This window comes from Amycolatopsis heterodermiae (assembly GCF_034929455.1).
In the GTDB taxonomy this organism is placed as follows: Bacteria; Actinomycetota; Actinomycetes; order Mycobacteriales; family Pseudonocardiaceae; genus Amycolatopsis; species Amycolatopsis heterodermiae.
In genome coordinates this window covers 170,636-285,978 of the sequence record NZ_JAYFSI010000003.1, presented here as the reverse complement: position 1 = coordinate 285,978, position 115,343 = coordinate 170,636, and the positions used below count along the sequence as shown (strand labels likewise).

The following is a 115,343-nucleotide window of genomic DNA, read 5'->3' as shown; positions in this document are numbered from 1 at the left end:
TACTGGGGGAAACCGACGGTGAAGACGGGCGTGATGTCCAGGGTGCTCATGTCGTGCTGGCTCGGCCGCGCCGGCCGCCCGGACAGCGCGCGGTTGCGGGCGCCGGACCGGGAGGTGCGGGGGAGCGTCAAGTCGCCGATCGGGTTGTCCTGGCCGGAGAAGTCCTGCTCGCTCATGGGGTGACTCCGCTCTCGGTGGTTCTCGGGCGTGCGGGGCGAAGGACGTCAGAGGGCGAACGTGCCGTTGGTGACGACGGTCGGGGTGCCGAGCGTGTCCAACGTGACCCCGGACAACCGGGGCCGCGTCCCGGCCAGCGCCTGGTTGCGCGCGCCGGAGCGGTTCGCGCGGGGGAGCACCAGGGCGCCGACGGTGGCTTCGACGGTCTCGGCGGTGTTTTCGGGCATCGTGCGTTTCTCCTCTGGAGGGTGGGGTGGGGAAAGGGTCAGCGAGTCGGTGGCTGCAGCAGCAGCGCGGACGGGACGCGGGGGCCGAAACCCAGGCGCAGCAGGCCGTAGCCGATCCCGGCCAGGCCGGTGAGCAGGCCCGGAGAGGGCACGGCGTCCGGGGTGCCGCAGCGCGCGCCGTCCTGCTCGACGGCGGTCAGCAGCTGCCCGGTCCGGCGCTCCACGGCGGCCGCGGCGCCGGCGTGACCGGTCTCCGCCAGGACGCCGAGGACGTCGGTGATGCCGGTTTCGCCGTGGCACAGGCTCAGGTCGCGCAGCGGGTCCTGGGCGGCCAGGCGCCGGACCTGCTCGTCGAGACCGCCCAGCACGTCGGGGTCCCCGGCGTAGGCGAGCACCTGCCCGGCCAGGCCGGAGCACCAGCCGTGGCCGGTCGCCGCGGTGGCCGGCGGCAGGGTCGCCGTCTCCCGCGGGTGCCCGATCAGGGCCCAGTCGACGCCGGCCGCGCCGTGCGCGAACCCGGGGTCGGCGAGATCGGGGTCGATGGACCGGCCGGCGAGCTCGGCGGCGTAGGCGTCGGCCAGCACGGTCGCGCTTTCGAGGCCGGTCTGGGTGGCGACCGAGCGCAGCGCGACCAGGCCACCGGCGAGACCGGTGGTGAACCGCGGCGACGTCTCCGGCGTCGCGGCCGGCATCACCGCGACGGTCCGGGCGGCCAGCTCCAGCAGGTCGGGGCGGTCGAGCAGCCGCGAGAGGCGGGCCAGGGCGTAGGCGACGCCGCCGAGCCCGAGCAGCCCGCCGCAGCCGGCCGCCTCCGCGAGCTCCGGGTCGGCTTCGAGCGTGGAAACCAGCCACGGCAGACCGGACAGCGCCTTCCCGGCCAGGTCGCGGTAGCGGTCGATGCCGGTCAGGTCCGCGAGCTGGGCCAGGAACAGCGCCACCCCGGTGTACCCCTCGCCGAGCCCGGCGCCCATCGGCAGCACGGTCCAGTACTTCTCGTCGACGAGCTCGAGCCCGACCCAGTTGACGCGCCCGCCCGCCGAGGACGCGCGGGCGATGATCGCGTCGGCGATCCCGCACGCGGCCGAGAGCAGGTGCGCGGGCTCGGGGCTCTTGCTCGGCAGCACGCCGTCGGTGACGCCGGTGCCCGCGTGGGTCTCCTCGGCCGGGCTGGTGGCCAGCGCGGCGGAGATCAGCCACTCCTGGTCACGCCGGTCGATCGTGGTCATCCCGGCGGTCTTCGCCAGCACCGACGCCAGCGGCGTCGCGGGAAGCAGCCCGGGCAGCCGCGTGCCTTCGGTGTCCCGCAGGTCGGCCGAACCCGGCTCGCCGGTGAACATCGGGACGTCGCCCGCCCACAGGTCGGTCAGCTCGGACTCGACCAGCGCGCGGCGGACGTCGTCGGTGCTGTCGTCGTGCAGCAGCGCGAACGCGTCGTCGCGGGCGGCCGCGTCGGCCAGCAGCGACGGGTGCGTCGTCTCGTCGAGCATCCGGGCGTAGAAGCTGGTCGGGCGGACCAGGATCCGGATCTGGTGCGCGGCGCAGCGCTGCAGCAGCGGCGCCAGTTCGGCCGCGCCGGTGGCGATGGCGTCGTAGCCGGCGCGGAACCCGGCCAGCAGGGCGGCGCCGTGTTCGGCCGGTTCGACGTCGACCCCGCCGAGGGTGGGCCGGTTGACCCCGGCGCCGGGGCCGCCGGGGACGCGGGCCAGCCGCATCCGGTCGGTGCCCGCGTCCAGCCAGTCGACGCGCTCGAGCGCCGGGGCCGTGACCCGCCCGCCGCCGAGGCCGGAGATGTCCACCGCGCCGTGCTCACCGACGATCATCTGCGGCAGCAGCATCGTGCGGTGCACCGAGCGGGCCAGCAGGACCGACGCGGGATCGGCGTCGAGGTCGAGCTCCTCCGCGGCCAGCACCGGCTGGAACAGCGTCTCGATGTCGATCAGCACCGGCTGGTCGCCGGCGGCGATGATGTTCTCGAAGTGCACGTCGGTCCCGTCGAGGGCGTGCAGCAGAGCGAGCAGCACCCCCTGGCGGCGGTAGAACCGGTCGACCTCGGTGAGGTCCGCGCACGGCCGGTGCTCGACGAACCGGAGCCAGCCGTACCCGGGCCGGACCAGGACCTCGGCCGTCTGCAGCTCCAGACCCGGGACGCGGGGGTTGAGCCAGCCGACGACGTCGGAGAAGGCCGCGTGCAGCCCCAGCGGCCGCGGCTTGTAGACGACCCGGGCGCCGCCCTCGAACCGGAGTTCGCGGACCGAACGGCCGCGCTGGTGCGCGTCACCCGTGCCGCCCGTGATCCCGGCCAGCCGGCCGAGGTCGCCGGTGCCGACCAGCCCGGCCAGCGCGTCACAGTCGGCGGTGTAGCGGCCGAGCAGCTCGGTGGCCGACTCGATCGCGTACAGCCCGGCCTGCGCGACGAGCCGCGCGAGCACCGGGTAGCGGTGCAGCAGGTCCGTGAGCCCGGCGGTGGTGCCGGCCTGACGGACGAAGTCGGCGAAACGCTCTTCGCCGGTCTCCCCGGTGAGACGGTCGGCCCGGCGGGCCCGGCCCAGCTCCAGCACCAGCGTGCGGGCGGCGAGCCCGGCGAGCTGGTGACCCAGCTGCGCGGCGCAGCCCTCCGCGACCGGCACGACGTCGACGGCGGGCGCACCCGCTGCGGCGTCGGCGATCGCGGCGCGGACCGCGCCGACGAACGGGTGGAACACGGACGCGAACGCCGTGCGCCAGCTCGGGCCCGGCGCCGGCGCGACAGGTGCCGCCGTCGCGAGCGCCGTCTCGGCGAAGTCCACCCACGCGGGGCGGAGGCCGCCGGACCGCCGCTCACGCGGGGTCAGGCCGGCCGCCCACCAGGTGGGCGGGAGCGTCGTCGTCGCCGGGTTCGGCTGCGGGGGAATCACGAGATCGAGCATGACAGCGGGTGACCTGGGTTACATGGGGGTGCTACGCCCGCATTCCGGGTGGGTATGGGGGCGTTCTGGGGGCTTATAGGGGCACGGGCGGGGAAACGCCTGGTCGCGAACCCGCCGGTTGCGCCGAACGGACGTGGCGGTTGCGCCGTCCGGCGGGCGGGTCCGCATGGGTGTGGGCGGGCGACGAGCACCCGGCCGACGCCGTGGATCACCCACGTGGGGCACCCCGGCGTACCGGGTTCCGCACTCGCGCGCGCGGCCGCGACGCCCGCGCGCGAGGCGGCCATGGGGGCTCGGGCCGTCGCCGGAATGCGGGGACGCGGCACCCATGTGCGCCGGCCGCCTGCCGATGACTATTCGTCGTGACAGTTCGTGGCCAGCACCCGCCGCGCCGCGGACGTTCCCCGATCTCAAGGGAGCGAGCGCACGATGACCACCTTCCAGATCGAGCAGCACCCCGACCGGCCCGGCGTGGCCGGGGAGCCACCGCTCAAGTTCGTCCTGTCCAGCGTCCAGTCCGACTCGCACATGTGGAACCTCGTCGCCCTCCAGCTGATCATGGAGGAGATGGGGCACGAGGTGCTCAACCTCGGCGCCTGCGTCCCGGTCGAGCGGCTGCTGGCCGCCTGCCGCGACGAGCGGCCGGACTGCCTGGTGATCAGCACCATCAACGGCCACGGCCACGTCGACGGCGCCCGGGTGATCTCCGCCCTGCGGGCCGACCCCGAGCTGACCGGGCTGCCCGCCGTCATCGGCGGCAAGCTCGGCGTCCGCGGCGACGCCAACAGCGAGCTGCAGGCCGAGCTGCTGGCGCTGGGCTACGACGCGGTCTTCCACGTCGGCGCCGGCGACTCCGGTCAGGCCATCGAGTCCTTCCGCGAGTTCGTCGCCGCGAACGTCCGGACCTTGCGGTGAGCGCTGCCCGGTCGGTGTTCAGCAGCTTCGTGGCCGAGCACCGCCGCAGCCGGACGCTGCTCGTCCAGCCGCGGATGGGGTTCTCGGATCCCGCCATGATGCGCCGCGGGCTGCACGCGGTCGCCGGGGCCGGGGTGCCGGCCGTCGGCACCGTGACGCTCGACAGCTACACCCGCACCGGGCAGCACGACCTCGCCGCGATGTCGATCGAGTCCGGCGTCCAGCTCAACGGCTACCCGCTCGTGGCCCTCGGCACCGGCGTCACCGCCGAGGTGCTGGACGGCCTCTTCGGCCCGCGGTTCCCGATCCAGATGCGGCACGGTTCGCCGCAGCCGGAGGACATCTTCGCCGCGATGCTCGAATCCGGCCTGGACGCCTCCGAAGGCGGCCCGGTGTCCTACTGCCTGCCCTACAGCAGCGTGCCGCTGCGGACGGCGACGGCGTCGTGGTCCCGGTCGGCGACGCTGCTGGCGTCCCAGGCCGACCGCGGCGTGCTCTGCCACCTGGAGAGCTTCGGCGGCTGCATGCTCGGGCAGCTGTGCCCGCCCGGGCTGCTCGTCGCGCTTTCGGTGCTGGAGTGCCTGTTCTTCGCCGAACACGGCGTGCGCAGCGTGTCCGCCAGCTACGCCCAGCAGACCAGCCCCGAGCAGGACGCCGAGGCGCTGTGGGCGATGCGGCGGCTGTGCGCCGAAGAGCTCGCGGGCGTCGACCACCACGTCGTCCTCTACACCTACATGGGCCTGTTCCCGGAAAGCGCCGCCGGAGCACGGGAGCTGCTCGCCGACAGCGTGCGGCTGGCCGTGCGCACCGGCACCGAGCGGCTGATCGTCAAGACCACCGCCGAGGCCCACCGGATCCCGACCGTCGAAGAGAACGTGGACGCGCTGCGGCTGGCCCACGCCACCGCCCTCGACCAGCCCGCACCCGGCCTGCCGCCCGCCGGGGACACCGAGGTCTACCTGCAGGCCCGCCTGCTCGTCGACGAGGTGCGCTCCCTAGCGCCCACCTTGACCGAGGCGCTGCCGGCGGCGTTCGAACGCGGCCTGCTCGACGTCCCGTACTGCCTGCACCCCGACAACGGCAACGAAACCCGGTGCGTGCTCGACGACGAAGGCCGCCTGCAGTGGTGGCACACCGGGCGGATGCCGCTGCCGGCCGCGCTCGGCGGCCGCCGCAGCCGCGACCGGGTCAGCGCGACCCGGATGCTCGCCGACCTGTCCTACCACCGGCGGCGGCTCGATCCCGTCCTGCCGGGCCCGAGCCCCGAACCCGCCCGCGCCTGAACCACCTCCGCCGACCCAGCTGGGAGTGAAATCGCCATGGAGTACACCGATCCCGCCGCCGTGCCGCCGGACCCGCGCACGCACCTGACCGCGGAGACGACCAAGCACGTGCTGCGGCTGCAGCACCGGATGGTCACCGAGGCCCGCGCGTTCCTCGGCGGCCGCGGCTTCGTCGAGCTGCTGCCGCCGGTGATCGGCCCGGTCACCGACCCGGGAGGCCGCGGCGCGAAGCAGGTGGACGTCGACTACTACGGCCACCGCTACAAGCTGATGACCAGCGCGATCCTCTACAAGCAGGCGTCGCTGCTGGGCTTCGACAAGATCTTCTACGTCGCCCCGAACGTCCGCCTCGAGCCGCTGGAGACGGCGAACACCAGCCGCCACCTCGCCGAGTTCCACCAGCTCGACGTCGAGGTCTCCGGCGCGTCCCGCGACGACGTCCTCGACCTGCTGCAGGACCTCGTCGCCCACGTCGTGCGGCGGGTCGTCGAGGACGCCGGCGACGTGCTGGAGGCCCTCGGCCGCGATTCGGGCGCGTTCACCGACCTGCTCGGCGGCGCGTTCGGCCGGCTGTCGCACACCACCGCCGTCGAGACCCTGCGCGAACTCGGCCACCCGCAGAGCGCGGACGCCGAGATCGACTGGGCGGGCGAGGCGATCCTGTCGGAGAAGCACGCCCGGCCGTTCTTCCTCGTCGACTACCCCAAGGGCTCGCGCGGGTTCTACGACCGCGAAGCCACGTCCCAGCCCGGGATCCTGCGCAACTTCGACCTGATCGCGCCGGAGGGGTACGGCGAGCTGTGCAGCGGCAGCGAACGCGAGCACGAGTACGGCCGGATCGTCACGCGGATGCGCGAGACGGGGGAGAACCCGGCCAAGTACGCCTGGTACCTCGACCTGGTCCGCGAAGGCATCCCGGCCAGCGCCGGGTTCGGCCTCGGCGTCCAGCGGTTCACCCGCTACGTCGCCGGGCTCGACGCGGTGTGGCAGGCCACGGCGTTCCCCAAGCTGCCGGGCGTGGTGTCACCGTGACCGCGCTGCACGCCGGGGGCTTCCCCGAGGACGACGTCCGGGCGCGGGCCCGGCTGGGTGCCGCCGCGGTCTTCCCGCCCGCGGCCGAGTACGGGACGACGCTGTTCGGGTTCTCCGCCGGTGTCTCGGGTGATTCGTTGGAGTCGGCTCGGCTGGTGCCGCCGGTGTTCATGCCGCGACGGCTGGAGAAGCTGATCGAGCTGGGCCGCGAACCGCTGTACGGCGACGTCGCGCTCGACACCGTCATCGGCGGGTTCGCTTCGGCGCTGCCGCTGTACCTCTCGGCGTTCGGCTCGACGCAGGTCGCCGGCGCCGGGCTCGGCGCGGCGGCGAGCGCCCAGGCCGCGCGCCTGGGCATCCCGATGGTGGTCGGCGAGAACGTCGTCCCGGTCCACGGCCACGGCCGCGTGGGTGGCGCGGCGGCGGGCACGCTACTGGAGCGCCTGCGGGCGTACGGCGACGCGGTCCCGGACGGCCTCGGCGGCGTCGTCGTGCAGCAGAGCACCGAAGACGCGGACGCCGAGGTCTGGAACCTCGTGTACTCGGACCCGTCGGCGGCCCCGCTGCTGGACTCCGGGCGGCTGGCGTTCGAGCTGAAGGTGGGCCAGGGCGCGAAGCCCGGCCTCGGCGGGATGACCTTGGTCGACTCCGCGTCGGCGGACCGGCTCGCCGAGCAGTACACAGTGGACCTCGCGCTGGGCGAGGGGGTGCTCCGCAGCAGCAGCCCCGGGACGTTCACCTCGGAGATCCTGCGCCAGCAGATCCGCCTGATGCGCAACAACTTCCCGCGTGCCGGCGTCTGGGTGAAGCTGCTGCCCGGCCGTGACGTCGCTTCGGCGGCCGCGGTGGCCTGGGCGGCGGGTGCGGACGCGGTGACGGTCGACGGTGCCGAGGGCGGCACCGGCTGGGCACCGACGGCGTTCCTCGGCGTCGGCCTCCCGCTGGCCGAGTGCCTGTCGCGGATCGGCACGCCGGAGGGCTGCCTGCTGACGTCCGGCCGGATGTGGGAAGGCACCCGGGTGGCGAAGGTCCTGGCGCTCGGGGCTCGGGCGGCCGGTCTGGGCCGTGCGGCGTTGCTGGCGGTGGACACCGACCCGCGTGAGGGCTTGGTCCGGTTCGTGGAGGCTTTGGCACTGGAACTGCGGCTGTTGATCAGCGCGCTGGGCCAGTACCGCGCGGACGCCCTGACCTCGGAAGACGTCTGGTTCCCGGGCCAGGCCGACGCGGTTCGTGAGCAGGTGCTGTCATGACCGCCCGGTTGTGGAGCCTGCCGCAGCTCGTCGTGAGTGGTAAGGCGGGTTCTAACCCTCCTAAACACTCACGACCCCCGTCCGGCACGACGGGTCTGCCGCGGCTTGTCGTGAGTGGGAAACAGTGTTCTAACCCTGTTTCCCACTCACGACCCCGGGCCGGCGGGGTTGCCTTCCCGGCTGGGTTGTCCACCTCGGACTCCGCCGGAGGTGCGGCATGACCGCCGAACAGGCGAGCCTGCCGGATGTCGCCCCGGCTGGTCCGGCGAGCGTGCTGCCTATCGCGGCCACCCCGGGCACCGCTGGCGGACGGGCGACCGCGATGCCCGGCCCTGGCGGCCCGGGGAGCGTGCTGGGTACCTCGGCCAAACCGGGCGCCGTCGCGGCCGAGTTGGGCGCGGCAGTCGGGCCTGGGCCGAGTGTTGCCGCGAACCTTCCGCGTACCGCTGCCAGGCCCGAAACGGCCATCGCCGAGCCGGGCGTGGGCGCGTCCCGGGCGCTGCCTGCTCCTTTCCTTGGGCTGGTTCTGGCCATGGGGTTGTCCTCCTTCGGGGATGCCGTCTGGTTGATCGCCCTCTCCGTCACCCTCGTCGGGTCCGCTGGGCCCGCGCTTGCCGGGCTCGTGCTCGCTCTGGGCTCGCTGCCCAAGGTGCTCACCCTGCTCGTCGGCGGGGCCGTCGCCGATCGGACCGGGCCTCGGCGGGTGTTGATCGCCACCGATCTCGTGCGGGCGGCCGCCATGGTCACCGGGGCCGTCTGTGTGCTGTTCGCCGGGCCTTCGCTGCCGCTGCTGACCGGGCTGATCGTCGTCATGGCCGTGGCCAGTGCCTTCTTCATCCCGGCCTCCGACGCGCTGCGGCCCAACCTGCTGCCGCCCGAGCACCTCGTGCGGGGCAACGCCGTCTACCTCGCCGCCGTGCGCGGGGGGCAGGCCGCCGGTGGGGCGCTCGGGTCGTGGCTGGCCGGGCTCGGCGGGCTCGTCACCGTCGCCGTCGTCAACGGGGTCAGCTTCCTCGTCTCGGCCGTCGCCGCCGGCAACACGAAGACGATGAGCAAGGCCGAACCCCGCGAACGCGTGAAGGTCAAGCAGCTCCTGAAAGACATCGGTGAGGGCTGCCGTTACGTCGCCGTCCGCCCGGCGCTGCGCACCGCCATGATCGTCACCGGCCTGCTGGAACTCAGCGGTGCCGGGCCGATCAACCTCGGGCTTGTCCTGCTCGGCGGGCAGAAGGGCGCCGGCTGGCTGCTCACCGCCATGACGCTCGGCGCGTCACTGGCCTTCATCGTCTCCGTCAGGTGGCCACCCCGCGCACGGGCCGGGCTGCTGGCCACCTGCGGGCTCGGCGCCCAGGTCGGTTGCCTGGCCCTGCTCGCCACGGGCTCCCTGGCCGTCAGCATCGCCGCGTTCTTCGCACTGGGCCTGGTCGCCGGGCTCACCGCGCTGGTGCTGGTGTCGCTGGCCCAACGCTGGTCCGCGCCCGAGATGCGCGGCCGGGTCATGTCGATCCTCGCGCTGTTCACCCTGGCCGCCACCCCGATCGGCAACCTCCTGATCGGCGTCATGGTCGAGGCGCTCGGCGTCCCGCTCACCATGTTCGCCCACGCCGCGGTCGCGCTCGTCGCGTTCGCCCTGCTCGTCGCTACCCCGGCACTCGGCCGGGCCGCCCTCACAGAGGAGAAGAAGTCATGAGCAACCCCTTCGAAGACGAGAACGGCACCTTCCTGGTCCTGGTCAACGACGAGAACCAGCACTCGCTGTGGCCGTCCACAGTGGACGTCCCGGCCGGCTGGCGGACCGTGCACGGCGAGGACACCCGCGCCGCCTGCCTCGAGTACGTCGAGACGCACTGGACGGACCTGCGCCCGGCCAGCCTCGTCGCCTCGATGCGCTGACCCCCCACCCGCCGGCAGTACCGAACTGGAGCTGATCACCGTGAACGACGACGCCCGGCAGCTGCTGGCGGCCTGGAACGACACCACCACCGACGTCCCGGAGGCGGGCCGCACGCTCACCCGGCTGCTCACCGAGCAGGCGGCCCGCACCCCGGACGCGACGGCGCTGGTCTTCGAGGGCGAAACCCTCACCTACCGCGCCCTGCACGAGCGGGCCAACCGGCTCGCCCACCTCCTCATCGAGCGCGGCGTCGGCCCCGGCGTGCTCGCCGGCGTCTGCGTCGACCGGTCCTTCGACCTGGTCATCGCCCTGCTGGCGGTGCTCAAGGCCGGCGGCGCCTACGTCCCGCTCGACCCCGACTACCCGGCCGACCGGCTGGAGTTCATGGTCGCCGACAGCGCCGCCCCGGTCGTGCTGACCCAGAGCTTCCTCGACGACGCCGACCTCGCCGCGTACCCGGCCACCGAGCCGGACACCACGACGTCCACCCAGGACCTCGCCTACGCCATCTACACCTCCGGCTCGACGGGCCGCCCCAAGGGCGTGCTGGTGCCGCACGAGGGGATCGTCAACCGGCTCGCCTGGACGCAGGCCGAATACGGCCTCACCGCCGCCGACCGCGTCCTGCAGAAGACGCCGTCGAGCTTCGACGTCTCCGTCTGGGAGTTCTTCTGGCCGCTGCTGACCGGCGCCACGCTCGTCGTCGCGCGCCCCGGCGGCCACCGCGACCCCGCCTACCTCGCCGAGCTGATCCGCGCCGAGCGCATCACCACGCTGCACTTCGTCCCGTCGATGCTGCAGGCGTTCCTGCTCGACCCGGCCGCCGCGACGTGCACCGGCCTGCGCCGCGTGCTGTGCAGCGGCGAAGCCCTGCCCGCCGAACTGCAGTCCCGCTTCTTCGACACCCTCCCCGGCGTCGAGCTGCACAACCTCTACGGCCCCACCGAAGCCTCGGTCGACGTCACGTCCTGGGCCTGCCGCGCCGACGGCGGCCCGGTCCCGATCGGCCGTCCCGTCTGGAACACCCAGACCCACGTCCTGGACGCGCAGCTGCGGCCGGTCGCCCCGGGCGTCGCGGGGGAGTTGTACCTCGCCGGGATCCAGCTGGCCCGCGGGTACCACCGCCGCCCCGGCCTGACCGCCGAACGCTTCGTCGCGAGCCCGTTCACGCCGGGGGAGCGGATGTACCGCACCGGCGACCTCGCCCGCTGGACCGACGACGGCGCCCTCCTCTACCTCGGCCGCACCGACCACCAGGTCAAGATCCGCGGCCTGCGCGTCGAGCTCGGCGAGATCGAGACCGTGCTCGACCGCCAGCCCGGCGTCGGCGGCTCGTGCGTCCTGGCCCGCGAAGACCGCGAAGGCGACCAGCGCCTCGTCGGCTACGTCGTCCCCGACGGCACCGCCCCGGACGTCGAGGCCCTGCGGACCGCCCTGGCCGCGGACCTGCCGGAGTACATGGTGCCCGCCGCGTTCGTCGTGCTCACCGAGCTGCCGCTGACCCCGAGCGGCAAGCTCGACCGCAAGGCCCTGCCCGCACCCGAGTGGACCGCGGCCGGCCGCGCCCCGCGCACCCCGCGGGAAGCCGCGCTGTGCACGCTGTTCTCCGAAATCCTCGGCGTCGACGGCGTCGGCATCGACGACGGTTTCCTCGCCCTCGGCGGCCACTCGCTGCTCGCCGCGAAGCTCGTCTCCCGGATCCGCGCGACGCTCGGCGTCGAGGCCGCGATCGGGGACGTCTTCCGCGCGCCGACCCCCGCCGGCCTGGCCGAACTCCTCGAAAACGCCGCGCCCGCTCGCCTCCCGCTGACCCCGCGCACCCGTCCCGAGCCGATGCCGCTGTCCTCGGCCCAGCGCCGCCTGTGGTTCCTCGACCAGGCCGACACCTGGAACGCCAGCTACCACGTCCCGCAGGCCGTCCGCCTCGACGGCCCGGTCGACACCGGCGTGCTGCGCCTCGCCGTCGACGACGTCGTCGCCCGCCACGAAGCCCTGCGCACGGTGTTCGTCAGCCACGGCGACGAGCCCGTGCAGCAGATCCTGCCCGCGGGTGACGTCCGGTGGACGTTCGCGGAGTCCACTGAGGACACGCTCGCCGCCGACCTGCGCGCCGCCACGGAGGAAAGCTTCGACCTGGCGCAGGAGCTGCCGATCCGGGCCGCGCTGTTCACTCTCGCCACCGGCGGGTCGGTGCTGCTGCTGGTCGTGCACCACATCGCCTGCGACGGCTGGTCGATGGCGCCGCTGCTGCGGCAGGTCGGCGAGGCCTACGCCGCCCGCGCCCGTCAGGAAACCCCGGCGTGGGCGCCGCTGCCGGTCCAGTACGCGGACTACACGCTGTGGCAACAGGAACTGCCCGTCAACCGCGACCTCGCGTACTGGCGCGACGCCCTGAGCGGGCTGCCCGAAGAGCTGCCGCTGCCCACCGACCGGCCCCGGCCGCCGGTGGCCAGCCACCGCGGTGGCGTCGTCCCGATGGACGTCCCGGCCGAGGTGCGCGCGAAGCTCACCGAGCTGGCCGCCGAGTCCGGCGCGACGCTGTTCATGGTGCTGCAGGCCGCCTTCGCCGCCCTGCTGACCCGCCTCGGCGCCGGCGACGACGTCCCGGTCGGCTCCCCGGTCGCCGGACGCGGGGATGCCGCGCTCGACGACCTGGTCGGGTTCTTCGTCAACACCGTCGTGCTCCGCACGGAGACGGGCGGCGACCCGACGTTCCGTGAGCTGCTCGGTCGCGCCCGCGAGACCTGCCTGGCCGCGTTCGAGCACTCGGAGGTGCCGTTCGACCGGGTCGTCGAGGAGCTGAACCCGGCTCGCTCGCTCGGCCGCCACCCGCTGTTCCAGGTCCTGCTGGTGCTGCAGAACAACCTCGCCGCGGAGCTGGCCATCGACGGTGTGCACGCCACCGGCGAGCGCGTCGACATCGGCTACGCGAAGTTCGACCTGGCCGCGATCTTCGAGGAACGCGACGGCGAGCTGACCGGCCTCCTCGAATACGCGAGCGACCTGTTCGACCGCGATACCGCCGCGACGCTGGCCGCCCGGCTGCTGCGCGTCCTGACCGCCGTCGCCGAGACGCCGGACGCACGGATCGGCGACCTCGACCTGCTCGACACGACCGAGACCGCCCAGGCCGTCGCGGGCGGCATGACCACACCCGCCGCCGCGAGCGTCACGCTGCACGAGGTCATCGAGGGCCACGCTCGCCGGACGCCGGACAACATCGCGCTGCTGTTTGGCGAGGAGACCGTCACCTACGCCGAGCTGGACGCCCGAGCCAACGGCGTCGCCGCGTTGCTGACCTCGCAGGTCGACCCGGGCCGGATCGTCGCGATCTGCCTCGACCGCGGACCGGACCTGGTCGCGGCGATCCTCGGTGTGCTCAAGGCGGGCTGCGGTTACACGCTGCTGGACCCGTCGTTCCCCGCCGAACGCCGTCAGCTGCTGGCTGAGCAAGTCGACGCGCCCCTGGTACTCGACGATCTGTCCACTGTGGACGCGCAGGCCGCCGCCCCGGGCCTCGCCGTGCCCGTCACCGGACCCGCCTGCGTCATGTTCACCTCGGGCTCCACCGGCACGCCCAAGGGTGTCGTCGCCTCGCACGAAGCCGTCGCCACGACGATCCTCGGCCAGGGTTACGGCGGCGCCGTCTGGCTGCAGACCGCGCCCGTCTCCTGGGACGCCTTCGCGTTCGAGCTGTTCGGCGCCCTGCTCAGCGGCGCCGCCTGCGTGCTGCAGCCGGGCCCGAAACCCGAGCCCGCGCTCATCGCCGAACTCGTCGAACGCCACCGCGTCACCACGATGTTCGCCTCGGCCAGCCTGCTGAACTTCCTGCTCGACGAGTACCCGGCCGTGTTCACGCAGGTCAGCGACGTCTACACCGGTGGCGAGGTCGCCTCGGTCGCGCACATCACCAAGGCCCTGACGACGTACCCGGACCTCACCGTCACCAACGCCTACGGCCCGGTCGAGAACATGATCTTCGTCAGCTGCCACCGCATCACGGCGTCCGACCTCACCGGGGCACCCATCCCGATCGGCGTGCCGCTCAACGGCAAGCGCGCCTACGTCCTGGACGAGCGGCTCCGGCCGGTCGCCCCCGGCGTCGTCGGCGAGCTGTACGCTGCGGGCGCCGGCATCGCCGACGGCTACGTCGGCCGCCCGGACCTCACCGCCACCCGGTTCGTCGCGAACCCGTTCGCGCCGGGGGAGCGGATGTACCGCACCGGTGACCTCGTGCGCCGCCGCGCCGACGGCGTCCTGGAGTACGTCGGCCGCGCCGACGACCAGGTCAAGATCCGCGGCTTCCGCGTCGAGCCGGGGGAGATCCGGACCGCGCTGGGCACCCACCCGGCCGTCACCGAATCCGCCGTCGTCGTCCGCGAAGACCGGCCGGGTCAGAAGCTGCTGGTCGCCTACGTCGTCGGCGCGCCCGCCGACTTCCGCAGCTACCTGGCCGAGCGGCTGCCCGAGCACCTCGTGCCGTCGGCGTTCGTGCTGCTGCCCGCCCTTCCCCTGACGCCCAACGGGAAACTCGACCAGCGTGCCCTGCCCGCTCCGGAGCGCGTCAGCACGAACCGTGCGCCGCGCACGCCGCGTGAAGAGGTCCTCTGCGGCCTGTTCGCCGACGTCCTCGGTGTGGAGACGGTCGGGGTCGACGACGGGTTCTTCACCCTCGGCGGGCACTCGCTGCTCGCCGCGCGGCTCGTCGCCCGGATCGGTGCGGTGCTGGGCGCCCGGATCGGTGTCGCCGACGTCTTCCGCGCCCCGACCGTGGCCGCGCTGGCCACGGTGCTCGACACCGCCCGCGCCGCCCGCCCGGCCGTCACCGCCCGCCCGCGCCCGGAGGTGCTGCCGCTGTCCGCGGCGCAGCGCAGCCTGTGGTTCGTCGAGCAGCTCGACGCCGCGGGTGCCGCCTACAACGTGCCGCGGGCCCTGCGCCTGACCGGCCCGCTCGACGTCCCCGCGCTGCGCGCCGCGTTCGCCGACGTCCTGGACCGCCACGAGTCCCTGCGGACGGTGTTCCCGAGCACCGACGGCGTCCCGCGTCAGGAAATCCGCCAGGTCACCGAACTGCCCTGGGCCGAGGACGTCACGAACGTCGACGAGTTCGCGTCCCGCGAGTTCGACCTGGCCACCGACCTCCCGGTGCGGGCCGCGCTGCTGCGGCAGGCCGACGACGACCACGTGCTGGTGATCGTCACCCACCACATCGCCAGCGACGGCTGGTCCCTGGCTCCGCTGCTGCGCGACCTGTCCACCGCCTACGCCGCGCGCGTCTCGAGCGAGGCCCCGGGCTGGGCGCCGCTGCCGGTGCAGTACGCGGACTTCGCGCTGTGGCAGCAGGACCTGGACGACTCCGCGGACTACTGGGCGACCGCCCTCGCCGGTCTGCCCGACGAGATCACCCTGCCCTTCGACCACCCGCGGCCGCCGGTCGCGAGCCACCGCGGCGCCACCGTCGCGATCAGCCTCGACGCGGACCTGCACACCCGGCTGCTCGACCTCGCCCGCGGTGAGCACGCGACGCTGTTCATGGTGCTGCAGGCCGGTTTCGCGGCCCTGCTGTCCCGCCTCGGCGCCGGCGACGACGTCGCGGTCGGCACCCCGTCGGCGGGCCGGCCGGACGCCGCGCTCGACGACCTCGTCGGGTTCTTCGTCAACACCCTCGTGCTGCGCACGGACCTCTCCGGCGACCCCGGCTTCACCGAGCTGGTCGGCCGGGTCCGCGAGGCCGCGCTCGCCGCGTTCGACCACGCCGACGTCCCGTTCGAGCGGGTCGTCGAACGGCTCAACCCGGCCCGCTCCACCGCCCGGCACCCGCTGTTCCAGGTGATGCTGGCGCTGCAGAACAACGTCGCCGCCAACCTCGCGCTGCCCGGCACGACCGCGGCGGACGTGCCGGTGGCCACCGCGACGGCGAAGTTCGACCTGACCCTCAACCTCGAGGAGAACACCGCCGCGGACGGCACGCCGGCCGGGATCGGCGGTTACCTCGAGTACGCGACCGACCTGGTCGACCCGGGCACCGCGGCCGACCTCGCCGACCGGTTCGTCCGGCTCCTCACCGCCGCCGTCGCCACTCCCACGGCACCGCTGTCCACAGTGGACCTCCTTTCGTCTGCTGAAGCCGCGGCGATCACCGCGGCGAACGACGAGACCGCCGTCCTGGTCCCCGACACCTCGGTGATCGAGCTGTTCGAAGCCCAGGCGGCCCGCACGCCGGATGCGCCCGCGCTGGAGTTCGGGGCCGCGAAGCTGACCTACGGCGAGCTGAACGACCGGGCCAACGGGCTCGCCGCGTACCTCGCCGAGCGCGGTGCCGGACCCGAGCGGTACGTCGCCCTGGCCCTGCCACGCGACGAACAGCTGATCGTCGCGATGCTCGCCGTCCTCAAGACCGGCGCCGGCTACCTCGCGCTGGACCTCGACTACCCGGCCGACCGGCTCGCCGCGATGCTCGAGGACGCCGACCCGGCGCTGGTACTCGTCCGCGAAGCAGGTGTGGTGCCCGGCGACCCGGCCCGGCACGTCCTGCTGACCGACGCGGAAATCGGGACGGCGTGCGGCAACCCCGTGCAGACCGCATCCCCGGACAGCCCGGCGTACGTGATCTTCACGTCCGGCTCGACCGGCCGCCCCAAGGGCGTTGTCGTCCCGCGCCGTCCGCTGCAGAACTTCCTGCTGGACATGGTCGACCGCTTCGGCATCACGCAAGGCGACCGCCTGCTGGCCGTCACCACGGTCGGCTTCGACATCGCCGGGCTGGAGATCTTCGCGCCGCTGCTGGCCGGAGCCACCGTGGTGCTCGCCGGCCGGGACACCGTCCGCGACAGCCACGCCCTGGCGGCGCTCGCCGAGGACGGCGTCACGATCATGCAGGCCACCCCCAGCCTCTGGCACGCGCTGCTGGCCGAGCCCGCCGACCTCACCGCCGTGCACGTCCTGGTCGGCGGCGAAGCCCTGCCCGACGACCTCGCCGTCGCACTGCGGGCGCGGGCGGCGTCGGTCACCAACATGTACGGCCCCACCGAGACGACCATCTGGTCCACCACCGCCCGCGTCGGCGCGGGCTCGCCGACCATCGGCACCCCGATCGCCAACACCCAGGTCTACGTCCTGGACCGCGCGCTGCGGCCGGTGCCGCCGGGCGTCCCGGGCGAGCTGTACATCGCCGGCGACGGCGTCGTCCGCGGCTACCTCGGCCGCCCGGACCTGACCGCCGACCGGTTCGTCGCGAACCCGTTCGCCACCGGCGAGCGGATGTACCGCACCGGCGACCTGGTCGCCCGCCGCCGCGACGGCGACATCCGGTTCCTCGGCCGCGTCGACCACCAGGTCAAGATCCGCGGATTCCGCATCGAACTGGGCGAGATCGAGGCGGTACTGGCCACCCACCCCGAGGTCGCGCTGCGCGCCGTCGTCGTCCGCGAGGACCGGCCCGGGGACAAGCGGCTGGTCGCCTACGTCGTGGGCACCGCCGACGTCGAGACGCTGCGAAGGCACGTCGCGGCCGCGCTGCCCGCGTACATGGTGCCTTCGGCGTTCGTCCTGCTCGACGAGCTGCCGCGGACCCCGAACGGCAAGCTCGACCGCAAGGCCCTGCCCGCGCCGGCCGTCGAGACCACGACCGGCCGGGCCCCGCGGACGGCCCCCGAGCGCGCGCTGTGCGACCTGTTCGCCGAGGTTCTCGGCGTGCCGGAGGTCGGGATCGACGACGGCTTCTTCGACCTGGGCGGGCATTCCCTGCTCGCCACCCGCCTCGCCGGGCGGATCCGGAGCGCGCTCGGCCTCGACGTCACCGTGCGGGCGCTGTTCGCCAACCCGACCGTGGCCGGGCTGAGCGAAAGCCTCGGCCACGCGGTGGCCGCGCGCCCGGCCGTGGTCACCCGGCCGCGGCCGGAGCGGCTGCCGCTGGCCCCGGGCCAGGAGCGGCTGTGGTTCCTCGCCCGCCTCGACGCCGACGACACCGCCTACCACATGCCGATCGCCCTGCGCCTGCGCGGCGACGTCGACGCTTCCGCCCTCGCCGCCGCACTGTCCGATGTGGCCGGTCGCCACGAAGCCCTGCGCACCTACTACGCCGAGGACGAAACCGGGCCGTACCAGGTGATCCTGGACTCCTTCGAGGTCCCGTTCGAGGTCGGCACCGGCTCGGTCGCCGATGCCGCGCGCACCCCGTTCGACCTGGCCGCCGCGCCGCCGGTGCGCTCGTGGCTGTTCAGCGAGGGCGACGAGCACGTCCTGCTCGTGCTGACCCACCACATCGCCGGGGACGGCTGGTCGATCCCGGTGCTGCTGCGCGACCTGGCCGACGCCTACGCGGCCCAGCTCGACGGCCGCGCTCCGGAGTGGGCGCCGCTGCCCGTGCAGTACGCGGACTACACGCTGTGGCAACGAGAACTCGGCAGCGACGTCGCGTATTGGACGGACGCCCTGGCCGGGCTGCCCGAGGAACTGGCCCTGCCGTACGACCGCGTCCGGCCCGCCACCGCGGACCACACCGGAGGCTCGGCGGCGATCGAAATCCCGGCCGAGCTGCACGCGCGGCTCCTGGAGCTGGCGGCCGGGCGGCGCGCGACCCTGTTCATGGTCCTGCAGGCCGCCCTCGCCACGCTGCTGGCGCGCTTCGGCGCCGGCGACGACGTCCCGATCGGCACCCCCGTCGCCGGGCGGACCGACCCGGCGCTCGACGACCTCGTCGGGTTCTTCGTCAACACCCTCGTCCTGCGGACGGACGTCAGCGGCGCCCCGGCGTTCACCGAGCTGCTGGACCGCGTGCGGGAAGCCGACCTGAGCGCGTTCGAGCACGACGACGTCCCGTTCGAGCGCCTGGTCGAGGAGCTGAACCCGGCCCGCTCGGCGTCCCGGCACCCGCTGTTCCAGGTGATGCTGGTGCTGCAGCAGGACAGCGCCGTCCCGGCACTGTCCGGAGTGGACACCTCGTCGTACGAGGTGGAACGGGCGGTCGCCAAGTTCGACCTCACCGTCGCCCTGGAGGACCACGGCAACGGACTCACCGGCGCCTTCGAGTACGCCACCGCCCTGTTCGACGCCGCCACCGCCGAGCGGCTGGCCACGGCGTTCGTCTCGCTGCTGGAGCAGATCGCCGACGCGCCCGCGACCTCGGTCGCGGCGTTCGACGTGCTCACGACCGCCGAACGTGACCTCGTGCTGGCCTCGGGCCATGCGCTCGACCTGGCTCCGACGCCCCAGGACTGCCTGCACACCATCGTCGAACGGCAGGACCCCGACGCCGTCGCGATCCTGTTCGACGGCTCGTCGATGACATACGGCGAGCTGAACGCCCGCGCCAACCAGGTCGCCCATCACCTGATCGACGACGGTGTGCAGCGCGGCGAGGTGGTCGGTGTCCTGCTGGACCGCGGCTTCGACTTCGCCGTGACGGTGCTCGGCGTCCTCAAGTCCGGCGCCGCCTACACCCTGCTCGACCCGAGCTACCCGGCCGAGCGCCTCGCGGCCGTCACCGAGCAGGCGCGGGTGCGGCGGATCCTGAAGACCGCGCCGAGCCACCCGGACACCACGAACCCGGACGTCGAGCTGACCCCGGCCGACCTGGCCTGCGTCATGTTCACCTCCGGCTCGACCGGCGTACCCAAGGGCGTCGCGACGTCGCACCGCGGGGTCGTCGCCACGATGGGCCAGGGTTACGCGACCTTCGACGCCGGCCAGGTGTGGCTCCAGTGCGCCCCGGTGTCGTGGGACGGCTTCGCGCTGCAGCTGTTCGGCGCGCTGCTCTACGGCGGCCGCACGGTCCTGCAGCCCGGCCAGAACCCCGAGCCGGACCGCATCGCGGCGCTCGTCGTCGAGCACGGCGTCACCGTGCTGCACGCCTCGGCAAGCCTGTTCAACTACCTGCTCGACCAGGAACCCCAGGTCTTCGGCGTGCTGCGCCGCGCGATGACCGGTGGCGAGCCGGCGTCGGTCGCCCACGTGACGAAGGCGCTGCGCGAGCACCCGGACGTCGCGCTGATCAACGGTTACGGCCCGGCCGAGAGCATGGGCTACACGACGTTCCACCCGATCACCGCCGCCGACCTCGGCGACCAGGCCATCCCGATCGGCCGCCCGGTCGCGAGCAAGCGCGCCTACGTCCTCGACGCGCACCTCGCCCTGGCCGCGCCCGGTGTCACGGGTGAGCTGTACCTGTCGGGCCACGGCCTCGCCGACGGCTACCGCGGCCTTCCCGGCGCCACGGCCGAGCGGTTCGTCGCGAACCCGTTCATGGCCGGTGAGCGGATGTACCGCACCGGTGACCTGGTGCGGTGGAACGCCGACGGTGTCCTCGAGTACGTCGGCCGCGCCGACGACCAGGTGAAGGTCCGCGGCTTCCGCGTCGAGCCCGGCGAGGTGCAGGCCGTCCTGGCCCGCCACGACGGGGTCGAGCAGGCTGCCGTCATCGTCCGCGACGGCCGGCTCCTCGGCTACGTCGTCGGCACCGCCGAACCCACCGCCCTGCGGGCGTACCTCGGCGAGCGGCTGCCGGACTACCTGGTGCCCTCGGCGATCGTGCCGCTGGCCGAGCTGCCCCGGACGGCCAACGGCAAGCTCGACCGCCGCGCCCTGCCGGCACCGGACTTCACGTCGTCGTCCCGGCGGCCGCGGACCGTCACCGAGAACGTCCTCTGTGGACTGTTGGCCGAGGTGCTCGGGATGCCCGAGGTCGGCGTCGACGACGGCTTCTTCGACCTCGGCGGCCACTCGCTGCTGGCCGCCCGGCTGATCGGCCGCGTCCGCGCCGTGCTCGGCGTCGAGCTGGGCATCCGCGACCTGTTCCGGACGCCCGCCGTCGCCGGTCTCGCCGAAGTGCTCGGCGACGCCGCCCCGGCGCGGCCGCCGGTGACCCGCCGCGAGCGTCCCGAGCGGCTGCCGCTGTCGTTCGCGCAGCAGCGGCTGTGGTTCGTCGACCAGGCCGAGGAGGCCAACCCGGGCTACGACGTCCCGCGGGCGCTGCGGCTGCGCGGCTCCCTCGACGTCGCCGCTCTGCAGGCCGCGTTGGCGGACGTCGTCGAGCGGCACGAGGCTCTGCGGACGGTGTTCCCGTCGCACGAGGGTGAGCCGTGGCAGGAGATCCTGACCGTGCCGTCGGTGCCATGTACGGTCACACAGTCCACTGAGGACGAGCTGCCGGGGGTGCTCTCGGCGGCCGCGTCGCACGTCTTCGACCTGAGGACCGAGCTGCCGCTGCGGGCCCACCTCGTCGAGATCGCCGCCGACGACCACGTCCTGCTGCTGGTGCTGCACCACATCGCCAGCGACGGCTGGTCGGCCGCGCCGATGCTGCGTGACCTGTCGACCGCCTACGCCGCCCGCGTCACCGGTGAAGCCCCAGGGTGGGCGCCGCTGCCGGTCCAGTATGCGGACTACACGCTGTGGCAGCGCGAAGTCCTCGACGAGACCGAATTGGCCGGGCAGATCGACTTCTGGCGCTCTGCGCTGGCTGGTGCCCCCGAAGAGATCGCGCTGCCCGCCGACCGAGTCCGCCCGGCTGTCGCGAGTCACCGCGGTGGTGCCGTGGACTTCGCTTTGGGAGCTGACGTCCACGCGGCGCTGGCCGACCTGGCCCGCGGCAGCGGAGCGACGCTGTTCATGGCGTTGCAGGCCGGGTTCGCCGCGCTGCTGTCGCGGCTCGGTGCCGGGGACGACGTCCCGCTCGGCTCGGTCGTCGCCGGGCGCGGGGACACCGCGCTCGACGACCTGGCCGGGTTCTTCGTCAACACCCTGGTGCTGCGCACCGACGTCTCCGGGCAGCCGACGTTCCGGCAGCTCCTGGACCGCGTCCGCGACACCGGGCTCGCCGCGCTGGCCCACGCCGACGTCCCGTTCGAGCGGGTCGTCGAGGAGCTGAACCCGGCCCGGTCCGCCGCCCGGCACCCGCTGTTCCAGGTGATGCTGGTGCTGCAGAACAACGTCGCCGGCGAGCTGAGCCTGCCCGGCCTGACCGCTTCGGCCGTCACGGTCCAGCGGGACGTCGCGAAGTTCGACCTGACCGCGGGCATCGAGGAGAACCGCGCCGCCGACGGCACCCCCGCCGGCCTGACCGGTCAGCTGGAATACACGGCCGACCTGTTCGACGCGTCGACGGCGGAGTCGATCGCGGCCCGGTTCGCCCGGTTCCTGACGGCCGCGGTGTCCACTCCGGACGTTCCGGTGACGGCGTTGGACCTGCTCGCCGCCGACGAGCGGGCCTCGCTGCTGGCTCAGGGCACGACCTCGGCGACCGCGCCCGCCATGCGGCTGCACGAGCTGGTCGAGCGTCAGGCGGCCTGGGCACCGGACGCGACCGCCCTCGTCTTCGAAGGTGCGTCGCTCACCTACGGCGACCTCGACACGGAGGCCAACCGGCTCGCCCGGCACCTCATCGCCGAGGGCGTCCGCCGTGGTGACGTGGTGGGTGTCCACATCGGACGCGGCCAGCGGCTGGCCGTCGCGCTGCTCGCGGTCCTCAAGACCGGAGCGGCCTACACTCTGCTGGACAAGGACTTCCCGGCCGAACGCCTGGCCGGGGCGCTGCGCCGGACGTCCGCCGCGCTGGTGCTCACCGAGGGGGGTGCGCTGCCGGGGCGCCGGGTCGACGTCATGGCCGACGCGGCCGCGATCGCCGTCCGCGACGGGAGTGTCCTCGGGCTGCCCGGCAGCCCGGACGACCTCGCCGTCGTCATGTTCACCTCCGGCTCGACCGGCGTCCCGAAGGCCGTTGCGGCCCCGCACCGGGCCGTCGTGGGCACGCTGACCGGCCAGGACTACGCCGGGTTCGGCCCGGACGACGTCTGGCTGCAGTGCGCGCCCGTGTCGTGGGACGCGTTCGGCACGCAGCTGCTCGGCCCACTGCTTTCGGGCGGCACGGTCGTGCTCCAACCCGGCCAGCGTCCCGAACCGGCGCTGATCGAGGACCTGGTCGTGGCGCACGACGTCACGGTCCTGGACGTCTCGGCCAGCCTGTTCAACTTCCTGGTCGACGAGCACCCGGCGGTGTTCGCGACGGTCCGCCGTGCGATGACCGGCGGCGAAGCGGCGTCACCCGCGCACCTGGCGAAGGTGCTGCGCTCGTACCCGCAGATCGCGGTGATCAACGGGTACGGCCCGGCCGAGACGATGGGCTTCACGACCTTCCACGCGGTCACCGCCGTCGACGGTCCGGTCCCGATCGGCCGGCCGCTCACCGGCAAGCACGCCTACGTCCTCGACGCGCTTCTGCAGCCGGTGCCGGCGGGTGTCGTCGGCGAGCTGTACCTGTCCGGTGTGGGCACCGCCCACGGTTACCTCGGGCAGCCCGGCGCCACGGCCGAGCGGTTCGTCGCGAACCCGTTCAGCGCGGGGGAGCGGCTGTACCGCACGGGTGACCTCGCCCGGTGGAACTCGGGCGGTGTGCTGGAGTACGCCGGCCGCGCGGACGACCAGGTCAAGATCCGCGGCTTCCGCGTCGAGCCCGGCGAGGTCCAAGCTGTGCTGTCCCGGTACGAGGGCGTCACGCAGGCGGCGGTGGTGGCCCGCGACGGGCTGCTGGTCGCCTACGTCGTCGGCACCGCCGACCCGGCCGCGGTCGCGGAGTTCGCCGCCGCGCAGCTGCCGGGCCACCTGGTGCCGTCGGCGATCGTGCCCCTGGAGGAACTGCCGCGGACGGCCAACGGCAAGCTCGACCGCGCCGCCCTGCCCGCACCGCAGCGGGTCAGCGCCGGTCACGTCGCCCCGCGAACGCCCGTCGAGATCACGCTGGCCGCAATCTGGGCCGACGTCCTGGGCCTCCCGGAGCCGGGTGTGGAGGACAACTTCTTCGCCCTCGGCGGCCACTCCCTGCTGGCGGCGAAGGTCACCGGCCGGATGCGCACCGAATTCGGCGTGCGGTTGGGGGTGCGGGCCCTGTTCGAGGCCCCCACGATCGCGTCACTGGCCCGGCTGGTGCCGACGGCGTCCACAGTGGACTTCGAACCGATCCCGGCCCGCGATCGTACGTCGCGCACCCCGCTCTCACCGGTACAGCGCGGCCTCTGGTTCGCCGAGCGGCTCGCCCCCGGGTCGGCGGAGTACCTGGTGCCGCTGGCCCTGCGCATCGGCGGCAACCTGGACATCGAGGCACTCACGGGCGCGCTGTCGGCGCTGGCGGCACGGCACGAGGTGCTGCGCAGCCGGTTCGTCGAGGTGGACGGCGAGCCCGCCCAGGTGGTGGACGCCGTGCGTCCGATGCCGCTCCCGGTCACCGATCTCGGCGACCTCGCGGTGGAGGAGTCCGGCCGGTCCCGAGCGGACAACTCGCTCGGTGGCGAGGCTGGGCCGGCCGCCGCGGTCGACGCCTTCGTCCGGTCCCAGGTGGACACGCCGCTGGATCTCGAGAACGGGCCCGTCTTCCGGGCCGCGCTCGGGCGGATCTCCGCCACCGAGCACGTGCTCGTCCTGTGCCTGCACCACATCGTCGCCGATGGGTGGTCCATGGGGGTGCTGGCCGCCGAATTGCGTGATCACTACGCCGGGATTCGGCCGGCCGCGCTGCCGGTGCAGTTCGGCGACGTCGCCGCGTGGCAGGCCGCCGCGTCCGACCACACCGGGCTCGCCTTCTGGCAGCAGGCTCTCGACGGGATGCCGCACGTTGCGGAACTGCCCGCCGACCGGCCCCGCCCCCTGACCAGGGACATCGCGGGCGCCAAGACGCCGGTAAGGGTCCCCGCGGCGACCGTTGGCAAGCTGGCGGCGCTCGGGGCCGAGCACGGCGCGAGCCTGTTCATGACCGTCCTCGCCGCGTTCGAAGTGCTCATCGGCCGCTACACCGCGATGCGGGACTTCGCGATCGGCACCCCGGTGTCCGGCCGCAACCACCCGCAGACCGAGGCCCTGGTCGGCCACTTCGTCAACACCGTGCCGCTGCGTGCGGACCTGACCGGCGACCCGGCCTTCACCGAGCTGTTGAAGCGCGTCCGCACCAGCACCCTGGCCGCGTTCGACCACGACGACGTCCCCTTCGACCGGATCGTCGAACTCCTGCGCCCGCAACGCGACCTCACCCGCACCCCGCTCGTGCAGATCGTGTTCGCCCTGCAGAACAACGACGAAGCCGGCTGGGCGCTGCCCGGCCTCGACGTCGAGCGCCTCGCCGTCGACACGCAGGTCAGCAAGTTCGACCTCGAACTCGCCCTCGCCCAGGACGCCGACGGCGCCCTGACCGGCATCTTCGAGTACCCGACCGCCCTGTTCGACACCACCACGATCGAGCGACTCGCCGGCCACTTCACCACCCTCCTCGAAGCCATCGCCGCCGCGCCCGAGACCCCCGCGGGCGAGCTGGACCTCCTCGGCGAAGCCGAACGCGAGCACCTGATCAACGGCGTCAACAGCACCGAAGTCGCCTACGACGAGGACGTCTGCCTGCACCAGCTCATCACCGAGCAAGCGAACAAGACGCCGGACGCAACAGCCGTCGAGTACCTGGACGAGCACATCGACTACACCGAGCTGGAACGCCGGTCCGGGGTTCTCGCGGCGAGGCTGCGCGAACACGGCGTCGGCCCGGACGTCCCGGTCGGGCTGCGGATGGACCGCTCGATCGACCTGATCGTCGGCCTGGTCGCGATCCTCAAGGCCGGCGGCGCGTTCGTCCCGATCGAGACCGACGCGCCCGAACCGCGCGTCCTGGGCATCCTCGGCGACGCCCACTCGCCGGTCTGCCTGGTGAACGAAGGCGCAAAAACGCCGCAGGACAGCGAGGTCACCTTCCTCCAAGTGTCCGATTTGGACGGAACAGCACCCGAGCTGAACGACACCACCCAACCGGACAACCTGGTCTCGATCTACTACACCTCCGGCTCCACGGGGAAGCCGAAGGGCGTCGCCAGCACCCACCGCGGCTGGGTCAACCGGCTGCGCTGGCACCAGGACACCTACCGCCTCCAGCCGGGCGAGGGCGTCCTCCAGAAGACGACCCTGGTGTTCGACGACGCGGCCGTGGAGTGCCTGTGGCCGCTCATCGTCGGCGGCCGCGTCGCGCTGATCCCGCCGGGCCTGCACCGCGACCCGGTCGCGATCCTCGAAGGCGCCGTCAGGCACCAGGTGTCGAACCTGCAGTTCGTGCCGAGCATGCTGACGCTATTCCTGGAGCAGCTCACCCCGGCCGACCGCGCCGCCCTCAAGCCGCTGCGCAACGTCATCACCAGCGGCGAAGCGCTGCAGCCGGAGCTGCTCAAGCTGTTCTTCGACCGCCTGGGCGAGAACGCGACCCTGCACAACCAGTGGGGCGCCACCGAGGTGTCGATCGACTCGACCATGCGCGAATGCCTCCGCTCCGACCTCGACGGCGCCGGCTCGGTCAGCGTCGGGTCGCCGATCGCGAACAACCAGATCCACGTCCTCGACGAGCACTTCCGGCCGGTCCCGGTCGGCGTCCCCGGTGACCTCTTCATCGGCGGCGTCGGCCTGGCGCGGGGCTACCTCGGCAACCCGGGCAAGACGGCGGCCGCGTTCCTGGCCAGCCCGTTCGTCCCCGGCGAGCGGCTCTACCGCACCGGCGACCGCGGCCTGCGCACACCCGACGGCGCGCTGACCTTCCTCGGCCGCCAGGACTCGCAGGTCAAGATCCGCGGCATCCGCGTCGAGCCCGGCGAGGTCGAGCAGGTGCTGCTGGAACTGCCCGGGGTGCGCGAAGCCGCCGTGACGGTCTGGCAGCCGTCGCCGGGGGACAAGCGCCTCGCCGGGTACGTCACCGCGCAGGCTGGCGTCACGCTCACCGAAACCGAGATCCGCGAGCAGCTGCGCGAACGGCTGCCCGTCTACCTCGTGCCGACGGCGCTGAGCGTCCTGCCGGAGTTCCCGACCACCACCAGCGGCAAGATCGACCGCAAGGCGCTCCCCGCTCCGGCCGCGGCCGGAGCCGAGTACCGGGCGCCGGAAGGTCCGGTCGCGGAACTGGTCGCCGAGGTGCTGCAGCACGTCCTCGGCGTCGAGCGGGTCGGCGCGGATGACAACTTCTTCGACCTGGGCGGGCACTCCCTGCTGGGTGTGCGGGTGGTCGCCGAGCTGCGGAAACGGCTCTCGGCGGACATCCCGATCCGGCTGATCTTCGACTCGCCCACGGTCGCGGAACTCGCCGACGCCGTCGCCCGCGCCACCCGCCGCGAGTTCGAGGCCATCCCGAAGCGGCCCGACGGTCCCGCGCCCCTGGCCGGGGTGCAGGTCGGTATGTGGCTGGCCGACCGGATGGCCCCGTCGAGCGCGGAATACCTGGTGCCCAACGCGGTCCGCCTGCGCGGCACCCTGGACGTCGACGCCCTCGCCGCCGCCCTCACCAAGCTGGTCGAGCGACACGAGATCCTGCGGACCCGGTTCGTCGAGCTGGACGGCGAGCCCAAGCAGATCGTCGACCCGGCCGGGCCGGTTCCGTCGCCGGTCACCGACATCGACGCGGTCGAGCCGTTCCTGACGGCACGGCCCATCGACCTCGCCACCGGCCCGGTGTTCGGAGCAGCTCTCGGACGGCTGGCCGAGAACGACCACGTCCTCGTGTTGTCGGCCCACCACATCGTGCTCGACGGCTGGTCCGAAGGCATCCTCGCCGAGGAGCTGCGCGACCTCTACGCGGGCATCGACCTGGCGCCGCTGCCGGTGCAGTACGCCGACGTCGCGACCTGGTCCCAGCCCACCGAAGCCGACGTCGAGTTCTGGCGGACGCAGTTGTCCGGTGTGCCGCAGGTCGTCCAGCTGCCTGCCGACCGGCCCCGGCCGGCGGTGCGCGACACGCGGGGCGCGCGGTACGAGTTCAGCGTCCCGGCGGAGCTGGCCGGCCGGCTCGGCGAGCTGGGTGCCGAAGCCCGGGCCAGCCTGTTCATGACGCTGCTCGCCGGGTTCCAGGTGCTCGTGTCCCGGCACACCGGGTTGCGCGAGTTCGCGGTCGGCAGCCCGGTCGCCGGGCGCGACCACCCCGACACCGAGCGGCTGATCGGCCAGTTCGTGAACACGCTCGCCCTGCGCGCGGACCTGACGGGCTCGCCCGGCTTCACCGAACTCGTGGAACGCGTCCGCGAGACGTCGTTGAACTCCTTCAGCCACCAGGAGGTCCCGTTCGACCGGGTCGTCGCCGAGCTGCGGCCCGAGCGCGACGCGAGCCGGAACCCCTTGGTGCAGCTGATGTTCGCGCTGCAGACGGTGTCCGAGGGCGGCTGGGAACTCGGCGACCTCGACTGCGAACCCCTGGGCGTCGAGACCGGCGCGGCCAAGTTCGACCTCGCCATGGTGCTGCGCGAGCAGCCCTCCGGCGCGGTCGACGGCGTCCTCGAATACCCCGTCGCGCTGTTCGACGAGGAGACGGTCGCCGCGTTCGCCGAGCGCTACGTCCGGCTGCTGACCGGGTTCGCCGCCGATCCGCAGCGCCCGGTGGACCGCGTCACCATGCTCGACGCGGCCGAGGTCACCCCGCTCGACGACCACGCCCCCGGCGGGACGTTCGCGGAGCTGGTCGAAGCCCAGGTGCGACGCAATCCGGACGCCCCGGCCGTGGTGGCCGGACCGGACTCGCTCACCTACGGCGAACTGGACGCGGCGGCCAACCGCGTGGCCCGGGTCCTGCAGGCTCGCGGTGCCGCTCCGGAGACGGTGGTCGCGCTCCTGCTGCCGCGCTCGGCCGACCTGGTCGTCGCGCAGCTCGCGGTGGTCAAGACCGGGGCGGCGTTCCTCCCGGTCGACCCGAGCTACCCGGAGGAGCGCATCCGCTACATGCTCGACGACGCCGACCCGGTACTCACCCTCCGGGAGCTGCCAGAGTCCACAATGGACGACGGCCCGCTGGACGTCGAGGTCGAATCGCAGAACGCGGCGTACGTCATCTACACGTCGGGCTCCACCGGACGGCCGAAGGGGGTCGTCGTCAGCCACGCCGGCCTCGCCACGCTGGTCGCCAACACCGTCGACGCCTACCAGGTCGGCCCGGGCGACCGGGTCCTGCAGTACGTGTCACCCAGCTTCGACGCCTCGGTGCTGGAACTGTGCGCGTCCCTCATGACGGGGGCCGCGCTGGTCGTCACGCCGCCGGGACCGCTGCTGGGCGACCAGCTGCGGGACGTCCTGGCTCAGGGACGGGTGACGCACGCGCTGATCCCGCCCGCGGCCCTGGCCACTGTGGACGACCCGGATCTGCCGGACTTCCGCACGGTCGTGGTCGGCGGCGACGTCTGCCCGCCGGAGCTGGTCGCGAAGTGGGCGCCGGGCCGCCGGATGCTCAACATGTACGGCCCGACCGAAGCCACCGTCGTCTCCACGGTCAGCGAGCCGCTGGTGCCGGGCGAACAGGTGACCATCGGCCAGGCACTCAAGCACACCCGGGCGTACGTCCTGGACGACCGGCTCCAGCCGGTGCCCTCGGGTGTGGCGGGCGAGCTGTACGTCGCGAGCCCGGGCCTGGCCCGCGGGTACCTCGGCCGTCCCGGGCTCACTGCCACCAGGTTCGTCGCGAACCCGGCCGGCGGGCGGATGTACCGCACCGGCGACCTGGTCCGCCGCACCCGCGCCGGGAACCTCGAGTTCCTCGGCCGGACCGACGACCAGGTCAAGATCCGCGGCTTCCGCATCGAACTCGGCGAGGTCGAGTCCGCCCTGCGGGCCCACCCGGCGCTCACGGCCGCGGTGGTGCTGGCCAAACCCGACCCGACCGGGCAGAAACGCCTGGTCGCGTACGTCGTCGGGGACATCAGCGCAGCCGAGCTGCGCACCGAACTGGCCCAGCGCCTGCCGGACCACCTGGTGCCGTCAGCGTTCGTCGTGCTGGACGCCATGCCGGTCAACGCCAGCGGCAAGCTCGACCGGGCCGCGCTGCCCGAACCGGCCGAGGAGACGGCGGACTACGTCGCCCCGAGCAGTCCCGAGGAGCAGCTGATCGCCGACATCTGGGCCGAGGTGCTCGGCGTGCCCCGCGTCGGGCTCGGCGACGACTTTTTCGCACTGGGCGGGCATTCCGTGCTCGCCGCCAAGGTCCGCATGCGGCTGCAGGCCGCGTTCGGGGTGGACCTGTCCCTGCCCGTGCTCTTCCAGACCACCACGGTCACCGCGCTCGCCGCGGTGGTCCACACCGAGATCGAGGCCGAGCTCGCCGGCATGTCCGAGCAGGAGCTCCTCGACTCCCTCACCGAGGAGGCCAGCGCATGACCACGTTCGACACCCGCCCCGCCGACGCCGATCGGGCGGCCCGGCTGCGGGCCGCGGTGCTCGCCCGGCGGCTGCGCGGACGCGCCACCGCGCCGGTCCGCACCTTCGGCCGCGCCGACCGCGACGTCCCGCTGCCGCTCTCGGCCGGGCAACAGCGCCTGTGGTTCCTCGACCGGCTCGACCCGGACAGCGCCGAGTACGCCGTGCCGCTCCTGCTCCGCCTGGACGGCGACCTCGACGTCAATGCCCTCCAGCGCGCCCTCGACGCCTTGGTGGCACGCCACGAGATCCTGCGCACCACCTACGTCGCCGAGGACAACAAGCCGCGCCAGGTCATCGGCGCCCCGGCCGCGGTCGAGCTGCCGGTGGTCGAAGGCGATCTGGACGCGGTGCTGACGGAGTACGTCGGCCGCCCGTTCGACCTCGCTGCCGGCCCGGTGTTCCGGGCGATGCTGGTCCGCGAGGCGCCGCGGCGGCACGTGCTGGCGCTCAACGTCCACCACATCGCCTGCGACGGCTGGTCGCTGCCGATCCTGCTGGACGACCTGCGCAAGCTCTACACCGGCGCCGAGCTGCCCCCGATTGAACTGTCCTATGCAGACTTCGCCGTCTGGGAGCAGTCCCGGGTGGACGTCCACGACGCCGACCTCGCGTACTGGAAGGACCGGCTCGCCGGGCTCGAGACCCTGGAGCTGCCCGCGGACCGCCCGCGTCCGGCCACCCGCGACCACCACGGCGCGTCGGTCCGGTTCACCATCCCGGCGTCGGCGGCGGAAGCGGTGCTCGACCAGGGCAAAGCCGTCGGCGCGACGCCGTTCATGACGCTGCTCGCCGCCGCGTACGTCGTGCTCGGCCGGCACACCGGCCGCGAGGACCTGGCCGTCGGCACCCCGGTTGCCGGGCGTTCGCGGGCCGAGCTGGAGCACATGGTCGGGTTCTTCGTGAACACGGTCGTCGCCCGCGGCGACCTCTCCGGCGACCCGGACTTCGCGACGCTGGCCGACCGCGTCAAGGTGGCGCGGCTGGCCGACCAGTCCCACGAGGACCTGCCGTTCGAACGCCTGGTCCAGGAACTGGCCCCGGAGCGCGACCTCGCGCACACCCCGGTCGTGCAGGTGATGTTCGCCGTCTACGACTCTTCCGACGGCGAAGGCGCGCTGGGTGACCTCGCGGTGTCGCCGGTGGACCAGGAGTCGACGACGGCCAAGTTCGACCTGATGATCTCCTTCGTCCGCCAGGCCGACGGCTCGGTGGCGGGCGTGCTGGAGTACGCGACCGCGTTGTTCGACCAGGTCCGGATGGAACGGATGGGCGAGCACTTCGTCCGCCTCTTCACCGAGCTGGCCGCCCGCCCCGGCGCCCGGCTGTCCGAAGTGGACGTCCTCGGCACCGACGAGCGGACGCTGCTGCTCGACACCTGGAACGCCACCGCCGAGCCCTACCTGCGCGGCACCCTGCACGGCCGGATCGCCGAGCAGGCGGCGTCCAACCCGGACTCGATCGCCGTCCGCTGCGGCCCGGCCGAGCTGACCTACGCCGACCTGGAAACCCGCGCGACCCGGATCGCCCAGCGGCTGCGCGCGCACGGCGTCGGCGTCGAAACCCCGGTCGGCGTGCTCTGCGAACGCGGCCCGCTGCTCCTGCCGGTGCTGCTGGCCATCCTCAAGACCGGCGGCCACTACATCCCGCTCGACCCGGCCTACCCGCAGGACCGCAAGGAGTACATGCTCCGCCAGGCCGGCGCCCGCGTGCTCGTCACCACCCGCCGGTACGCGGACGAGAACCTCGGCGAGGTCGTCGTCTTCGCGGACGAGCCGGTGGCCGACGACCCGGTGCCGTGGGCCGACCCGGTCGTCGACCCGGAGAACCTCGCCTACGTCATCTACACCTCCGGCTCCACCGGCCGTCCCAAGGGCGTGATGATCAGCCACCGCGGGGTGCTGCACTACCTCGACTGGTGCCGCCAGGCCTACCGCGCCGACGAGGGTGACGGCGCGCCGGTGCACTCCTCGCTCGCCTTCGACCTCACCGTCACCGGGCTGTTCCTGCCGCTGCTCTGCGGCACGACCGTGACGCTGGTCCCGGAGGACGAGCACCCGGTCGCCGGGCTTGCCGACGTGCTCTCCAGCGGCCGGAAGTTCAGCTTCGTCAAGCTCACTCCGGCCCACCTCGAACCGCTTCGCCGCTGCCTGACGTCTGAAGCGGCGGATGCGGCCGCGCACCTGGTCGTCGGCGGTGAGCAGCTCACCGCCGAGGCCCTGGAGTTCTGGCGCGAGAACGCCCCCGAAGTCGTGGTGGCCAACGAGTACGGCCACACCGAGACGTCCGTGGCCAACGTGATCAACCTGCTGCCCGCCGCCGAGTGCGTCACCACGCCGATCTCGGTGGGCCGGCCGATCTGGAACACCGAGGTCTACCTCCTGGACGAGCACCTGCGCCCGGTCCCGGTCGGCGTCACCGGCGAGCTGTACGCCGGCGGCGCCGGGGTCGCTCGTGGCTTCGCGGGCAATCCGGGCCTGACCGCGGCCAAGTACGTGGCCAGCCCGTTCGGCCCCGGACGGCTCTACCGCAGCGGCGACCTGGCCCGGTACCTGCCGGACGGGCGGCTGGAGTTCGTCGGGCGCACCGACCACCAGGTCAAGGTCCGCGGCTACCGCATCGAGCTGGGTGAGATCGAGGCCGCGCTGGTCGGCGGGCCCGGCGTCACCGAGGCGGTCGCCGTGGTCCGCGACGGAGCCCTCGCCGGCTACGTCGCGCCGTCCACAGTGGACGGCGAAGAACTGCGATCCCACTTGGCCGAGCGGCTGCCGGAGTACATGGTGCCGTCGACCCTGACCACTTTGGACACCCTGCCGCTGACGTCCAACGGCAAGATCGACCGGGTCGCCCTGCCCGCCCCGGACGCCACGCCGGTCGCGACGTCCGGCGTCCTGCCGCGCGACGAGCTGGAGATGGCGCTCGCGAAGCTCTGGGAGGACCTGCTGGGACGCCGGGTCGGCGTCACCGACGGCTTCTTCGACGTCGGCGGCCACTCGCTGCTGGCCGTGGTGCTGGTCGACCGGATCAAGGCCGAGCTGGGCGCCACCGTCGGTCTGGCCGAGGTGTTCCGCGCGCCGACCGTGCGAGCGCTGGCCGACCACATCCGCGGCGGGGAGAGCGGCGGGGGACTGGTCGTGCCGCTCTCGCCGGGACGCGCGGGTGTCGCGCCGCTGTTCCTGCTGCCGCCCACCGCCGGCAGCCCGTTCCCCTACCTGCAGCTGGTCGCCGAGCTGGACCCGGCGTTGCCGGTGTTCGGCCTGCAGGCTCCCGGCTTCGCGCCCGGCGAGGACCCGGTGCACACCATCGAAGAGCTGGCCGCGGCGTTCGTCGCCGACCTCCTGCCCGTCGCCGGGGACCGCCCGATCCGGCTCGCCGGCTGGTCGCAGGGCGGCTCGGTCGCCTTCGAAATGGCGGCGCAGCTGGAAGCCGCGGGCCGCGCGGTCGAGCACCTGTGCGTCATCGACGCCACCGTCCTCGGCGTCGACGACTACGGCAACCCGCTGCCCGACATCGACACCAGCGACCCGCTGGCCTGGTTCGGCGAGGCGATCCTGAAGCTCGAACCCGGGGCGGACACGCTGGACGAGATGCTCGCCGAGGCCCGTGACCGCGGGATGGTCTCGGAAGTCGCGGGCAACGCCGTCGTCGAGCAGATGGCCCGGGTCTACCTGGCCGGCAAGGACGCGGTCGAGGCCTACCGCTGCCGCGCGGTCGTCGACACCGGCATCCACCTGATCACCTCCACCGGCACCCACCCGGTGAAGGGCCGCCCGGAGGTGCGCCCGGAGAGCTGGCGCGCCCGCACGCGCGGCGAGCTGACGGTGACGCCGGTGCCGGGCCACCACTGGGACATGGTCGAACCGCCGCACGTGGCGGAGCTGGCGCGGGCCGTGCTGGCCGGGCTGGCCGTGACCGCCGACGAGTGAAGGAGAACGCCATGACCGAGGACCTCGCGGTCGCCGCACCGGCCCCCGCCACCGTCACCGACCCGCGCGCGGGCAGCTTCCGCGTCGACGCCCACCACGGCGAGATCCTGCAGGGGGTCTTCGTCACCGGCGACAAGCTGCGCCGCGGCCTGGTCACGCTGCCCTGCCCGCTCTACAGCACCCGCGCCACCTTCCTGCCCACCGAAGACGGCGGCACGACCGTGCGGCCGGCGTGGCGGAGCAAGGCCCGCCGCGCGGCCGACCTGACGCTCGCCCGGCTCGGGTACCCCGTCCCGGGCGGGCTGCTCGACATCACCAGCGACATCCCGCTGTGCCGCGGGTTCGGGTCGTCGACGGCGGACGTGACCTCGGCGATCGGCGCGGTGCTCGCCGCGACCGGCCGCCGGCTCGCCCCGGCGGAGGTAGGCGCGCTCGCCGTCGAAGCCGAAACGGCGTCCGACTCCCTGATGTACGGCGGCCGCGCGGTGGTCTTCGCCCACCGGGAAGGCGAGCCGATCGAAGACCTCGGCGAGCTGATGCCGCTGTCCGTACTGGGTTTCGGCACCAGCCCCGGCGGTCGCGGCGTCGAAACCCTGGAACTCCCGCCCGCGCGCTACACGTCGTGGGAGATCGAGGCGTTCCGCCCGCTGCGTGGCCTGCTGCGCCGGGCCGTCCACGACGGCGACGCGCGGCTGCTCGGCCGCGTCGCCACCGCCAGCACCCTGCTCAACCAGCGCCACCTGCCCATCCCGGGCCTCGACGACGTCCTCGCGGCCGCCCGGGCCGCGGGAGCCACCGGCGTCCAGGTCGCCCACAGCGGCGACGTCGCGGGCCTGCTGTTCGACACCGCCGACGCCGAAACCCCGGCCCGGCTGGAGTTCGCCGCGACGCGGCTGGCCGCGCTGGGCGTGACCGAGACCTGGCAGTTCGAAACCGAGAGGTGAGTCCGATGACCCTTGCCGCCCCCGTCAGCCACTCCGTGAGCCGGTCCGTCGTGGAGGCGACCGAGCTGCCCCGGATCATCCGCATCCGGCCCAACTTCCACGTCGCCGCCTTCGGCCTGATGAAGCTGCTGCCCGCCCGGTTCATGCTCGACCGTGCCGAGGAGCGCGGCGAAGTGGGCCCCGGCACGACCGTGCTCGAGACGTCGTCGGGCACCTTCGGCCTCGGCCTCGCCATGGTCTGCCGGCTTCGTGGCTACCCGCTCACGATCGTCGGCGACCCGGCGATCGACGCCCCGCTGAAGCGACGGCTCGAGCACCTCGGCGCCCGCGTCGAGATCTGCCCGAAGCCCAGCCCGGTCGGCGGGTTCCAGCGCGCCCGGCTCGACCGGCTGGAGGAGCTGCGCGCGGAGTACCCGAACCACTGGGTGCCGGGCCAGTACAGCAATCCCGACAACCCGGCGTCCTACGCGCTGGTCGCCGAGCAGCTCGCCGAGACGATCGGCGTGCCGGACTGCCTGGTCGGCGCGGTCGGTTCCGGCGGGTCGACGTCCGGCACCAGCTCGTTCCTGCGGATGCTCGCCCCCGAGCTGAACCTGATCGGCGTCGACACCCAGCGCAGCGCCATCTTCGGCCAGGCCGACGGCCCGCGGGTGCTGCGCGGGCTCGGCAACAGCCTGGTCCCGCCGAACGTCGCCCACGAAAGCTACGACCAGGTGCACTGGATCGGCGCCGCGGAGGCGTTCGCCGCGACCCGCGAGCTGTACGCGCGGCACTGCCTGTTCATGGGCCCGACCAGCGGCGCGTCCTTCAAGGTCGCCGACTGGTGGTCGCGGCGGAACCCGGACGCCACGGTCGTCGCGCTGCTGCCCGACGAGGGCTACCGCTACCAGGACACCGTCTACTCCGACGAGTGGCTGCAGGCCCAGGGGCTGGCCCACCCGGGCGCGGCCGAGCCGTACGAGGTCGTCGCGCCGAGCGAGCCCGGCGGCTCGTGGACCTGGCTGAACTGGGGCCGGCGCAGCCTGGCCCCGGTCGTGGCGGCGTGATGCGCACCCTGCTGCTCGTCGAAAGCAACACCACCGGCACCGGACGGCTGTTCGCCCGCCGCGCCCGCGAGCTCGGTTACGAGCCGGTGCTCGCGGCGGCCGACCCGAGCCGGTACCCGTACGCGGCTGAAGACGGCGTCCGCGTCGTCCAGGTCGACACCACCGACCCGTGCGCGGTCCTCGCCGCCGACATCGGCGAACCCGCGGGCGTGACGACCAGCTCGGAGTACTTCATCCCGGTCGCCGCGCGGATCGCGGCGAAGCTGGGCCTGCCCGGCCCGGACCCGGACGCCGTCACCGACTGCCGCAACAAGGCCCACCAGCGCGCCATCCTGGCGGCGATGGCACCGAAGTGCACGGTCGTGACGTCGGTGGCGGCGGCCGTCGCGGCGGCCACCGAGTTCCCGGTGGTGCTCAAGCCGGCCGAGGGCTCGGGCAGCGTCGGGGTGCTGCGGTGCGAGACACCCGAGTCGGTCGCCTCGCAGGCGGCGGCGCTGCTTTCGGTCACCCACAACGAACGCGGCCTGCCGGTGCCGGCCCAGGTGCTGGTGGAGCCGTACGCGAGCGGGCCGGAGTACTCGGTCGAGCTGTTCGGCGACGTCGTCGTGGCGGTGGTCCGCAAGCGCCTCGGGCCGGCCCCGTTCTTCGTCGAGGTCGGCCACGACGCCCCGGCCTCGCTGCCGCCGTCCGACGAGACGGCACTGGCGGACACGGCCCGGGCCGCGGTGAGCGCGCTCGGGCTCGGCTTCGGCGCCGCGCACGTCGAAATCCGGCTCACCCCGGACGGCCCGCGCCTGATGGAGGTCAACCCGCGCCTGGCGGGCGGGATGATCCCCGAGCTGGTCCGCGCGGCGACCGGCGTCGACCTGGTCGCGGCGCAGGTGGCCGCGGTGCTGGGCGTCGAACCCGACCTGCGGCCGGACCGGCGGGCGTGCGCCTCGCTGCGGTTCCTCACCGCGTCGTCGGCCTCGGTGCTCGCGGCCGGGGACACGGTCGCCGCGGCCGCCGCCGTACCCGGTGTCGTGCAAGCCCGCCTGTACCGGCCCGACGGCACCTCCGTCCGGCCGGCCCGGGACTACCGCGACCGGGCCGGGCACGTCCTGGCCGTGGCGGACCGGCCCCGCGCCGGCCGCGCGGCCGCGGTCGCCGGACTGAACGTGCTGCGCGAAGCCGTGATCCCCGAAAGGGAAACCCGATGACCCTGCGGTTCCTGATCACCACCGTCGCCCGGACCGCCGAAGCCCGCGCCGACCGCGCGCGCGACGACCGCGAGACGGCCGAACCACCACCCCAGCCGGACACCCCGGAAGGAGCACCCCGATGACCATCGCCAAGGGCGGCACAGGACGGCTGACCCGGCCGGTCGCCGCCGCGGCCCGGGAAATCCTCTTCGACCGCGACACCGCACCCGCCCCCGACCCGGTCGCCGCCGAGCTCGGCCTGATCAGCCAGGTCGACCGGGCCCACGTCGTGATGCTCGCCGAACGCGGCATCGTCGACCCCGGCCGCGCCGCCGAGCTCCTCGCGGGCATCGAAAACCTGCGGGCGCACCGGTTCGCGCCGTTGCACGAGGTCCCCGCGCCCCGCGGCCGCTACCTCGCCTACGAGTCGTACCTGATCGACACCCTCGGCGCCGAGATCGGCGGCGTCCTCCACAGTGGACGGTCCCGCAACGACCTCAACGCCACCGTCGTGCGGCTGCGGCTGCGCGAGCCGCACGAGCGGCTGCTCGCCGAGTCCGACGCCCTCGGCCGCGCCCTGCTGGAACGCGCGCGGCGCTGGGCCGGTGTCACCATGCCCGCCTACACCCACCACCAGCCCGCGGTCCCGATCACCTACGGCCACTACCTGGCCGGGGTGGCGAGCGCGCTGGTGCGCGACGTCGAAGGGCTGTGGCAGGCCGGGGCGGAGCTCGACCAGAACCCGCTCGGCGCGGGCGCGGTCGGCGGCACGTCGCTGCCGGTCGACCAGGACCGCACGACGGCGTTGCTCGGCTTCGCGGCGCCGCTGGCGAACTCGCTGCACGCCGTCGCGTCGCGGGACCTGGTGCTGCGGCAGCTGTCCGCGGCCACGGTCCTCGGGGTGCTGCTGTGCCGTGTCTCGCACGACCTGCAGGCCTGGACCAGCGCCGAGGCCGGGCTGCTGCGGCTGGCCGACGACGTCGTCGGGTCCAGTTCGATGATGCCGCAGAAGCGGAACCCGTTCCTGCTGGAGCACGTCCAGGGCCGGGCGCTGGCGCCGCTCGGCGCGTTCACGGCGTCGGCGAGCGCGATGGCCACCGCGCGGTTCACCAACGCCATCGCCGTCGGCACCGAAGCCGTCGCGCCGGCCTGGTCGGCCCTCGAAGCGGCGACCGACGCCGTGGTCCTGCTGCGGCTGGTCGTCGAGGGGGCCGAGCCCGTGCCCGAGCGGATGTACGAGCGGGCCGTCGACGGCCAGACCGCGGCGACCCACCTGGCCGAACGGCTCGTCGACGCCGGGATGCCGTTCCGGCAGGCCCACCACGAGGTCGGCGCCGTGGCCAAGGAGGCCCTCGAAGCCGGGCTGCCGCTGCACGAGGTCGCCCGGACCCGGCTGGCCGGCCAGCCCGGCCACGTCCTGGCGGCCCTCGACCCGGCCGAGGTCGCGCAGCACGCGGCCCACGGCGGGGGACCGGCACGGGAGTCCGTGCTCGCCGCCGTCACCGAGGCCGAGACGGCGTTCGCCCGCATCCGCGCCGACGTCGAAGAACGCCGCTGGCGCTGGAGCCAGGCCGAGGTCGGCCTCGACGACGCCGTCCGCTCGCTGATCGACACCCACCGACCCTGAGGAGCCAGTCATGACCACCTTCGCCGACGACCTCGCGACCCTGCGCCCGGAGACCGGGCCCGTCCAGGACACGCACGTCGAACTCCGCAGCGACACCTTCACCCTGCCCACCCCGGCCATGCTCGAAGCCGCCGCGCGCGCCCCGCTCGGCGACGACGTCTACGGCGAGGACCCGACCGTGGACCGCCTCGAGCAGCTTGCGGCCGAGCTGCTCGGCAAGCAGGCCGGCTGCCTGATGCCGAGCGGCACGATGGCCAACCTCACCGCGTTGCTCGCCCACTGCCCGCGCGGCGGCAAGGCGATCGTCGGCCACGAGTCCGACGTGTACGTCTACGAAGCGGGCGGCGCGTCCCTGTGCGGCGGCATCGTCTACGACCCGCTGCCCAACCTCGCCGACGGCACCATCGACCCGGCCGCGATCGCCGAGGCGTGCGCGGTGGACCGCACCGACCCGCAGATCGCGCCGCCGGCGGTGCTGAGCCTGGAGACGCCGCAGAACCGCTGCGGCGGGCTGCCGCTGCAGCTGGACTACCTGAGCGAGGTCTCGCGGCTGATCCGCTCGCACGGCGTCGCCCTGCACCTCGACGGCGCGCGGCTGTTCAACGCCGCGGTGGCGCTGGGCGTCAGCGCGGCGGAGATCGCCAAGCACGCGGACACCGTGCAGATCTGCCTGTCGAAGGGCCTGTGCGCGCCGATCGGCTCGGTGCTGGTCGGCGACCGGGTGACGATCGCGGCGGCCCGCCGGATGCGCAAGATGCTCGGCGGCGGCATGCGCCAGGCCGGGATGATCGCGGCCTGCGGCATCGTCGCGCTGACCGAGATGACCGAGCGCCTGGCCGACGACCACGCCCGCGCGGCCCGGCTCGCGCGGGGACTGTCCCGGGTGCCGGGCGTCCGCCTGGACCCGGGCCCGCCGCTGACGAACATGGTCTTCTTCAAGGTCCGCGACGACCGCTACACCACCCGCACCCTGATCGAGGCGGCCCGCCGCCGCGGCATCAAGGTGGAGGAGCTGGGCACCGACCGCATCCGCGCGGTCACCCACGCCGGAGTGGACGACGACGCGATCGACCGCGCCGTGACGGTGTTCGGCGAACTGCTCGGCCCGTCCGCCGGCCTGCGGTGAGGCTCCGCCCGCGGGGTCCGCCGGGCCCCGCGGGCCATCGGCATCGGACGGGCTGGAGTCGGCGGTGGTGCTGCTCGACCACCGGGCGACGGCGGTGATCCGGGCCGCCCACCGAGGAGAGACCGGCGCTCGACCTCCGCGGCCACCGGTTCCTGACCGAGCGGCTTCCCGGTTCACGACCCGGCCGCGGCGGCGGTTACCGCGCGACCGCGGCCAGCGAGCGACTGGCCGAAGCTCCGCGAGCGGACCATCGCGACCCGGTCCTGCTGAACGACCCACAAGCGCTCGCCCCGCGGCGTCACTCGCCCCGAAACGACCGAGGCCCGCCTGAACCCCTTGGCGGACAAGGGAAGGCGGGCCTCGCGGCGCGGCTCTGAAGGAGACTGCCGGTCACCGGGCGGGTGTGCCGGTCGTGGCGGCTTCCCGGCGCTTGCGCTGGATGGCTTCCTGCTGACGTTGCAACTTGTCGTGCCAAGCTCCTGAGTCGTTCATGATCTTCTCCGGGTGGGCGAGGCGTGCGGCAGTCCGGCGAGAGCGCCGCGGCCGGTGGGGTTTCGCTGTGTCGCAGAAGTACCCAGCCGCTCCGGCGGTCAATCACCTTTTATGCCTCCCACCAGGCAATTAGTCCGCTCGGACGATCCGCGCTCCCGTCCGGTCACAACCGTCGCGCGGGGCGCGTCATAGCGGTGGCAAGACCAAGATCCGGAAGGGGAGCCACCGTGAAGACCTCCACCAACGACGAAACCCTCCAGTCGCGCCTGGCGAACCCCGCCAAGCTCGTGCCCGAGCTGGGGAAGATCGGCGCGGCGCTGTTCGCGGCGACCGGCAACGGCGCGATCCCGCAGACCACCATCAGCCTGGTGCAGCTGCGGGCCGGGCAGATCGTCGGCAACACCTACCTGACCGCCTTCCACACCGCGAACCTCCGCAAGGCCGGGGAGCCCGAGGCGCGCATCAACGCCGTCGCGTCCTGGTGGGACGCGCCGCACTTCACCGACGCCGAACGGGTCGCGCTGGCGGTCGGGGAAGCCGTCTTCACCGCCAGCCCGCACGGCGAGCGCGTCCCCGACGAGCTGTACGCGCGGTTGTCCGAGCACTACGACGAGAAGGCGATCACCACCCTCGCCATCGCGCTCGGCCAGGTCGGGTTCTTCATCCCCCTCGCCCTCATCGGCAAGCCGCTTCCCGGCGTCTCACCCGCGGAGCAGTGGCGGGACTGACCCGGCACACCTCACCTCTGGGACGCCACGAACGTGTAGTGCCCGCCGGTCGCCGTGTACGTCGCGTAGCCGTTGGCGAACTGCCCGAACCGCGCTCCCCGGCCGCCACTCACCCGGTCCGCCGACACGGCCGGGACGTCGATCGTCGCGGTCGTGCCCGGCGGCACGGTCACCTCCAGCACGAGGTCGCGGCCCTCGAGCCGCCAGCCGCTGCCGATGGTGCCGTACCGCGTGCGCAGGCTCGCGGTCGCTTGGGTGAGGCCGCCGCCGGGCTCCGGGTGCACGGAAAAACGCTGGTAGCCGAGGTGGAGCCGACGTGAGTCGGGCTACCTCCTCGGGCAAGTGATGTCGAACCGCTGTCGCGCCGACGGTGAGTGGACACCCGGCCTACTTGAGGCCGTGTGTTCGCGTTGTAGCTCGCGGCGCCGTAGGCGACCCTTGCCGGGTTCCGCCGGGCGAGAGCTGCGGGGCGCGTTCAGACCTTTGTGGACAGTGATCACGCCGTCCACTGTCCACAAAGGAAGATCCGGCCGAGCCGGCCGGGTGGTCCGGTCAGGAACCGGTGACCTTGAGCTCGACCAGGGTCGCCGGGTCCTGACCCGCGCCCTCGCCGAAACCGGTCCAGCCGTGCGTGTCCACGTCGACCGTGCTCGGCGCGCCCTTGATGGTGACGGTCGCGTGCACGTTGTGCGCGTCCTGGTCGTCCCCCTTGGCTTGGAACGCGTACGGGATCTGGAGCTTGAGGTCGCCGGTCGGGCCGCTCACCTGGAAACAGTAGTGGCCGGGGTCGGTGCCGTGGTCGCCCGGGCTGTTGTCCGAGTACACCTCGATCACGCCGGTGTGGCCCGCGCAGTCGACCAGCATGATGTGGCCGTCACCGCTGACCAACGTGATGCCGCGGTCGTGGAGGATCTTGGCCGCACCGGGGTAGCTGTAGTCCTCGACGATGCTGGGCGGGTCGCCGTCCGAGGCGGGTACGGCGGTCGCGGCGCTGGTGATCGCGGTCGCCGTACCGGAGATCACGGCGACGCCGGCGACGGCGCCCGCGGCGATCAGCGTTGTGCGGATGCGCATGTCGGGTAGCACTCCTTGTCGTTGACGGGGCTGGGCACGCGTCGCCGGACAGAATGCTGCGTCCTCGACCCGACATGGCCCCCCATGCGAAGACAGACGGACCGTATCGCCCGCTCCGCCTACTGGTCAACGTGTGAAAACGTACTTGGTTGGCGGCTTTCCCCCCGGACGGATCCGGTTCTAAGGTACCTGTCGGCTGACTCAGGGGGGACCGCGTATGCGGCAGCCGGCGGCTGCTGCCGTCAACCCCCTGCGATCTGACGAGGGGCAACGGGGCACATGGGGATCAGACACCTACGGGCCGCATTGACGACGACGACGGTGTTCGCGCTCGTCGTCGGCATCGTGGCGGCACCGACGGCGGCGGCGGACACACCGCAGCAGACGGAGCGCCAGCAGGTGCTGACGCTGATGCGTGACGGGAGCCCCGTCATCTCCCGCGCGGCCGAGGCCGCGCTGTGCGGCACGGACGACGACGTGCACGCCTTCTTGGCCACCGGGTTGAGCCGGATGCAGGAGGTTTCCGACCGCGTCGCGGTGCAGCAGATGATTTCCACCGGCGGGCCGGCGACGCAGCGCGCGGCCAACACCGCGCTCAGCGGCGGCATCGCCGATGTGCGCGCGTTCCTGGCGAACGGGTGGCAGCAGCCGTGGCAGACCGACCTGCGTGTGCAGGTCTCGCGGCTCCAGTCGGCCGCCACCGGTCCGACCGTGAAGAACGCGGCCAACACCGCCCTCAACGGCACGCCCGACGACCAGCTGGCCTTCCTCGGCAGCACCTACCAGCGGTCCCAGAACCTGGACGATCGGATCAGCGTCCAGCGCCTGATCAACACCGGCGGGATCGAGGTCAAGAAGGTCGGCAACTGGGCGTTGTCGTCCACTCCGGACGACGTGCGGTGGTTCCTCCAGAGCGGCTACCTGGTCGCGTTACAGCGTGATCAGGAGACCGCGACGGTCGCCCAGCTCGCCGACCTCGCGCAGAGCTCGGAGGCCCGCGCGGCGCAACAGACGCAGGCCGCGAAGGACGCCGCCGATCAGGCGGCCACTGCGGCCGCCGCCGCGAAGGCCGACGCGCAGACCGCCGCCGAAGAGACGCGCAAGGCGCAGGGGTCGGCCGAGCAGGCGGCGCAGGCCGCCGCACGGGCGGCCGACGCCGCCAACCGCGCGGCGCGGGCCGCGCAGACGGCGATCAACGCGGCCAACGCGGCCAACAACGCGGCTCGCGAAGCCGCCGCGGCGGCCAGCCAGGCCGCTTGGGCCGCGTCCATGGCCGGCCGGGCCGCCTCGAACGCACGCAACGCAGCGGCCGCCGCGGCCACGGATCGAGGCCAGGCGGACAAGGCGACGCAGGCGGCGAAGGACGCCCGGGACGCCGCCAACGGCGCGCTGAGCGCTGCCGACGCGCTGACCCACGCCATCGACGCCGTGCACGCCGTGACCTTGACCGTGCAGGCAGCCGCCGCGGCCGCCAGCGATGCCACCGCGGCCGCCGCGGCGTCGTCGGAAGCCGGCGGCTACGCCCAGCAGGCCGGGGCCAGCGCCGCCGAGGCGCGCAACGCCGCCGCCCGGGCCCAGCGCAACGCCAACGAGGCGAGCCGAGCGGCCAACGCCGCGCTGTCGCTGGCCAACGACGCCGCCGCCTGGGCCGGCCAAGCGCGGCAGGCCGTGCTGGACGCCGCCGCGCACGCCAACGCCGCCGCCGTGGCGGCCGACGACGCGGCCCTGCACGCCGGCGAGGCGGCCGGTGCCGCGCAGCGGGCCAAGGACGCCGCGACCGAGGCGAAGACCGCCGCCGACGCCGCTCAGGCGGCCGCCGACCAGACCGGGAACACCGCCGACCTGGCCCGTCGCGCCGACGCGGAGCGGCTGGCCGAGCAGCAGTCCCAGACGATGCGCGACGCGCAGGACGCCAAGCAGGCCGAGGACTCCGCGACGGTGGCCCCGCACTGGACCGCCGACCGGCCGGAGCAGTTGAGTCAACAGGCGGCGGACCTGCTGGCGGCGGCCAAGGACCCGGCGACCCCGCCGGCGACGGCGATCACCGACGGCCGGAAGCTGGCCGCCGAGCTGATGCACACCGGCGGACCGAAGCTGTTCGCCGCGGCCGGTGCCGCCCTCGCCGGCACGGACGCCGAGCTGACCGCGTTCGTCCAGAATGGACTGTCCGCGGCCGTGGAGCAGGACGACCGGCTCAGCCTCGGCATCGTGGGTGGCGCCTCGCTGGTGCCGGCCCAGCGCGCGGCCGCCGGTGCGGCGGCCGCGGGCAGCCACGACCAGGTCAAGCAGTTCCTGACCACGCGCGACTACCAGGGCAAGATCACCAACGACCGGGTCGAGGCGCAACGCATCTCCACGGTCGGCGGCCCGGCCACCCGGGACGCGGCCAACGCCGCGCTGTCGGGCACCCCCGGCGACGTCGCCGCGTTCCTGAAGACCGGGCAGTTCACCGCGGCCAAGAACGACGACCGGATCGCCGTCCAGAAGGTCTTGGACAAGGGTGGCCCGGAGGTGAAGGCCGCGGCCAACGCCGCGCTGTCCGGACCGTGGACCTACGTGCGCGAGTTCCTCCAGTCCGGGCAGTACAGCGCCGCGTGGCGGGACGCCGACGCCGCGCAGCACGTCGCCCAGATCAACGGCTACGTCGCCAACGCGCGGGAATCCGCGGCCCTGGCGCACCAGCAGGCGGCCCTCGCCGCCGAATACGCGGCCAACGCGGCCGGCTCGGCCGCCGACGCCGCCGCGGCGGCCCAGGCCGCGCGGGATTCCGCGACGGAGGCGGGGCATCATGCCGACGATGCCCGGGCTTCCGCGGACGAGGCCGACAAGGCCGCTTCACGCGCGGCGCAGTCGGCCGAGACCGCCCGGTGGGCCGCGTCGAACGCGCAGGCGGCCGCACAGGCCGCACAGCGGTCGGCCGCCCAGGCGTCGCAGTCGGCCGCGCTGGCCAACCAGTACGCCGCCGAGGCCCGTGCTGCGGCCGCCCGGGCGCAGGCCGACGCCGACGCGGCGGGCAAGGACGTGGCCGAGGCCAGCAAGGCGGCCGCCGAGGCGTACAACGCGGTCAACACCAAGCAGGCCGAGGAAAACGCCAAACAGCAGGTCCTGGACATGCGCAGCACCGTCCAGCAGGTCCGGGACGCGGTCGCGCAGGCCATCCAGGACCACCCGGAGCTGCAGGCCCTCAAGGACGCCGCCGACCAGCTGCTGGCGATGATCGACACCATGGCCGGCGCCACGCTCGACTACGTGCGCGACCACGCGGGCGAGTTGCTCGCGCTCATCGAGCACTTGGCCGAGACCGCGGCGGGCATCGGCGCCGCGCTCGGCGGCGCCTCGGTCTCCGGCGGCGCGATCGCGGCGTGCGCCGAGGAGGTCGGTGCGGGAGCGGCGGTCGGTGCCGGTGGCGGCGCGTTCTTCGCCGGCATCGGCGCGGTGCCCGGCGGCATCGGCGGCGCGCTCGTCGGCGCCATCGCGTGCGTGTTCACCTCGGGCCCCGCGATCTACGCCGGCGTCACGGAGATGATCGGCGGCCTGGCCATGGCCCAGCAGGGCATGGAGGGCATGGCCGACGACATCAAGAACCTCTCCGAGAACTCCGGCAACGCGGTCGGCAACGCGCGGGAGGCGAAGGTCGCCGACATCGTCGGCGGCCGGCGCACCAAGGAGCTCACCAACAACGGCCAGGACTTCGAAATCGTGCAGCCGGGCGTCGGCAAGACCGGGGTGGACGTGTTCGGGCCGAACGGCGAGTACATCGCGGTCGGCGGCCCCGGCAAGGCACTGAACACCACCAAACTGGGATCCCAGATGAAGATCCTCAAGTGGGGCGCCGACCAGGCCGGCGTCACGGCCAAGGCGTACTTTGAGGCCGGCACGCCGCAGGAGGCGATCGACATCGCCAAGAAGTGGCTCGGCGACGCCAACGTGGTCTTCTTCCCGAAGTAGGCAGGAAATGTCAGACGGATTCGTGCGGCTGTACCGGCGGGACTGGTCCCCGGAGCAGGCGCAGCGGCGGGTGGGCTCACTGGCGGCGACCGGCATGGTGCTGGGCCATCCCGGCACCGGCCGGATCACCGCGCTCAGCGAGGATCCGGAGACCATCGGCGAGCAGGTCGAGCTGACGCGGGACGACCTGCTCGCCGCCATGGCCGGGCTGGGGGAGAAGCAGTTCACCTTCCAGTACTGGCTGACCGACGACGAGGACAGCGACGTCATCTGCACGCTGAGCCGGACCGGCGACGACGTGGTGGTCGAGGAGTACGGCCTTGACGGCCTCGGCGGTCCGATCGCGCGGACGGGGCAGGACAAGGTGATCCGCCGCCTGCTGGCCGAGTTCCGGACGACCGGCCCGGCCGCGGCCGGCCTGGTCGTCGACCGCTGGGGGCCGTCCCTCGACACGGACCTCGACGACATCGTGACCGGCGGCCCCACACCGGTGACCGTGACACCGGAACTGCTGGTGCTGCGGCCCGAGGTCGCACGCAGGCATCCGGAGCTGCGGGCCCCGGTCCCGTTCGGCGACTTCGTCGCCTGCGACACGGACGGAATCCTCGCTCTGGCGCGGTGACCGGGCGATTGCACCTGGGTCACTGTCCGCGCCGCCGTGCCGGTTGCGGAGGCCCGTCGGGAACGATCACCGCCGGTCCACAGGGGAATCCTGGGCTGCTTCAGGGCCGTTTCGTGATCTGTCCCAACCGGTACTCGCCGGACTTGACCAGCCCAACGTCCGAGACGGCCGCCAGGCGCGGGTGCTGGTGCACGCCGGGTTCGGCGTGGTGGTCGAGGCCGGGCGCCGACTGCACCGGCAGACAGCCTGGAGCACCGCGCCGCCGTCGCCACGTTGTTCGTGGGTGCCCCGGACCTGTGACGCCGGCTCGTTGAGCCGTTCGGGTGGGGACTCGGCCGGTGGCCAAACCTCCCGGGGCCGCCGGGCGTGGCGGGGGAGACGGCCGACTCCTGGGGGAACCATGCTCAAGCGCACTCTTCTACTCGTGGCGGCGCTCGGCGCCGCCCTCGTGCCCGGCGCACAACCCGCGGTGGCGGCGGGCTGCACTTGGGCGATGACACCGCTGGCGCTGCCGGCGCCCTACACCAGCAGCGAGGTCTACGCGGCGGCCGAAGGCGGCTGGTTCGTCGGAGCGGTGCGCGGCCCCAACGCGTATGCGCAGGTGCGGTGGCACGGCGGTCAGGTCGATTCGTCGTTCCGCCTGACCGAAGTGCGCGACATCAACTCCTCCGGAGACGTCGTGGGGGACGGGGGAACCGGTGATTGGTGGGCCGCGAAACCCGTCGTGTACCGCGGTGGCCAATACGTGAACCTGCCCATGCCGCAAGGGTTCCGGTCGGCCAAGGCCACGCACATCAACGACGCCGGGGACGTCATCGGTGTCGCCTACGGCAATCTCGGCGACGACGTCCACCCGGTGCTGTGGGCCGCCGCGCGGCCGGGCACGGCCGAGGTCCTGAACCCGGACCCCCAGCACCTCTACGACACCTACCCGGTCGACGTCGACGAGCAGGGCCGCGTCCTGCTCTACACCGACGTCGGCGAGCGCTCGGGCGAGGTGTTCGTCCGCGCCGCCGACGGCGGTTACCGGCAACTGCCCCCGCTGTACCCCGGCGGCGCGGTCTACCTCGAGGCCTTCCACGGCGGCCGCATCGCCGCTTCGGTCGTCACGCCCGAGCTGACGATGGTCGCCATCGAAGCGGACCTGGACGGGAACGTCGTGCACACGACCACCGAGGCGGCCGACGCACTGTTCCTAGACGCCGGCACGACGATGGCAGGTGTGGCCCACACCTTCGACCCCGAAAACTACGAACTCCGCATCTGGGAGGACGGCGAACCGATCGCCGACCTGGCCGGCGACGCCGACGTCAACGCGGCACCGCAGCCCGCGGGCCTCACCGACGACGGGACGCTGGCCGCGACCATCAGGTTGCCGGGCACGACGCAACCCCGGGCGGTGGCCTACCACCGCGGCTGCTGACGTCGCTTGCATCACGCGGCCGGACAGCGCGGCCCGCGGCCGGTTCGCGAAGCTCCAGGCATCCAGGGTCACATCGAGGAGGCTGCCGAGCCATGTGGCGAAACTGCTCTACGTGATCGCGCTGGTCGACCACATTCGATATTCAGGACAATTTTCTTCGACGCACGGCCGATGTGTCAGTCGCCGAAAGGCACTCGAACTCCTGACGGTCTGACTGATCTGCTGCCCTGACCAGCCCAAACATGCGAATGGGCCGAAGGGGGCCGCGCGACCCCCTTCGGCACGCCCTCGAACAGTGACGCGCCGGCGTCAGCTCGACCGGTTCGCCCACCAGCTCTGGCCGGCTTCGGGCAGGCTGGAGATCGGGTCGTAGTACGGGTAACGCCGCTGCAACGCCTCCGGGTCGTCCAGCTCGATGCCCGTCCGGTAGTTCTTCGTCCAGTACGAGATCCCCAGCTCGCGGTCGTAATCGGCCAGCTGGTGCACCCACCGCTTCCCCACATACGGCACGTCGCAGACGATCCGCGGCGTCGCGTAACCAGGCAGGTAGCCCATGATCGCGTGCTGCAGCTCCTGCGCCTCGTGCACCGACACCCGCCAGTGCTCGGCGTTCGGGATCATGTCGCACATGTAGAAGTAGTACGGCAGGATGTTCGCCTCGCCCTGGAGGGCGAAGCACAGGTCCAGTAGCTGGGCCGGCGTCGCGTTGACGCCGCGCATCAGGACGCCCTGGTTGCGGACGTCGCGGACGCCGACGTTCAGCGCTGTCTGGGCTGCCTCCGCGACCAGTGGGGTCACCGACTGGGCGTGGTTGACGTGGGTGTGGATCGCCAGGTTGACGCCGCGGCGCTGAGCGGTGACGGCGACGCGCTCCAGGCCTTCGACCACCTTCGGCTGCAGCCAGTGCTGCGGCAGCGCGGCCAGTGCCTTGGTCGCCAGGCGGATGTCGCGGACCGTCTCGATGTCCATCAGGCGCATCAGGAACGACTCGAGCTGCGGCCACGGCACGTTGGCGACGTCGCCGCCGGAGACGACCACGTCGCGCACGCCCGGGGTCTTCTTGAGGTACGCGATCATCGCGTCCTGGCGGTCGACCGGCTTGAGCGAGAGCTTGTGCTTCTCGACCTGCTCGGTGGAGTTGCCGACCAGGTCCATCCGGGTGCAGTGGCCGCAGTACTGCGGGCAGGTCGAGATCATCTCGGCCAGCACCTTGGTCGGGTAGCGGTGGGTCAGGCCCTCCACGACCCACATCTCCGCTTCGTGCAGCGAGTCGCGTTCCGAGTGGGGGTGGCTCGGCCACGTCGTGTCGCGGTCGCTCTTGACCGGGAGCATGTAACGGCGGATCGGGTCGGCGTAGAACGCCTCGGTGACCTTCGCCGGGTCGGTGCCGGCGGTCGGCGCCATCGTGTTGATCATCTGCGGCGGCAGCAGCATCGACATGGTCGCCAGCTCGCGCTGGTCGGCGAGCAGGTCGTCGTAGAAGCGCTCCTCCAGCAGGTCGCCCATCAGGGCGCGCAGCTGCTTGGCGTTGCGGATGCAGTGGACCCGCTGCCACTGGGCGTCACGCCACTCGGCGTCGGTCACGTCGTGCCAGCCGGGGAAGCGGCGCCAGTCGGGTTCCACCAGCTCGGCGCGGGCGTACTCGTAGGGCTGGTCGATCGCGGCGGCAGGCGTCACAGGTTCCTGGATCGCAGTCACTTGTACTCCCAGTCGTCGGTTTGGCGTCAAAATATCCTGTCATAACGTTCTCATGCTGTAAATCTTCCTGCTTGCCGGATGACCTTCCCCCAGGTGGACGAGGGGGTCGAGGGGCGGAGCAGACTCAGGGGCGTGACGGACGAACACACCACGCTCCTGCTCGGCGGGCGCATCTACACCCCCGCCGGCCCGGACGCCACGGCCCTCGCGATCACCGGCGGCACCGTCGTCTGGGCCGGGCAGGACGCCCCGGCCCGCGCGCTGCACCCCGGCGCCGAGATCGTCGACCTCGGCGGCGCCTTCGTGGCCCCCGCCTTCGTCGACGCGCACGTCCACGCCACCGCCACCGGCCTGCACCTGACCGGCCTCGACCTCACCGCCGCCCGCGACCGCGCCGACCTCCTGAGCCGCGTCCGCGCCGCCGTCGTCCCCGGGCAGGTCCTGCTCGCCCACGGCTGGGACGAGACCGCCTGGACCGACCCGCGGCTGCCCAGCCGCGCCGAGCTCGACGACGCCGCCGGCGGTGCCCCGGTCTACCTGAGCCGGGTCGACGTCCACTCCGCGCTCGTCTCCACCGCGCTGGTCGAGCTGGCCCCGGCCGCCCGGGGCGCCGACGGCTGGTCGCCCGACGGCCCGCTGACCCGCGCCGCCCACCACGCCGTCCGCGCGGCCGTGCGCGCCGCCGTCACGCCCGAGCAGCGTGAACGCGCTCAGCGGGCGTTCCTCGCCGAGGCCGCGAAGCAGGGCATCGTCAGCGTCCACGAGTGCGCCGGCCCCGACATCTCCGGCCGCGACGACCTCGCCGCCCTCCTGGACCTCGCCGGACCGGGCCACCCCGAGGTCGTCGGCTACTGGGGCGAGCTCGGCGCCGTCGAGACCGCCCGCGAACTCGGCGCCCGCGGCCTGGCCGGCGACCTCTTCGTCGACGGCGCCCTCGGCTCCCACACCGCCGCGCTGACCACGCCGTACGCCGACCACCCCAGCTCCGGCACGCTCTACCTCGACGCCCACCGCATCGCCGAGCACCTCGCCGCGTGCACCGAGGCCGGGCTGCAGGCCGGCTTCCACGTCATCGGCGACGCCGCCACCGCCGAGGTGATCGAAGGCTTCCGCCTGGCCGAGAAGGAAGTCGGGCAGCGCGCCCTGACCGCCCGCCACCACCGGCTGGAGCACCTGGAGATGGTCACCGCCGAGCAGGCCAAGATCCTGGCCGGCTGGGGGGTCGTCGCCTCGATGCAGCCGCTGTTCGACGCCGCCTGGGGTGGCGCGGACGGCATGTACGCCGAACGGCTCGGCGCGGACCGCGCGGCCGGCCTCAACCCGTTCTCCGCGCTGGCCGCCGAAGGCGTCATGCTCGCCTTCGGCTCCGACGCCCCCGTGACGCCGCTCGACCCGTGGGCGAGCGTCCGCGCGGCCGCCTACCACCGGACGCCGGGCGCGGGCCTGTCGCCGCGGGCCGCGTTCACCGCCCACACCCGGGCCGGGCACCGCGCCGCCGGCGTCAACGACGGTGTCACCGGCAGCCTGGCCCCGGGCGCGCCGGCGCACTACGCGATCTGGGACGCGACGGACCTCGTCGTCGCCACCCCCGACACCCGGGTGCAGCGCTGGTCCACCGATCCGCGGGCCGGCGTGCCGCCGCTGCCGCGCCTGGAGCCCGGTGCGCCGCTGCCGCGCTGCCTGCGCACGGTGCGCGCGGGTGAGGTCGTCTACGACGACTTCACGCCGGGCACCTAGAGTCAGCACCTGTGGCAGTCACCGTGGCGGACCCCGAACCGGGCGCTTCGCACAAACCCGCCCGTACCAGGCGCTTCCCCCGGATGTGGCTGCTGCGGCTGGCCGCGGCGCTGGTGTCCGGGTTCGCCTATTACCTGAGCTTCGCGCCCCGCCCGCTGTGGTGGCTCGCGCCGCTGGCGTTCGCCGGGTTCGCGCTCGTGCTGCGCGGCCGCAGCTTCCGGGGCGCGTTCGGCTACGGCTTCGCGTTCGGCTTCGTGTTCTTCCTGCCGCTGCTGACCTGGCTGCTGGACTTCCTCGGCCCGGACTTCGGCCCGTGGCCCTGGCTCGGCCTGTCGTTCGCGCTGGCGCTCTACTACGGCCTGGCGGGCGGCCTGATCACCTGGGTGTCCCGGCTGCCGCTCGCGCCGCTGTGGGGCGCGCTGATCTTCATCGCGATGGAGACCCCCCGCGCGTGGTTCCCCTTCGGGGGCTTCCCGTGGGGCCGCGTCGCGTTCAGCCAGCCCGAAGGCGCGTTCCTGCCGCTCGCCTCGATCGGCGGCGCGCCGCTGGTCGGTCTCGCCGTCGTGCTGAGCGGCTTCTGCCTCGCCGCGCTCGCCGGACGGCTCTGGGACGCCCGCGAAGCGCTCAGGCCCGCGCTGCGCGCCCGGCGGACCGTCCTGGCCGCCCTCGGCACGGTGCTGCCCGTGATCGCGGGCCTGGCGCTGTGGCCGACCATCGGGACCGCGGCGCAGGACGGCGAGCGCACGATCGCCACCGTTCAGGGCAACGCGCCGAACATCGGGCTCGCCCTGCAGGGTGAGCGGGACCTGCTGCGCCGCAACACCCTCGCCGAGAGCGAACGGCTGCTGGACGCGATCCACGCCGGCAAGGTCCCGAAGCCGGACCTGGTCCTGTGGCCGGAGAGCGCCACCACCGTCCAAGGGCCGGACCCGCAGGTCGACCAGCTCGTCGCGAGCTTCGGCGTGCCCGCACTCATCGGCGCGCTCTACGTGCTGCCGGACCGGCACATCCAGAACTCGGTCATCGTCTGGGACCCGCGCACCGGCCCGGGCCAGCGCTACGCCAAGCAGCAGCTCGTGCCCTTCGGCGAGTACGTGCCCGCCCGCAAGCTCGCGGCGCTCGTCACGCCGTTCGTCGACCAGGAGACCGTCGACATGGTCCCCGGCGACGGTGCGAACCAGACGCTGACCGCCGCGGGCACCAAGGTCGGCGTGTTCGTCTGCTACGAGGCGGCGTTCGACTACCCGGCCCGCGACGCCGTGCGCGACGGGGCCGAGGTGCTCGTGGTGCCGACCAACAACGCCTGGTACGGCGAGAGCGAGATGAGCGTGCAGCAGCTGGCCATGTCACGGCTGCGCGCGGTCGAGCACAGCCGCCCGGTCGTGGTGTCCGCCGTCTCGGGTGTGAGCGCCGTGGTGGCCCCCGACGGGACGATCACCAGCTCAACCGGCCTTTTCACCGCCGATTCCCTGGTCGGGCGCGTGCCGTTGCGCACGCAGACTACGCTGTCGGATCGACTCGGTGCGTGGACGGAGTACGGGTTGCTGGCACTGGCGATCGCCGGGGTCGCCGGCGGGCTCGTACTCCGTTTTCGCACCCGGCGCACCAGCGCCGGCACGGCAGGGGACACGGCGGACTGACCGCCGGGGATATCGGAGGAGCACGGATGTCGCAGGCGCCGCGGGGGGCCCGGGGAATCGAGCCGGTGCTGGTGGTGATCCCGACGTACAACGAGCGGGAGAACCTCGGGCCGATCCTGGACCGCCTGCACAAGGTACTTCCCGAAGTGGACGTGCTGGTCGTGGACGACGGCAGCCCGGACGGGACCGGTGAGCTCGCCGACGAGCGCGCCGCCGCGAACGAGCGCGTCCACGTCATGCACCGGACCGAGAAGGCCGGCCTCGGCGCTGCCTACATCGCGGGGTTCCGCTGGGGCCTGGCGCGGGAGTACGGCACGATCGTCGAGATGGACGCCGACGGCTCGCACGCGCCCGAGGACCTGCCCCGGCTGCTGGACGCGGCCGGCGATGCCGACCTGGCCATCGGCTCGCGGTACGTCCCGGGCGGCAGCATCGTCAACTGGCCGGTGAAGCGGCAGATCCTCTCCCGCGGGGCGAACTTCTACTCGCAGGTGGCGCTGGGCATCCGGACCCGGGACATCACCGCCGGGTTCCGCGCCTACCGCCGTCCGGTGCTGGAGAAGCTGGCGCTCGACGAGGTCAACTCGCACGGCTACTGCTTCCAGATCGACCTGACGCTGCGCACGACCGAGGCCGGGTTCGAGATCGTCGAGGTGCCGATCACGTTCACCGAGCGCGAGATCGGTGTGTCGAAGATGGACGGCTCGATCATCCGCGAGGCGTTCCTGCGCGTGGCGTCGTGGGGCGTGCGGCGCCGCACCCAGCAGCTGAAGCGGCTGTTCAACCGCGGCTGACCGCCGTCACGATCCACGCCCGGGAGCCCAGAAGAACACCGTCGTCGGTCTCGTGCGCGGCGAACGCCGCGCGCAGCCGTTCTGCGGCGCCTTCAGTCCCGCGCAGTTCCTGCACGTCCTTGAGCCCGAGGGCGAACTCGGTGGCGGTCGCGCTGTCGGGTCCGTAGCAGACGGGCTCGTCGACGTCGGTGAACGTGACGCCGGTGAAGCCCGCGGTTTCGAGCAGGGCGCGTGTCGTCCCCGGGTCGCCGAGGGAGAAGTGCGCTCCGGCGGGCGGCGGTGCCGTGCCGGGCGCCACCGCGTCGTGCAGGACGGCGTACCACTCGTTGCGGGCCCGCTCCTGCCAGACGAGCAGCACCAGGCGCCCACCGGGCCGCAGCGCGCGGGCGAGGCTGGCGAAGGCGGCCGGCGGGTCGGCGAAGAACATCGCCCCGAACCGGCTGAGCACGACGTCGAACCCGTGTACCGGGAACGGGTGGGTCTGGGCGTCGGCGACCTCGAACGCCGCGCCGCCCAGCTCGCGGGCCCGGGTGATGGCCGCCGCCGAGACGTCTACGCCCAGGACGTGCCCGGTCCCCGACGCCTGCGCGGCCTCCCGGGTGGACTCCCCGGTGCCGCAGCCGACGTCCAGGACGTCCTCGCCCCGCGTGATCGCCGCGGCGACCCGGAAGCGCTCGTTGTGCGGGCGGACCTCGGCGTCGAACAACGCCGCGAACCTGACCCGGTGCTCGCTCATGCCCCTCCTCGGCCGGTTCGCAGGTCGACCCCCTGGTCTGCAAGTTTCTGCACGATCGGGTCGTTCTCGTCGGCATCGGTGACGATTCCGGCGACCGCGGCGAAGGGCAACACCGTGAAGCGGGAGGCCGCGCCGATCTTCTCCGCGCTCGCCAGCACGTAGGTGTCGGCCGCGCGGCGGGCCAGGGTGCGTTTCATGGCGGCCTCGTCGGCGTCGCCGGTGGTCAGGCCGGCTTCGGGGTGGACGCCGGTGACGCCGAGCAGGAAGACGTCGGCGCTGATCGCCTGGGCGGCCTCGGCCGCGGCGGCGCCGCAGGTGACCGCGGAGTGCCGGAACAGGCGCCCGCCCAGGAGGAACACGTCGATCCCGTGGTGGTCCAGCAGCGCGGCGGCGACGGTCGGGCTGTGGGTCACGACGGTCGCCTCCAGGTCGCGGGGCAGGGCCTTCGTGACGGCGAGGGTTGTGGTCCCGCCGTCGAGGATGACGGTCGACCCGGGCCGGACCAGCCCCGCGGCCAGGGCGGCCACCCGGTCCTTGCCGCCGACCGCGATCGAGGTCCGGCTCGCGTAGTCGGCGACGGCGGGGGAGACGGGCAGCGCCCCGCCGTAGACCCGCTGGCAGAGCCCGGCCGCGGCGAGGTCCCGCAGGTCACGGCGGATGCTGTCCTCGGAGACGCCCAGCTCGGCCGCGACGTCCTTCGCCAGCACCTTGCCCTCAGCAGCCAGGCGGCCGAGCAGCAGTTCCCGTCGTTCGCCGACCAGCATGCACGGTCCTCCTTGTTTCTGCCGAGTCGTGCACATTATGGTCGCGGCATGACGACTTCGACAAGCGTTCCCGGCATCGACGTCCCGGACCACCGCGGCCGCACCGGCCTCGACCGGGCCGGCCGCGACCTGGACCGGAACCCGCGGGTGCGCGTCACCGGCGTCGAACTGCTGGCGGCCGGGTGGCACGTGCTGCGCCGCACGACGTTCGACTACGAGCACGGCGACGGGCGGCGGACGACCGAGCAGCGCGAGACCTACGACCGCGGCAACGGCGCCACCGTGCTGCTCTACGACCTCGAGGGCGCCACGGTGCTGCTGACCCGGCAGTTCCGCTACCCGGTCTACGTCAACGACCACCCCGACGGGATGCTGCTGGAAGCCGCGGCCGGGCTCCTGGACGACCAGGACCCGGAGACCGCCATCCGCCGCGAGGCCGAGGAGGAGACCGGCGTCCGCATCGGCGAGCTAGAGCACGTGTTCGACGTCTTCACGAGCCCGGGCTCGGTCACCGAGCGCCTCCACTGCTACGCCGCGCCCTACCGCCCGTCCGAACGCGGCGCGGGCGGCGGGCTCGCGGAGGAGGGGGAGGACATCGAGGTGGTCGAGCTGCCGTTCAAGGAGGCCCTGGCCATGGTGGGCACGGGGGAGATCGCCGACGCCAAGACGATCATGCTGCTGCAGTGGGCGGCTCTGGAGGGCCCGTTCAGCCGATAACCGGCTCATCGGCGGCCGCGGTCGTCCGGGCACACAGGTGGTCGCTGCCTCACGCGCGGCTGAGGTGTGGCGCCGCGGTGCCGTGAAGGTGCCCTCATCGCACCGCGGGTGAGCTGTCGCCGATCCGGCGGCGCGCACGCTCGGGAGCAGCTCCAGCCGAGCCCGCCATGAGGGGCACCCTCACGGCTTCCGGCGAGCCATGCGGCTGATGGCGGGGTCCACCCGCGCAGCTGGGGAATGGCGCCGGCGAGAGCCCGGCGCGCGTCGTGCGGGTATGCGAAAGGCCCCCGCGGGGGGAGGTCGCGGGGGCCTTTCCGTTGTGGTGGGAGCTTGGCTACGAGCCGAGTCCCGAAGGGGTCACGCGGACCGGGAGGTCCGGCGGCCCTTCAGCTCGGCGAGACGTTCGTTCAGCAGGTCCTCGAGCTCGGGAATGGTGCGCCGCTCAAGCAGCATGTCCCAGTGGGTCCGCGGCGGCTTGACCTTCTTCTGCTCGGGCTGCCCGCCATCGACGATCTCGGACTCGCTGCCGTGCAGCCGGCATTCCCACACCGTCGGGATCTCGGCGTCGTCGGAGAACGGCACCTCGAACTCGTGGTTCTTGGGGCAGGCGTAGCGCACGGTGCGTCGCGGGGCGAGGTCGTGGTTGCGGTCGGTCTCGTAGCTGACCGCTCCCAGCCGGCTTCCACGAAGAACACGGTCGGCCATGATGGGGTCCTTTCAGTCAGCTCCGGGGTGGAGCCAGGGTGGTGCTCACCCTATGCAACGACTCAGGGGCTCCGGGGATTCCCGGTTCACCATGTCGTTGCTCACGATGAGCTGCGTCACCCGCCGGGATCAGCTTCCTCTAGTAGGAGGCATTTCGCGCTCCGGCGTGACGTCAATACGGCCTTCTTAGTGCTGATATCCCCCGGATGGGCTACTCGCGCCTCGCTCAGGTCAACCGTAACTGACCGTGATGAGCCGTTACGGGTCCCAGGTCACCCGCTCGAAAGTGGCGGCGACACAATACCTGATAACGCAAAGTAGCAGATTCGGCCTCAAAACGTGCTGAAGCTGAAGTTTCAACTACGGATTGTTCGGTATCTGCGACGACCACCGTATCGCCTTCCCGTACAACCTCGCCGTCGAGCACCCGTGCGTTGAACCGCCCGGGCAGCCCGCACCAGCACAGCACCTCCACCTGAACCGGCTGCAGCTCGTCCGCCAGTTCGAACAGACGAGCGGCTCCGGGGAAGAGCCTGCTGCGGAAGTCCGTCGCGATCCCGAAGCAGTAGACGTCGATCTCGACCTCGTCGGCCAGTTCGGCCAGCTGGTCGACCTGCCCGGGGGAGAGGAACTGCGCCTCGTCCACCACCACGTAGTCCACGTGCTGCCCGCGCGACCACTCCTGGCGCACCAGGTCCCGGACGTCGGTCTCCTCGCCGACCTCCACCGCCTGCCGGCTCAGCCCGATCCGGCTGGAGATCTGCGGCGCGCCCGAGCGGTCGTGGCGCACCAGCACCAGCCCCCGTCTGCCCTGGCGCGCGTGGTTGTGGTCGATCTGCAGCGCCAGCGTCGACTTCCCGCAGTCCATCGGCCCGTAGCAGAACTTCAGCTTGCCCACCGGCGGCGTGCCGCGGCGCGAACCGGCCGCGGGGACCGATGAGAGCGCGTCCGTGGGATCGGGGCCGGCGGCCCGGTCGTTCAGCAAGGTCACGACCGCCGACCCTATCGGGGAGCTACAGCACCGCGGGCGGACGGTTGCCCGCCGCCTCGATCGCCCGGCGCACCGGCACCAGCCGGACCAGCACCAGGCCCGCCACGAAGAAGATCACCAGTGCCACGATCGCCAGCCGGAACGACCCCGTCGCCTGCCCGACCCCGGCGAACAACAATGGCCCCAGCCACGACGTCCCGCGCTCACCCACGACGTAGAGCGAGTAGTACTGCGCGTCCTTGCCCACCGGGATCATCTGGCTGAACAGCGACCGCGACAGCGCGTTCGTCCCGCCCAGCACCAGCCCGATCCCGACGGCCACCGCCAGGAACTGCACGATCTGCTTCGGCTGGACGAAGTACGCCCCGGCCAGCACCACGATCCACAGCACCAGGCTGCCCAGGATCGTCCGCTTCGCCCCGATCCGGCGCGCCACCAGCCCGTGCAGCGTCCCGCCCAGGTACGCCACGAACTGGATCACCAGGATCGTGACGATCAGGATCTCGTCGCCGAACTTCAGCTCGTCCTTGCCGTACTGCGCCGACACCGTCACCACCGTGTTGATGCCGTCGGTGAAGACCAGGTAGCTGCCCAGGAAGGCCAGCGTCAACGGGTACGCCTTCGCTGCGACGATCGTCTGCCGCAGCTCGCCGAACCCCGCCCGCAACACCGACTTCCCCGGCGCGACGTCCACCGGCGTGTGGTTGCGGGGGAGAGCCCGCACCGCCGGGACGGTGAACAGCGCCCACCACAGCCCCGAGGTCAGGAAGCAGATCTGCACAGCCAGGCCCTTCGACACGCCGAACGCGTCGTGGCCGAGGTAGAACCCCAGCTGCAACGCCAGCGCCAGCCCGCCGCCCAGGTACCCGAACGCCCAGCCCTTCGCCGAGATGTCGTCCCGCTCGTCCGGCCCGCCGATGTCGACCAGGAACGAGTAGTAGACGACCAGCGAACCGCCGTAGCCGATGTTCGCCACGATGAACAGCACCACGCCCAGCTGCCAGTCCGACCCGGCGAAGAAGAACATCGCCGCCGCCGCGGCCGCACCCAGGAACGCGAACCCGCCCAGGATCCGCCGCTTGTTGCGGCTCCGGTCGGCCACCGCGCCGGCGATCGGCAGCACCAGCACCTGCACGACCGTCGCCACCGACAGCAGGTAGCCCCACACCGAGCCGGCCGGGAAGTGCAGCCCGAACAACGTCACGTCGCAGTGGTGCAGCGTGTCCGCCGCACCCGACGCGTCGACACACGCACGGTCCCCGTTAAGGGTGATGTTCGACTTCGCGTCCGACGCCGCGATGGTGCTCATCGAGAGCGCCCCGAACACCGTCGTCGACGACGAATAGAACGGCGAATTCGCCCAGTCGTAGAAATACCAGCCCCAGCGCTCGCGCTTCGTCGAGCGCGTCCCGGCCAGCGTCATCCACGGCTCCTCAGGGTCAAGAACGTCCAGGTCAGCGCGGAGACTACGGGGAGGTAGCGGAACCGGTGGCGGCACTCCCGAAACCGTGTCCGGTTTGTCGCTTCGTGATCATCCGCCACTTACGTGGCAAACGGCGTCCGCGCTTCACGGCGTGTCGCTCGCCGGAGTGAACAGTGTTTCGTGTGAGACTGGAGCGCGCAGTGTGTCTCTTGTGGTCAGAGGGACGCGCTCCTACTGTGCTCGCATGATCCACAACCGGAGACGTACCGTCGCGAGGCTCCTGCTCCTCGCCTTCGCCGCTTTGGGTCTGCAGCTGACCGTCCCCGCCGTCGCCTCCGCGGACCCCGCGCCGACGGCCTGGGCCAAGCTCCGCATGTGCGAGTCGAGCGGCCGCTACGCCACCAACACCGGCAACGGCTACTACGGCGCCTACCAGTTCGACCTCCCCACCTGGCGCAGCGTCGGCGGCGCGGGCCGCCCCGACCAGGCCGCGCCCCACGAACAGGACTACCGCGCCCTCTACCTCTACCGGATGCGCGGCTGGCAGCCCTGGCAGTGCGCCGGCATGCTCAAGCTCTCCGGCGACGTCGACGCCCGCAGCAAGCGCGTCCCCACCTACGCCGAATCCGCCTACATCGGCGGCGGGGGACCGGCCCCCGCACCCACCCCGCCACCCCCGAGCGGCAAACCCCCGTGGCCCGGCGTCGTCTACGCCTACGGCGACTGCGCCACCCCGCTCAAGGCGTTCCAGCTCCGCATGAACGCCTTCGGCTACGGCTTCACCGGCACCGGCTGCTACCTCGAGAAGACCAAGGAAGCCGTCCTCGCCCTCCAGCGCGCCAACGGCATCAAGGACAGCGGCCTCCTCGGCCCCAAGACCTGGGAAGCCGCCTGGAGCGGCAAACCACCCCGCTGACCGAACCGGCCGGTCAGGCCTGCTGCCAGGTGCCCCGCTCGATCAGTACCTCTCGCAGCAGGTCCGGGCGGTCCGTCACGATCCCGTGCACCCCGAGGTCCAGCAGCGCCCGCATCTCCGCCGGGTCGTCGATCGTCCACGTGTGGACCTCGATGCCCGAGCGCCCCGCGATCGACACGAACGCCTTGTCCACCACCCGCAGCGCACCCTGGCGCACCGGCACCTGCGCCATCACCCCCGCCACCAGCCGCCGCAACGGCAGCACCGGCAGCTTCCCGCGCGCCCACAGCGCCAGCACCGACCGCGGCCCGACCGCCGTCACCAGCTTCGGCCCCGCCAGCTTCCGCAACCGCGCCAGCCGCGCGTCCGAGAACGACGCCGCCGCCACCCGGTCGTGCGCCCCCGTCCGCTGCAGCACCTCGACGAACGGCCGCACCGCCTGATCGGCCTTCACATCGATGTTGAACCGCGCATGCGGCAGCTCCTCGAGGACGTCCTCCAGCCGCGAAAGCGCCGCCTTCCCCCCGACCTTGACGCCCTTAAGCTGCTCCCACGTCTGCGACGCGATCGCCCCCGACCCGTCCGTCGTCCGGTCCAGGTGCGTGTCGTGGTGCACCACCACCACACCGTCCGACGTCGCGTGCACGTCCGTCTCGATGTACCGGTACCCCTCCGCGAACGCCCGCTGGAACGCCGGCAACGAGTTCTCCAGCCCGGCCAGCTCGTCCAGGTGCCACCCACGGTGGGCGAACGCACGGGGGAGCGGATCGGCGAGATACGGAAAAGACGAGCCCATACCCCCAAGTGTGCACGCCCGGCATGGCCCCGGCATGAGCAAGCGGTGGCCAGCTAGGGTCTCCCGGGTGAGGGAAGCCGCCGAACTAGCCCAGCCAGCACCGCCCGCCGAGGACCTCGTCCCGGCCCGCCGCGGCGCACCCAAGCACTGCGGCTGGTGCGGCCGCCGCCTCCCCGAAGGCGGCAACGTCGGCCGCCGCCGCCGCTACTGCGGCCAGTCCTGCCGCCAGCGCGCCTACGAACGACGCACCGCCCTGCAGCGCAGCGGCCTCCCCGAAGACGCCGTCGTCCTCTCCGACACCGAGATCGCCGCCCTCCAGGACCGCCTCTTCCAGCTCCGCTGCGCCGCCGAAGACATCGTCACCGCCGCCGACGACGGAGCCGACCCGGGGGAGCTGCGCGGCCTCGCCGACGAGATCGCCCGCGCCGCCAAGGACCTCGAACAACTCCGCTGACGGTGACCGACGTCGCACAGGATCCCGCTCACCCCAGCCCGTCCAGCGCCCGGTACGTCCGGTTGCTCGCCGCCGCCGCCCGCTGCTCCCGGCCCGTCGCCTCGATGTAGTTCTGGCTCGTCGCCAGACTCGCGTGCCCCAGCAACGCCATGATCTCCGACGCCGTCGCCCCGTCCTCCGCCAGCCGCGTCGCGAACGTGTGCCGCAACGCGTGCAGGTTCGCCCCCGCCGGCACCCGGTCGTGCAACCCCGCACCCCGGTAACACGACTTCACCAGGTACTCCAGCGCACCCCGCCCGATCGGCTCACCCGACCGATCCAGCAGCAACGGCGAACCAGGGGAGAAGCGCACACTCGGGAAACGCACCCGGCACGACTCCCGGTACCGCTCGATCAGCTCCGCCAGCACCTGCTGCACCGGAATCGACCGATCCCGGCTGCCCTTCCCCTTCACGTGCAACCGCAGCTCACCCGCGCGCCCCACCAGCGACCGCGGCGTCAGCGCCCGCATCTCCGCCGCCCGCAACCCCGCCACCAGCCCCAGCGCGATCACCAGCACGTCCCGCTCCGGCCACGGGTCCCGCGCCTTCCGCGAACCCGCGGCCGCCGCCGACAGCAGCTGCTCCGGGGTCTCCTCACCCCGCAACGGCTTCGGCGTCAACGCCGGCGTCCGCGGCCGCGCCACCGCACCCATCGGATTGCCCGCCAGCAGCCCGTCCGCCACGCAGAACGTCAGGAACTGGTTCCACGTCGACCAGGCCCGCAGCACCGAGCTCTTCGCGTGCCCGTCCGCGAACACCCCGAACACCGACCGCAGCGCCTGCCCGGTCAGCTCCGCCACCTCCAGGTCCTCGGCCGGACGCCCGAGCTCCGAAACCAGGAGAGTGGTGATCCCGGCCAGATCCCGCCGGTAGGCGTCAGTGGTGTGCGGCGAGTCCTTGCGCGGCCGGCGCGCGGCGAAGAAGGCTTGCTGGGCCTCGGAAACCTTCATGGTGGATCTTGTACCGTACGGCACCGACAATTCCGTTCACCGGGTACCGTCCGGTTTCATGCATAATGGCAATTATGCATGAAATGTCGGAATCGCCGGGAATCCACTCCCGGGGGATCCGGGATCTCGCCTGAGGGCCATTCTGGGCCTTAGGGTGCCCAATCGACGCACAGCGGGGTATACGCACACATGTTCGACTGGCTGCCCAGGATGACTCCAGGCGGGCCAGGGGTCGAGGGTCACCCAGCGAAGGCGTCGAAGCTCTGCCAACTCGCGTTCGGCCTAGCATATTGCACTGTCTAGTTTCGTCACCGTGACGTTTTAGGGTCGGGTGGCAGGACATCGAATCCGCAGCTCCAGGGGATGTTCTCCGGACCTCCGTCAGCCTCCTGGGCGGGCTCCCTGGGAACGCCTGTGTCGCGATGCGCCCGGGCGACGCGCCTGCCCCAGAGCGTTCCCTCAGGAGAAGGCGTCCTGACGAAGAACTCCCGCACACTCCGACTCTTTCACCCCTCTCGGGTGATCTCCACGGCGTGTGCCTTAGTGCCGATAATGTACATTATGTCAAGTAATCGGGATCTGGTGCTCCCTCGTCGTCCGAGAGGTCCTTCTGGACCCAGGCGACGTCTCGCCAGGCTCCGTGCTTCCACCCGACCCTGCGGTAGACGCCCGCCGGTTCGAACCCCAGTGCGCGGTGGAGGCCGGCGCTCGCGTCGTTCGGCAACGTCATCCCGGCCAGTGCTCGCCGGAGCCCGCGCTCCCGCAGTCTCTCGAACAACGTCTCGTACAACGCGCGGCCGGCTCCCGTACGGCGTCGGCCGGCTTCCAGGTAGATGCTCGTCGTGCACGACCACCGGTAGGCAGCGCGCTCGGCGAACGGGTGCGCGTAGGCGAAGCCCGCTATCTGTCCGTCTTCTTCGAGGACGAACCAGGCGTGGGCGCCGGCGATGCGGCGGGCCATTTCGTCGGTGTCCGGCGGTTCGGTTTCGAAGGATATGGCCGTGTCGGTGACGTACGGCGCGTAGATGGCGGCGCAGGCGGCCGCGTCGTCTTCGGTGGCGTCTCGGATCTTCATGGCTCATATGGTAGCCATAGACAGTCGTATAGTATCAACCCCATGACCGATCCCCTGACCGTTCGCCTCGCGGCGACCGTGCACGCCGCGAGGACGTCGCGAGGCCTCTCCTCCGCCGCTTTGGCCGAGAATTCCGGGGTGTCCCGGGCGATGATCGGGAAGATCGAACGGGGTGACGTCCAGCCGACGGCCGCGTTGCTGGCGAAGCTGTCGGCCGCGCTGGGGCTGACGTTGTCGGAGCTGATCGCGCGCGCCGAGGGTGACGAGCGGCGGGTGGTGCGGGCGGCGGAGCAGCCGGTGTGGGTGGATCCGGACAGCGGGTACCGGCGGCGGTCGCTCTCCCCCGCGTCCGGGCGGCCGCTGGAGCTGGTGGAGATCGAGCTGCCGCCGGGTGCCGAGGTGCCGTTGCTGGCGAGCACGTTCCTGCACCAGCAGATCTGGGTGCTGGACGGGCGGCTGCGGCTGCGCGAGGGTACCGAGGTGCACGAGCTGAACGTCGGGGACTGCCTGGTGCTGGGGTCGGCGCGGGACCGGGTGTTCGCGAACCCGGGGTCGCTCCCCTGCCGGTATCTGGTGGCGCTGGTCCCCCGGGCCACCTGACCAGGTGATCCCGGGTGCCGTCGGGGCGCGGGGCCGTTAGCTTCGCGCGATGCGGCGTCTGCGGAGGGTCTGGGTCCAGGGTGCGGAGTTCCTGCTGGTGCTGCTGGGCCTGGGGTGGCTGATCGCGCCGAACACCGGGCTGGACGTGGTGTTCCTGCTGGCGTGGGACGTGTTCGCGCTGGTGGCGATCGTGTCGCGGTGGGTGCGGATCCGGCGGTACCGGCTGGTTGAGGACGAGGCCGAGCCGTCGTGGCTGCACGGTCTTCTGGGGCGCCGGTGGAACTTCGCGGCGACGCTGGTGGTGAGCGTGGTCGGGATGACGGCGGGCGGGTTGATCCTGGTGGCGAACACGATCGCCGAAGAGGACGACGAGATGGCGTTCGTGCTGCAGATCAGCGGGGTGCCGGCGGTGCTGGCGGCGTGGATCCTGCTGCACTTCGGTTATGCGGACCGGTACGCGCACCTGCACTACCAGGCCGCTCCGGGGCCTGGGCTGCGGTTCCCGGCGACCGAGCGGCCGAACCTGCTGGACTTCGCGTATTTCGCGTTCACGGTGGGGACGTCGTTCGCGACGTCCGATGTGGAGGTCCGGGCGCGGCCGATCCGGTACACGGTGCTGACGCACAGCGTGCTGTCGTTCGTCTACAACACGGCGATCCTGGGTATCGCGGTGGGCGTGATCACCGGTAAATGATGGTGCGGTGGACCGGGTACTGGTGCTGGGGCGTGGTGGTGCCGGGAAGTCGACGTTCGCGCGGCGGCTCGGTGAGGTGATCGGGGCGCCGGTGGTGGAGCTGGACGCGGTGTTCTGGGCGTCCGGGCTCGACGGGTTGTCGCGGGCGGAGTGGGCGGCGCGGCAGCGGGAGCTGGTGGCGGGTCCGCGGTGGGTGCTGGAGGGCGACCTGGGGCCGTACGACGTGCTGGAGGTCCGGCTCGCGGTGGCGGACACGGTGGTGCTGCTGAACTTCTCGCTGGTGCGGTGCGTGTGGCGGGCGGTGCGGCGGGGCCGGGAGCGGGCGGATTTCTGGTGGTGGGTGCTGGGTTACCGGCGGCGGTCGCTGCCCGGGCTGCGGCGCGCGCTGGCGGTGTCCGGTGTGGACGTCGTGGAGCTGCGCTCCCCCGCGGCCGCCGAGCGGTTCCTCAGGAGCGCAGGTTGAGGGCCGCGACGGCGTGGTCGGTCCAGGCGGCGAGGAAGCGGCCGGGTTCGAGGTCGCCGGGGGTGTGTCCGATGAGGACGTCGAGGATCGGGTAGTAAGTCAGGGCCGCGACGAGCACGGCGGCGGTGGCTTCGGGGTCGGTGACGTCGGCTCTCCCCTGGTCCCGCAGGGTGGTGATCCAGGCGGTGCCGCGGGTGTAGACGGTGGCGACGACGCCTTGCCACATGCGCTCGAACAGCTCGGGGAAGCCGGTGAACTCGCGGATCATCAGGCGGACGAGGTCGCGGTCGGCGGCCATGAACGCCCAGACGACGTCGGCGAGCACGCGCAGGGCTTCGCGGGGGTCGTCCGGGAGCTGCGCGTCGGCGGTTTCGGCGGTGCGGGCGGTGAGGCGTTCGAGGTTGTCGTGGACGGCGGCTTCGAGGAGTGCGGCCTTCGAGGGGAAGTGCTTGTAGAGCGCGCCGGAGCCGGGGTTGAGGCCGCAGGCGGTCTGGATGTCGGCCACGGAGGTCGCGTCGTAGCCGCGGGTGGCGAAGAGGTGGACGGCCTCGTCGAGGATGCGGCGGCGGGTGACGCCGGGGGTTGTTCGAGCCATAGTGAGAAACTACTCTCTTTCTATGGTGGAAGTGACCGTGGAAGAGTTCGTGTCGTGCTCGCCGGAGGCCTTCCTCGCGCTGGTCATGGACCCGCGGCGGTCGACCGCAAGCTGGGCCGGATCGACTGGGTCCGCAACGAGGGGGACGTCACCGAGTTCCGGTTCCGTTCGGTGCTACCCGGACTGGGGCCGGGCCCGAAGATCGTGTCCCGGATGACGTTGATCCCCGGCGAGCGGGTCGACGTCCGGCTCCCCGGCCGGCGAGAGAACCGGGTGTCGACGTTCGAGGCGTCTTTCTCCTGCTTGCCGGCGGACGGCGGGATCCGGGTGACGCGGCGGATCGCGTTCGAGTTCGCCGCTCCCTTGCGATGGCCGCTCGAGCCGATCCTGCGGCCGACGTCGAGGACGAGGTGCGGGGCGCGAAGCGGCTGCTGGAGCGTTGACTGAAGTAGTGAATCGGTGCTTCACTTCTTGACGTGCCCTACCGCCGCACCCCGAAGGTGCAGGAACGCCTCGACGCGCAGCGCGAGACGATCGTCGCCGCCGCGACCCAGCAGCTGGCCGAGCACGGTTACGGCGGGTGCTCCGTCGCCGCGGTCGCCGAGCGGGCCGGGGTGGCCGTCGGCAGTGTGTACCGCCACTTCCCCACCAAGGCCGACCTGGTCGTGCACGTGTTCCGGCAGGTCGTGACGCGGGAGGTCGAGGCGGTCCGGGCGGCGTCGGCGGGGCTCGGGGATCCTGCCGAGCGGGTCCTGGCCGTGTTCGAGACGTTCGCCCAGCGTGCGCTCAAAGCGCCCCGACAGGCTTACGCGCTGCTCGCCGAGCCGGTCGACGCGCTCATCGACGCCGAGCGGCTCGTGTTCCGCCGCGCGTTCACCGACGTCGTCGCCGAGCACGTCGCGGCCGGCGTCCGGGACGGCGTGCTGCCGCCGCAGGACGGCCGGCTCACCGCCGCCGCGCTGGTCGGGGCCGCCGCCGAGGTCCTGATCGGCCCGTTGACCAGTGGAAACGAACAGGACGTCGCCGCGCTGCGCAGGTTCGTCCTTCGCGCTCTAGGAGGTTCCGATGCCCGCCACGCATGAGGTGCTCAACCAGGTCCCGCCGCTGAACGGCCACGACGTCGCCGACGATCCGGCGCTGCTCGACGGGCTCGAGCGCGCCGGAGCCGGATGGGCCGCGGCCGAGGTGCACGAGTTGGGGCGCCTCGCCGGGACCGAGCTGGCCCAGGACTGGGGCCGGCTGGTCAACGAGAACGAGCCGGTGCTGCGCACGCACGACCGTTACGGCCACCGGATCGACGAGGTGGAGTTCCACCCGCACTGGCACGACCTGATGACGGTCGCGGTGGAGCACGGGCTGCACGGGACGCCGTGGCGGGACCCGCGCGAGGGCGTCCACGCGGCGCGCGCGGCGAAGTTCTACGTCTGGGGACAGGTCGAGGCCGGGCACAGCTGCCCGATTTCGATGACCTACGCCGCGATCCCGGCACTGCGGGCGAACCCGGAGCTGGCGGCGCGGTACGAGCCGCTGCTGGCGGCGACCGAGTACGACTTCGGGCTGCGGGAGCCGACCACCAAGCGCGGGCTGATCGCGGGCATGTCGATGACCGAGAAGCAGGGCGGCTCCGACGTCCGCGCGAACACCACGACGGCGACGCCGTCCGCCGACGGCAGCTACACCCTGGTCGGGCACAAGTGGTTCACGTCCGCGCCGATGTCGGACATGTTCCTCACCCTGGCGCAGGCGCCGGGCGGGCTGTCGTGCTTCCTGCTCCCCCGCGTCCTGCCGGACGGCTCGCTCAACCCGATCCGGCTGCAGCGGCTGAAGGACAAGCTGGGCAACCGGTCGAACGCGTCGTCGGAGGTCGAGTACGACAACGCGGTCGGCTGGCTGGTCGGCGAGGAGGGCCGCGGGGTCCGCACGATCATCGAGATGGTCAACAACACCCGGCTGGACTGCGCGCTCGGCAGCGCGTCGGGCATGCGGCTGGGGGCGGTGCGCGCGGTGCACCACGCGACGCACCGGTGCGCCTTCGGCAAGGCACTGGTCGACCAGCCGCTGATGGCGAACGTGCTGGCCGACCTGGTGCTGGAGTCCGAAGCCGCGACGACGGTGGCGATGCGGCTCGCGGCCGCGGGCGACCGGCCCGGTGACCCGCAGGAGCAGGCGTTCCGGCGGCTCGGGCTGGCCGTGACGAAGTACTGGGTGTGCAAGCGGGCGCCGTCGCACGCGGCGGAGGCGCTGGAGTGCTTCGGCGGCAACGGTTACGTCGAGGAGTCGGGGATGCCGCGGCTCTACTGCGAGGCGCCGCTGACGTCGATCTGGGAGGGCTCGGGCAACGTCGCGGCGCTGGACGCGCTGCGCGCCATGGGCCGGCAGCCGGAGTCGGTGGCGGCGTTCTTCGAGGAGGTCGAGCAGGCGGCCGGCGGCGACGCGCGGCTGGACGACGCGGTCGACCGGGTACGCAAGGAGCTGACCGACCTGGACGGCATCGAGTACCGCGCGCGGCGGCTGGTGGAGTCGCTGGCCCTGGTGCTGCAGGGTTCGCTGCTGGTGCGCCACGGCCACCCGGCGGTCGCGGACGCCTTCTGCGCCTCCCGCTTCGGCGGCGACTGGGGCATCGCGTTCGGCACCCTGCCGTCGGGAGTCGACACGGGCGCGATCATCGAGCGCGCCTCGGTGCGCTAGCGGCGGCCTGCCGCGCGGCCCTGGTGCGGCCCCTCGGCGGACGAGCCCGTTCGAGCGCGCAATGGCCGCGCGTTGACGGCGGCCTGCCGTGCGCCCCAGGTGCGGCCCCTCGGCGGGTGAGCCCATTCGGGCGCGGCGCCGCCCACTTGACGGCCGCGCGTTGATGGCGGCTACCCATGCGCCCCTGGCGCGGACCTCCGGCGAGGCTTTGGCGGGCGAGCGCACCGCTGTCCGCTCAGGCATCTTCCGGCCGGCTGCAGCGCGCTCGTCGACAGCGGCGGTGCGTCAGCGGCCGAGGGCGTCGAGGGCCGCGGTGACCGCCGCGGCCTTCAGGTCGTCTACGGGTGCGTCGGGGAACTGCATGCAGACGTCCTGCAGGCCGCCGAGGGCGAGGATTGCGCGGGCGGCCTGTTCGAGGGTGGGTTCGGGACCGCTGATCAGCAGGGTGAGGCGGGTGCGCCAGCCGAGGGCCGTGTCGATGAGCCCGAGGTCGGCGAGCGTCGGCATCTCGCTGAGCAGCATGAGCACGTCCGCGCGGTGGCGGTAGTTGAAGTCGAAGAACCCCTCGATCAGCTCCCGCACCGGCGCGTCGCCGCGGGCTTCCTGCTCGAGCAGGAACTTCTCGCCGTCGTCGAGCAGTGGCTGGACGATGCTGCGCACCAGGTCCTCGCGGGACTGGAAGTGGTAGTAGAGCGCGGGCTTGGTGATGCCGAGGACGTCGGCGATGTCCTGGAGGCTGGTGCGCTGGACGCCCTGCTGGGTGAACAGGTCGCGCGCGGTGGCCAGGATGCGCTGCTTGGTGTCGGAGGGTTTCGGCACCGTCACAGCATAACTGACTTAACGATAGGTAAGGACTCGTGGTACAACTTACCTACCGTTAAGTCAGGGAGGTACTCATGCGGATACTCGTCCAGGGCGCCAGCATCGCGGGTCCGGTGCTGGCCTATTGGCTGACCCGGTACGGCTTCGACGTCACGGTCGTCGAGCGCGCGCCGGCGCTGCGCAAGACCGGCGGCCACGCCGTCGACCTCTTCCGCCCGGCCATGGACATCACCGAACGGATGGGCGTGCTCCCCCGCGTCGAGGCGCTCGCCACCGGCACCACGCGGATGACGCTGCACCGGGAAGGCGCGCGGCGGCCGACGCGCGTGGACCTGTCGAAGATCTTCCAGACCACCTCCGACCGGCACGTCGAGGTCATGCGCGACGACCTCAGCGAGATCTACTACGACGCCGGCCGCGACGACGTCGAGTACCTGTTCGGCGACTCGATCACGAGCATCTCCCCCGACGGTTCGGTGACCTTCGAGCACGCCGCGCCGCGGAAGTTCGACGTCGTCGTCGGGGCCGACGGGCTGCACTCGAACGTCCGCCGCCTGGTGTTCGGCGAGGAAGCCGGGCAGACCAGGTTCATCGGCGCCTACCTCGCGGTGCTGTCCCTGCCCGACACCCTCGGGCTCGACGGTCAGACGGTCGCCCACCTCGGCGCCGGGCGCACCGCGGCGATCTACAGCACCCGGCACATGGACGAGGCCCGCGCGGTGTTCCTCTTCCGCCGCGCCGAGCCGCTCGACTACCACCACCGCGACGTCGCCCGGCAGAAGCTACTGCTCCGGGAAGCGTTCTCCGGGATGCATCCGCAGGTCGACGGCTGGCTGGCCGAGCTGGACGGCGAGCGCACGTTCTACTTCGACTCGATCACCCAGCTGCAGCGCGACACCTGGTCGAAGGACCGCGTCACCCTGGTCGGCGACGCCGGGTACTGCCCGGGCCCGGCCGTCGGCGGCAGCACCAGCCTCGCGGTCCTCGGCGCGTACGTCCTCGCCGGCGAACTGGCGGCGGCGGGCGGTGACCACGCGCGCGCGTTCGCCGCGTACGAACGGGAGATGGGCGACCTGGTGCGGAAGAGCCGGGCCTTCGCGCTGGGTGCGGCACGCAGCCTGCTCCCGGGGTCCCGCGCCGGAGTCTGGGCCCTGGCCCGCGGCGGGCAGCTGATCTCGGCGTTGCCGGCCGGGATGACCCGGGCGATCGCGAAGCTCAACACCGGCGGCGTGCGCATGCACGACTCGATGCAGGTCAAGGACTACGCGGTCACGCCGGTGGGCTAGGGACGGGTCGCCGCGGCGCGTACCTGGCCTGGGCGCGCTGCAGCTTCCGCAGGTCGTAGAAGTACCCGGCCCAGAAGGAGTCCGGCTTCGCGAGCCGGATCGCGCCGAACCACCAGCACGGGTGGAACAGGTCGTGAGTGTTTAGGAGGGTTAGCACCCTTCTAAACACTCACGACACCGGCACCGAGGTTCAGCGATGCCGGTCGGCGGCCGCCTGGACCCGGTCCAGGTGCCGGGTCCACCAGGCGGCATCCCCGGCGGAGTCGTGGTCGCCGCCCGGGCGGCCGTCGATCAGCTCACGGACGATGTCCGCGTGCCCGGCGTGGTGCGCGGTCTCGTCGACGACGCGCACCAGCAGCGAACCGAACGTCGTCTGCCGGCGCTCCTCCGGCCACCACGCGACCGAGGCCGGCGCGTCCAGCGGCAGCTGCGCGATCGACTCGTCGGAGTGCTGCCACGCCCGGCGGTAGAGGGCGACCAGCTCCTCGCGGGTCTGCTCGGCCGTGGCCCACATGTCGGCGCTGTCCCAGACCGACTCGTCCTCGACCCACGGCAACAGCGGTGCCGGGCGGCCGACGCAGTCGCCGAGGTAGCCGAACTCGATCCCCGCCAGGTGCTTGACCAGGCCCAGCAGGTTGGTCGCCGTCGGTGTCATCGGGCGGCGGACGTCGTACTCGCTCAACCCGTCGAGCGTCGCGAGCAGGCTTTCTCGCGAGGCCTGGAGGTAGCGGTGCAGATCGGCGGAGAGGCTCATGCCGCGCACGCTAACGCCGGGCACCGACAAAAAGACCGGGCGGGCGCACGGGCCGGAGCCCGCGCGCCCGCACCCCCAGTGGCCCGGCGGAACCCGCCGTCACGGGACAGGAGACAGCGAGGTCCGCGCTGGATACCGGGAATTTCAGCCCAGCAGCAGACCCGGGTCGGTCTCCGGGGCGCCGGCGGGCCACCACACGCCGTCTTCGAGCCGGTACGGGTGCCACCGGCCGTGGTGGTCCAGGCGCAGCTGCGTCTCGCCGAGCGTGCAGTGGTTGCGCTCGAACACCGGCTCGACGTCGGCGAGGGCGGCCCGCGCGGCCGCCACCACCGGCTTCGGTGGCGTCCACGTCGTGTCGAGGACGTCGAGCCCGGCGCGGCCACCGTGCGTCCACGCCGCGACCGCCCGGTCGAACTCCGGACCTTCGCCCAGCCGCGCGGACGGGAACTGCGCGGCCAGCCGGACCGTGTCCTGACGCCGTCCCGGCCACGGCTCTCCCGCCAGCACAGCGGAAGCCTGCGCCGAGGCGTTGGCCACCAGCAGCGCGAACGCCTCGGCCGGCACCCCCGGCGCGGCCGGGATCGACGGCGTGCCCGACGGCCGGAACTCCGCCAGGTCGGGCAGCTCCCCCGGCGTCCGGTCGACGTCGGCGGAGAGGTCCGGGGCCGGCGCGGTCCGGCTCTCCAGCTCCTCCCGGATCTCGCGCTCGCCCCGGCCGCGCATCAGCAGCAGCACGAACGGGTCGGCGTCGAGCAGCCAGGACGCCTGGAACGACAACGCCGCCGCGTGCTTGCACGGCAGCTCCCAGCCCGGGCAGTCGCACTCCGGGTCCAGGTCGCCGATGACCGGCAGCAGGTGGACGCCGGCGTCGTCGGCCGCCGCCACCAGGTCCGGCGGCATGTCCCGGTCCAGCAGCGCCGCCAGGTGCCCGGCGCGCGACGCGACCCGGTCGAGGAACTGCACCCAGTCCTCTTCGGACAGTTCCGCCAGGCTCAGCTGGGTGCGGTACGGGCCGCCGTCGACGTCGTCCACGACCGCCGCGATCCGTCCCGGGCTCACGGTGATGGGCCCGACCAGCCCGGCCGCGGCGTACCGGCGCCCCTGCTTGAGCTGCCGCAGGTCCAGCGCGGTGTCCTCCATCGCGCTCACCCACGCCCGGCCCCACCACGACGTCGCGAACCGCCCGCGCGTCCCGGTCGCCCCGAACGCGGGAAAACCCCGCACACGGTCGTCACTCATCCGCGGCTCCTCAGTTCGACGAGCTCCGCGAGCTCGGTGTCGGACAGTTCGGTCAGCGCCGCCTCGCCGCCGGCCAGCACCGCGTCGGCCAGGGCCCGCTTCTCCCGCAGCATCGCCGCGATCCGGTCCTCGATCGTGCCTTCGGCGACGAGCCGGTGCACCTGCACCGGGCGGGTCTGCCCGATCCGGTACGCGCGGTCGGTCGCCTGGTCCTCGACGGCCGGGTTCCACCAGCGGTCGAAGTGCACGACGTGGTCCGCGCGGGTCAGGTTCAGCCCGGTGCCCGCCGCCTTGAGCGACAGGAGGAACACCGGCACCGCGCCGTCCTGGAACCGCTGCACCAGCTCCTCCCGGCGTGGCACCGGCGTGCCGCCGTGCAGCAGCTGCGTCCCGATCCCACGCTCGGCCAGGTGCCGCTCCAGCAACCGGGCCATCGCGACGTACTGGGTGAACACCAGCACCGCGCCGCCCTCGGCGAGGATCGTGTCCAGCAGCTCGTCGAGCAGCTCCAGCTTCCCGGACCGGCCACCCGGCTCCTTGAGGTACTGGGCCGGGTGGTTGCAGATCTGCTTCAACGCCGTCAGCAGCTTCACGATCCGCCCGCGCCGGGCCATCCCGTCGCTCGCGGCGATGTCGGCCATCATCTCCCGCACCACCGCCTCGTACAGCGCCACCTGCTCCGGGCTGAGCGCCACCGGCCGGTCCGTCTCGGTCTTGGCCGGCAGCTCCGGCGCGATGCCCGGGTCGGACTTGCGCCGCCGCAGCAGGAACGGCCGCAGCAACCGGGCCAGCCGTTCCGCCGTCGCCGGGTCACCCGCCTCGATCGGCTTCGCCCAGCGCGCCCGGAACTCGGTCAGCGACCCCAGCAGCCCCGGGGTCGTCCAGTCGAGGATCGCCCACAGCTCCGAGAGCGTGTTCTCCACCGGCGTGCCGGTCAGCGCCACCCGCGCCGACGCCGGCACCAGCCGCAACGCCTTCGCCGTGCCGGAGCGGTGGTTCTTGACGTGCTGCGCCTCGTCGGCGACCAGCAGCCCCCACTTGACGTCGGCCAGCGGCGCGGGATCGGCGCGCAGCGTGCCGTAGGTGGTCAGGACGAACCCGTCGACGTCGTCGAGGGACCGGGCCGCGCCGTGGAACCGCCGTACCGGAACGCCGGGGGCGAACCGCCGGATCTCACGTTCCCAGTTGCCCAGCAGGGAAGCCGGGCACACCACCAAGGTCGGCCCGGCCGCCCGGTGCAGGTGCAGCGCGATGAGCGTGACCGTCTTGCCCAGGCCCATGTCGTCGGCGAGACACCCGCCGAGCCCCAGCTCGGTGACCGTCGCCAGCCACTGCAGGCCCCGCAGCTGGTAGTCCCGCAGCGACGCGGCCAGCCCGGACGGCGGCACCTGCGGTTCCGGCGGTGCGGACAGCCGTTCCCGCAGGTCGGCCAGCCAGCCCTCGGTGACGACCTCGACGGGCTCGCCGTCGATCTCGGTGGTGCCGGTCAGCACGGCGCCGAGCGCGTCCACCGGGGTCAGCGGCTTGAGCGTCCGCTCGCGGGCCTTCGCCGCGAGAGCCGGGTCGACGAGCACCCAGCGGTCCCGCAGCCGCACCACCGGACGCCGTGCCTCGGCGAGCGCGTCCAGCTCCACCTCGGTCAGCACCTCGCCGCCGAGCGCGAGCTGCCAGTCGAACGCCAGCGCCCGCCCGCCGCCGAAGAACGAGGGCAGGTCACCCGGTGTGTCCCCGGCGACGACCACGGCACGGGCGCTCAGCGAACCGGCCAGCTCGGCGGGCCAGTGCACGTCGATCCCGGTCGCCGTCAGCCGCGGGGCCGCGGCCGTGACCAGCTCGGTCAGGTCGTCCCCGCCGAGCGCCAGCTCGTCCGGGACGGCCGAGGTGAGCAGTGGGCTCAGCGCCGGCCACACCTGCGCGCCCCGCCGCAACGCCAGCACGACGTCGATGCGGGCGCGCGGCCCGAACCGGCCGGTCTCCCACAGCTCCGCCGCGTCGGCGACCTGCCCGGGGTCGGCGAGGCTGCGCACCTGGACCACCGCCCGGTAGCGGACGGCGTCGAACCCGTCGGGTGCCTCGACCCGCAGCGACACGCGGATGCCGGAGTCGAGGCCCGCGGCCAGCTCGTCCGCCCAGTCGCAGACCGTGTCGGCCCGCTGGGGTGCGAGCGCGGCGAACAGCTTCGTCCCGGCGGCCTTCGCCGCGGCGGGGGTGCGGGGCAGCGTGTCGGCGACGGCGTCGAGGAACGCCCGCAGCAGCGGCCCCGGCGCCCGGTCGTCGACGGGCATCGCGGCGGCGAGGTCCCGCAGCCACGCGGCTTCCGCCGGTTCGAGCGGTCCGACGCGCCAGGCGTCGTGCCCGGCGTCGGTGACGCCCGGCAGCAGCCGTCCCGCGGCGACCAGCCGCAGCGCGGCCTTCGCCGACGTCGCCCAGAACACCGCGGACGGTTCGGTGTCCGTGGTGGCGAGCAGTTCGCGGAGACCGTCCGTAATGGACAGTGGCCGGTCGTCGAGCACCAGGTGTCCCGCCCGTGGCGGTTCTCCTGGCAGGAAATCGGCGTTCAGTTCCCCAGCCTCCCGTATCGGCGCACGGACAACGGCACGAACACCGCGAGCAGGACCAGCGGCCAGAGCACCGCCATCGGCACCGGGTGCGTGCTCACCCAGGACGTCCCCGCCGCGCCCGGGTTGCCGAACAGCACCCGCGCGGCCGTCACCGTCGAGGACAACGGGTTCCACTCGGCCACGGTTCCCAGCCACGCCGGCATGGTCGCCGTCGCGACGAACGCGCTGGAGAGGAACCCGAACGGGAACTCCAGCGTCTGCGCGAACGTCACCATCGACGGGTCCGTGGTCAGCAGGCCCAGGTAGATCCCGGCCCACACCAGCGCCGCCCGCAGCAGGAGCAGCAGCGCCACCGCGGCGAGCGTCTCGCCGAGGCTGCCGTGCGGGCGCCAGCCGACGGCGAACCCGCAGCCCAGCAGTACGGCCAGCGCGAGGACGGCGTTGACCAGGTCCGCGGCCACCCGGCCGGTGAGCACCGCCGACGGCGCCATCGGCAGCGACCGGAACCGGTCGGTGACGCCCTTGGCCGCGTCGTCGAGCACCGCGATCATCGTCCCCGACAGCCCGAACGCCATGGTCATGCCGAACATCCCCGGCATCAGGAACTCGCGGTAGGAGCCGCCGCCCGGCACGGTCATCCCGCCGCCGAGCAGGTAGGCGAAGATCAGCACCATCAGGATCGGGAACGCCACCACCGTGACCAGCCGGGCCGGCCGCCGGGCCAGGTGCGCGAGGTAGCGCTGGGTCAGCGTCCAGCCGTCCGTGATCGCCCAGGTCATCGCGCCACCCCCGTCAGCTCCAGGAACACTTCGTCGAGCGTCGGGTGCCGCAGGGCCACGTCGGCGAACGCCAGCTCGGTGGCCGCCAGCTCGCGCACGACGTCGGTCAGCATCGACGGCTTCGCCGGCGCGCTCACCTTCAGTTCGTCGGCGACCGGTTCGGTTCCGGTGACGCGGGCGAGCAACGCCGTCGCCGCGTCCACGACGTCCGGATCGGTCAGCACCAGCTCGATCCGGGTCGCCCCGAGCGAGCCCTTCAGCTCGGCCGGGCTGCCTTCGGCGATGACGCGTCCGTGCTCGACCAGCGAGATCCGGTCGGCCAGGCGGTCGGCTTCCTCCAGGTACTGGGTGGTGAGCAGGACGGTCGTGCCGTCGGCGACCAAGGACCGCACCGCCTTCCAGACCTCGAGGCGGCTGCGCGGGTCGAGCCCGGTCGTCGGCTCGTCGAGGAACAGCACCCGCGGTGCCGCGAGCAGCGACGCGGCCAGGTCCAGCCGTCGCCGCATGCCGCCGGAGTAGGCGGACACCGGCTTCGACCCGGTGTCGGCGAGGTCGAAGCGGTCCAGCAGGTCGTCGGCGCGGCGAGTGGCCTCACGACGGCCGAGGTGGTGCAGCCGGCCGAAGAGCACCAGGTTCTGCCGTCCGGACAGCAGTTCGTCGACCGCGGGCTGCTGGCCGACCAGCCCGATCGCCGAGCGGACCTTCGCCGGTTCGGTGGCGACGTCGAATCCGGCCACGCGCGAGACGCCGTCGTCGTGACGCAGGAGCGTGCTCAGTACGCGGACGGCGGTGGTCTTGCCCGCGCCGTTGGGTCCGAGCAGGCCGTGCAGGGTGCCGGCCGGGACCGCGAGATCGAACCCGTCGAGGGCGTACGCGTCGCCGTAGCGCTTGCGGAGTCCCTCGGCCTGGATCTGCAGAGTCATCTTCCCCCTTAACTCTGTACTGTGTACGAAGAAGAGGTTAGCACAACTCTGTACAACGTACGAGGATCCGGTGGGCAGAATGAGCGGCGTGAGCACCGAGGACGACGGCGGCACCGACCCGCGACGGGTGATCGAGCTGCTCTGGGGCGTCTCCGGGCCCCCGCGACGCGGCCCGAAACCCAAGCTGACCACGGCCGACGTCGTCCGGGCCGGCATCACCCTCGCCGACGCCGGCAGCCTCGACGCGGTCACCATCCGCCACGTCGCCGAGCACCTCGGCGTCTCCCCCATGTCGCTCTACACCTACGTCCCCGGCCGGGACGAGCTGCTCGAACTGATGATCGACCACGTCCGCAGCGAACTGCCGACCCCCGAACCAGGTCTCGGCTGGCGCGCGGCGCTGACCGCGATCGCCGAAGCGGCCTGGGACCACTTCCACCGGCACCCGTGGCTCCTGGAGGCCGCCACCACCCGCTCGGTCCTGGGCCCGCACACCTTCGCGCACTACGAGCACGAACTGCGCGCGATCGACGGCATCGGCCTGGACGACGTCGAGATGGACTCCGTGATCACCATCGTCAACGGCCTCGTCCGCGCCACCGCGCGCACCTCCGTCGACGCCGCCCGCCTGGTCCGCGCCAGCGGCCTGACCGACCTGCAGTGGTGGGAGCGCGCCGCGCCGGTGCTGGCCGGCATCCCGGCCGCCGACGCGGCGAACTTCCCCCTCGCTTCCCGCGTCGGCCAGGCCGCGGGCGAGACGCACAACGCCGCCTCCGACGCCGCCCACAGCTTCCGCTTCGGTCTCGCCCGCGTCCTCGACGGCATCGAGGCCCTGGTGTCAGAGCGTCAGCGGTAGCGCAGCCGGCCGCCAGGTCCCGCCGTCCGGCGTGCGCGGAACGTCTTCGACGGCCAGCGCGAGATCAGGAAACCGGTCGAACAGCGAGGACAGCGCCACCTCCGTCTGCACCCGCGCGATCGACGCGCCGAGGCAGAAGTGCGGGCCGTGCGAGAACCCCAGCTGCGCCGGCCCAGACCGGGTGACGTCGAGCCGGTCGGCGCCGTCGAACACCCGCGGGTCACGGTCGGCGGCCACCATCGCCGCGGTCACCCGCTCACCCTCCCGAATGAGCGTGCCGTCGATCTCGACGTCCTCACGCGCGAACCTCGGCGTGGTCAGCAGCTGCGGGCTGCACCACCGCATCAGCTCCTCCACCGCACCCGGCCACAACGCCGGATCGGCGCGGAGCAGGGCGAGCTGGTCCGGGTGCGCGAGCAGGGCTTCGACGGCGTTGGCGATGAGATTCACCGGCGTCTGCCCGGCCAGCACCAGGTGCCAGACCAGGGTGACCAGCTCGGTGTCGGTGAGCCGGTCACCGTCCTCCTGCGCGCGGACCAGGTCGCCGATGAGGTCGTCACCCGGCTCGGCCCGGCTGCGCGCGACGACGTCCTTCGCTCCCTCGATGATCACCGGGATCGCCGCGGCGAAGTCCTGGCCGATCCCGCCGGCGACGGCGCCGCCGTACTCCCGCCAGCGCGGACGGTCCGCCGCGGGAATGCCCACCAGCTCGCAGATGACGTCGATCGGCAGCGGCCGGGCGAAGTGCGGGATCAGGTCGACGACGCCGTTCTCGGCGTGGGTGGGCAGCTCGTCGAGCAGGCGCTCGGTGGTGGCCGCCAGTCGTGGCCGGAACTGCGCGGCACGCTTCGGCGTGAAGGCGGGCGCCACCAGCCGCCGTAGCCGCAGATGCTCGGCGCCGTCCTGTTCGGCCATCGTCCGCATGTACTCGAGGCAGTGCTCGGGGATGCCCGGCGGGCGCAGGAAGCTCTCGGGCTTCACCTCGAACCGCGGGTCGGCCAGCATCGCGCGGGCCTCGGCGTAGCGGGTCAACGCCCAGAACGGGCCGAAGCCGGGGATCACCAGCCGGGCCACCGCGCTCGCCTCGCGGGCCTGGTCGTAGGCGGTGAACGGGTCGGTGAGCACCTTGAAGTCGGTCAGGTCGATCTCGGGGGACATCGGAGACTCCACATGTTGTGATCAGATGTTCTTATCATCTGGATGGTCACGGTATCTTGACCGGCAACACCGGGGCAAGGAGGACGATGGCCGGACTCAGCAGGGCGGAAACCCAGGAACGCAACCGCGCGAAGGTGCTCGCCGCGGCCCGCGACGAGTTCGCCCGGCGCGGCTTCCGCGACACCAAGATCGACGTCATCGCCGAGCGCGCCGAACTCACCCGCGGCGCGGTCTACTCCAACTTCCCCGGCAAACGCGCGCTCTACTTCGCCGTCCTGGCCGAGCTCGCCGAACACGCACCCCGGCCCGCCACCCCGGCGTCACACCCCGGCGCGCCGGACGCCCTCGCCGCGTTCGCCCGCGCCTGGGTCGCCCGCCTCCCCCTGGCCACCGACAGCGACAGCGAAGAGGCCCGGCTCACCCGCGAGCTGCTGCCGGAGATCCTGGCCGACGAGCACACGCGCCGTCCGTTCGCGCAGCTCATGCGGATCGACGCGATCCTGCTCGGCCTCGCCCTCGAACGCCTCCGGCCTGGGCGGCGCCTGGTGCGCGTCGCCGAAGCCGCGCTGACCACGCTGCACGGCGCGAGCCAGCTCGCGGCCGCCGCGCCCGGCTTCGGCGAGCCGTTCCACATCGTCACCGCGTGCGCCCGGCTCTTGGAGCTGGACCTCGGTGACGACTGGCCGGCCACCCCGCCGATCACGGCCCACGCCCGGGCCGTCGACGAGCCGTGGGACCCGCAAGGCGCGCTCGACCTGCTCACCGGCGAAACCGTGCGTCCCGGCGACGGCGTCGTCACGGTCCTCGGCCTGCACCGCGCCGCCGCCTTTGAGGAAGCCGTCCGCGCCGGGGCCGACGTCACCGTCGCACTGGTCACCAGCGATCCCGGCGAACTCGCCCCGCTGGCCCGGCTCGCCGTCGCCGACCTGCGTGTGTGCCTCGACCAGGCGTTCCAGGCGCCGCGGGAGCCTCGGCTGCGGATCGTCTCCGACGCCGGGGGCACGCTGGCCGCGGCCGCCGGGGTCACCGCCGTCAGCGACGCCACCGAAACCGCCGTCCGCGTCGAAGGCGGCCGGATCGTCGCGCGTGCCGAGGGGTTCGGCGCCTGCCACGCCGTGGCTGTCGAATCCGGGCCGGGCCGTTCGTCGGGACGGTGACAGCAACCGGGAGGAGTGGTGGTGGACGTCGAGACTGCGGTCGCCGAGGCGTTCCGTGAGGAGTGGGGTCAGGTCGTGGCCACGCTCATCCGGATCACCGGCGACTGGGACCTCGCCGAGGAGTGCGCCCAGGAGGCCTTCGCGCTCGCCCTGCGCACCTGGCCCCGCGACGGCGTCCCGGCGCGGCCCGGAGCCTGGCTCACCACCACCGCGCGCAACCGCGCCACCGACCGGCTCCGGCGCGAAACCCTCGGCGCCGCCAAGCTCCGGGAGGCCGGCCACATGCACGTCCCCGAAGACCCCGACCTCGACGACAGCGGCGTTCCCGACGACCGGCTGCGGCTGATCTTCACCTGCTGCCACCCGGCGCTGGCCACCGAAGCCCAGGTCGCGCTGGCCCTGCGTACCCTGGCCGGGCTCAGCACCGCCGAGATCGCGCGGGCGTTCCTCGTCCCCGAAGCGACCATGTCGCAGCGGCTGGTGCGGGTGAAGCGCAAGATCCGCAACGCCCGCATCCCGTACCGCGTTCCGCCCGCGCACCTGCTGCCCGAACGCACCGCCGCCGTGCTCGGCGTGCTGTACCTGACGTTCAACGAGGGCTACTCCGCCAGTGCCGGACCCGACCTGCTGCGCCCCGACATCGCCGCGGAAGCCGTCCGGCTCGGCCGCGTCCTGGCCCGGCTGATGCCCGACGAACCCGAGGTCCTCGGCCTGCTCGCGCTGATGCTGCTGCAGCACGCCCGCCGCGCGACTCGCGTCGGCCCCGACGGCGAACTCGTCCCGCTGGAGGAGCAGGACCGCACACGCTGGGACACGGCGTTGATCGCCGAGGGCACGCAGCTGCTCGAGACGGCGCTGCGGCGACGGCAGCCCGGGCCGTACCAGATCCAGGCGGCCATCGCGGCCTGTCACGCCACCGCCGGCACGCCCGCCGACACCGACTGGGCCCAGATCGCCGGGCTCTACCGCGAGCTGCGGAAATTCGTGCCCAGCGCGGTCGTCGAGCTCAACCGGGCCGTCGCCGTCGGCATGGCCGACGGACCGCTGGCCGGGCTCGCGCTCCTCGACGAGCTGGCCGGCCCGCTCGAGGGCTACCACCTGCTGCCGGCCACCCGCGCCGACTTCCTCCGCAGGCTGGGCCGCCACGCCGAGGCCGCCCAGTGGTACGCCACGGCCCGCGAACTGGCCACGACCGCTGCCGAGCGCAGCTACCTCACCCGAAGAATTTCCGAGACGGTGTCTGTTCCGGCCGATCCCATCCGTCGGGTAGGCGAACCCCGACCTCCGGAGGAACCGTCATGACCACCCTCGCCGTCCCCGGCGCCCGCCTCACCTACGACGTCACCGGTAGCGGCCCCGTCCTGCTGCTGATCCCCGGCGGCGCCGCCGACTCGACGATGTTCGCCGCGATCGGGCCGCTGCTGGCCGAGGACCACACCGTCGTCACGTTCGACCCCCGCGGCATCTCCCGCAGCCCCCTTGACGGCGCACCCGGCGACGACACCCTCCGTGAGCACGCCGACGACGTCCACCGGCTGCTCGCCGAGGTCGGCGACGGGCCGGCCGACGTCTTCGCCAACAGCGGCGGCGCCATCACCATGCTCGAGTACGTCGTGCGCCACTCGGGCCAGGTCCGCACCGTCGTCCTGCACGAACCGCCGGTCTCGCGTTACCTCGGTCCCGCGGTGCTCGACGGCCCGGACATCCCCGCGATCTACCGCGAGCACGGCGTCGGCGCGGCCATCGCCGCGTTCTCGGCGATGGGCGGGTTCGACATCAGCCCGCCCGCCGACCCCACGCCCGAGGAACTGGCCCAGATGAAGGTGATGGAAGGCAACTTCGCCTACTTCTTCGGCCACCTCATGGCCGCCATCGGCGCCTACGACCCCGACCTCGACGCCCTGCGCGCGGTGCGCACCCGGCTGGTCGTCGGCGTCGGCGAGAAGGCCGCCGGCCTGCCCGCCCACGAAGCCGGCCTGGGCCTCGCCGCCGACCTGGGCCTGACCGCCGAACCGTTCCCCGGCGACCACGGCGGGTTCCTCGCCGAGCCCGCCGCCTTCGCCGCGCGCCTGCGCGAAGTCCTGGAAGGACGCTGAAGTGCAGTACCTGCTCATGATCTGCGGTGACGAGACCGCCGAAGAACACCAGTACGACGGCTGCGACGGCTGGGGTGAGGACCTCGAACGCCGCGGCAAGATCCGCGGCGGGGGCGGCCTGCGCCCGCCGTCGGAAGCCACCACCATCCGCGTCCGCCACGGCGAAGTGTTGCTCACGGACGGGCCGTTCACCGAGGCCAAGGAACAGGTCGGGGGCTACGTCGTCCTCGACTGCGACGACCTCGACGAGGCCCTCGAGATCGCGGCCAAGCACCCGGCGGCCACCTACGGCAGTATCGAGGTCCGCCCGATCCGGCCACCCGAGGAGTTCGCCTGATGCCGTCCATCGTGGACCGGCCCGCCCAGCGGTACGTCGCCGAGCAGGCCACCCTCGCGATCCCGGAGTTCCCCCGGGTCGCCGACCGGCTGCCACCGCTGATCGGCACGCTGGCCGGCCAGGGGATCACCCTGGCCGGAGCGCCGTTCTTCCGCTACCGCGTCATCCACCCCGGGATGCGCTTCACCGTCGAGGCCGGCGTCCCGATCGAGGGTGACTTCACCGCGGCGGAACCGGCGTTCACCGGCGAACTGCCCGCCGGGAAGTACGTCCTCGACACCTACGTCGGCGCGCCGGACGGCCTGGCCGCCGCGACGCAGTCGGTGCTGACCTGGGGCGCGGAGCAGGGTGTCACGTGGGACCGCACCGAGGGACCCGACGGCGAGGAGTGGGGCTGCCGTCTGGAGGTCCTGCGCACCAACCCCCTGGAGGTGCCCGACCCGGCGCAGTGGGTGACCGACCTGCTCTTCCGCCTGGCCGACTGACCTGCGCTGACCTGCCTCGTGAGTGCGTAACAGTGTTAGAACACTGTTACGCACTCACGACCGGTCAGCCACGGCGGGTGAGCAGCGCGGCGACCAGGCAGCCGAAGCCCGCGGTGCTCGCGATGGTGCGCAGGACGTTCCAGCGCACCCACGACGTCTCGAACTGCGCCCGCAGGGCCGCGTAGTCGGTGCCGCCGCTCTCCAGCGCGTTGTTGAGCGGGATGTTCAACGCCCCGGTGATCACCAGCATCGCCGCCAGGCACACGAACCCGGCGATCACCCACGGCCGCGGCCCCGGGTTGAGGAAGATCGCCACCCCCGCCAGCAGCGGCGCCCCCAGGAACGTCAGCATGAAGACCGGGTTGACGATCGCCACGTTGATCCCGCGCATCGCCTCCACGAACGTCTTGTCGTCCCCCCTCGCCAGCCCCGGCATCACCGAGCACGAGTACGCGTAGAACAGCCCGGCGATCAACCCGGCCGCGACCACCGCGGCCACCAGCACCACCGTCGACATCGGTGTCACCTTCCCCTTCACCGGGCCCAGACCCCGGTCGCCGCCGCGTCCCGCGCGAACTCGGCGAAATCTGTCGCCGGACGGCCCAGCACCCGCTCGACGTCGTGCGTCACCGACTCGTTGCGCCCGTCGAGCACCCGGGTGAACAGCTCGGTCAGCGCGCCGACCTCGTCGGCCGGGACGCCGTACTCGACCGCCGCGGCGGCGTAGTCCTCCGCGGAAACCGGAACATAGCGGACATCCCGCCCCGACGCGGCCGAAATATCCGCGGCGGCGTCGGCGAAGCTCAGCAGCCGCGGCCCGGTCAGTTCGTACAGCTCACCGGTGTGCCCGGGCTCGGTCAGCACCTTCACCGCCACCTCGGCGATGTCGCGGACGTCGAGGAACGGCTCGGTCACCGCACCCGCGGGCAGGGCGATCTCGCCGCTGCGGACCGCGTCGAGCAGGAAGTGCTCGCTGAAGTTCTGGGCGAACCAGCTGCAGCGCAGGACTGTCCAGCCGGTGCCGGCGTCCGCGACGATCCGTTCGCACGCCTCGGCTTCCTCTTCGCCACGGCCGGAGAGCAGCACCAGGTGGCGCACGCCTTCGGCGACGGCCAGCTCGGTGAACGCCCGGATGTCGTCGGCCGCGCCGGGCACGACCAGGTCGGGGTAGTAGGTCAGGTAGACCGCGTCGACGCCCTTGAGCACCGGCCCCCAGGTGTCGCGCTCGGCCCATTCGAACGGTGGCACGCCCCGCCGCGACGTGATCCGCACCGGCAGGTCGCGCTCCCGCAGCCGGTCCGCCACGCGGCGCCCGGTCTTGCCGGTACCGCCCACCACCAGGTACTTCGTTTCGTTGGTCATGACACACAGTCAAGCGGCGCCGGATGAGACTCTCCATAGTTCAGAGCCTCGATAGCATGTTCCATCGTCTACACTCGGGCGCATGGATCCGCTCGCCGCTCTGCTCGACGGCCCCCGCGCACACGGCGCGTTCCTGCTGCGGTCGGTGCTGACCCCGCCGTGGTCGCTGCGAATCGAGGACCAGGCACCGCTGACCGTCGTCTCCGTGGTGCGTGGCGAAGCGTGGATCGTGCCCGACGCCGGCGAAGCCGTGCTGCTGCGCGAAGGCGACGTCGCGATCGCGCGCGGCCCGGACCCGTACCTCGTCGCCGACCACCCCGGGACACCGCCGCAGGCGATCATCCTGCCCGGGCAGGAATGCCGCACGCCCGACGGCGGGCACCTCACCGACTACGCCGACCTCGGCGTCCGGACCTGGGGCCACGGCACCGACGGCCCGGTCGTGCTGCTCACCGGCACCTACGGCATGGAAGGCGAGCTCAGCAAACGGCTCCTGGCGGCCCTGCCGGCGCTGATCGTCCTGCGCGCCACCGACTGGCCGACCCCGCTGGTCGGGCTGCTGGCCGGGGAGATCGGCAAGGACGTCCCGGGCCAGGAAGCCGTCCTCGACCGGCTGCTGGACCTGCTGCTCATCGCCGCCTTGCGAGCCTGGTTCGACCGGCCCGACACCAGCGCGCCGGCCTGGTACCGCGCCCACGACGACCCGATCGTCGGCCAGGCGCTGCGGCTGCTGCAGCACCAGCCCGCCGAGCCGTGGACGGTCGCCAAGCTCGCGGCCAACACGGGTGTCTCGCGGGCGGCGCTGGCCCGCCGGTTCGCCGTGACGGTCGGCGAGACCCCGATGGCCTACCTGGCCGGCTGGCGGCTCGCGCTGGCCGCGGACTTCCTGCGCCAGCAACGGGACGCGACCATCGGCGCGGTCGCCCACCAGGTCGGGTACGGCAGCGCGTTCGCCTTGAGCACGGCGTTCAAACGCGAGTTCGGCGTCAGCCCGCAGCAGTACCGGACCCGGGCCGCAGCCGGGTGAGCGCCTCGCCGGTGGCGCCGTCGAAGGGGACCGAGCTGTGCTCGTGGACGATCTTCCAGCCGTCGGCGCCGCGGCGGAGGCCGGTGGTCGAGCGGACCCACATCGCCACGTCGGTTCCGTCCAGCATCGTGCCGCGTACGTGGAACAGGTAGGACGCGAAGGCGACGTCCCCGTTGGCGACCACCTCGAGGTCGCGGATCTCCAGCTCGATCGCGGACCGGTAGGCGCCGAACCACTCGCGCAGCCGGGTCCGTTCCGCCTCCCGGCCCGCGTCGCGCAACGGGCCGACCGCGTCGAACAGCGTGACGTCCTCGGCGTAGCAGGCGAGGAGCGCGTCCAGGTCCTTCGCCGCCACGGCCGCGACGCGACCCTCGATCAGCGCCCTGGGGGTCATTTCAGCTCCTCGCCCAGCTTGTCCAGCCAGTCGCCGGTGCCCTGCTCACGCCACGCGGGTTCCTCCGCGCCGTCGAGGAAGGTGCCCTGTTCGGTGAGGACCAGGCGCGTGCCGTCGCCGTCGGGGAGCAGTTCGACGGTGGTCGTCGAGACGGTCGCGAGGGTGTCGCCGCCGGTCAGCGTGGTGGAGTAGACGATTCGTTCGCCGGGCACGATGTCGTGGTAGGTCGAGGTCGCCGCCAGCTTGGTGCCGTTCGGCGCGGTGCCGGTGGTCACTTCGCGGCCGCCGGCGCGGAAGTCCAGCTCGTGGGTTTCCCCGCCGAACCAGCGGGCCTTGGCGGCGGGATCCGCCCAGGCGTCGAACACCCGCGACGGCGTTGCGGTGTAGGTGCGTTCGAGGGTGAACGTGGAGTGGATGACGGTCATGTCGTGCTCCCTTCGGAGGTTCCGGGCTCGCCGAGGACGTCGCCGAGCCGGTCGAGCCTGCCTTCCCACGCGGTGCGCTGGTGCCCGAGCCAGTGCTCGCCGGTGCGCAGCACCTCGGGCTCGAGCCGGCAGGTGCGCACCCGGCCGACCTTCTCCGAGCGCACGATCCCGGCCGTTTCGAGTACCTGCAGGTGCTGCACGACGGCGGCGAGCGACATGGTCAGCGGCGCGGCCAGCTCACTGACCGACGCCGGGCCGCGCACGAGCCGCTCCACCAGGGCCCGCCGGGTGCGGTCCCCCAGGGCGCGGAACACCAGGTCCAGCGCTTCGTCATGGTTAAGCATGTACTTAAGTTAGGCTCGCCCGACTCATTGGTCAAGTAACTGCTTAAGTGTTTCCGGGACGTCTTCGCCCTTCAGGGCTGCGCGTACCTGGCTCAGCCGGTGCTCGGCGGCGTCGGCCCGGGCGGTGCAGGTGCGCAGCTCGGCGCCCAGGTTCGTGGTGGTCTCGTGCATGGACCGGACGGTCTGCTCGTGGGCCGCCTGCACCTCGGTGAGCCGCTGGTCGAAGCCGGCTCGGAGACGTCCGGCCTCGGCCTGAGCGCGGTCCGCAGCCTCCTGGTGAGCCTTCGCGTGCTCCTCTCGCGCCGCGTCGAGCTTCTGTGAGACGGCTTCTGCTCGGGTTTCGGCGGACTCCGCGCGGGCCGTCGCGGCTTCCGTTCGGAGGTTGGCGGCCTGACCACGGCCGCGTTCTTCGTCGAGTGCGGTGCGGGTGGCCGTGAGTTCGGCGGTGAGGGTGGCGATCGTCGTGGCCCGCTCCCCGGCGAGGGTCGCGGACGCCTCGGCCCGGTCGGCGACGCGGGCGAGTTCGTCCCGGACGGCGGCCAGTTGCCCTTCGGCACGCTGCTGTTCCTGGACGGCGGCCTTCCGTACCGCGCGTTCCTGGTCGCGCTCGCGGGTGGCGGCCGTCTTCTCCTTCTCGGCCGCGCTCGCCTGCTGCAGGGCTTCCTGGGCGATCTCGCGGGCTTGGGTGGCTTCGGCGTCGGCCCGGCCGCGGTGGAGACGGTGCTCGTCGGCCTCGGCCAGGGCGGCGTCCCGCTCGGCGAGCGCGGTGGCGGTGGTCGCCTCGAGCTGGTGGCGCAGGGTCGTCAGCGTCTCGACGAGCCCGCGTGCCGGGTCGAGCACCCGGTCGACCTGGCCCGCCAGTGCCGTGACGGCGGTGTCGTCGAGCGCGGTGTCGCTTTCGCGGAGGGATTCGGCGTCCGCCAGGACGGCCTCGGCGTCGCGGCAGGTGAGGTTCCGGCGTCCCCAGGTCTTCCCGTCCTGGCAGAACCGGGCCCGGCTCCCCCGGCCCACGGCGGGCGGCAGAGCGGCTCCGCAGCGGCGGTACTCGCAAACCCGGGCTTGACCAGCGTCTTCCGTCATGATGAGGACTCTATCAAACCTTCTAATTAGAACTAGAAGCAGCTGTTCAAAATTAGAAGATAGATAGAACGCTGCTTGAGTTTGGATAAGGTCACATATCCGAACTCAGATGGGCCGAGAGATCCGCTGGGGACTTGCGAGGCGCCAGAGGGCCCCTCAAAAACTGGGTACCCGCTTCCGGAGGGGGTAGATCCCTCACTTGGTGAGAGATCCGCTGACGTAGAGCACGCCGCCCATCCGTAGGTCGTCGTCCTTCAGAGGGAGGTTGTGGGCGGTCAGCAGCTCCCGGATGGTCCTCCCCTCCAGCGTCCAGCCGAGGCCGGTCAGGTAGGGAGCCGCCTCGTTGCGCTCACCGAAGTAACGCAGCTTCGCCATGTCGGCTTCGAAACCCTGCGCGCGCCAGCGTTCGGCCGTGCGGTTCAGGCTCTCCTTCGTCGCCTCCTCGTCCCCCGGCTTCGGGTTGGGCCGGCTCTCGGTGGCCACCCGGCTGCCCGGCGCGCTGAGCTCGGTGATGGTGTCCAGCAGCCGATCCTGCGCCTCCGGCGGCAGGTAACCCAGCAGGCCTTCGGCGCTCCACGCGGTCGGCCGGGCCGGGTCGAAGCCGGCGGTGCGCAGGGCGGCGGGCCAGTCGTCACGCAGATCGACCGCGGTGACCCGCCGCTCGGCGGTGGGCTCGGCACCCAGTTCGGCCAGGGTGCGGGTCTTGAACTCGACGACCTGCGGCTGGTCGAGCTCGTACACCACGGTCCCGGTGGGCCAGGCCAGCCGGTACGCGCGGGAATCCAGTCCCGAGGCCAGGATCACGGCCTGCGTGATGCCGGCGTTCGCCGCGTCGAGGAAGAAGTCGTCGTAGAACCTGGTGCGGACCTTGGCCACGTCGATCGCCGACTGCTCGACCAGGTCGCCGGGCGGCAGTTCGCCGCTGGCCAGCCGGGTCAGGAGGTCGACGCCGACCGCCCGGACCAGCGGCTCGGCGAACGGGTCGTCGATCAGCGACCGATCCTCACGTGTCGCGATCGCCCGGGCCGCGGCCGCCGCGGTGGCGGTCGTGCCGACGCTGGACGCCAGGTCCCAGGTGTCGCCGTCGTGCCTGGTGGATGTCATGTGCTGCCCCGTCTTTCGCGTGCCTGCCGTGCGCGGCGATCCTAGGACGCGGACTCACCCCTCGTGGTATCAAGAGCGGCGATGTCCGAATCAGCGACGCCCCCGCAGCACGCCACCGTGACCTTGCTCGGTCAGGGCTCCGAAGCCGCTTTCTACCTGGCCCTGACCGACCGGCCGTGGGAACTCCCGGCCGACGTGGTGGCCGTGTCGGTGGGCGGCGGGTTCGGCGACGCCGCCGTCGCGATGCAGGAGCAGTACCCGGAGTCCGAGTGGGACTCGGTCTCGCTCAGCTCCCTCACGGCTAGTTCGCCCGCGCTGCTGGAGCTGGCACCGCGGGACCGGGGCACTCAGCCGCGGATGGTGGCCCTGGCGACTCCGCGCGACCCGGACCAGGGCAACGACCCGACGGCCGCCGCGATCACCGCCTCGACCGCGGCCATCCTCAGCGCGGCGTCCGCGTCACGCGCAACGGCCGTCGCGCTGCCGTTGTTCGGCACCGGACGACTCGGAGTCCCTGCTGCGGTCTCCGCCCGCGCGGTGCTCGAAGGTGCGCTCACGACGCGAAGCTCGGTCAGCACGATCTACCTCTACTCCAGGTCCTTGGACCACGGCGACGTCATCCACGACGCCTGGGCGGCGCGGGAGCCGGTGTTCTCCTCGGTCGAACTCGCCGGCGGGATGACCCGGGACCTGGTCGACCCCAACGAATCGATCCCGCTCGAGCGGGACCACCTCGGTGTCAAGCCCTACGTCTCCATGCTGGCCACCGTGATCGCGGCGCGGGACACGCCGCTGCCGCTGTCGATCGGGGTGTTCGGTGAATGGGGCTCCGGCAAGAGCTTCTTCATGGGCCTGCTACGCGGACAGGTGAAAGCCCTCGAAGGGACACCCGGCCACTGCGGCAAGATCGCGCAGGTCGGTTTCAACGCCTGGCACTACGCCGATGCGAACCTCTGGGCCAGCCTCGGTGACGAGATCTTCCGCCAGCTCGCCGAGCCCGCCCGCCGCACCGGCGAACCCGAGGCCGAACACCAGGCCCGGCTACGGGAGGGCGCCCGGCTGCGGGACCAGCTCGCCGCGGCGCTCGAACAACGTCAGCAGCTCACCGCCGTCACCGAACGCGCTGAAGCCGAAGCCGCCGCGCTCAAACGCAAGATCGGTGACGCCGAGAACGACCGCCGGGTCCGGGCCGGAGACCTGCTGCGCGCCCTGCGCCGGTCTTCGACGTTCCGCGCGCAGTACGACGGCCTGTGGCGGCAGCTCGGCGTCACCGACCCGGCCGAGCAGGGCCGGCTGCTCGCCGACGAGGTGCGCGGCACGCTGGACGAGGCCGCCGAGCTGCGCCGGACGTCGATGCACCGCGCCGGGAAGGGCGCGATCGCCCTCGCCGCGCTCGTGCTGCTGGCGGGTGTGTGCGTGAGCGCGTTCGTACCGCAGGTCAAGGAGGTGCTGGCGGGCGCTGTCGGCCTCTTCACCGCCCTCACCGGCGTCGGGCTGACGTTGCTGAGTGTCGCTCGCAGCGGGTTGCGGCGCCTGCGCACGCTGGCCGACGAGCTGCGGATCGGCGCGGACGGCGACGCCGAGCGGGAGCGCATCGCGCTGCGCAAGGCGGAAGCCGACCAGCGGCTCGCCGAAGCCCAGCTGGAGGAGGTCGTCGCCCGGACCGGCGAGCTGGGACGGCAACTGGCCGAGCTGACCCCCGGACGCCGGCTCTACGCCTTCCTCGCCGAACGCTCCCGCGGTGACGACTACCGCGGCAACCTCGGCCTGATCTCCACCATCCGCAAGGACTTCGAGAAGCTCGTCGCGCTGATGACGGCCCCGGTGGCGCCGGGCGACCCGGCGCGGCCGATGGACCGGATCGTGCTCTACATCGACGACCTCGACCGCTGCAGCCCGCAGCAGGTCGTCGACGTCCTGCAGGCGGTGCACCTGCTGCTCGCCTTCGACCTGTTCGTGGTGGTCGTCGGCGTGGACCCGCGCTGGCTGCTGCGGTCGCTCAGCACGCACTACGACCGGCTGATCGAAGCCGACGCCGGCACGCGGCCCGACGGCTGGCACGTGACGCCCGAGGACTACCTCGAGAAGATCCTCAACATCCCCCTGGTGCTGCCCCGGATGCCGAAGGGCAGCCTCAACCGGCTGTTGCTGAGCATGGTCGAGACCGCCCGGCCCGCGGAAAACCGGGAAGAACCCGCGGACCGGCCCGAAGCCCTCGTCGTCGACTCCCCGGCCGCCATCCCGGTCGAGCCCGGTTCGCAGGTGGCGGCCCAGCTCGACCCGAAGGTACGGCCCGAGATCCCCCGGCCTCTCACCGCGCCGGAGATCGCGCTGCTGTCGCGTCTGGACCGGCTGATCGACACCCCGCGGGATGCGAAACGCCTGATCAACCTCTACCGGATGCTGCGTTCGACGCGCGACCTCTCGGACGCCTCGGCGTTCCTCGGCGGCGAGTACGAAGCGGTGGTCGTGCTGCTCGCGACGTTCACCGCCCACGGACGCCTGCTCGGCCGCTTCGCGGACGCGCTGCTCCGGCGGCCGGCGGAGGCGTCCTGGCCGGACTTCGTCGGGGAACTGCGGCCGTTCGAGGTCGAAGGGCACTGGGAGAGCCCGGCCGTCGGCGTGGTGCCCGCCGTCGAGGTGCCGCAGTGGGAACACCTGCACCACACCCTGGCGGAGCTTGCGGACGCGATCACCCTGCCGGACGTCGGTGTCTTCCAGGCCTGGGTGCCGCGGGTGCGGCGGTTCTCCTACGTCCTGTCCCCCGGGAACCGCTGAACCGCGGCCGGCTGCGTCCGGTACCCGCGCAGCATCGCCAGGCTCACCGCCGGCAATCCGCACTTCCCGCGCAGGGGGTCCAGCTCGTCCGGCCTGGCCAGCCGCGTCGGGTCGACCGGGCTGACGACGTGGGTGTACGCCGCTGCCGGGCCGCAGTGGGCCAGCTCGGCCAGGTCCGCCGCCGCTTCGGGGAATCCGGCGTGCCCGATGACGCCTTCCGGGTGCGTCGCGCGGACCATGACATGGCCCGGCCGCTGGAAATCCGCCGGAGTCGCCGCGCTGTCGGCCAGGCGGGACAACGTCGTGGCGCGGTCGGTGGCCGAGATGCCCGTGGTGACGCCCTCGGCCGCATCGACCGTCACGCAGTAGTCCGACGGCCGCTCGAACGCGCCCCACATCCGCGGCAGGCCCAGCTCGTCGCAGCGTCGACGAGGCAACGCGGCGACGATCAGGCCCGAGCCGTGCCGGACCAGGAACGCCACCGCCGCGGTGGAAACCTCCGCCAGTGGCAGGACGAACACCGCCTCACGTCCGTTGTGGACGATCGCGGGCCGGCCGCGGCCCAGCTCGTCGGTGACTTCGGCCAGCGCCTGCCGGCTCGGGAACAACTCCAGCACGGATTGCACAGCGCACCTCCAGGATCAGCGGGCGACGGCGTAGGCCTGCTGCCCGCGCGGGCTCGCCGCGGCCAGCACGAGGTCGCCGTCGAACCCCGTCGCGCAGACCTTGCCCAGCGACTTGTCCGGGGCGAGCGCGACGTCGTGACCGCGAGAACGCAGCTCCTCGACCACCTCGGGCGGGCAGCTGTTCTCGACGACCAGGCGGTTCGGGCGCGCCGAACGCGGCGCGAACGACGACGGCACCTGGTCGGTGTGGAACGCCCTCTGCTCCACCGCCGCTTGAGGCCGCAGGCCGCCGTCGACGTGACTGACGAAGAAGTTCAGCGTCCACTGGTCCTGCTGGTCACCGCCCGGCGTGCCGAACGCCAGGTGCGGCCGGCCGTCCTTGGTCACCAGGGTCGGGCTCAGCGTGGTCCGCGGGCGCTTGCCCGGCGCGACCGTGTTCGGGTGCCCCTCGTCCAGCAGCGCCATCTGCCCGCGCGTCCCGAGCGGGAACCCGAGGCCGGGAATGACCGGGGAGCTCTTCAGCCAGCCGCCGCTGGGCGTCGCGACGACCATGTTGCCGTCGCGGTCCGACGCGCTGATGCAGCACGTGTCGCCCTTGGCCGCGGTCAGCTTCACCACCGCCGGGATCCCGTCGGCCAGCTGGGCACGCCAGTCGGCGTCCGGCTCGCCGGGCAGCGGCGGTTCCGGGAACCAGCCCTCCAAGCCCGGGCGCAGGTCACCGCACGCCCGCCGTCCGATCAGCTCGCGGCGCGCGGCGGCGTACGCCGGATCCAGGAGGTCCTTCAGCGGGACGTCGGTGTGGGCCGGGTCGCCGTAGAAGGCCTCCCTGTCGGCGAAGGCGAGCTTCGCGCTCTCGACGACCGTGTGGAGGTGCTCGGCGCCGCCGTGGTCCATCGCCGCGAGGTCAAAGCCTTCCAGCAAGCCCAGTTGCTGGAGGAACACCGGGCCCTGCGACCACGGACCGGCCTTGTGGACGGTGTGGCCGCGGTAGTCCGCGGTGACCGTCGGCTCGATCGTGGCCTGCCACGACGCCAGGTCGTGGCCGGTCAGCAGGCCGCCGTTGCGGCGGCCGGTGGAGTCGAGCGGCTCGGTCGTGGCGAGGAACTTGTCGATCGTCTCGGCGACGAACCCCTGGTAGAACACCTGGACGGCAGCGTCGATCCGGTTCTCGCGGCCGCCCGCAGTGGCTTCGGCCTCGGCGACGATCCGCCGATAGGTCGCGGCGAGCGGCTTGTTGCACAGCCGCGCGCCAGGCTTCGGCGCGTGTCCGCCGGGCAGGTACACCTCGCCCGAGCCGGTCCACTCCTCACGGAACAGCGGCGCGAGGACGTCGATCATGTCCGCTGCCTTCGGCAGCAGCGGGTAGCCGTGCTCGGCGTAGTCGATGGCCGGGGCGAGCACCGTGGCCAAGTCGAGGCGCCCGCGGTCGCGCAGCAGCCGCAGCCACGCGCCGAACGCGCCGGGGACGACCGCCGGGAGCAGCCCGGAGCCGGGGATCGCGTCGACGCCACGGTCGCGGAACGCCTGGGGTGTGGCGGCTTCCGGCATCGGGCCCTGGCCGCAGATCACCTCGACCTCGCCGGTCGCGCCGTCGTGGACCAGGATCGGGACGTCGCCGCCCGGGCCGTTGAGGTGCGGTTCGACGACCTGGATGACGAACGCCGTGGCGACGGCGGCGTCGAAGGCGTTGCCGCCCAGGTCGAACATCGCCGTCCCGGCGGCCGAGCCGAGCCAGTGCGTGGACGAGACGGCACCCCGGGTGCCGAGCAGTTCGGGTCGGTCGAGCACGTCAGCTTCCCTTCTCGCGGTCCGGATCGGCCAGCTCGCCCGTACCGGCGGGCAACACGGCGCCGGAGACCGAGGCCGACACCGGCCGGCCGTCGGTGACCTGGACCGAGCCGTACATAGTGGACGGACGGCCCTGTTCGTGGCCCTGGCGCAGGGTGAAGTCGCCTCCCGGAAACCACCCCGCTTCGACGAGCCAGACGCCGAGGCCGAGCGCCGCCGAGGAACAGGCCGGGTCTTCGGGCATCCCGTAGCCGGGCGCGAACAGGCGACCGTGCGCGGTGTTCGTCGCGGCGTCCCAGCTGAACACCAGGACGTCGGCGAGGTCGGCGGCCGCCATCCGCTCGAAGTCGGGTTTCGCTTCCGCGACGGCGTCCGCCCGCACCGGCAGGAAGTGGAACGCGGGGCCGAACCCGCAGGCCGCGGGAAGGGCGCCGTCGGCCGCGGAGGCGGGCAGACCGACGGCGCCGAGCAGTACCCCGGCGTCGAGCTTTTCGCTCTCCAGGGGGTCTTTCGCGGTGATCTTGCCCGCCTCGGCGGTGACGTCCAGGGGCAGCAGCTTCGGGCCGCACTCCTGCACGACCCGCCCGGCGGGCACCAGGCCCAGCCGCGCGAGCGTCACCGCGGTGCCGACGCTCGAATGCCCGCCGAACGGCGACTCCGCCTCGGGCGTGAAGACGCGGACGCGGTAGTCGGCGCCGGTCCCGGTGGGCGGCAGCACGAACGCCGTCTCGGTGTGGTTGATCTCGCGGGCCAGCGCCTGCATGCCCGCGGTGTCGAGGTCACCGGCCCGCGGGACGACACCGAGCGCGCTGCCGGCGTAGACGTGGTCGGCGAACATGTTGACGATCTCGTACGCGGGCATGCTGCTCCTTTCAGGCGAGATCCAGCTGGTCGAGGACGCGCTCGTCCCCTTGGTACGGCTCGGATTGGCGCGGCCAGTGCACGACCAGGTCGGTGAAGCCGAGGTCGGCGAACGTGCCCGAGGCGTCCCGGAAGGACTGCGCCGAGTCCAGCACGCCCCCGACGGTCGCGCCGGTCACCAGCAGCTTCCCCGCCGACGCCGGATCGCGGCCCGCCGCGGCACAGGCGTCCTCGAACGCCCGGAGCTGGTCCTTCAGCTCCGGCACGACCAAGTCCCAGCGCCGGGCGTCGAACCGGCCCGGCGCCCCCGCGGTGATCCACGTTTCGGCGTACCGCGCGGCCAGGCCCATCGCCTTCGGGCCGGTCGCGGCGACCGCGAACGGCAGCCGCGGGCGCTGTACGCACCCCGGGACCATCCGCGCGCCCTCACAGCGGTAGTACTCGCCCTCGTACGACGTCACCGGCTGCCGCAGCAGCAGGTCCGTCAGCTCGAGGAACTCCGCGAACCGCCCGGCGCGGCTGCCTTCCGGCTCGGCGCCGAAGACGCTCTCGTCGTACCCGCCGGCCCCGGAGCCGACACCGCAGATCAGCCGCCCGCCGGAGATGTCGTCGAGCGTCATCAGCTCCTTGGCGAAGGGCACCGGGTGGCGGAACGTGGGGGTCGCGACGAGCGAGCCGAGCCGCATCTTGGACGTCACCCCGGCCGCGGCGGTGAGCGTCGGCAGGCAGCCGAACCAGGTCTCGTCGCGCAGCCAGCGCCACATCAGGTGGTCGTAGGTCCAGGCGTGGTCGAACCCGAGCTCTTCGGCGCGGCGCCAGCGGTCCCGCGCGGCGGACCAGCGCTGCTCGGGCAGCAGGACGATGCCGTGGCGCACGGCTCAGTCCGCCGGGGAGCCGGCCGCGCACGCGGCGACGTCGGCGAGCAGGCCGACGAACCCGGCTTCGCAGGAGCGGACCTCGGGACTGGTCAGCTCGGCGGGCGGGTCCTCGGCGTCCGACACGGCGTCGACGCCGTTCTGGGTCACGTCCAGGGCCACGGCGTTGAGCCGCCGCAGCAGCTGGGCCACGACGTCCGGCAGGGACGTCGGCGCCCGCAGCGTCATGAAGTAGTTGTCGTAGACGACGCTGAGCACGTCCGGGTGCGGCGCCTCGGCCGCGCCCGCCGCGTCCTGCAGCAGCGACCGTCCACTCGGGACCAGCTTGGCGGCGATCCCGCCGTGGACGCGCTGGTAGAAGCCGACTTCGTCGCGCAGCGCCTTGACGCCGGGCGAATCGTCGCCGGGCAGGCCCTTGCCGCGGTAGAGGTCGCGGACCGGGGCGAAGTCCGGGGCCCACGTGCCGCTGAACCCGCGGTGCTGCAGGAACATGCTCGGCCGGATGACCTCGTGGTAGACGTCGATCGGGGTCGAGCTGGTGTAGAGCAGCATCGCGCTGAAGCCGCGGGTGAACAGCGCCGCCGAGGCCAGGGCGGCCTCGCGGTCACGCTCGCCGCGTTCGGCCATGGCCAGCTCGCGGGCGACGAGCTGCCACAGCACGAACGTCACCTGGTGGCCGGTGATCCAGCGGAACCAGTACAGCCGGTCGGACGACTCGACGGGCTCGACCGGGCCCGGCACCCCGCTGCGGGAGATGTGCTCCAGGTGCGTGCAGAGCCCGGCGAAGCGGGAGCACGGGCCGTCGCCGGCGGGTTCGGTACCCGCGTCGGGGATGGTCAGCGGTTCGAGGCCGTAGGGGAAGTCGCCGAAGTCCCAGCCCTCGCGCACGGGGACCTCGGTCAGCACGGGAACGGTCACGACGCGGCCTCCGGAATCCAGGTGAACTCGTATTCGAGGCCGTTCACGTCGAATGCGTAGAAACTCTGCACGCCGTCTTCGTCGGTGACGATCTCCGTCGCCGGTTCGTCCAGGGTGAAATGAAAGCGCCCGGATTCGTACAACCGGGTCCAGTGCCGCTGCCACGCGGACATTTCCTCCGGCGAGCCGACCTCCATGCAGACGTGCTGGAATTGCGCGCTGCCGGGGTCGGGCGCTTCGCCACCTTCGCCCTCGCGCTCGAAGAGGTGGAACCGGGTGCCGCCGGCCCGCAGCTCGACGAGCTTGACGATGCCCGGCAGCCGGCTGGTGGTCAGCTCGGAGAACCGGTCGAGAGCCCAGTTCTCCTTGCAGCCGAAGAACTCCTGGTACCAGGAGACGCAGTTGGCGAGGTCGGCGGTCTGGATCCCCAGGTGGTGGAACGTGGCCGCGCGGAGCGGGGCAAGGCGGGGCGACTCGAGGGTCGCCACGGCGTTCTCGGACATGTCGCCATCCTTTCTTCCGGCGCCGGGACGCATTCCCAGACGGCGCCTTGGAGAGTGGCCTTGATCGATTGTCGGGGGCGGCGTAAGAAACAACCGCCCGATCCCCTTCGACACTACAGTGGTTGCCACGGGGAAATCAAGTTGGCGGGAAAAATAGTCCCATTATCCCTATAGCCGAGCGCCTTCCTCAAGTAGCATCGGGAGACATGAGCGAAGACCAGTGGACGAAAATCGACACCTACACCTCGAACCTGATGGTGGAGCACGACGCCGCCCTGGACCTCGCGGCCAAGGCCAGTGCCGAGGCCGGGCTGCCGGAGATCGCGGTGGCACCCAACCAGGGCAAGTTCCTCCACCTGCTCGCCCGCACCCACGGTGCGCGCCGCATCCTCGAGATCGGCGCGTTCGGCGGGTACAGCGCGATCTGGCTGGCCCGGGCGCTGCCCGAGGGCGGCACGCTGACCACGCTGGAGGCCGAACCGTCCTTCGCCGAGGTCGCGCAGCGCAACATCGACAACGCCGGCCTGTCCGACGTGGTCGACCTGCGCGTCGGCAAGGCGCTGGACACCCTGCCGGAGCTGGCGGGCGGCGAGCCGTTCGACCTCGTGTTCATCGACGCCGACAAGGCGAACATCCCGGAGTACTTCGGCTGGGCGCTGAAGCTCACCCGCCCGGGCAGCGTCATCGTCGTGGACAACGTGGTGCTCGACGGGCTCGTCGTCGAGGCCGACAGCCCCAACCCGGCGGTGCAGGGCGTGCGGCGGTTCAACCAGTTGGTGGCCGACGAGCCGCGCGTCACCGCGACGACCGTGCAGACCGTCGGCAGCCGCGGTCACGACGGGTTCTGCCTGATGCTCGTCGAGAGCTGACGGACGCACGACCGGAGGGCCTTCCCGCACCGCGGGGAGGCCCTCCGTCACGTCGTGGCTCACGTCAGATCCGGTCCGGGTTGATCAGGTCCGGCGCGGTCCAGCCGTCGAGGTCGTACTCGGCCAGGCACTGCTCGGCGAAGCCCTTGTAGCCGTCGACCTGCCCGGACGCCTGCTGCGCGGTGAGCATCTCGATCCGGACGTTCTCGTGGTTGCCCGAGAAGTTCCGCTCGTAGAGCTCGTTGCGGCCGGCGAACTCGGTGCCGACGGAGTCCCAGATCAGCTTCATCAGCTTGACCCGCTCCACCGCGTCGTAGCCCGACGAACCCCGGACGTACTTGTCCAGGTAGGGCCGCAGCTCCGGGTTCTGGAAGTCGCTGGCGTGCGAGTTCAGGTAGATCAGCGCGCTGCCCAGGTCCTGGTGGATGATCTCCCGCACCCGCGGGTAGCCGATCGTCATGAACCAGCGGTAGGCCATGCCGTAGTCGAGCTTCGGCAGCAGCGCGCCGTCCTTCCACGGGTCCGGGTTGAGCGCCATCGCGTCACTCAAGCCCCAGAACATGTTCCGCCACGCGAGTACCTCGCCGATGCGGGTCTGGATGCCGCGGAAGTCCTTGGTGCCGGTGACGTCGACGCCCTTGAGCAGCAGCCCGGCCAGGAAGTCCAGCTTCACGGCCAGCCGCGTCACGCCGTGGAACGTCGAGCGGTTCAGGAACCCCGACGCCGACAGGAAGGTCGCCGCCTTGGCCTGGTCGCCGTAGACGAACACGTTCTCCCAGGGGATCTTCACCTTGTCGAGCACGAAAATCGTGTCGTTCTCGTCGAGCCGGCTCGAGAGCGGGTAGTCGAACGGGCTGCCTGTCGTGTCCGCCTGCAGCGCGTACGACGGCCGGCAGATCAGCTTCAGCCCCGGGGAGTCCATCGGCAGCGTCGCCACCAGCGCGAACTCGCGCTTCTTCACCGGCAGCCCGTAGTGGGCGATGAAGTTGCCGTGCGTCAGCGCGGAGCCGGTCGCGACGACCTTGGCGCCGCTGACGACCAGGCCGTCGTCGCGTTCCTCCTCGACGTGCACGAACACGTCCCCGACGTCGTCGGCCGCCTTGTGCCGGTCGACCGGCGGGTTGATGATCGCGTGGTTCCAGAAGAGGACCTTCTCCTGCGCCTCGGCGTACCAGCGGCGCGCGTTGCCCTCGAACTCGCCGTAGTAACCCGGGTCGACGCCCAGGGTGGCCAGGAAGCTCGCCTTGTAGTCCGGGCTGCGGCCCAGCCAGCCGTAGCTCATCCGCGCCCACTCGGCGATCGCGTCGCGGTCGCCGATCAGGTCCTGTGTGGACTTCGGAGCGCGGAAGAACTTGTGCGTGAACCCGCCGCTGCCGGTGTCGGTCGGCGTGGTCAGGACGTCCTTCTTCTCCGGGTCGTGCAGTGCGTCGTACAGCCGCGCGGTCATCCGGGCGGTGTTGCGGAACGCCGGGTGCTTGGTGACGTCGTCGACACGCTCGCCGTAGGCCCAGATCTCGCGGCCGTCGCGGATGCTTTCCAGGTACTCGTCCCCGGTCAATGGCCGGGTCGTCGTCTCGCTCACTTGCCTGCCTCCCATCGTTGGGGTGTCGGGTCGTCCAGCGACCACGACCAGTGCGGTGCGTCGGGCTCTTCGGCCAGCCGCGGGAACTCGCCGCCGAAGAACAGCAGCGGCCGCCCGCCGGCCAGGTCGAGGCCGGTCACCTCGCCGACGTGCAGCACGTGGTCGCCGCCGTCGTAGGCGCGCCACGGGGTGCACTCGACGTGCCCGACCGTGCCGCCCAGCCGCGGCACCGGCGACTCGAGGTCGACCCACGGCACGTCGTCGTCGGCCATCGGCTTGCCCGCGAAGTGCATCGCGACGTCCTGCTGGTCCTCGGCGAGGATGTTGACCACGAACGGCCCGTTGCCGAGGTGCTTGACCGAGCGGCTGCGCCGGTCGAGCGAGACCAGCACGAGCGGCGGGTCCAGCGACACGGACGTGAACGCGTTGACGGTCGCGCCGCGCACCTCGGTGCCACGCCGGTAGGTCACGACGGTGACGCCGGTGGTGAAGTGGCCGAGGAAGGTCCTCAGCCGGGCGCGGTCGAACGCCGGGGCGATCGTGGTCATGAGGTGCCTCCTCCTGTGGTCGCGTGGTCGACGACGTCACGCAGGATCGCCGGCCCGTCCTCGGTGAGGAAGGACTCGGCGTGGAACTGGATGGTCGCCAGCCGCGGTCCGCGCAGGCCGATGACCTGGTCGTCGAGCCCGCGCACGACTTCCGCGTCGGCACGGCCGGGCACCGCGACGCGGTCGTCGGCCGTACGCGCGGCGAAGCTGTTGTAGAACCCGACCGCCCGGCGCGTGCCGTCGATCGTCACGTGGGCCTGGCGGCCCTGGTTGGGCCGGGCGAGGCGCTGCACGGGCAGCCCGAGTTCGGCGCAGAGCACCTGGTGGCCCAGGCAGACACCGACCAGCGGACGTCCTTCGCGCAGCAGGTCCGCGGCCAGCGTGCGCAGCCGGCCGACCTTCGCGCCTTCGACGTCGTTGGGATCGCCCGGCCCGGGCCCGAGCAGCACCAGGTCGTTCTCCGGCAGCTCCCCCGCGTCCCACGGCACGGTCGTGACGTCGCAGTTCACCGACTTGAGCTGGTAGGCCAGCATCGAGGTGAACGCGTCTTCGGCGTCGACGACGGTGATCCGGACCCGGGAGCCGGTGCCCGGGCGGGCGCCGTCGAGCCAGAACCGGGACTTGCCGTCGTTGCGCGCCTTCAGGGCCGAGCGCACCTCGTCGGACGACGTCGACGGCGGCGGTGCCGCGGACCGGCGGGCCTCACCGGAGAGCGACTTCAGCACGGCCGACACCTTCGCCGTCGTCTCCGCGGCCTCCGACAGCGGCGCCGACTCGCGCACGATGGTCGACCCGGCCGCCAGCCGGACGTCGCCGGACGGCGAGATGTCCGCGGTGCGGATGAGGATCGCCGAGTCCAGCGAGCGGCGGCCGTCGTCGTCACTGCCGACAAGGCCGATGACGCCGCTGTAGTAACCACGGCCCTTCGGCTCGTACCGGCGGATCACCCGGCAGGCGTTGACCAGCGGGCTGCCGGTGACGGTCGGCGCGAGCAGCGTGTGCCGCAGCACCTCCGTCAGCGGCTTCCCGGTCTCGCCCTCCAGGGAGTACTCGGTGTGCGCCAGCCGCGACATGCGCCGCAGCCGCGGCCCGGACACCCGGATGCCGCGGTCGCACAGCTCGGCCATCATCTTCAGTTCCTCGTCGACGACCATGCAGAGCTCGTCGGCCTCCTTCTCGTCGTGGAGGAACTCGAGCAGGCCTTCGGCGTCGGCGCCGCCGTCCGGGTAGCGGTAGGTGCCGCTGATCGGGTTCATGGTCACCGTGCGGTCGAACAGCCGGACGTGCTGCTCAGGCGTGCTGCCCAGCAGATAGCGCTCGCCGGTGAAGACCAGGAACGTCCAGTACGCCCCGGCTTCCGCGCCCAGCAGGCGCTTGAAGACCGCCCGCGCGACGTCGTCGTCGAAGCCCGGGAACCGGCCGCGCAGGCTGCGGGAAAGCACGAAGTTCGCGCCCTCGCCGGCCCCGATCTCGTCGTCCAGAATCCGCTCGACCGTGCGGGCGTACTCGTCGTCGCCCAGGTCGAACGCGCGGTCCTCCAGCGGCGGGACGGCGTCGGGCAGGGCCGCGAGGGTCTCGGCGACGGTGAGCGTCGCCTGGGACTCGATGTCCATCACCTGCAGCGGGACCTGGTCGTCCGGGCAGTCGTAGCCGCGCTCGGCGAGCTGCCGGTATGGGAGCAGGACCAGCTTCGTGTGCCGGCCCCGGCCTTCCCAGGACCCGTCGTCCAGGGTCAGGTCGGCCAGCCGCTCGGCCGTGCGGACCGGGCCGGAGACGATCTCGACCTGGTCGCCGCGGCCGCTGCCGGGCCGGTGCAGGATCGCGTACGGCGACCCGGCGCGCAGGGGCAGGGGACTCACGTGACCACCGCGCCTTCCAGCTCACCGACCAGGGCCGCGGTGGTGGTGGCGACCGCGCAGTTGGCGGCCGCGTAGCTCACCGCGAGCTGGTGCTCGTCCGGGCCGAAGTCGGCGACGGCGTCGGCGACGAAGAACGTCTCGATGTCGTGCGTGAACGCCTCGACGGCGGTGACCAGGCAGCCGACGTGCGCGTAGATCCCGCAGACGATCAGCTGGTCACGCCCGGCCGCGCGGAGCCGGTCGAGCAGGTCGGTGCGGAAGAAGGCGCTGTAGCGCCACTTCGTCAGCACGACGTCCGACGGCGCCGGCGTGAGCTCGTCGATCACCTGCCGGTCGGCGGGGGTGGCCTTCATGCCCGGCCCCCAGATGTCGTGCAGCAGACCGCGGTCCTCGCTGGTCATCGAGCCGGGCTGGGCGGTGTAGAACACCGGGATGCCGAGCCGGTCGGCGGTTTCCCGCGCCTGGACGACGTTGCGGACGAGCGTGCGCCGCAGATCGCCGTCCTCCGGGTAGAAGCCGACGAAGTAGCGCTGCATGTCATGGATCAGCAGGGCCGCGCGGGACGGGTGCGCCCGCCAGTCCGCGGTGCTGGCCGGGACGGCGGTGGGCAGGTCGTACGGTTCGATCGTGATGCTCATCAGGCCTCCTCAGACGGCGCCGAGTGCGGCGCCGCCGTCGACGAGCAGGGTGGCCAGGGTGACGTGCCGGGCCTCGTCCGAGAGCAGGAACGCCACGCTGCGGGCGACGTCCCCGGCCGCGCCGACCCGGCCCAGCGGGATACCCAGCCGGAACTGGCCGGGGTCACCTTGGACGGTCGCGTCGGCACCGGTCTCGTCCGTCCACATGGAACGCAGCATCGGCGTGTCGGTCGAGCCGGGCGCGACGACGTTGCAGCGGATGCCGAGCGGCGCGAGGTCCACGCCCAGGCTGTGGGTCAGGCTGGTCGCGGCGGCCTTGGACGCGGCGTAGGCGGCCATGTGGCTGCGCGGCACGCCGGCGGCGTTCGACGCCACCGTGACGATCGAGCCGCTCTTGCGTTCGGCCATCCGGCGGGACACTGCCCGGCAGACGTGGAACACCCCGGTCGCGTTGACCGCGAAGGTCGCGTTCCAGTCCTCGTCGGACAGTTCGCTCACCCGGCCCATCCGCAGCACCCCGGCCACGTTCGCCAGGCCGCCGATCGGCCCGAAGCCGGTTTCGACGCGCTCGACGGCGGCGTCGACCTCCGCGCTGGAGGTGACGTCGACAACGTGCGTCTCGACGCTGCGGCCCTCGTCCAGCAACGGCTTCGCGACCTGGGCGAGGGCGTCCTCGTCGCGGTCGAACAACGCCAGGGGGTGGCCGCGTTCGGCCAGGAGAGTCGCGGTGGCGGCGCCGATGCCGCTGCCTGCGCCGGTTACGAGTGTCACGGTCATGACGCCAGCTCCGTCCTGAGTTCGTGGGCCGCCTCGGGCTGCCAGCTCGCGGTCAGCGCGACGGCCTGGGTGAGGTTCAGCCGCGGGTCGCACAGCGTCGTGTAGCCGGGCCCGCGGGCGGCCGTGATGCCGGCGCCGTGGCACTCGGAGATCTCGCTGGGCGAGGCCTCCATGTGGAGCCCGGCGCAGGCGCCGCCCTCCCCCGTGACGATCCGGACGAACTGGCGCAGCTCGTTCATGATGTCCTCGAGCCAGCGGACCTTGAGCCCGTCGTCGGCGACGACGGTGTTGCCGTGCATCGGGTCGCACAGCCACAGCACCGGGTGCCCGGCGTCGCGCACCGCCCGCACCAGCGGCGCGAGCTCGCCGATGCGGGCCGCGCCGAACCGCGGGATCAGCGTGAGCCGCCCGGGGGTGCGGTAGGGGTCGATCTGGGCGCAGAGCTTCAGGACGTCCTCGATCGGTGCCTTCGCGCTCACCTTCGCCGCGACCGGGTTGACCACAGTGGACAGCAGGTGCACGTGGGCGCCGTCCGAGCGCCGGGTCCGCTCGCCGATCCACGGCCAGTGCGTCGAGGCGAGGTAGCTGCGGCCACCGGGCATCCGGCGCACCAGCGGGACTTCGTAGTCCAGCAGCAGCGCCTCGTGGCTGGTCCAGATCCGGCCGGCCGGGTCGGCCCCGGTGCCGCGGCCCAGCCGCCCGATGGACGCGCGGACGCCGAGGGCCGCGCGGTGCGCGTCCAGGATCCGGGCCGGGTCGGGCCGCCGCGCTTCGGATGTCGGCTCGGGGCTGTTGACGATCGGCCCACGGTAGACCGGCAGCTCCCGGCCGTCGACGTTCTCGACGTTCTGCGAGCGCGGCTTGGCGTACTGGCCGGCGATCCGGCCGACTTCGAGGACGGGACGGCCGGAGCCGACCCGCATCACCTCGGCCAGCGTGTCGAGCATGCCGATCTTGCGGGCCACGGCGTGGACGCCGGTGTCGGCCGGGTCCTCGGCGCAGTCGCCGGCCTGCAGCACGCAGAACTCGCCTTCGGCGGCGCGGGCCAGCAGGGAGCGCAGTTGCAGCACCTCGGCGGGGCCGACGACGTCTTCACGCTCGGACAGCGTGTCACGGACGTCGGCGAGTTCGGTCTGGTCGGGCCAGTCGGGTTGCTGGGCCGCGGGGTAGCCGGACAGGGTCTCGTCGCACGGATCGGCGGCGCGGTGCAGTACCGGCCGGGCTCGTGCGGGCAGCGTCTTCCTCATCACGCATTCCTTGCTTGAGCCGGATATCGGGAGCACGGGGGCGAAACGGCGTCAGCCGGTGAATTCGCCCGTTTCACGGAAATAGCCGATCATTTTCGTGAACACGGCCGGGGTGATCTCCGGCCAGCGCAGGCCCAGCCGGGCGAGCTCGCGCCCGGTGCGCTCGTTGCCGTAGACGTTGTCGCCGATGTCGAGCGCCCCCTCCTGGTAGAGCGGGGCCATCGCGGACAACGGGTTGTCGCCGTCGGCCAGCGCGGCGCGCCACTCGGCGACCGGGATTTCGCGCAGTGAATACCCCAGCTCGCGAATGGCCCGGTAGACGACGTCGAAGGTCTTGATGCCCGGGTTGAACAGGTGCCAGGTGTCGTTTCCGGCGGGGCGGGCCTTCGCCAGCCGGACCAGCGCGCGGCCGACGAAGTCGACCGGCAGGAGGTCGGTGTCGTGCTCCTCGGGCGGCGGGACGACACCGAGTTCGAGGAAGCTCTTGACCTGCCGCCAGAGGAAGTCCTCGGACTGCAGCGCGCCGGTCTCGCTGTCGCCGGCGATCCGGCCGATGCGGTAGATCGCCACCGGCACCCCGCGGTCGCGGGCCAGCCGCGCGACCTCTTCGGCGACCCACTTGCTCTGGGTGTAGCCGATCGTCAGGTCGTCCGAGTCGTCCGGAACGTCGTCCTCGATGATCGCCGCGGGCCGCGGCTTCGGTGAGAACACCGCCACGGTGGAGGTGTAGTGCACGGGCTTGACCGGCCCGGCCGCGGCGAACTCGACGATCCTGGCCAGGCCGTCCACATTGGCCTGTTTGACCGAGGCGTACGGCGCGACGAAGTTGATGTGCGCCGCCGTGTGGTGGATCGTGCCGACGCGGTGCGCGAGGTCGTCGTAGTCCGTTTCGGACAGTCCCAGGCGGTCGGCGGCCAGGTCACCCGCCACGACCGTGATGCGGTCGCGGTCGAGGAACTTCCCGATGCCGTAGCGGTCGGCCGTCGCGGCGATCCGCTCCCACGCGGCTTCGGCGTCGGTGGCCCGGACCAGGCAGTGGACCCGGTCGGTGGTCTCGGCCAGCAGCTCGCGCAGCAGGTGGATCCCCAGGAAGCCGGTCGCGCCGGTGAGCAGGACGTCCCCGGCGGTCGCCACGGGGGCGCCGTCGGGCACGAGGATGTGGTCGGGCAGCCGGACGTCGGCCCGCAGGTCGACGCGGTCGCCGGTGTCCTCCCCGGACCGCAGCGCGTCGATGCGCGTGGCCATGCCGCCGACGGTCGGGTTGTCGAACAGCACCCGCAGCGGCACGTCGACGTCGAACCGCTTGCGCAGCCGGTACATCAGCTCGGTGGCGAGGATCGAATGCCCGCCCGCGGCGAAGAAGTCCTCGTCCAGCCCGACACTGCCGGTGCCCAGCAGGTCGGTCCACGCTTCGGCGATCGCCTGCTCGGTCGGGGTTTCGGGCGGCCGGGACGTGGTTGTCGTACCCGCGTCGAACAGGTCCGGCAGGGCCTTGCGGTCGATCTTGCCGCTGGGCGCGATCGGAAGGCCGGCGAGCCGCACGAAGTGGGACGGCACCAGGTAGTCCGGCAGTGATCCGGACAGCGCGGCACGCACCTGCACCGGGTCGGGCTCCCGTTCGGTGACGAGGTAGCCGACCAGGCGGCGGTCGCCGGCGCCGAACGTCACCGCGGCCACGGCGGACGCGCTGACCTCGGGCAGCGCGTTCAGCGCCGCCTCGACCTCGGCCGGTTCGACGCGGTAGCCGCGGATCTTGATCTGGGTGTCGGCGCGGCCGAGGTAGTCGAACTCGCCGTGGCGGTCGTAGCGGACCAGGTCGCCGGTGCGGTAGAGGCGCCCGAACGGCGTCTCCGCGAACCGTTCGCGGGTCTGCTCGGGCAGCCCGTGGTAACCGGGCGAGAGCAGGTCGCCGCCGAGGTACAGCTCCCCCGGCACGCCGGGCGGGACGAGCCGGCCGCCGTCGTCGAGGGCCAGCATCGACAGGCCCCCGATCGGGCCGCCGATCGACGGCGCCTCGGGCCAGCCGGCCGGGTCGCCGCTCAGCTCGTGTGCGGACGCCAGGTGCGTCTCGGACGGCCCGTACATGTTCAGGAACCGGATCTCGGGCCGACGTGCGAAGAACGCGCGGATCTGCGGGGTGATCACCAGCTGCTCGCCGACGGAGGCGACCTCGGCCAGGTCGGGGAACGGCTTGTCCTCGGCGACGGCGGCCAGCTGCTGCACGGCGACGTAGGGCAGGTAGGTCCGGGAGATCCGGTGCTCGCGCAGGAAGCCGCTGAGCCGGTGCAGGTCCTTCTGCAGGTCTTCGTCGATCAGCACGAGCGTGCCGCCGGCGCAGAGCGTCCCCAGGATCTCCATCACCGAGACGTCGAAGGACAACGTCATGTACTGCAGCGTCCGCCCGGTCGCACCGATCGGCGACGTCCGCCGCATGTACTCGACGAGGTTGGTGACGGTGGCTTCGGTGAGCACGACCCCCTTGGGGCGCCCGGTGGACCCCGACGTGTAGATCACGTAGATCTCGTCGTCACCGCTCTTCAGCCGCCCCAGGTTCGACTCGTCGGTGGCTTCGGGCTCCGCCGTCTCCAGCACCAGCGCGACGCCGGAGTCCTCGAGCATGTACTCGATCCGCTCGGCCGGGTACGACGGGTCGACCGGCACGTACGCGGCCCCCGCCTTCAGGGCGCCGAGCAGCGCCACGATCATCTCCGGCGAGCGCGGGACGTGGATCCCGACGCGGTCACCGCGTCCGACGCCCTTCGCGCGCAGGTCACGGGCCAGCCGGTTGGCGCGGCCGTTCAGCTCGCCGTAAGTGAGTGTGCGGTCGCCGTGCTCCAGCGCGGGCGCGTCCGGCGTGACCGCGGCCTGCGACTCGAACAGCTCCGCGACCGGGCGGCGGGTGGTGTCCTCCGCCGGCGGTGCGCACCACGCGAGGACTTCCTGTTCCTGCTCGTCCGACAGCAGGCCCAGCTCGCCGACCGTGCCGCCGGGGTGCTCGACGAGGGCTTCGAGCAGCCGGACGTACCGGTCACCGAACTCCTCGACGGTTTCGCGGTCGAACAACGCCGTGTCGTACTCGAACACCCCGCGTAGCGCCGTGCCGTCCTGCTCGACGATCAGCGAAAGGTCGTACTTCGAGCTGCGGCTGACGTAGAGGTCCAGGTCGGCGTCCAGGCCGAGCCGGTCGAGAGCCGCCCAGTCGGAGTCCGGCAGCACGAACATGGTCTGGAAAACCGGGGCGTGGCTCGGGCTGCGGGGCGGGTTGACGCGCTCGATGACCTTCTCGAACGGCGCGTCCTTGTGCCGCAGGGCTTCCGTGACCTCGGTGCCGGCCTGCGCGTACAGCTCCCGCAGCGGCAGGTCGCCGCGCACGCCGTGGCGGAAGACGACCATGTTGACGAAGTAGCCGAGCATCTCGGCCGTCTCCGGCAGGTCCCGCAGCGAGACCGGGCTGCCGATGAGGACGTCGTCCTGGCGCGTGTGCAGGTGCAGGAACGCCGCGTACGCCGCTTCCAGCAGCATGAACAGCGTGACGCCCTCGTCCGCGGCCAGGGCGCGGACCCGCTCGGTCAGCTCCGGCGGGAGGTCGAACCGGACGATGTCACCGCGGTGCGACTGCTCCAGCGGCCGCGGCCGGTCCGTCGGCAGGTCCAGCAGTGGCAGCGGCCCGGCGAGCCGCTCTTCCCAGTACCCCAGCAGGTCGTTCAGCTTGTCGTCGCGGACGGTCTCCCGCTGGCGGCGGGCGAAGTCGCGGTACTGCGGCCGGGCCGGGCCCTCGTCGAACGGGTCCCCGGCGAGTGCGGCGTGGTAGCGGGTGAACCACTCGGTGAGGAACACCCCGGCCGAGGCCGCGTCGAAGACGATGTGGTGGATGCTGCAGACGACGTGCGTAGGCCCGTCCGGCTCGGCCGCGCAGACCACCTTGACCAGCGGGCCGTGCCCCAGGTCGAACTCGGTGTCGACGACTTCGGCGACGACGTCGTCCAGGAGCCGGTCGGCACCCAGCTCGACGGTCGAGAAGTCGCAGGCCGGTTCCGGGGTGACGTGCTGGAGCACCTCGCCGCCGTCGGCGGAGAACGTGGTGCGCAGGATCTCGTGGCGGGCCAGGACGGCGCACAGGCTTTCGCGCAGCACGCCGGTGTCCAGCGGGGTCTTGACGGTGAACACGAACGGCGCGTTGTAGGCCGCCGGGCGCGGCGAGTACTGGTCGATGAACCAGATGCCGCGCTGGCCGTAGGACGCGGGAGCCGGGCCGCTGTCGTGGGTCGCGGTGAGGCCGGGCGGGCCGCCGCGCAGGTCGTCGATGTGCCGGGCCAGGTCCGCGGGGTCTTCGTGGCGCCGGATGTCCTCGGCCCCCAGCGTGATCCCCAGCAGCGCACTGAGCAGCCCGGCGAACTGCTCGTGGCCGGCCACACCGTCAGCGGTGACGCCGGAGCGGGCCCGGCGGATCACCGATTCGAGTGGGTTTTCCATGGTGTCAGTACCTCTCCGATCATCGCGGCCCCCCGTGCGTCGGTTCGGTCTGCCGCTCACCTGGCGGCGGCGCCGGTGCGCAGGGATTCGACGTGTTCGGCGAGCTGGCGCACGGTGCCGTGCCGGAAGACGTCCTCGGGCCGGACCTCGACCGCGAAGACCGACTGCAGCCCGGAGGCGAACTTCACGAAGTGCAGGGAATTGCCGCCGTGCCCGACGAACGGGTCGGTGACCGAATAGTCGTCACTGCCGATGATCTCGCGCCACATCTGCAGAATGACCGTTTCCAGGGGGTTCGTCATGCGCTGCTCCTTTTCTTCTGCTGGCCGGGCTCGCGGGTCGTGCAGGGCGGCCCGGTCGATCTTTCCGTTGAGGTTCGCCGGCATCGCTTCGAGCGCGCGGAAGTCCGACGGGATCATGTGCTCCGGCAGGGAATCGGCGAGCTGCGCGATCAGTTCGCCGGTGCCGATTTCCTGCCCGCTCCACGTCGTGTAGAACGCGACGAGGCTCTTTTCGTTCGCTTCGTTCCCGAACGCCTTGACGACGGCGTGCTCGATGTCGTCGAAGGACTTGAGGGCGAGTTCGACGGCGCTGGTTTCGACGCGGAAGCCGCGGATCTTCACGAGACTGTCGGACCGGCCGACGAGGACGACGTCGCCGTCCGGGGTGAGCCGGGCGAGGTCGCCGGTGCGGTAGCGGGTGCCGCCGTCGACGAACTTCCCGGCCTGGGCGTCCGGCAGGTTCAGGTAGCCGTTGGCGACGCCGGTGCCGCCGAGGCACAGCTCGCCGACGTCGCCGGGCGGGCACGGCTTGAGGTCCTGGTCGAGCACGTCCATGGTGACGCCGGCCAGCGGCTTGCCGACCGGGACGCGGTCGAGGTCGCGGACCTCGGGCGTGATCGGGTACAGCGAGGAGATCGCGGAGTTCTCGGTGCAGCCGTAGCCGTTGAAGATCGCGGCGGTGGTGCTTTCGGCCGCCGTCGCCAGGTGCGCGTGGGACGGGAAGTCGCCGCTGACCATGATCACCCGCAGCTCGCGCAGGGCGTCGAGTTCGTTGTCGACCAAGAGGTTGAACAGTCCACAAGGCAGGCTCAGCACGCTGACGCCGTGCTTGGTGATCACGTCGCGCAGGTCGGACAGCGACGGCAGCCCGGGCGGCAGCAGGACGAGCTCGGCGCCGTTGAGCAGGCTCAGCCAGAACTCGTTGCCGGACGCGGCGAAGGAGAACGCGGCCAGCTGCACCAGGCAGTCGTCCGGCGTGATCGTCAGCTTCGGGTCCGCGACCGCGAGCCGGGCGAGGCCGCGGTGGGCGAGCCGGACGCCCTTGGGCCGGCCGGTGGAGCCGGAGGTGAACAGGACGAACGCGTCGTCCTCGGCGGCCGGCGCCGCGGGCAGGTTGCCGTCCTCGCGTGAAGCGCTTTCCGCCAGCAGGTCGGCGACGTGCGCCTGCCGCACCGGCAGGTCCGCCTCGGCCAGCGACGACTGTCCCTGGTGGACGACCGTGCGCAGGCCGGTCTCCTCGACGATGTGGCGGATCATCTTGGCCGGGTAGGCCGGGTTGAGCGGGACGACGCAGCCGCCTGCCTTGAGCACGGCGAGCAGCGTCACGACCAGGTCGGCCGAGCGGTCCAGGTAGAGGCCGGCCGGGGCGCCGTCGCGCACCTGCATCAGGCGCAGCGTCCGGGCCAGGCGGTTGGCGCGGGTGTTGAGGTCCGCATAGGACACCTCGGGGCCGTCGCCGCTCAGTGCCGTCCGATGTGGATGGTCCGCGGCGGCGCGTTCGAACAGCCGCGGCAGCACGAGTCCGGGCACGGCCGGGTTTCCGTCGACGGGCATGGATCCCCCTGTTCGGTGCCGATGGCGATCGCCTTCGCCGCACTCACTCACTGGCGGCAATGATCAATTCAGGCGAGATGATTTCTTTTCAGCAACCAGTATGCAAAGGGCTCCGAAGACTGTCAACCCGGCGCAAAACTGCGTGCGCCCGCAAGAAAAAATGTGACCGTACGCGACTTCGGCCAAGGAAATCCTGAGATCACCCAGCGTCGATATTCACGCCTGAAATCGTTTACCGGATAATAGGAAAACAATCATTTCATTTCGCGCGCGTACCGTACCGGCAGCCGTGGCGCCCGCAACCCGGACGCGGGGATCCATAGTGGATTGACGACGGACAGCGGTGCGCGTTGGGCCGATCGGCGGAGGCGGGCTCCAAGCAGCCCGGGACGCGCCCGCGTGCACACCGGGTGACGGCGGCAGCGGGCACGTTTGGGCCGCTGAGCAGCAGGGAAACCGCAACGCGATGTGAGCGTCTGGGGGCCAGGCGTGACCGCGCGGCTCAGACGTCGCGAAGCGGGAAAGGCTGGGGTGTGGAGTGCAGGGCGTCGGCGACCTTCTGGCAGAGCTCGGCGAAGATCTGGGCTTCGCCCGAGGTCAGCGCCACGCCGGCGACCTTGGCGGTCTCCCGGCGGCCCTGCGCGGCCCGCATCAGGAACTCCTCGCCCTCCGCGGTCAGCGAGGTCGTCTGCTCACGCCGGTCGGTGCCGCGGGAGGCCTGCTCGATCAGGAACTGGTCCTTGAGCACGCGCAGCACCTTGGACGTGCTCTGGCGCGAAATGCCCAGGGACTCGCCGATCGCCGAAGGCGTCATCGGGCCGTGGATCCGCAGGGTTTCGAGCACGTCGTACTGCGACCAGGTGATCTTCTCGGGTGTCGCGCGCGTACGCCGGGCCACCAGCACGCATTGCAGGTAGGACAACGCGTTCTCGAGTTCACCGGGCGGGCCCGGCGGAGCGGTCGGGGAACCGTGGAACTTGGTCATAACCCACCTCCGCTTTCGCGGGAAAGCGCACCGCAATCGGAAGATCAGAGGATATCACCTTCCGTTCGCCCGCAGGCCATGCGCCGGTCCCGGCCTGCGGCCGGTCGTCCGGGCCCTGCCGCGAAGGACTCGGGATGGTAAAGTGATTGCCGGAAGGCAACCAATCGTCCGGTCGACCACCGGGTCACGCGGCTTCGGCCCCGGGACGAGGAGGCGCAGGTCATGGCCAACCAGCAGACACGGCGCACCGGCGGCCACATCGTGCTCGAAGGTGCCTGCGAGAACAACCTGAAGAACGTCTCGCTCTGCATCCCCAAAGGGGAGATCACCGTGTTCACGGGCGTGTCGGGCTCGGGGAAATCGTCGATCGTGTTCGACACGATCGCGGTCGAGTCCCAGCGGCAGCTCAGCGAGACCTTCAGCTGGTTCATCCGCAACCGGCTGCCCAAGCACGAACGCCCGCGCGCGGAACGGATGTCGAACCTGTCGACGGCGATCGTGGTGGACCAGAAGCCGATCGGCGGCAACGCCCGATCCACGGTCGGCACGATGAGCGAGATCCACGCGATGCTGCGCGTGCTGTTCTCCCGCTACGGCAAGCCGAGCGCGGGGTCGTCCAACCTCTACTCGTTCAACGACCCGCAGGGCATGTGCGAGGAGTGCCAGGGCCTGGGCAAGACCACCAAGCTGGACCTGGACCTGCTGATCGACTACGACAAGACGCTGAACGAGGGCGCGCTCGACTCGCCGCTGTTCGCCATCGGCACCTACATGTGGCAGCTGTACGCGCAGTCCGGGCTGTTCGATCCGGACAAACCGCTGAAGAAGTTCACCAAGAAGGAATGGGAGCTGCTGCTGCACGGCGGCGGGTTCCGGGTGGACCGCTCGGGCAAGCGGCAGAACTATTCGAACGAGTACGAGGGCGTCGTCGTCAAGCTCAACCGCCGTTACCTCAAGAACGGCCTGGACACGCTCAAGGAACGCGACCGCCGCGAGGTGGAGAAGATCGTCGTCGCCGGCCCGTGCGCCGTCTGCAAGGGCGGCCGGCTGAACAAGGCGGCGCTGGCGTCGAAGATCAACGGCAAGAACATCGCCGACCACTGCGCGCTGGAGGTCAGCGAGCTGATCGCCGAGCTGAAGGCGATCGAGATCCCGGCGGCGAAGTCGGTGCTGGCGGGCGCGCTCGCGGCGCTGGAGCGCGTCGAGTCGATCGGGCTGGGTTACCTCAGTCTCGACCGCGAGACCTCGACGTTGTCGGGCGGCGAGGGCCAGCGGCTCAAGACGGTCAAGCACCTGGGCAGCAGCCTCACCGACCTGACGTACGTCTTCGACGAGCCGAGCGTCGGACTGCACCCGCGTGACGTGCACCGGCTCAACGAGCTGCTGTGCGCGCTGCGGGACAAGGGCAACACGGTGCTGGTCGTCGAGCACGACCGCGACGTCATCGACATCGCCGACCACGTCGTCGACATGGGCCCGGGCGCCGGCACGCACGGCGGCGAGGTCGTGTTCGAGGGCACGGTCAAGCAACTGCGCCGCGCGTCGACGCTCACCGGCAAGTGCCTGACGCACATCCCGGGCCTCAAGGAGGGTTTCCGCGAGCCGACCGGGCAGCTGCCGATCCGGAAGGCCGACCTGCACAACCTGCACGACGTGTCGGTCGACGTGCCCACCGGCGTGCTCACGGTGGTCACCGGGGTGGCGGGCTCGGGCAAGAGCACGCTGATCTCGGGCTCGCTGCGCCGGCAGCACCCGGACGCGGTGATGATCGACCAGTCGGCCATCGGGGTTTCGACGCGATCGACGCCGGCAACCTACCTGGACGTCATGGACGTGATCCGGAAGCTGTTCGCCGAGGCCAACGACGCGCAGCCGGGGCTGTTCAGCTTCAACTCCGAAGGCGGCTGCCCGGAGTGCAAGGGCCGCGGGGTCATCGAGACCGACCTGGCCTACATGGACCCGGTGACGACGATCTGCGAGGCCTGCGAAGGCCGGCGGTACCGGCCCGAGGTGCTGGACAAGACGTTGCGGGGCAAGAACATCGTCGACGTCTTGGCGCTGACCGTCGAGGAAGCCCTCGAGTACTTCGCCGAAGAGCCGATCACGAAGAAGCTGGAGCTGCTGACCGAGGTCGGCCTCTCGTACCTGACGCTGGGGCAGCCGCTGTCGACGTTGTCCGGCGGTGAACGGCAGCGCGTCAAGCTCGCGCACCGGCTGCGCGAGACCGGCAACGTGTACCTGTTCGACGAACCGACCACCGGCCTGCACATGGCCGACATCGGGCACCTGCTGGACCTGCTCGACCGGCTCGTGGACGGCGGCAACACGGTCGTGGTGATCGAGCACGACCTCGACGTCGTCAAGCACGCGGACTGGGTGATCGACCTGGGCCCGGAAGCGGGGCGCCACGGCGGCCGGGTGCTGTTCGAGGGCACTCCGGAGAAGCTGCTCAAGGACAAGAAGTCCCACACCGCCGAATATCTGCGTGCGGATCTCGACCACGCCAAGTGATTTCGGCGTTTCCCGTTGACCTGAAAGAAGAACAACTATCCGATAGGAGATGCGCATGTCCCGTGGCACCACGAAGGACCGCCTCCCCGACGGGCAGCTGCGATTCGGCTTCATGTGGCTCAGCTCGCCGACCCCCACCGCGACGTCCAAGGCGGTCGCCGACCGCAACCCGGACTCGCTCGACCCGGCCACCCAGATGGACCTGGCCCGGCGGGTCGAAGACATCGGCATGGACTACGTGTTCTTCGCCGACGGCTACATCACCCACGGCGAGAACAGCGCCCGCATCGGGCACGCCCAGCCGCACATCTCGGCGCCGATCTACGCGCCGGTCGTGATGGCCGCGACGCAGCACATCGGCGTCGTCACCACCATGCACACCCGCTACCTCTCCCCCGGTGTCATCGCCCGCCTCGGCGCCAACCTGGACGCGCTCAGCGGCGGCCGCTGGGGCTGGAACATCGTGCCCGGCTGGAAGACGCCGGAGGCCGAGCTGCTCGGCGCGCCGACCGACACCGACCACGACCTGCGCTACAAGATCACCACCGAGGCCGTCGAAGCGGTCAAGACGCTGTGGGCCGCGCGCGGTGAGCACGTCGAGTTCCACGGCGAGTACCACGACCTGCGCGGCAGCCTGATCGGCCCGCACATCGAGCAGCAGCCGTGGCCGTGCCTGTTCAACGCCGGGGTGTCGGCGGCCGGGCAGGAGCTGATCGCGAGCACCTGCGACTTCGCCTTCACCCCGCTGCCCGACGACTACTCGAAGGTCCGCAAGACCGTCGACTCGCTCGCCGAACGGACCGAAGCGGCCGGGCGGTCCCCGGTGGACGTCAACATGGCCGGTGCCGTCGGTGTGCTGCTCGGCAAGACCGACGCCGACGCCCAGGAGAAGTTCGCGTGGGTCCGCGACTCGCTCGACATGGGGGCCGCGCGCGACATCGCGACCGAGCTGATGGGCGGCAGCGAGACCTACCAGGAGAACTACGAAGGCGAGTTCGACGACATCGC

85 protein-coding genes and 3 pseudogenes (2 of these 88 running past the window's edge) are annotated in these 115,343 nt (G+C 72.4%); 43 read left to right on the top strand and 45 right to left on the bottom strand.

Features of this window, described 5'->3' with window-relative positions; all coding sequences use genetic code 11:
* The 3 genes in view from VA596_RS17140 to VA596_RS17130 are tightly spaced (at most 48 nt apart) and all read right to left on the bottom strand, a layout consistent with a single transcriptional unit that may run on beyond the window.
* Window positions 1-176 carry the 5' portion of a hypothetical protein gene (locus tag VA596_RS17140; protein WP_323328247.1) on the bottom strand. It extends 1 nt beyond the left edge of the window, so 176 of the gene's 177 nt are visible here — the first part of the coding sequence; its start codon is at window positions 174-176; the stop codon is cut by the window's left edge — 2 of its three bases fall inside, at window positions 1-2.
* Between the two features lie 48 nt (window positions 177-224).
* On the bottom strand, window positions 225-404 hold the full coding sequence (locus VA596_RS17135; RefSeq protein WP_323328244.1) for a hypothetical protein: 180 nt from the start codon (window positions 402-404) through the stop codon (window positions 225-227).
* A gap of 38 nt (window positions 405-442) precedes the next feature.
* Window positions 443-3,310 (bottom strand): type 2 lanthipeptide synthetase LanM family protein, encoded by a 2,868-nt coding sequence (locus VA596_RS17130; protein ID WP_323328242.1) that lies wholly within the window; start codon window positions 3,308-3,310, stop codon window positions 443-445.
* A gap of 429 nt (window positions 3,311-3,739) precedes the next feature.
* Between VA596_RS17130 and VA596_RS17125 the strand changes: the two genes are divergently transcribed.
* From VA596_RS17125 to VA596_RS17055, 15 genes and pseudogenes are all read left to right on the top strand, one after another.
* Window positions 3,740-4,225, top strand: coding sequence for a cobalamin B12-binding domain-containing protein (locus tag VA596_RS17125; RefSeq protein ID WP_323328240.1), 486 nt, complete (start codon window positions 3,740-3,742; stop codon window positions 4,223-4,225).
* On the top strand, window positions 4,222-5,508 hold the full coding sequence (locus VA596_RS17120) for a methylaspartate mutase (RefSeq protein ID WP_323328238.1): 1,287 nt from the start codon (window positions 4,222-4,224) through the stop codon (window positions 5,506-5,508). Before VA596_RS17125 ends, VA596_RS17120 begins: the two co-directional genes overlap by 4 nt.
* A 36-nt stretch (window positions 5,509-5,544) precedes the next feature.
* On the top strand, window positions 5,545-6,540 hold the full coding sequence (locus VA596_RS17115; protein WP_323328236.1) for an asparagine synthetase A: 996 nt from the start codon (window positions 5,545-5,547) through the stop codon (window positions 6,538-6,540).
* The gene (locus VA596_RS17110; RefSeq protein ID WP_323328234.1) at window positions 6,537-7,790 is read left to right on the top strand and encodes a glutamate synthase-related protein; all 1,254 of its coding nucleotides are present in this window, start codon (window positions 6,537-6,539) and stop codon (window positions 7,788-7,790) included. Before VA596_RS17115 ends, VA596_RS17110 begins: the two co-directional genes overlap by 4 nt.
* Window positions 7,791-8,322: 532 nt before the next feature.
* On the top strand, window positions 8,323-9,480 hold the full coding sequence (locus tag VA596_RS17105; RefSeq protein WP_323328232.1) for an MFS transporter: 1,158 nt from the start codon (window positions 8,323-8,325) through the stop codon (window positions 9,478-9,480).
* Complete coding sequence (locus VA596_RS17100) at window positions 9,477-9,683, top strand: MbtH family protein (protein WP_323328229.1); 207 nt, start codon at window positions 9,477-9,479, stop codon at window positions 9,681-9,683. Before VA596_RS17105 ends, VA596_RS17100 begins: the two co-directional genes overlap by 4 nt.
* A 31-nt stretch (window positions 9,684-9,714) precedes the next feature.
* Window positions 9,715-29,820, top strand: a pseudogene (locus tag VA596_RS17095) (non-ribosomal peptide synthase/polyketide synthase); the annotation flags it as partial.
* A complete protein-coding gene (locus VA596_RS17090) occupies window positions 29,817-33,785 on the top strand; it encodes a non-ribosomal peptide synthetase (RefSeq protein WP_323328227.1) in 3,969 nt (1,322 codons plus the stop codon). The pseudogene VA596_RS17095 and the gene VA596_RS17090, both read left to right, overlap by 4 nt.
* Before the next feature lie 11 nt (window positions 33,786-33,796).
* A complete protein-coding gene (locus VA596_RS17085; RefSeq protein WP_323328225.1) occupies window positions 33,797-34,729 on the top strand; it encodes a GHMP family kinase ATP-binding protein in 933 nt (310 codons plus the stop codon).
* Between the two features lie 5 nt (window positions 34,730-34,734).
* Window positions 34,735-35,775: a pyridoxal-phosphate dependent enzyme gene (locus tag VA596_RS17080; RefSeq protein ID WP_323328224.1), complete on the top strand. Its 1,041-nt coding sequence runs from the start codon at window positions 34,735-34,737 to the stop codon at window positions 35,773-35,775.
* Window positions 35,775-36,974, top strand: a complete 1,200-nt coding sequence (locus tag VA596_RS17075; protein WP_323328223.1) for an ATP-grasp domain-containing protein — start codon at window positions 35,775-35,777, stop codon at window positions 36,972-36,974. Before VA596_RS17080 ends, VA596_RS17075 begins: the two co-directional genes overlap by 1 nt.
* Complete coding sequence (locus VA596_RS17070) at window positions 36,971-37,099, top strand: hypothetical protein (protein ID WP_323328221.1); 129 nt, start codon at window positions 36,971-36,973, stop codon at window positions 37,097-37,099. Before VA596_RS17075 ends, VA596_RS17070 begins: the two co-directional genes overlap by 4 nt.
* Window positions 37,096-38,583 (top strand): argininosuccinate lyase, encoded by a 1,488-nt coding sequence (locus VA596_RS17065; protein WP_323328218.1) that lies wholly within the window; start codon window positions 37,096-37,098, stop codon window positions 38,581-38,583. The genes VA596_RS17070 and VA596_RS17065 overlap by 4 nt, the downstream gene beginning before the upstream one ends.
* Window positions 38,584-38,593: 10 nt before the next feature.
* The gene (locus tag VA596_RS17060) at window positions 38,594-39,709 is read left to right on the top strand and encodes a GntG family PLP-dependent aldolase (RefSeq protein ID WP_323328216.1); all 1,116 of its coding nucleotides are present in this window, start codon (window positions 38,594-38,596) and stop codon (window positions 39,707-39,709) included.
* 719 nt (window positions 39,710-40,428) lie between these two features.
* Window positions 40,429-40,929, top strand: a complete 501-nt coding sequence (locus VA596_RS17055; RefSeq protein WP_323328214.1) for a carboxymuconolactone decarboxylase family protein — start codon at window positions 40,429-40,431, stop codon at window positions 40,927-40,929.
* A gap of 11 nt (window positions 40,930-40,940) precedes the next feature.
* Here VA596_RS17055 and VA596_RS17050 read toward each other — a convergent pair.
* Both VA596_RS17050 and VA596_RS17045 read right to left on the bottom strand, forming a co-directional pair.
* Window positions 40,941-41,222, bottom strand: a pseudogene (locus VA596_RS17050) (alpha-L-rhamnosidase C-terminal domain-containing protein); the annotation flags it as partial.
* Window positions 41,223-41,481: 259 nt separating this feature from the next.
* Window positions 41,482-42,003: a hypothetical protein gene (locus tag VA596_RS17045; RefSeq protein WP_323328212.1), complete on the bottom strand. Its 522-nt coding sequence runs from the start codon at window positions 42,001-42,003 to the stop codon at window positions 41,482-41,484.
* A 279-nt stretch (window positions 42,004-42,282) separates the two neighbouring features.
* Here VA596_RS17045 and VA596_RS17040 point away from each other — a divergent pair, with 279 nt between their 5' ends.
* From VA596_RS17040 to VA596_RS17025, 4 genes and pseudogenes are all read left to right on the top strand, one after another.
* On the top strand, window positions 42,283-45,951 hold the full coding sequence (locus VA596_RS17040) for an ALF repeat-containing protein (RefSeq protein WP_323328210.1): 3,669 nt from the start codon (window positions 42,283-42,285) through the stop codon (window positions 45,949-45,951).
* Between the two features lie 7 nt (window positions 45,952-45,958).
* Window positions 45,959-46,573, top strand: coding sequence for a hypothetical protein (locus VA596_RS17035; protein WP_323328208.1), 615 nt, complete (start codon window positions 45,959-45,961; stop codon window positions 46,571-46,573).
* A gap of 163 nt (window positions 46,574-46,736) precedes the next feature.
* Window positions 46,737-46,873, top strand: a pseudogene (locus tag VA596_RS17030) (TetR family transcriptional regulator); the annotation flags it as partial.
* A gap of 124 nt (window positions 46,874-46,997) precedes the next feature.
* The gene (locus VA596_RS17025) at window positions 46,998-47,996 is read left to right on the top strand and encodes a hypothetical protein (protein ID WP_323328206.1); all 999 of its coding nucleotides are present in this window, start codon (window positions 46,998-47,000) and stop codon (window positions 47,994-47,996) included.
* 309 nt (window positions 47,997-48,305) lie between these two features.
* On the opposite strand, the gene VA596_RS17020 is transcribed toward VA596_RS17025, so the two are convergent.
* The gene (locus VA596_RS17020) at window positions 48,306-49,694 is read right to left on the bottom strand and encodes a KamA family radical SAM protein (protein WP_323328204.1); all 1,389 of its coding nucleotides are present in this window, start codon (window positions 49,692-49,694) and stop codon (window positions 48,306-48,308) included.
* Between the two features lie 132 nt (window positions 49,695-49,826).
* Between VA596_RS17020 and VA596_RS17015 the strand changes: the two genes are divergently transcribed.
* From VA596_RS17015 to VA596_RS17005, 3 genes are read left to right on the top strand one after another with little or no spacing between them, the layout of a single operon-like run.
* Window positions 49,827-51,431, top strand: coding sequence for an amidohydrolase (locus VA596_RS17015; protein WP_323328202.1), 1,605 nt, complete (start codon window positions 49,827-49,829; stop codon window positions 51,429-51,431).
* 11 nt (window positions 51,432-51,442) lie between these two features.
* Window positions 51,443-53,071, top strand: coding sequence for an apolipoprotein N-acyltransferase (lnt, locus tag VA596_RS17010; RefSeq protein WP_323328201.1), 1,629 nt, complete (start codon window positions 51,443-51,445; stop codon window positions 53,069-53,071).
* 26 nt (window positions 53,072-53,097) lie between these two features.
* The gene (locus tag VA596_RS17005; RefSeq protein WP_323328200.1) at window positions 53,098-53,865 is read left to right on the top strand and encodes a polyprenol monophosphomannose synthase; all 768 of its coding nucleotides are present in this window, start codon (window positions 53,098-53,100) and stop codon (window positions 53,863-53,865) included.
* Here VA596_RS17005 and VA596_RS17000 read toward each other — a convergent pair.
* Together VA596_RS17000 and VA596_RS16995 are read right to left on the bottom strand one after the other, a co-directional pair.
* Window positions 53,852-54,601, bottom strand: coding sequence for a class I SAM-dependent methyltransferase (locus tag VA596_RS17000; protein ID WP_323328198.1), 750 nt, complete (start codon window positions 54,599-54,601; stop codon window positions 53,852-53,854). The two genes, VA596_RS17005 and VA596_RS17000, sit on opposite strands and share 14 nt — an antisense overlap.
* Complete coding sequence (locus VA596_RS16995) at window positions 54,598-55,365, bottom strand: DeoR/GlpR family DNA-binding transcription regulator (RefSeq protein ID WP_323328196.1); 768 nt, start codon at window positions 55,363-55,365, stop codon at window positions 54,598-54,600. Before VA596_RS16995 ends, VA596_RS17000 begins: the two co-directional genes overlap by 4 nt.
* A gap of 48 nt (window positions 55,366-55,413) precedes the next feature.
* On the opposite strand from VA596_RS16995, the gene VA596_RS16990 reads away from it, so the two are divergent.
* Complete coding sequence (locus tag VA596_RS16990) at window positions 55,414-56,082, top strand: NUDIX domain-containing protein (RefSeq protein ID WP_323328194.1); 669 nt, start codon at window positions 55,414-55,416, stop codon at window positions 56,080-56,082.
* A gap of 357 nt (window positions 56,083-56,439) precedes the next feature.
* Here the strand turns inward: VA596_RS16990 and VA596_RS16985 are convergent, their stop codons facing one another.
* The 3 genes from VA596_RS16985 to VA596_RS16975 form a co-directional block, all read right to left on the bottom strand.
* Window positions 56,440-56,787 carry an RNA polymerase-binding protein RbpA gene (locus tag VA596_RS16985; protein ID WP_003081521.1) on the bottom strand — a complete coding sequence of 116 codons (348 nt, stop codon included), beginning with the start codon at window positions 56,785-56,787 and terminating at the stop codon, window positions 56,440-56,442.
* Between the two features lie 226 nt (window positions 56,788-57,013).
* Complete coding sequence (locus tag VA596_RS16980) at window positions 57,014-57,778, bottom strand: thymidine kinase (protein ID WP_323328184.1); 765 nt, start codon at window positions 57,776-57,778, stop codon at window positions 57,014-57,016.
* A gap of 22 nt (window positions 57,779-57,800) precedes the next feature.
* Complete coding sequence (locus VA596_RS16975; RefSeq protein WP_323328182.1) at window positions 57,801-59,201, bottom strand: MFS transporter; 1,401 nt, start codon at window positions 59,199-59,201, stop codon at window positions 57,801-57,803.
* 244 nt (window positions 59,202-59,445) lie between these two features.
* On the opposite strand from VA596_RS16975, the gene VA596_RS16970 reads away from it, so the two are divergent.
* Window positions 59,446-60,117, top strand: coding sequence for a transglycosylase family protein (locus tag VA596_RS16970; protein WP_323328180.1), 672 nt, complete (start codon window positions 59,446-59,448; stop codon window positions 60,115-60,117).
* A gap of 13 nt (window positions 60,118-60,130) precedes the next feature.
* Here the strand turns inward: VA596_RS16970 and VA596_RS16965 are convergent, their stop codons facing one another.
* Window positions 60,131-60,913, bottom strand: coding sequence for a glycerophosphodiester phosphodiesterase (locus VA596_RS16965; protein ID WP_323328178.1), 783 nt, complete (start codon window positions 60,911-60,913; stop codon window positions 60,131-60,133).
* Window positions 60,914-60,980: 67 nt separating this feature from the next.
* On the opposite strand from VA596_RS16965, the gene VA596_RS16960 reads away from it, so the two are divergent.
* Entirely contained in the window at window positions 60,981-61,367 is a 387-nt protein-coding gene (locus VA596_RS16960; RefSeq protein ID WP_323328177.1) for a hypothetical protein, read from the top strand.
* Window positions 61,368-61,395: 28 nt separating this feature from the next.
* Here VA596_RS16960 and VA596_RS16955 read toward each other — a convergent pair whose 3' ends face one another.
* Together VA596_RS16955 and VA596_RS16950 are read right to left on the bottom strand one after the other, a co-directional pair.
* Complete coding sequence (locus tag VA596_RS16955) at window positions 61,396-62,358, bottom strand: tyrosine-type recombinase/integrase (protein ID WP_323328175.1); 963 nt, start codon at window positions 62,356-62,358, stop codon at window positions 61,396-61,398.
* A gap of 559 nt (window positions 62,359-62,917) precedes the next feature.
* A complete protein-coding gene (locus tag VA596_RS16950; RefSeq protein ID WP_323328174.1) occupies window positions 62,918-63,433 on the bottom strand; it encodes a GNAT family N-acetyltransferase in 516 nt (171 codons plus the stop codon).
* A gap of 42 nt (window positions 63,434-63,475) precedes the next feature.
* On the opposite strand from VA596_RS16950, the gene VA596_RS16945 reads away from it, so the two are divergent.
* Genes VA596_RS16945 through VA596_RS16935 form a run of 3 tightly spaced genes read left to right on the top strand, consistent with a single transcriptional unit; the run spans window position 63,476 to window position 65,190 of the window.
* Window positions 63,476-64,033, top strand: coding sequence for a helix-turn-helix domain-containing protein (locus VA596_RS16945; RefSeq protein ID WP_323328172.1), 558 nt, complete (start codon window positions 63,476-63,478; stop codon window positions 64,031-64,033).
* A 49-nt stretch (window positions 64,034-64,082) separates the two neighbouring features.
* Complete coding sequence (locus VA596_RS16940) at window positions 64,083-64,727, top strand: DUF1345 domain-containing protein (protein WP_323328169.1); 645 nt, start codon at window positions 64,083-64,085, stop codon at window positions 64,725-64,727.
* A 7-nt stretch (window positions 64,728-64,734) separates the two neighbouring features.
* A complete protein-coding gene (locus VA596_RS16935) occupies window positions 64,735-65,190 on the top strand; it encodes a P-loop NTPase family protein (RefSeq protein ID WP_323328167.1) in 456 nt (151 codons plus the stop codon).
* Here the strand turns inward: VA596_RS16935 and VA596_RS16930 are convergent.
* The gene (locus tag VA596_RS16930) at window positions 65,174-65,785 is read right to left on the bottom strand and encodes a TetR/AcrR family transcriptional regulator (protein WP_323328165.1); all 612 of its coding nucleotides are present in this window, start codon (window positions 65,783-65,785) and stop codon (window positions 65,174-65,176) included. The genes VA596_RS16935 and VA596_RS16930 overlap by 17 nt on opposite strands.
* Window positions 65,786-65,839: 54 nt before the next feature.
* Between VA596_RS16930 and VA596_RS16925 the strand changes: the two genes are divergently transcribed.
* Genes VA596_RS16925 through VA596_RS16915 form a run of 3 tightly spaced genes read left to right on the top strand, consistent with a single transcriptional unit; the run spans window position 65,840 to window position 68,473 of the window.
* A complete protein-coding gene (locus VA596_RS16925; RefSeq protein WP_323328162.1) occupies window positions 65,840-66,232 on the top strand; it encodes a hypothetical protein in 393 nt (130 codons plus the stop codon).
* 29 nt (window positions 66,233-66,261) lie between these two features.
* The gene (locus tag VA596_RS16920; RefSeq protein WP_323328160.1) at window positions 66,262-66,867 is read left to right on the top strand and encodes a TetR/AcrR family transcriptional regulator; all 606 of its coding nucleotides are present in this window, start codon (window positions 66,262-66,264) and stop codon (window positions 66,865-66,867) included.
* Window positions 66,851-68,473: an acyl-CoA dehydrogenase family protein gene (locus tag VA596_RS16915; RefSeq protein WP_323328158.1), complete on the top strand. Its 1,623-nt coding sequence runs from the start codon at window positions 66,851-66,853 to the stop codon at window positions 68,471-68,473. Before VA596_RS16920 ends, VA596_RS16915 begins: the two co-directional genes overlap by 17 nt.
* A 285-nt stretch (window positions 68,474-68,758) precedes the next feature.
* On the opposite strand, the gene VA596_RS16910 is transcribed toward VA596_RS16915, so the two are convergent.
* Window positions 68,759-69,292: a TetR/AcrR family transcriptional regulator gene (locus tag VA596_RS16910; RefSeq protein ID WP_323328156.1), complete on the bottom strand. Its 534-nt coding sequence runs from the start codon at window positions 69,290-69,292 to the stop codon at window positions 68,759-68,761.
* Window positions 69,293-69,369: 77 nt separating this feature from the next.
* Here VA596_RS16910 and VA596_RS16905 point away from each other — a divergent pair, with 77 nt between their 5' ends.
* Window positions 69,370-70,581 carry an FAD-dependent monooxygenase gene (locus VA596_RS16905; RefSeq protein ID WP_323328154.1) on the top strand — a complete coding sequence of 404 codons (1,212 nt, stop codon included), beginning with the start codon at window positions 69,370-69,372 and terminating at the stop codon, window positions 70,579-70,581.
* On the opposite strand, the gene VA596_RS16900 is transcribed toward VA596_RS16905, so the two are convergent.
* From VA596_RS16900 to VA596_RS16875, 6 genes are all read right to left on the bottom strand, one after another.
* Window positions 70,565-70,738 carry a hypothetical protein gene (locus VA596_RS16900; RefSeq protein ID WP_323328152.1) on the bottom strand — a complete coding sequence of 58 codons (174 nt, stop codon included), beginning with the start codon at window positions 70,736-70,738 and terminating at the stop codon, window positions 70,565-70,567. The two genes, VA596_RS16905 and VA596_RS16900, sit on opposite strands and share 17 nt — an antisense overlap.
* Window positions 70,739-70,771: 33 nt before the next feature.
* Window positions 70,772-71,335, bottom strand: a complete 564-nt coding sequence (locus VA596_RS16895; RefSeq protein ID WP_323328150.1) for a DinB family protein — start codon at window positions 71,333-71,335, stop codon at window positions 70,772-70,774.
* Window positions 71,336-71,479: 144 nt separating this feature from the next.
* Window positions 71,480-72,574, bottom strand: a complete 1,095-nt coding sequence (locus VA596_RS16890; RefSeq protein WP_323328148.1) for an SWIM zinc finger family protein — start codon at window positions 72,572-72,574, stop codon at window positions 71,480-71,482.
* Window positions 72,571-75,087: a DEAD/DEAH box helicase gene (locus tag VA596_RS16885; protein WP_323328146.1), complete on the bottom strand. Its 2,517-nt coding sequence runs from the start codon at window positions 75,085-75,087 to the stop codon at window positions 72,571-72,573. Before VA596_RS16885 ends, VA596_RS16890 begins: the two co-directional genes overlap by 4 nt.
* A gap of 44 nt (window positions 75,088-75,131) precedes the next feature.
* Window positions 75,132-75,914 (bottom strand): ABC transporter permease, encoded by a 783-nt coding sequence (locus VA596_RS16880; RefSeq protein WP_323328144.1) that lies wholly within the window; start codon window positions 75,912-75,914, stop codon window positions 75,132-75,134.
* Window positions 75,911-76,837 carry an ATP-binding cassette domain-containing protein gene (locus VA596_RS16875; protein ID WP_323328142.1) on the bottom strand — a complete coding sequence of 309 codons (927 nt, stop codon included), beginning with the start codon at window positions 76,835-76,837 and terminating at the stop codon, window positions 75,911-75,913. The genes VA596_RS16880 and VA596_RS16875 overlap by 4 nt, the downstream gene beginning before the upstream one ends.
* Window positions 76,838-76,916: 79 nt before the next feature.
* On the opposite strand from VA596_RS16875, the gene VA596_RS16870 reads away from it, so the two are divergent.
* Window positions 76,917-77,693: a TetR/AcrR family transcriptional regulator gene (locus tag VA596_RS16870; protein WP_323328140.1), complete on the top strand. Its 777-nt coding sequence runs from the start codon at window positions 76,917-76,919 to the stop codon at window positions 77,691-77,693.
* Here VA596_RS16870 and VA596_RS16865 read toward each other — a convergent pair.
* Window positions 77,676-78,851: a cytochrome P450 family protein gene (locus VA596_RS16865; protein WP_323328138.1), complete on the bottom strand. Its 1,176-nt coding sequence runs from the start codon at window positions 78,849-78,851 to the stop codon at window positions 77,676-77,678. The two genes, VA596_RS16870 and VA596_RS16865, sit on opposite strands and share 18 nt — an antisense overlap.
* Before the next feature lie 86 nt (window positions 78,852-78,937).
* Here VA596_RS16865 and VA596_RS16860 point away from each other — a divergent pair, with 86 nt between their 5' ends.
* Genes VA596_RS16860 through VA596_RS16840 form a run of 5 tightly spaced genes read left to right on the top strand, consistent with a single transcriptional unit; the run spans window position 78,938 to window position 82,926 of the window.
* The gene (locus VA596_RS16860; protein ID WP_323328136.1) at window positions 78,938-80,008 is read left to right on the top strand and encodes a TetR/AcrR family transcriptional regulator; all 1,071 of its coding nucleotides are present in this window, start codon (window positions 78,938-78,940) and stop codon (window positions 80,006-80,008) included.
* 21 nt (window positions 80,009-80,029) lie between these two features.
* Window positions 80,030-81,310, top strand: a complete 1,281-nt coding sequence (locus VA596_RS16855) for an RNA polymerase sigma factor (RefSeq protein WP_323328134.1) — start codon at window positions 80,030-80,032, stop codon at window positions 81,308-81,310.
* Window positions 81,307-82,104: an alpha/beta fold hydrolase gene (locus VA596_RS16850; protein WP_323328132.1), complete on the top strand. Its 798-nt coding sequence runs from the start codon at window positions 81,307-81,309 to the stop codon at window positions 82,102-82,104. Before VA596_RS16855 ends, VA596_RS16850 begins: the two co-directional genes overlap by 4 nt.
* A 1-nt stretch (window position 82,105) precedes the next feature.
* Window positions 82,106-82,441, top strand: coding sequence for a YciI family protein (locus VA596_RS16845; protein WP_323328130.1), 336 nt, complete (start codon window positions 82,106-82,108; stop codon window positions 82,439-82,441).
* A complete protein-coding gene (locus tag VA596_RS16840) occupies window positions 82,441-82,926 on the top strand; it encodes a GyrI-like domain-containing protein (RefSeq protein ID WP_323328128.1) in 486 nt (161 codons plus the stop codon). Before VA596_RS16845 ends, VA596_RS16840 begins: the two co-directional genes overlap by 1 nt.
* A gap of 64 nt (window positions 82,927-82,990) precedes the next feature.
* Here the strand turns inward: VA596_RS16840 and VA596_RS16835 are convergent, their stop codons facing one another.
* Together VA596_RS16835 and VA596_RS16830 are read right to left on the bottom strand one after the other, a co-directional pair.
* On the bottom strand, window positions 82,991-83,443 hold the full coding sequence (locus tag VA596_RS16835) for an anthrone oxygenase family protein (protein ID WP_323328126.1): 453 nt from the start codon (window positions 83,441-83,443) through the stop codon (window positions 82,991-82,993).
* A gap of 17 nt (window positions 83,444-83,460) precedes the next feature.
* A complete protein-coding gene (locus VA596_RS16830) occupies window positions 83,461-84,288 on the bottom strand; it encodes a Rossmann-fold NAD(P)-binding domain-containing protein (protein WP_323328124.1) in 828 nt (275 codons plus the stop codon).
* Window positions 84,289-84,370: 82 nt separating this feature from the next.
* Here VA596_RS16830 and VA596_RS16825 point away from each other — a divergent pair, with 82 nt between their 5' ends.
* Window positions 84,371-85,315 carry an AraC family transcriptional regulator gene (locus VA596_RS16825; protein WP_323328122.1) on the top strand — a complete coding sequence of 315 codons (945 nt, stop codon included), beginning with the start codon at window positions 84,371-84,373 and terminating at the stop codon, window positions 85,313-85,315.
* Here VA596_RS16825 and VA596_RS16820 read toward each other — a convergent pair.
* The 5 genes from VA596_RS16820 to VA596_RS16800 form a co-directional block, all read right to left on the bottom strand.
* Window positions 85,275-85,709: a YybH family protein gene (locus VA596_RS16820; protein WP_323328120.1), complete on the bottom strand. Its 435-nt coding sequence runs from the start codon at window positions 85,707-85,709 to the stop codon at window positions 85,275-85,277. The genes VA596_RS16825 and VA596_RS16820 overlap by 41 nt on opposite strands.
* The gene (locus tag VA596_RS16815; protein ID WP_323328118.1) at window positions 85,706-86,134 is read right to left on the bottom strand and encodes an SRPBCC family protein; all 429 of its coding nucleotides are present in this window, start codon (window positions 86,132-86,134) and stop codon (window positions 85,706-85,708) included. The genes VA596_RS16820 and VA596_RS16815 overlap by 4 nt, the downstream gene beginning before the upstream one ends.
* The gene (locus tag VA596_RS16810) at window positions 86,131-86,478 is read right to left on the bottom strand and encodes an ArsR/SmtB family transcription factor (protein WP_323328116.1); all 348 of its coding nucleotides are present in this window, start codon (window positions 86,476-86,478) and stop codon (window positions 86,131-86,133) included. The genes VA596_RS16815 and VA596_RS16810 overlap by 4 nt, the downstream gene beginning before the upstream one ends.
* Before the next feature lie 24 nt (window positions 86,479-86,502).
* Window positions 86,503-87,558, bottom strand: coding sequence for a coiled-coil domain-containing protein (locus VA596_RS16805; protein ID WP_323328114.1), 1,056 nt, complete (start codon window positions 87,556-87,558; stop codon window positions 86,503-86,505).
* Between the two features lie 195 nt (window positions 87,559-87,753).
* Window positions 87,754-88,662 (bottom strand): class I SAM-dependent methyltransferase, encoded by a 909-nt coding sequence (locus VA596_RS16800; RefSeq protein WP_323328112.1) that lies wholly within the window; start codon window positions 88,660-88,662, stop codon window positions 87,754-87,756.
* An 81-nt stretch (window positions 88,663-88,743) separates the two neighbouring features.
* On the opposite strand from VA596_RS16800, the gene VA596_RS16795 reads away from it, so the two are divergent.
* Entirely contained in the window at window positions 88,744-91,440 is a 2,697-nt protein-coding gene (locus VA596_RS16795) for a P-loop NTPase fold protein (RefSeq protein WP_323328110.1), read from the top strand.
* Here VA596_RS16795 and VA596_RS16790 read toward each other — a convergent pair.
* Genes VA596_RS16790 through VA596_RS16765 form a run of 6 tightly spaced genes read right to left on the bottom strand, consistent with a single transcriptional unit; the run spans window position 91,413 to window position 97,011 of the window.
* A complete protein-coding gene (locus tag VA596_RS16790) occupies window positions 91,413-92,057 on the bottom strand; it encodes a 3,4-dihydroxy-2-butanone-4-phosphate synthase (RefSeq protein WP_323328108.1) in 645 nt (214 codons plus the stop codon). The genes VA596_RS16795 and VA596_RS16790 overlap by 28 nt on opposite strands.
* 24 nt (window positions 92,058-92,081) lie before the next feature.
* A complete protein-coding gene (locus VA596_RS16785) occupies window positions 92,082-93,854 on the bottom strand; it encodes a gamma-glutamyltransferase family protein (protein WP_323328106.1) in 1,773 nt (590 codons plus the stop codon).
* A 1-nt stretch (window position 93,855) separates the two neighbouring features.
* The gene (locus VA596_RS16780) at window positions 93,856-94,716 is read right to left on the bottom strand and encodes a PhzF family phenazine biosynthesis protein (RefSeq protein WP_323328104.1); all 861 of its coding nucleotides are present in this window, start codon (window positions 94,714-94,716) and stop codon (window positions 93,856-93,858) included.
* 10 nt (window positions 94,717-94,726) lie between these two features.
* On the bottom strand, window positions 94,727-95,590 hold the full coding sequence (locus tag VA596_RS16775; RefSeq protein WP_323328102.1) for an LLM class flavin-dependent oxidoreductase: 864 nt from the start codon (window positions 95,588-95,590) through the stop codon (window positions 94,727-94,729).
* A gap of 3 nt (window positions 95,591-95,593) precedes the next feature.
* Window positions 95,594-96,508, bottom strand: coding sequence for a hypothetical protein (locus tag VA596_RS16770; RefSeq protein WP_323328100.1), 915 nt, complete (start codon window positions 96,506-96,508; stop codon window positions 95,594-95,596).
* Entirely contained in the window at window positions 96,505-97,011 is a 507-nt protein-coding gene (locus tag VA596_RS16765; protein WP_323328098.1) for a VOC family protein, read from the bottom strand. Before VA596_RS16765 ends, VA596_RS16770 begins: the two co-directional genes overlap by 4 nt.
* Window positions 97,012-97,217: 206 nt before the next feature.
* Between VA596_RS16765 and VA596_RS16760 the strand changes: the two genes are divergently transcribed.
* On the top strand, window positions 97,218-97,880 hold the full coding sequence (locus VA596_RS16760) for an O-methyltransferase (protein ID WP_323328096.1): 663 nt from the start codon (window positions 97,218-97,220) through the stop codon (window positions 97,878-97,880).
* A gap of 64 nt (window positions 97,881-97,944) precedes the next feature.
* Here VA596_RS16760 and VA596_RS16755 read toward each other — a convergent pair whose 3' ends face one another.
* The 9 genes from VA596_RS16755 to VA596_RS16715 all read right to left on the bottom strand — a co-directional run bounded on the left by VA596_RS16755 (window position 97,945) and on the right by VA596_RS16715 (window position 111,824).
* Entirely contained in the window at window positions 97,945-99,477 is a 1,533-nt protein-coding gene (locus tag VA596_RS16755; RefSeq protein ID WP_410171890.1) for a 4-hydroxyphenylacetate 3-hydroxylase family protein, read from the bottom strand.
* Window positions 99,459-100,010, bottom strand: a complete 552-nt coding sequence (locus tag VA596_RS16750) for a flavin reductase family protein (RefSeq protein ID WP_323328092.1) — start codon at window positions 100,008-100,010, stop codon at window positions 99,459-99,461. Before VA596_RS16750 ends, VA596_RS16755 begins: the two co-directional genes overlap by 19 nt.
* Window positions 100,007-101,869 (bottom strand): anthranilate synthase family protein, encoded by a 1,863-nt coding sequence (locus tag VA596_RS16745; RefSeq protein ID WP_323328090.1) that lies wholly within the window; start codon window positions 101,867-101,869, stop codon window positions 100,007-100,009. Before VA596_RS16745 ends, VA596_RS16750 begins: the two co-directional genes overlap by 4 nt.
* Window positions 101,866-102,507: an isochorismatase family protein gene (locus VA596_RS16740; RefSeq protein WP_323328088.1), complete on the bottom strand. Its 642-nt coding sequence runs from the start codon at window positions 102,505-102,507 to the stop codon at window positions 101,866-101,868. Before VA596_RS16740 ends, VA596_RS16745 begins: the two co-directional genes overlap by 4 nt.
* A 9-nt stretch (window positions 102,508-102,516) precedes the next feature.
* The gene (locus VA596_RS16735; protein ID WP_323328086.1) at window positions 102,517-103,284 is read right to left on the bottom strand and encodes a 2,3-dihydro-2,3-dihydroxybenzoate dehydrogenase; all 768 of its coding nucleotides are present in this window, start codon (window positions 103,282-103,284) and stop codon (window positions 102,517-102,519) included.
* Window positions 103,281-104,531, bottom strand: a complete 1,251-nt coding sequence (locus VA596_RS16730; RefSeq protein WP_323328084.1) for a 3-deoxy-7-phosphoheptulonate synthase — start codon at window positions 104,529-104,531, stop codon at window positions 103,281-103,283. Before VA596_RS16730 ends, VA596_RS16735 begins: the two co-directional genes overlap by 4 nt.
* Window positions 104,532-104,582: 51 nt before the next feature.
* On the bottom strand, window positions 104,583-109,004 hold the full coding sequence (locus VA596_RS16725) for a non-ribosomal peptide synthetase family protein (protein WP_323328082.1): 4,422 nt from the start codon (window positions 109,002-109,004) through the stop codon (window positions 104,583-104,585).
* 56 nt (window positions 109,005-109,060) lie between these two features.
* On the bottom strand, window positions 109,061-110,839 hold the full coding sequence (locus VA596_RS16720; protein WP_323328080.1) for a non-ribosomal peptide synthetase: 1,779 nt from the start codon (window positions 110,837-110,839) through the stop codon (window positions 109,061-109,063).
* A 502-nt stretch (window positions 110,840-111,341) separates the two neighbouring features.
* Window positions 111,342-111,824, bottom strand: a complete 483-nt coding sequence (locus VA596_RS16715; protein ID WP_323328078.1) for a MarR family winged helix-turn-helix transcriptional regulator — start codon at window positions 111,822-111,824, stop codon at window positions 111,342-111,344.
* A gap of 222 nt (window positions 111,825-112,046) precedes the next feature.
* On the opposite strand from VA596_RS16715, the gene VA596_RS16710 reads away from it, so the two are divergent.
* Entirely contained in the window at window positions 112,047-114,335 is a 2,289-nt protein-coding gene (locus VA596_RS16710) for an excinuclease ABC subunit UvrA (RefSeq protein WP_323328076.1), read from the top strand.
* 55 nt (window positions 114,336-114,390) lie between these two features.
* Window positions 114,391-115,343 carry the 5' portion of an LLM class flavin-dependent oxidoreductase gene (locus VA596_RS16705; RefSeq protein ID WP_323328074.1) on the top strand. It continues 223 nt past the right edge of the window, so 953 of the gene's 1,176 nt are visible here — the first part of the coding sequence; its start codon is at window positions 114,391-114,393; its stop codon lies beyond the right edge, outside the window.

Excerpts from the sequence above, each read along its gene's own strand:
- VA596_RS17135 (WP_323328244.1), bottom strand. The coding sequence starts at position 404 with ATGCCCGAAAACACCGCCGAGACCGTCGAAGCCACCGTCGGCGCCCTG.
- VA596_RS17130 (WP_323328242.1), bottom strand. The coding sequence starts at position 3,310 with ATGCTCGATCTCGTGATTCCCCCGCAGCCGAACCCGGCGACGACGACG.
- VA596_RS17125 (WP_323328240.1), top strand. The coding sequence starts at position 3,740 with ATGACCACCTTCCAGATCGAGCAGCACCCCGACCGGCCCGGCGTGGCC.
- VA596_RS17115 (WP_323328236.1), top strand. The coding sequence starts at position 5,545 with ATGGAGTACACCGATCCCGCCGCCGTGCCGCCGGACCCGCGCACGCAC.
- VA596_RS17105 (WP_323328232.1), top strand. The coding sequence starts at position 8,323 with ATGGGGTTGTCCTCCTTCGGGGATGCCGTCTGGTTGATCGCCCTCTCC.
- VA596_RS17100 (WP_323328229.1), top strand. The coding sequence starts at position 9,477 with ATGAGCAACCCCTTCGAAGACGAGAACGGCACCTTCCTGGTCCTGGTC.
- VA596_RS17090 (WP_323328227.1), top strand. The coding sequence starts at position 29,817 with ATGACCACGTTCGACACCCGCCCCGCCGACGCCGATCGGGCGGCCCGG.
- VA596_RS17085 (WP_323328225.1), top strand. The coding sequence starts at position 33,797 with ATGACCGAGGACCTCGCGGTCGCCGCACCGGCCCCCGCCACCGTCACC.
- VA596_RS17080 (WP_323328224.1), top strand. The coding sequence starts at position 34,735 with ATGACCCTTGCCGCCCCCGTCAGCCACTCCGTGAGCCGGTCCGTCGTG.
- VA596_RS17075 (WP_323328223.1), top strand. The coding sequence starts at position 35,775 with ATGCGCACCCTGCTGCTCGTCGAAAGCAACACCACCGGCACCGGACGG.
- VA596_RS17070 (WP_323328221.1), top strand. The coding sequence starts at position 36,971 with ATGACCCTGCGGTTCCTGATCACCACCGTCGCCCGGACCGCCGAAGCC.
- VA596_RS17065 (WP_323328218.1), top strand. The coding sequence starts at position 37,096 with ATGACCATCGCCAAGGGCGGCACAGGACGGCTGACCCGGCCGGTCGCC.
- VA596_RS17060 (WP_323328216.1), top strand. The coding sequence starts at position 38,594 with ATGACCACCTTCGCCGACGACCTCGCGACCCTGCGCCCGGAGACCGGG.
- VA596_RS17045 (WP_323328212.1), bottom strand. The coding sequence starts at position 42,003 with ATGCGCATCCGCACAACGCTGATCGCCGCGGGCGCCGTCGCCGGCGTC.
- VA596_RS17040 (WP_323328210.1), top strand. The coding sequence starts at position 42,283 with ATGGGGATCAGACACCTACGGGCCGCATTGACGACGACGACGGTGTTC.
- VA596_RS17035 (WP_323328208.1), top strand. The coding sequence starts at position 45,959 with ATGTCAGACGGATTCGTGCGGCTGTACCGGCGGGACTGGTCCCCGGAG.
- VA596_RS17005 (WP_323328200.1), top strand. The coding sequence starts at position 53,098 with ATGTCGCAGGCGCCGCGGGGGGCCCGGGGAATCGAGCCGGTGCTGGTG.
- VA596_RS17000 (WP_323328198.1), bottom strand. The coding sequence starts at position 54,601 with ATGAGCGAGCACCGGGTCAGGTTCGCGGCGTTGTTCGACGCCGAGGTC.
- VA596_RS16995 (WP_323328196.1), bottom strand. The coding sequence starts at position 55,365 with ATGCTGGTCGGCGAACGACGGGAACTGCTGCTCGGCCGCCTGGCTGCT.
- VA596_RS16990 (WP_323328194.1), top strand. The coding sequence starts at position 55,414 with ATGACGACTTCGACAAGCGTTCCCGGCATCGACGTCCCGGACCACCGC.
- VA596_RS16985 (WP_003081521.1), bottom strand. The coding sequence starts at position 56,787 with ATGGCCGACCGTGTTCTTCGTGGAAGCCGGCTGGGAGCGGTCAGCTAC.
- VA596_RS16975 (WP_323328182.1), bottom strand. The coding sequence starts at position 59,201 with ATGACGCTGGCCGGGACGCGCTCGACGAAGCGCGAGCGCTGGGGCTGG.
- VA596_RS16970 (WP_323328180.1), top strand. The coding sequence starts at position 59,446 with ATGATCCACAACCGGAGACGTACCGTCGCGAGGCTCCTGCTCCTCGCC.
- VA596_RS16965 (WP_323328178.1), bottom strand. The coding sequence starts at position 60,913 with ATGGGCTCGTCTTTTCCGTATCTCGCCGATCCGCTCCCCCGTGCGTTC.
- VA596_RS16955 (WP_323328175.1), bottom strand. The coding sequence starts at position 62,358 with ATGAAGGTTTCCGAGGCCCAGCAAGCCTTCTTCGCCGCGCGCCGGCCG.
- VA596_RS16950 (WP_323328174.1), bottom strand. The coding sequence starts at position 63,433 with ATGAAGATCCGAGACGCCACCGAAGACGACGCGGCCGCCTGCGCCGCC.
- VA596_RS16945 (WP_323328172.1), top strand. The coding sequence starts at position 63,476 with ATGACCGATCCCCTGACCGTTCGCCTCGCGGCGACCGTGCACGCCGCG.
- VA596_RS16940 (WP_323328169.1), top strand. The coding sequence starts at position 64,083 with ATGCGGCGTCTGCGGAGGGTCTGGGTCCAGGGTGCGGAGTTCCTGCTG.
- VA596_RS16930 (WP_323328165.1), bottom strand. The coding sequence starts at position 65,785 with ATGGCTCGAACAACCCCCGGCGTCACCCGCCGCCGCATCCTCGACGAG.
- VA596_RS16915 (WP_323328158.1), top strand. The coding sequence starts at position 66,851 with ATGCCCGCCACGCATGAGGTGCTCAACCAGGTCCCGCCGCTGAACGGC.
- VA596_RS16905 (WP_323328154.1), top strand. The coding sequence starts at position 69,370 with ATGCGGATACTCGTCCAGGGCGCCAGCATCGCGGGTCCGGTGCTGGCC.
- VA596_RS16895 (WP_323328150.1), bottom strand. The coding sequence starts at position 71,335 with ATGAGCCTCTCCGCCGATCTGCACCGCTACCTCCAGGCCTCGCGAGAA.
- VA596_RS16890 (WP_323328148.1), bottom strand. The coding sequence starts at position 72,574 with ATGAGTGACGACCGTGTGCGGGGTTTTCCCGCGTTCGGGGCGACCGGG.
- VA596_RS16880 (WP_323328144.1), bottom strand. The coding sequence starts at position 75,914 with ATGACCTGGGCGATCACGGACGGCTGGACGCTGACCCAGCGCTACCTC.
- VA596_RS16875 (WP_323328142.1), bottom strand. The coding sequence starts at position 76,837 with ATGACTCTGCAGATCCAGGCCGAGGGACTCCGCAAGCGCTACGGCGAC.
- VA596_RS16870 (WP_323328140.1), top strand. The coding sequence starts at position 76,917 with ATGAGCGGCGTGAGCACCGAGGACGACGGCGGCACCGACCCGCGACGG.
- VA596_RS16865 (WP_323328138.1), bottom strand. The coding sequence starts at position 78,851 with ATGTCCCCCGAGATCGACCTGACCGACTTCAAGGTGCTCACCGACCCG.
- VA596_RS16860 (WP_323328136.1), top strand. The coding sequence starts at position 78,938 with ATGGCCGGACTCAGCAGGGCGGAAACCCAGGAACGCAACCGCGCGAAG.
- VA596_RS16850 (WP_323328132.1), top strand. The coding sequence starts at position 81,307 with ATGACCACCCTCGCCGTCCCCGGCGCCCGCCTCACCTACGACGTCACC.
- VA596_RS16840 (WP_323328128.1), top strand. The coding sequence starts at position 82,441 with ATGCCGTCCATCGTGGACCGGCCCGCCCAGCGGTACGTCGCCGAGCAG.
- VA596_RS16835 (WP_323328126.1), bottom strand. The coding sequence starts at position 83,443 with ATGTCGACGGTGGTGCTGGTGGCCGCGGTGGTCGCGGCCGGGTTGATC.
- VA596_RS16830 (WP_323328124.1), bottom strand. The coding sequence starts at position 84,288 with ATGACCAACGAAACGAAGTACCTGGTGGTGGGCGGTACCGGCAAGACC.
- VA596_RS16825 (WP_323328122.1), top strand. The coding sequence starts at position 84,371 with ATGGATCCGCTCGCCGCTCTGCTCGACGGCCCCCGCGCACACGGCGCG.
- VA596_RS16820 (WP_323328120.1), bottom strand. The coding sequence starts at position 85,709 with ATGACCCCCAGGGCGCTGATCGAGGGTCGCGTCGCGGCCGTGGCGGCG.
- VA596_RS16815 (WP_323328118.1), bottom strand. The coding sequence starts at position 86,134 with ATGACCGTCATCCACTCCACGTTCACCCTCGAACGCACCTACACCGCA.
- VA596_RS16810 (WP_323328116.1), bottom strand. The coding sequence starts at position 86,478 with ATGCTTAACCATGACGAAGCGCTGGACCTGGTGTTCCGCGCCCTGGGG.
- VA596_RS16805 (WP_323328114.1), bottom strand. The coding sequence starts at position 87,558 with ATGACGGAAGACGCTGGTCAAGCCCGGGTTTGCGAGTACCGCCGCTGC.
- VA596_RS16800 (WP_323328112.1), bottom strand. The coding sequence starts at position 88,662 with ATGACATCCACCAGGCACGACGGCGACACCTGGGACCTGGCGTCCAGC.
- VA596_RS16795 (WP_323328110.1), top strand. The coding sequence starts at position 88,744 with ATGTCCGAATCAGCGACGCCCCCGCAGCACGCCACCGTGACCTTGCTC.
- VA596_RS16780 (WP_323328104.1), bottom strand. The coding sequence starts at position 94,716 with ATGCCCGCGTACGAGATCGTCAACATGTTCGCCGACCACGTCTACGCC.
- VA596_RS16765 (WP_323328098.1), bottom strand. The coding sequence starts at position 97,011 with ATGTCCGAGAACGCCGTGGCGACCCTCGAGTCGCCCCGCCTTGCCCCG.
- VA596_RS16760 (WP_323328096.1), top strand. The coding sequence starts at position 97,218 with ATGAGCGAAGACCAGTGGACGAAAATCGACACCTACACCTCGAACCTG.
- VA596_RS16755 (WP_410171890.1), bottom strand. The coding sequence starts at position 99,477 with ATGGGAGGCAGGCAAGTGAGCGAGACGACGACCCGGCCATTGACCGGG.
- VA596_RS16750 (WP_323328092.1), bottom strand. The coding sequence starts at position 100,010 with ATGACCACGATCGCCCCGGCGTTCGACCGCGCCCGGCTGAGGACCTTC.
- VA596_RS16740 (WP_323328088.1), bottom strand. The coding sequence starts at position 102,507 with ATGAGCATCACGATCGAACCGTACGACCTGCCCACCGCCGTCCCGGCC.
- VA596_RS16735 (WP_323328086.1), bottom strand. The coding sequence starts at position 103,284 with ATGACCGTGACACTCGTAACCGGCGCAGGCAGCGGCATCGGCGCCGCC.
- VA596_RS16730 (WP_323328084.1), bottom strand. The coding sequence starts at position 104,531 with ATGAGGAAGACGCTGCCCGCACGAGCCCGGCCGGTACTGCACCGCGCC.
- VA596_RS16725 (WP_323328082.1), bottom strand. The coding sequence starts at position 109,004 with ATGGAAAACCCACTCGAATCGGTGATCCGCCGGGCCCGCTCCGGCGTC.
- VA596_RS16720 (WP_323328080.1), bottom strand. The coding sequence starts at position 110,839 with ATGCCCGTCGACGGAAACCCGGCCGTGCCCGGACTCGTGCTGCCGCGG.
- VA596_RS16715 (WP_323328078.1), bottom strand. The coding sequence starts at position 111,824 with ATGACCAAGTTCCACGGTTCCCCGACCGCTCCGCCGGGCCCGCCCGGT.
- VA596_RS16710 (WP_323328076.1), top strand. The coding sequence starts at position 112,047 with ATGGCCAACCAGCAGACACGGCGCACCGGCGGCCACATCGTGCTCGAA.